The sequence below is a fragment of the Paenibacillus sp. N3.4 genome, from assembly GCF_008017805.1.
Taxonomy (GTDB): domain Bacteria; phylum Bacillota; class Bacilli; order Paenibacillales; family NBRC-103111; genus Paenibacillus_E.
The window spans coordinates 1-115343 of the sequence record NZ_VRTT01000010.1 but is presented as its reverse complement, the minus strand read 5'-3'; the positions used below and the strand labels follow the sequence as shown (position 1 = coordinate 115343).

Here is a 115343-nt window from a genome sequence, read left to right as displayed (position 1 = left end):
TCATTCCGACATTTTCAAAAATTTGAAAAACGAACATCGAAATGACACCAACCACGATGTAAGCACCGCTAAGCTGTGTGCTTTGTATCGAAATGAGAATCATGCGGTAGATGAGTAAAAAGTATATGAGCAGCAGAACCGCAGAACCACGGAATCCAAATTCTTCACCCACCACAACAAAGATGGAATCCGAATAAGCGAAAGGGATGAAGTTGCTGTGCACCGAAGTTCCTTGCAGATACCCTTCTCCCTCCAAACCACCTGAACCGATTGCCCGCACGGCATTCTTCACTTGATAATTGTCATCTGCAGTCACATCCTGCGGGTAGAGAAAGGTATCAATACGATCCATCCAATGGCTGAAACCGTACCCCTTCAACAAATCGAACAAGGATTGATGAAAATGCTTATAGAGCGTCAAAAATAAAAAACCAACACCCGCAATAATAACAATGCTCAGCAGAACATGGGAATATTTAATATTAGCAATCCAAATCATCCCTAACAAAATGACAATAAAAATGATCGCATTTCCTAAATCAGGCTGCACAAGGACCAAAATAAATGGTAAAAGAACGGCCAAACAAACAGGAACCAGATCCTTTTTAAAGCGCAGCAAATCGCCACCGCGTTTTGCTAAAAGAGCCGTAACGCATATGATAAGAATTAGCTTCACCATCTCTGCGGGTTGAAACGTCAATCCTCCTGGAAGCTCAAACCAACCGCGGGCTCCATTAATTTTGCCCCCAAACAAATAGACAGCAATTAAGGAGATAATCCCAATTCCATAAAGAATAGGGGCTATTCGAACAAGCACACGATAGTCAAATAAGCTGCACGCCAGGAAAGCTATCATCCCAACAGCATATAAGAGAAGAATTTTTGTGATGCTAATCGTGATTTTGGGATGGTCTATAGATGCGCTGTATACCATCATTGTGCTGATCACCATAAAGGCGAACAAGATGATAACAATTGGGATATCTATTTTTTTCAGTTTGGCAAGCAAGGACTACCTCATCCTATTCCGATAAACTTTTTCATTCGTTTGACCCAACCCGTTTTGTCATCCAACTGCATAAGTGGAACGGTATCTCCCAGAATACGGCGAGCGATATTACGATAGGCAATGGCAGCTTTGGAAGAAGGATTCATCACGGTAGGTTCACCTTGATTAGCAGCTTTGATGACATATTCGTCATCCGGAACAATGCCGAGCAAATCAATGGCAAGCACGGAACAAATTTCATCGATATCCAGCATTTCGCCCTTTTTGACCATGCTTGGACGAATCCGGTTAATTACCAGTTTAGGCGATGAAATTTTCTCATTTTCAAGCAATCCGATAATGCGATCAGCGTCCCGCACAGCTGCATTTTCAGGTGTCGTTACGACAACGGCTTTGTCAGCTCCAGCAACGGCATTTTTGAAGCCTTGCTCGATACCGGCCGGACAATCAATAATAACGAAATCAAAATCTTTTTTGAGTTCCAAAATAATCGTTCTGACATCTTCCGGCGTTACCGCATGCTTGTCTTTGGTTTGAGCAGCCGGCAGCAAATAGAGTTCATCGAAACGTTTATCTTTAATTAGCGCTTGCGGCAAACGACAACGTCCTTCCGCAACATCAACAAGATCATAGATAATACGATTTTCCAGACCCATTACGACATCCAAGTTACGTAGTCCGATGTCGGTATCCACCATGCAAACTTTTTTACCTAGTAACGCCAATGCTGTCCCAAGATTCGCGGAAGTTGTTGTTTTACCAACGCCGCCTTTCCCAGAAGTGACCACTATTGCCTCTCCCATGTTTCCTCACCCCACACTCTGATTTCCCGTATACAAGTTTTATTTCAAATTGAATGAAGGCGAAATACGATGAAGATGATGCAGCTTATCAATTTCCATCTTGCCTTCTTTTACATAAGCAAACTCCATAAAAGCCTCTTCGATTCCCCATTCATCGGGGGGACGGCTAATGATGCCGGCAATCCTTAACTGAGTAGGACGCATATGAGAAGCAGCAATAATCATGCTCTCATCCCCATCGACACCTGCATGGGCCAAGCCACGAAGAGAGCCCATAATATAAATATTCCCTGTACAGGTAATCGTCCCACCGGGATTCACGTCACCCAAATAAAGTAAATCACCTTCATGATGCAGGGTTTGTCCGGAACGTATCATGCCTTTAAGCGTGACCATAGCCGCTCTCGGCTCTTCCGTGGGCGTTTCCAAGCTCGGATCGCTCTCGATGGATTGGATCAACAGATTTCCTTTTTGCCTAATGACGGAACGGATCTCTTCCTTTTGTTCTTCGGTCGCCTCACGACTTCCTAATTTGACATACACATGGATAATGGGTCCAGTCAATATCTGTTGATGCGTTTTCTCAAGCTTGTGCTGCAATTCCTGCATTAAAGCTTGCCATTCGCAAGTATCATTCAGTAAGAAAACAAGGCCATCCTTGACCCCTTTTATCATCACATGGTGCTTTGTTACGGACATAATTACACGACGACCTCCCAACCTATACATTTCGGTTTATGTCCTGTATTCTCCTGCTAAGAACCCGGAAAATTAATCTTCCGTTCCTGATGGCGCATTGCGCTTTCCTTCGAGCAACTTGCGAGCGGGAACGTAACAAATCAAGGCAAAAAGCAGGTTAAATAGAACACTTGGCAGCATGTAATGGGTGAGAGCAAATTCCAGATTAATGTCGATCAGCTTAAACAAACGATTAATCCCATAGTTAATGAGTTCAAATAAAACTAAACCCATTCCAGTTATAAGTAAATTGTAAAATACCAGATTAGGCTGCCTTCTTTGTGCAAGACCTGCCAAATAAGCGGTGAGCCCCATACCAAAAGAATATACACCCAACATGGAACCATAATAAATAAAATCATGCAAAAGTCCGAACAAGAGTCCATAGATTAAGGCAGAATGACGATGACGAAAGAGTCCGATAAATAAAATTAATACTAGCGTAAAGTGCGGAGCTACGAACACCGCAGACTGCCATGCGGATGGGATCAACCATCCGATAATCGTCCCTTGCAGAATGAACAGTCCAAACAGAATGAGCCATAGTACATGTCGCGTCACTTCACGGCTCACCTCATTTCACTTCCGGGACTTCGACCACAAAAACTTCACGTATATGGCTGAACGAAGCTTTGGGCTTCACCATAACCTTGTATGTGATTCCAAATTCCCCCGGACCTATAGAAGTAATCGTGCCTACCTCTATCCCCTTAGGAAATACTTGTCCCATTCCAGATGTAATAATCGTATCTCCAACCTTCATGTCGTCCGCTTGCTCCACCTTATTCATAACAAGTTCCCCCGTCTTGGGGTCATAGGACTCAATCATTCCGAAAGGCTGGTTCTCGTTACCCTTAACAGTGACTGCAATCGCCTTGGAGTTATTATCAGAATCATTAATTTCACGAAGCAACTGTACGTTGGAGTGAAATCCGGAAACTTTACTTACGCGTCCGACCAGACCATCAACCGTCATAACGGCCATGTTTTCCTTAATCCCATCCTTGTCACCCAAATTGATCGTTGTCGTGCTGTTATAAGGGTCAGGATCGGCACTGACTACCTCCGCTATACGATACGTATACACATTTGCTTGTCGTTGTCGTTCTGTGAAACCAAGCGCTTCCATTAAGCGCTTATTCTGCGTCTCAAGCTCATTCAGACGCTGTGTATCGCGCGCATATTGAGTGAGAGTCAGCTTCAGCGTTTTATTTTCTTCATAAATGACTCTTAACTGCCGGATATCTTCAAAGAAACCCGCTATTGATGCGGCGGGCTTGTTGAAGAGTCCTTGTGTCCATGAAACGGAGTCTTTGACAAACTTTTCGGGCCACGTCATCGGTGCCCGATTCCCCAGTGTTAGTCCCATCAAAATAAAAAAACAGACAAGACCAAACATGAGGATAATCAGCCTTTTATTTCCCATGAATTTAAACAAATTGAGCACCTTCTAACGAATGTTTACCGCTTGTATCTTGAACTTGATCCTGATCTGTTCTTGAACAAATGGATATTTTCCAATGCACGACCGGTTCCTATAGCTACACAATCAAGCGGATTCTCAGCAACGAGTACCGGCATGCCGGTTTCTCTGGCTAGCAAGCGATCAAGGTTGCGAAGCAAGCCTCCGCCACCTGTTAGAACAATACCGCGATCCATAATATCGGCTGAAAGCTCAGGTGGGGTTTTCTCCAATGTGACCTTCACAGCATCAACTATGGCATACACGGTGTCTGTGAGGGAGTCCGTAATTTCATCCGAAGTTACGCTTAGCGTTTTTGGCAATCCGGAAACAAGATCACGTCCGCGTATTTCAATCGACTGCGGCGGATCCATAGGAAGCGCGGAACCGATCTCCATCTTAAGTGTCTCCGAAGTCCGTTCGCCAATCATCAAATTGTATGTGCGTTTTATGTACTGGATAATAGCATCATCCATTTCGTCACCTGCAATCCGAATGGATCTACTGGTAACAATGCCTCCGAGAGAAATAACCGCTACCTCTGTGGTTCCTCCACCGATATCGACAACCATGCTCCCTGTAGGTTCCCACACAGGAAGGTCAGCACCAATGGCAGCCGCGAACGGTTCTTCAATGGTGTAGGCTTCTCGGGCCCCTGCTTGTTTAGTTGCATCTTCTACTGCGCGTTTCTCAACAGCTGTAATTCCCGATGGAACACACACCATAACATTGGGATGTCGCGGGAACAGCCAACGCTGTTTTTGAGCTTGTCTCAGAAAGTAACGAATCATCGTTGCCGTCGTCTCAAAGTCGGCAATAACGCCATCTTTCATAGGACGAATAGCTCGAATATTGCCGGGTGTACGACCGATCATTTTTTTGGCTGCGTCTCCGACAGCCTCGATTGTTTTCGTATCAGTACGCAAGGCAACCACAGAAGGCTCCCTAACGACAATTCCTTTTCCTTTTAAATAAACCAATGTATTCGCAGTGCCTAAATCAATTCCTAAATCTTTGGTAAAACTACCAAACATGGCAGTTGCTCCTTTCCTGTTGCATCTATTCTGTGACTGAAGTGGGTCCATGTTTATCTATTATACCTGTTTATCGAAATATTGCTCTCTAATCTGAGCGTAAATCCTATTATATTACATAAAGCCTTGTTCCTTCAAACTTATGAATCTTTGGTCACCAATAATGACATGATCAAGGACCTCGATCCCTATGATTGCTCCCGCTTCCACCAACCGATGCGTGAGCTGAATATCCTCAGGACTCGGTGTCGGATCACCGCTAGGATGATTGTGTACACACACGATGGAAGCACTGCTTCGTTGAATCGCGGCGCGAAAAACTTCACGCGGATGCACAATCGAAGCATTGAGACTGCCCATCGATAATGTTTCCTGCGCTAATACGTGATTCTTGGTATTCAAAAACAAGCACACGAAATGCTCCTTCTGCAAATATCGAAGATCCTCTCTCAACAGATCAGCGATATCTTGAGGTGATCGAATGGTAACACGCTCTGACAAGGAACTCTTGGCGAGTCGACGGCCAATCTCAATACCAGCTTGAATTTGCAAAGCTTTCACATCGCCGATTCCCTTAATTTGTGTTAGTTGCTCCTTACTCATGTCGACAAGGCTCCTCAATCCACCGCATTCGCTTAAGATTCGTCCGGCTAAACGAAGCGCTGATTCAGATAATGTTCCTGTTCGTAATAATATAGCTAATAACTCGGCATTACTTAACGCACTTGCTCCATATTGGAGCATTCTTTCACGAGGCCTTTCCTCTAACGGCACTTCGCGAAGCATTAAACTAGTTGCTTCCATGAATTCCCCTCTTTCCTTGTAGGTTGTGTTAGTTATGAGTATCCCATTCACGCCGAAAAACGACATGAAGCCCCCGGAATATAAGATCCGAGGGCTTCTAGGACAATTGCTCATTATTTGCTTGTGGACATTCAAGTGTGATGATTCGTTCCAGCATGCTGCCAATGGTATGTTGATCAAAATACAATTCCATCTGTTTCTCTGCATCCGAAAACACGTTCCCCATCAATTTATCCATCTTGGATGATATCAGGCAAGACTTGTTTTCATCGCCAGAGCACCAACTTGGTTTCAGCGAGCCTTGACAGGTTAATCGATAAATTTCTCCGAGTGTTACATCATGCGGATTGCAGCTAAGTATAAAACCGCCGCCTATTCCTTCTTTCGTTGAAACATAACCTGCTTTCCGAAGAAAACCCATTACTTTACGTATACGTGCCGAGTGTGTCGATACATTCACAGCAATCTCTTCGCTGGTTGCCATATGATCAGGCAAATGAGCCAGTAAGACGAGACTGTGAACGGCTATCGTAAATTCGCTGTTCATGACCATACCTCCCAGAAGAATGCGAAGTCCTGTCGCTTACTGTCATTGTAACCGTTACAGATTTTACAGTCAATGTGAAAGGCAGGTAAAGGACTCCGTTACGCTTCTTCTGTTGTAGATTACAGCACTTGGATTTCGAATTGAAGAAGTAGATCACTGAGCAGAGAAAGCGGCAATCCCACTACGGTAAAATAATCGCCTTCAATGGACTCCACGAGGGTAGTTCCAATTCCTTGTATGCCGTAAGAGCCAGCTTTGTCTTTCGGTTCTCCGGTTGCAATATAGCGAAGAATTTGCTCGTCGGACATCGGTTTCATCTTTACATGCGTTACACGGTGAGCTATAGCCTGTTTGCCTGTTGCGGCATCTACACAAGCCACTCCGCTGTAAACCTGATGCGTGTTTCCTTGCAGAGCCTGAAGCATCCGGAACGCATCCTTTTCATCCACAGGTTTGCCTAAAACTTCATTTTGGAAAACAACGACTGTGTCAGAACCGATAATAATACCATGCGCCTCATCAGTTTGAAGCATGTCCCGTACAGTCGAAGCTTTACGCAATGAAAGTACTTCTACCAGTTCGGCAGCAGTAATTTTCCCTTCGACGGTCTCATCTGCGTCACTGACTCGAATGATATAGGGAAGTCCGAGGGTCTGAATGAGTTCCTGCCTCCGCGGAGAAGAAGAAGCAAGAATAAGTCTTTGAGTATGTATTGGGGCACTGCGCAAAAGTAACAACTCCTAACATTATGATCATATCTTCTTAACCATTTCATAGCTTCCAATTTCTTACTTATACCTTACGATACAGGAGGTATGCGCCTACTAAGCCAAGAATACTGCATAAATTTAGTTTTACCAGAAGATGAAATTCATATTTCACCACTTCCAAATCTGCTTTGGGTTCCCAACTGATTTGGGCAGATTTGGTTAAAAATGCGAGGGCAGGTACCGGTGCCAGCAGCTGGCCTACAATAATCCCCGTAATCAAACCGACGATTAAAAATACGACTAATGTGAAGGTGCCTTTCTTCATGCCTGTCATCCTCTCTTCTATGTACAAGCTTATTATAAGGGTATGATCTTCTTTTTACCATGAAAACTGTGATAGAATGGCGTATCTTTCCTGATTACATCAAGAACCGATCCTAGTAAAATAGTTAGCGGAGGTACTAACAGCATATGAACTTACTTAAGAAACTCCTATTTTTTTGTTTATTACTTACCTTTGCTTTTCCATATCAAGCATTCGCTTACAAAGTTGTTCTTGATGCCGGACATGGCGGCAGCGACCCTGGCGCAATTGGAATTAACGGTCTTCAAGAGAAGGATGTTAACTGGAATATTACGCAAAAGGTGAGGGACGAGCTTGTACGCCGCGGCTATGAGGTCGTCTTAACCAGAACCGATGATTCGTATTGGTCATTGGCTCAGCGTGTTGAATTCACAAATAGCCAAAAAGCAGACTTATTCGTATCCATTCATGCTAATTCTCACACAAATGCGAAAACGAATGGGACAATGGTACTTTACTACGACAATGATTATCCGCAAGAGGATTATCCAGCCAGCGAGGAAATGAAAAAACTGACACCGTATAGCAAAGACTTGGCACAGCATGTCTTGGATTCTCTGCTGCTTGCTGCCGGGACCAAAAATTTGGGTTTAACCCCAAGTGCTGTCTATGTAGCTAGAATGGGATCTATACCAAGCATTCTTGTTGAAACTGCCTTTTTAAGCAATCAGACTGATTCAGCCTTACTTGCCAATGATGCTGTAAGGACCGAAATGGCTAAAGGAATTGCCAATGGAATTGCAAGCTATGCGCCGCCAACCTTTACAGATACACTGGGTCATTGGGCCAGGGAAGCCATTATAAAATTGAAAAATAAAGGCTTAGTAGAAGGCATAGGCAATCGTTACGAACCGGAGCGCGCGTTAACGAGAGCTGAATTTCTTACTTTAATGGACCGTGTTTTTACATTCAGTACGTTACAAACAACCTGTGGAACCGTTACATCAAGTGTTTATGGCTGTGACACAAACTACAAAGACCTGCCAGCTTCTCATTGGGCTCATTCTCTTTTCGTCAAAGCAAAAGGTTTGAATTTGTTAGAAGGCTATTCAGACGGCACCATTCGTCCGGATCAACCGATAACAAGAGGCGAGGTGGCTGTCCTCTTTGACCGCCTATTAGAAATGACCTCAGCTGCTCCAACTCTTACTAATCCGACATTGAATCCTTCTTTTCACGATGTTGCCGCAACATTATGGAGTGCAAAAGCGATATATTCGCTAAAAAATAAAGGGATCATTGACGGAATCACCGATACCGAGTTTAAACCGAATCAATTCATTACGCGCGCAGAGATTGCAGTCATGTTGAATCGTTATATCAGTAAATAAATAAGCCGTGTACCTGACTCAAAAGAGCGGGCACACGGCTTTTTTTTAGGTAACGCTTATTTTCTTTACCAATTCTTTCTCCGCAATCAGATATTGCATCAATGAGGATTGCGCCTGCCAGAGCATGGCAGTGGAAGGGCTCTTCTTGTACTCCTCCATCGATTGTACGGCGTTATTCATAGCCGTGGTCATCTTCTGTACGATAGACTTCGTATCGTCTCCTAAACCCTCGCTCACGGATGCTGACCATGTGATCAACGATTGGTGTGAGGTACGTATAGTTTGAAGCGCAGCATCCGCCAAGGCGGTTGGCTTCGTTTCAGCCAGATGAACAGTCGTTAACCCGGTTATACTGTTAACGATTTTATCTCCTTCTGCAAGAAAGCTAGGAACCGATTCCGCCTTCGTGCCCCCCCAACGAATACTGGTCGTTGCAGGAATGTCTACATTTTTCATATAAACTTCAACCGTTTTGTCCTTCGTTTGCACTGTTTGCTTGAGTGCCATAGCTTCTTCTTTGTTCTTAGCGAAGCCCACAAAAACCGTAAGCTTATCACTGGAATCCAGCGCTGCTGCCAGACCTTTCTTTTTTAAACTGTCTTGACTGCTCTGAGCGCTCGACAAAGAACTAAATACGCCATTTTGCAAGAAGAAGTAGCTCTTCGCAGGAATTTGAACCTGTGTAACAATGCCCGCCGTGACCGGTATGGCAGGAGCTTGATCTGTGGTTGCTTTGGTCACTGATACGGGTGTTTTACTAGGAGCAGCGGATTGCACCATAGGTGAAGGTACAGTTACAACCTGCTTAATGGACGACGATTCAGCAGCTTCACGATTGGATGAAAACATAGATAATACGAAGAAGCCGAAAGCAACCCCTGTTAAGACTGCTCCCGCTACTGAAGTCGCTATCCTAAACCAAGGTGTGCTCGATGACTTGGCATATCTCGCACCCGTTTCTGGCTCTATCCAGGGCCCTCTAGGCTTCCAAGACGACCAATCATCCTGTCCCTCCGGAGAAATTGAACCTGTGGGCTCAGATGGTGGAACGGAAGGTGCTTTATGAGTCTCATTCTCCCTAGCATTCTGTGATTCGCGGATGATACGTTCAACACGATCACCCTCTGATTCTATTTGGCTATTCCAGTTTCCGAAATCTGTCGTAAATGTATTTAAAGCATGTGGTTCAAACAGGCTTTCCACTTGGTGTCGTTCGGCTAGTTGGAAAGGTGTAACCGATCCCGTGCTGTCTTCCAACTTTGTTTCTATAACATTGAATTCTTCCTGGTACAACGGAATAACCTTCTCCTCCGGATCGGGAATTCGCGTTGCTTTACGCGTTGATTCTGACGTTTCCTGCGGCTCGAATCGATATGTTATTCTTGCTTTACTCATCTTGTTCTCTCCTCCTCAATTGGATTCGGAAATCGGCTTGCATTGCCGCGTTGACTTGTCCAAATCTTCTGTTACTAGATTATGAATGAGAGAGACCTATTATGATTCTTTCAACAAAAAAGACCGCCTCTAGCCAAAATCGGCTTGCAGCGATCTTTCCACTAACTATTCGTTTCGTACTGTTTACGCAGCGACTTCGCTAAGCCTTCCGCCGCCTTCCATATATCTCCGGCTCCCATGGTCAGAACCAAGTCTCCTTGTTTCACATGGCCTACTAAGTAGGTTAGCACTTCATCCCTCGTCGGAATGTGCTGCACATTGGGATTGCTATTGCTTCTGATCAACTCGACCAGTTTGTCTGAATCTACGCCCTCGATTCGCTTCTCACCCGCAGGTGAGTAAATATCGGTAATAATAACCTCATCTGCTTCATCAAAAGAACGACTGAATTGTTCAAACAAGTAATAGGTTCTTGTATATCGCTGTGGCTGGAATACGGCAATAATACGTTTTCCGGTTGCTTTCGCCGCTGAAATGGTAGCCTGGATTTCAGTTGGATGATGGGCATAGTCATCAATAACCAACATATCTCCGACTTCTCCAAGGACTTGGAATCTACGTTTAGCGCCGCGAAACTCTTGAATGGCTTCAGCAATTTTCTCAAAAGGGAGACCTGCTTCCATACATGTAATTAATGTGGCAAGTGCATTGTACACATTATGCTTACCCGGTACAGACAAGCTTACTTGACCCAGAACTGTCCCTTTATGGCGCAATGTAAACGTAACTTTCCGATCCCCTAGAATAATCTGGCTTGCCACATAATCTGCGTCAGAATCGATGCCATAGGTAATGACTTCGCTTTGAATCTCAGGAATCATTTCGCGTAAAAATGCGTCATCCTGACAAACAATAGCCTTCCCTCCGGCTTTAACTTGGCTGAGAAATTGCTTATACGCTTTCTTCAAATTCTCAAAATCGCCATTATAATTTTCTAAGTGATCCGCTTCAATATTGTTTACAAGTGCAAGAGTCGGATGGTACTGAAGGAACGTGCCGTCACTTTCATCCGCTTCGGCCACCACAAACTCGCCTTTGCCAGCTTTGGCGTTACTGCCGACATTCATAATCTCGCCGCCGATAATATAGGTTGGATCTATTCCGCATATTTCCATGACAAGGGCGATCATCGAGGATGTCGTTGTTTTGCCATGTGCGCCGGCAACTGCGATACCCTTCCGTTCGTTCATTAAACGCGCCAGCATCTGTGAACGATGAATAATCGGAATGTTCAATTCCTCAGCCGCTTGCATTTCGACATTATCTTTCGCTAAGGCCGTTGAATAAACAACCAAATCCGCCCCTGATACATTGTTCGCCTCATGGCCGATGAAAACTTGCGCTCCCTTGGCTTTAAGCTTTTCTGTAAGCTCTTGCTGTGCTAGATCGGAACCCGAAATGCGGTATCCCATTTCAAGCATGACTTTGGCGATGGCACTCATTCCGTATCCGCCGATACCGATAAAATGTACATGTTCTGCTTGACTCACGCCGTTCTCACCATCCTTTTTCAGAATCGGTTTGATAGGTAATCCAAGAACGAACATCGGAGATTAAATACAGCGTGCCAGATACGACCGCCAGATCATCCTGCTCAGTTCTGCTTGTTAGGGTTTCTAAAGCACGCTTCCAATCACGCTCTATAACAATATCTACCTTACGATTCATATCGTGTAACAGCTCACTAGCAATTTCAGCAAGCCGGGAAGCATCACCTTTTTTATGAAAATCCGGTTCCGTAACTATAAGTGTATCCACCAATGGTAGTATATGCCTTAAGTAGCCTGTATGATTCTTCGTCGAGAGCATTCCCATCATCAGATGAAGCTTCCGATAACGGTATACGTTTGTAAGTGCGGCAGCTAGTGTAGCAGCTCCCTCAGGGTTATGCGCACCGTCAAGCAGGATGCGAGGCTCGTTCGAAATCATTTCAAGTCTGCCTGGCCAACGGGTCTCTGTAAGTCCTTTATATAGATCTTCATCGTCAACGATGCAAGCATAGTATTGACGAAGCACTTCTAGCGTCATCACAGCGACTGCTGCATTGGTCAATTGATGTTGTCCGTTCAGCGTAATAGGCACTTCTTTCAAATTACGAAAAGGTCCATTAAAATCAAACGTTTGATGATCCAAATCACTTTTCGTATTCGAATAGCTGAATTGCTGATGGAGTGAATACAGTGTTGCTTTCTTCTCTTTCGCCGTTCGTTCGATCACACGCCACACGTCATCAGGTTCAACTGCCGTAATGACAGGAACGCCCGCTTTAATGATACCTGCTTTCTCCGCTGCAACCTGCTCAAGCGTATCCCCAAGAATATCCATGTGGTCGTGTCCGACATTTGTAATAATGGTGACAACTGGATTGACCACATTCGTGCTATCCAGCCTACCCCCAAGCCCTGTTTCCCATACCACATAATCGGGATAAGCCACTTTAGCAAAATACATAATGGCTAATGCCGTAGAGATTTCAAACATCGAAGGAGGTCCGACCTCTGTCTCCCCGATTTCATCTACAATTGGTTTCATTTCATTGACCAATCTGAGCAGCGCCTCGTCTTCAATATCAGCCCCGTTCACTTGAATACGATTCGTATATTTCTCCAAATAAGGAGAAGTGAACGTACCTACATCGTAGCCGCACTGCCGCAGAACAGAGGTCAAGTAGGCGCAAGTTGAACCCTTGCCATTCGTCCCTGCAACATGAATGAACTTCAGTCTGCGTTCGGGGTGTCCCAGTTTTTCCAAAAGCATCTGCATACGACTAAGTCCCGGTTTGATACCGAGTTTCTCCATCCGGCCAACAATCCATCCGATCGCTTCCTTAGCGGTCTGGAAATTCACCGGATTGGTATCTTTGATTTCATTCATCGATCTCATCCTCATTTACTATATGAATCACTTTGTCTTCGTACCTAGGCAGTCGTTCAAATTCCGCATTTATCCTTTTAATTCCGCTAAACGAGCAAACACTTTGTCTCGTTTATCCGCATAGTCTGCCAGCTTTGCTTTCTCTTCCTCGATAACCTTGGCAGGCGCCTTCGCTACGAAACCTTCGTTGCCTAGCTTTTTCTCAATACGCTCTACCTCACTATGCAAGGTTTGCAACTCTTTGTCCAGACGAACCAGTTCTTGGGCGATGTCGATTAAACCTGCAAGCGGCAAGAATAGTTCTGCGCCAGTGATAATAGACGTCATCGCTTTCTCAGGAGCTGCCATCTCTGCATCAATTTGAAGCAGGGATGTGTTGCAAAAACGCTTCAGATACTCTTCGTTGCGACTGAGAATGTCCTGTGTTTCGAGACTAGCAGGTTTCACAAGCAGTTCTACTTTTTTGCTCATCGGCACATTGACTTCAGCGCGAATGTTGCGAACAGCACGAATTGCATCCATCAGAAGCTCCATCTCGCGCACTGCGTCCGGCGATTCGAAAGCCGCGCTTTCCTTCGGCCAAGCCGCAAGTGTAATGGTTTCGCCCTCATGAGGCAAATGCTGCCAGATCTCTTCTGAGATAAATGGCATGAATGGATGAATCAGACGCTGGGTGTTGTCGAGGACGTAAGCAAGAACAGATTGCGTCTTTTTCTTGGCAGCAGCGTCGGTACCATACAAGCTAAGCTTACTGAACTCAATATACCAATCGCAGAGATCATCCCAAATGAAATTATAGAGCAATCTTCCTGTTTCACCGAATTCATAGCTATCTATCAGTCGTGTCACGTCACGTACCGTTTCATTCAATCGGTGCAGAATCCATCGATCTGCTGTGCCAAGTTCCCCTGTCAAATCAATGTCTGCAGCAGTTACGCCTTCCAAATTCATCAAAGCAAAACGAGAAGCATTCCAAATTTTATTAGCAAAGTTACGCGCTTGCTCCACACGTTCCCAACGGAAACGAAGATCTTGACCAGGCGTGCTGCTTGTCGAAATCATGTAGCGCATAGCATCTGCGCCGTATTTCTCGATAACCTCTAAGGGATCAACGCCATTGCCAAGAGATTTGGACATTTTCCGCCCTTCAGAATCACGAACAAGCCCATGCAGCAATACATCCTTAAACGGCATTTGATCCGTGAATTCCAATCCTTGGAAAATCATCCGTGATACCCAGAAATAAATAATATCATAGCCGGTTACAAGAACACTTGTCGGATAAAACCGCTTCATATCCTCGGTTACATCAGGCCAACCAAGCGTGGAAAACGGCCACAATGCGGAACTGAACCATGTATCCAGAACATCGTTATCTTGGTGAAAATTGGTGCTGTGACAATGAGCGCATGCTGTCGCATCTTCACGAGTCACTGTAATTTGTCCGCAATCCGCACAATGCCAGGCAGGGATACGATGTCCCCACCACAACTGACGGGAAATACACCAGTCACGCACATTTTCAATCCAGTGCAGGTAAATTTTCTCGAAACGATCAGGCACGAAGTTAACACCTTTGCCTGATTTTTGCACATCAATCGCTTGATCGGCAAGCGGCTGCATTTTCACGAACCATTGTGTTGACAAATATGGCTCTATGACCGCGCCACTACGCTCACTATGACCTACTTGATGCACGTGTTCCTCAATTTTAATCAGAACGCCTTGCTCTTTGAGATCCGCTACGATTTGCTTGCGGCATTCAAAACGATCCTTGCCTTGATAAGGACCAGCGTTCGCATTCATCGTGCCCGTTTCATCCATAACAAGGATTTGCGGTAAATTATGGCGTTTCCCTACTTCAAAATCGTTAGGGTCGTGGGCAGGTGTAATTTTCACAGCGCCGCTTCCGAACTCTTTCTCTACATAATCATCAGCGATAACCGGAATTTCGCGATTCACAATCGGAAGAAGCAAAGTTTTGCCGATCAGATGTTGATAGCGTTCATCCTTCGGATGAACAGCAACTGCCGTATCGCCCAGCATCGTTTCTGGACGGGTTGTTGCAACGACAATGGAACTTGTTCCGTCTGCCGTCTTATATTCCAAATGATAGAGGGCGCCTTGCACTTCTTTATATTCTACCTCAATGTCGGATAGCGCCGTGCGGGCCGCTGGATCCCAGTTAATAATGTAATTGCCACGGTAAATAAGACCTTTTTCATAGAGGCTTACAAATACTTCACGAACGGCTTTGGAAAGTCCCTCATCGAGTGTGAACCGCTCACGCGAATAATCGAGGGAAAAGCCCATTTTGGCCCACTGATCACGGATGGTGTTTGCGTAATGATCCTTCCATTCCCATACTTCTCCAAAAACTTCTCACGACCAAGGTCATAACGAGATAAACCTTCTTCACGGAGCTTCTGTTCAACTCTCGTTTGAGTGGCTATCCCTGCGTGGTCTGAACCCGGCAGCCATAGCGTATCATATCCTTGCATTCTTTTGGTACGTGTCAAAATATCTTGTAACGTAAAATCAAGCGCATGCCCAATATGCAGCATCCCGGTTACATTCGGAGGCGGAATTACGATCGTGTAAGTTTCAGCGTCAGGGCGATTGCCTGCTTTAAAGAATTCATTTTTGATCCAGTAATCGTACCACTTGCGTTCTGCTTCCTTCGGATCATACGTGGTAGGCATTTGTAACTGTTCTTTGGTCTCATTGGCTTCGGTCATAGGATTACCTCCATGGCTATTATCATTGTCGAACAGGCATGAATGCCTGTGAATAAGCAAATTTCAAACAAAAAAAGCCCTCCGCCCGCAAAGGACGAAAGGCTTGCGCTCTCCGTGGTACCACCTTCATTCCACGCAGCTTCAAAAAGAAGTGCACGTGGCTCTCAAACAGATAACGGCTGCGGCCGGCAAACGCTAAAGAACAAGATGAGTGAACTCATCCGGACGATCACGTTTACAACTCCAGGGCGACTTCGTTCGGTTGCTTCCTATGGAACCTTTCAGCGCTACCAGTTCCACTCTCTGAAGGGCTTACCGCCTACTACTCCCTATCAACGTTTCCATTATTACTCAAAATGGTTTACATCATATGATAACGAACATTTGAAACAGAGTCAATATGTCATTCCAGTATTACCGTTTATGAATAAATTATTCTTCTGCCGTTGTATCTTTTGGATCTTTCCTTTGTATCCTTTACCTTGCATGCAAAAAGCCCCTAGCTGCTTGAATAAGCAGCTAGAGGCTCTTGTTATGTAGTTTATCCTGGAAGATAAATAACCTGCCCAAGCGTTACTTCCTGATCCCCCAGACGATTCAAGAGTTGGAGTTCACGCGGATTGAGCTGATATTTTTTGGCTATGGACTCCAGTGTATCTTCCCTTTGAACGATGCACAGCTTCAACTTTCTAAATTCCTGAGAACCTGAACTGCTCTGCAAAAACAGACGTTTCCACTCAACCGCATCTATTCTCGCCTCCGCAGCAAGAGCAGCCTGCGCTTCCTCTTCCGCTTTCCTCTTGTCTGTAAGATACGACCCGGCCTTTGATAGCAGCGACTTGATCCCATAGGGGTTAAGGTCGACTGCTTCATTTGCCTTTTTGCCAAAAGCGACTTTGAGATCCTTCTTTTCCTCTGTAACGACTGCATGTTCATGATGGGGTGCCACCTTCAATTCGGTCTGTTCCACATCCACTACTGCACCATCGGCATCCCAATCTGTCGGCTCTTGGACAAGAACCGCGGGTTGCTGTTCGGTGCTAACAACATCCGTTGAAGCAAAAGGAGCCTCATTCTCATTTCGATGCCAATTCTCAATCTCATTCTCAATTTCAGCATGCGGGTGAATCATTGGAGCTTCAGAAATTGGCTGTGCAGCAGTCCATTGCTCATGAATAGGTTCAGGGGTATAGGCTTGAGGCGGTTCAAACCTCGGGGCATCCACTTCGTGTACGAAAGTAACTACCTCTGACTCATTCCAATTGGCCAAGGGTACTGAAACTACTTCTACCCCTTGTAAGGATAGCACGCCGGTCACATTCAAGCTTCTCGCCGATAAAAGATCAATATCAAAGTTCTCAATCTCGACCTGAATATCTTCCACTCGGTGAATGCGATTCAGCGGCAATGTGATTTCAACCGGAATCATGTGCTCCAGTGTTCGGGGAGATTGCCCTTCATCACTGAAGTAATTGCCAGTCAGCAGCAGATTCCCCTTGAGAATGGCTTGATCATCCTGTGTTAACACCTGAATATGCGGAAGCAGCTCCACATCATTTAATTCCTGTATCCCTGCCAAACCTTCCTGCAAATGAACACGCTCATAGATATCGAATCTCAATCCTGGTTGCTGTTCAGACACTGAATTAATCCTCCCTTCCATCACATCCTCTTGCTCCTATCGCATGAGGAATGTTCCCAATACCTTGTTTGTCTCTAAAAGTATATGGGTGTGATGAGAAAGGCATGACTACATTTTTATTGTCCGTTGAGTTCCGCTAGCAAATGCTGAAAATCCGCAGGCAGCGCAGCATGTACGATGATCGGTTCCTGTGTAACGGGGTGATCGAAGAGAAGTCTTTCTCCATGCAGGGCTTGGCGGTGAAATAATCGCACAGAACCCCCATATAAGGAGTCACCCATTAAAGGATGGCCTGCATGACTGAGATGAACTCGAATTTGATGTGTACGCCCCGTCTCTAATTCAAGTTCAAGAAAAGCAGCTTGCTTCAGCTGTTCGAGTACCTTGAAATGTGTTACTGCCGCATCGCCACCCGCGGTTACTCTGCGTTTTCCGGAATGGTGCCGATCTCGCCCGATCGGTTCATCAATCGTCCCGCTTTTGCAGCGGAATACCCCTTCGGCAAGTGCCACATACCGTCGATCAATTCGTTGATTACGCATAGCCTCATCTAAAAGCACATGTGCCCACTCATTTTTGGCATAAAGCACTGCACCGGTCGTATCTTGATCTAAACGATGAATATGCCTGATTGCACAGGCTTGATCTGTCGAGGCGTAGTAGTAAGCTAACGCCGAAGCCAAGGTACCGCCCTGCCCTGCATCAGCAGGGTGAACAGACATCCCCGCCGGCTTGTTCACCACGAGACAAAATTCATCTTCATACATGATGTCGAGGTCGTAAGGCTCTGGTTGAAACGAAGATTTTTCCTCAGGAAATAGTTGAATACGAATCGTTTCGTCCTGCACGCGAATACGATTCTGAGAAGCCAATCGCAGAAAGTACTTGCGTGGAACAGGCAACAACACAGCCAATTCCTCCACAGCCCCGGGCTTGAGAGGCCTCCACTGGGCATTAGGAGCAGGCAGCTCCAACCACTCTCCGCTGCGCTTCCACGCCTTCATGATCGATTCCCTTTGCGGAAGGACAGACAGATGGCGATCAAAATAAGCAAAAAGGCAAAAACAACGGCCATTAAATCTATCGGAAAATCAAAAAAGTAATATCGTTTCATAGATTTATTAAACTCCTTAAGAAAAGAGGGATAAAGTACAATTTATTTTAACAATTACCAATAACAATTGCATATGAAAATATGATAATATTATTCTAGTATTGATTTTTTTCGACATGACTCATCAAAAAGAAACCATAGAGCAGGAGAGGGACATCCTTGGGTAGTTCAATTTTAGATCATTTTCGCAATTATAGCTGGCTGAAACGTACATTACTTATTATTGCTGCTTGCACATTTTTGAGTTCCAGCTTTTTATTTCTGACCCCGCCTGGGGAATATATTCGCGAGTATTTGGCAAAGACCGTCATTACCACACAGCATCGAGATTGGGCCTGGATTTTCGTTGGCGCTCAGCGCAGGGACCAAATGGTGCTTGAGATGCAAAGTTTGACGGAAATCAATTCTGTGGAAAAGCAGGATTTACAAGCCGTGCAATTCAATACAAACCGTTCGACCGAAAGTCTCGTTAAAGTTGAAGATATTTCCGGACAGTTCTGGAAAGGCAAAAAAATGTATGTATACGACCCACGCACCATTCGTGTCGTTGTTCCTGATAAGCAAGGTGAAGGGGAAAGAATCACGGCCATGGTTCAACGCACAGGCGCTGTTGCCGGTGTGAATGGCGGAGGTTTCAACGATCCCGACGGATTGGGTAACGGATTTGCGCCAATTGGCGTTATTATGTCCGGTGGCGAAATATTGTATACGGACCAAGAAGGCAGCATTGCCCAGCAAATTGTTGGGTTTACCAAAGAAGGTACCCTTATTATTGGGAAGTACACCATTAATGAATTGCTAAAACTAGGTGTTTCAGACGCTGTGTCCTTTTATCCTCGTGTTATTGCCAACGGCAAGCCGTTGATTACTAGCGGTGACGGTGGCTGGGGACGCGCGCCTCGAACAGCTGTCGGGCAAAAAGCTGACGGAACCGTCATCTTCATCGTTATTGACGGGCGTCAAACTAGCAGTGTAGGTGCAACCTTGAAAGAAGTTCAAGACATTTTCCTCGAAGATGGCGTTATTAATGCAGGCTTCTTGGATGGTGGAGCCTCCTCTGAGATGGTTTACAACAATGAGTTGATTACGAAGCCTTCCAGTCGCTACGGCGAGCGCCGATTACCTTCAGCTTTCTTGGTATTTGATCATCCAGATGCCGTGAAAGTAAAGAATGTATGGGAAGGGTTAAAAACAATCGATCCCGGTGGTGCGTATGACCATCCTGATTTCTTGAAAGAACAAGCAGACAAAAAGGCGAATCCGCCTAAAGCAACAGCAACACCAAAAGCAACCACCACCGTCAAGCCAGAAACTAGCAATGAACCCGGAAAAACCAGTCCATCTACTGGACCAACAAGTTCAGATAATAGCTCTACAAAACCAAACTCATCCGTATCGGTGAAGCCAGAAGGCTCACCTTCAGCGACTATTAGTCCGCTACCTTCTGCTGCACCAACGCCTGATAGCGGCAATACAGGAACAGGCACTGGTACCGGTACTGGAAACAATAATAATGGAAATACAGGGACAGGAAGCACCTCTTCACCAGGTGCTTCCGCAACACCAAAAGCAAGCACAACACCAAGCCCTACGCCAGCACAACCACAGCAGCCTGTTACTGGTGCGACAGCACCAACGACTGCTCCAACAACTGCACCAACAGCCAAAACAAACTAACCGTTTGTACATAACCAAGGATAAACGACTCCGTCGTCCTTCAGGGACGAACGCGTTTGTCAAGGTAGATGCGAAGCAAAAGTATAAAAATTATACTTTCTTATCTACTAAAAAAAGCCGTTAGGGGTAAAAAATCCTACGGCTTTTTTCCTATTGCCTATAAGCGGGACAAAGCTTCACGATGTGCTGCAAGGGTAAGGGCAATATCTTCATCCGTATGTACCGTCGAGACGAACATTCCTTCGAATTGCGAAGGTGCCACAGATACACCTAGATCAAGCAAATGACCGAAATAAGCATTGAACTGACTAAGATTAGACGTTTTTGCCGCTTCATAATGAGTAACAGCTTGATCCGTGAAAAAAGGACAAATCATCGAGCCTACACGATTAATGGTGCAAGCTATGCCCCGTTCAGCCGCATTAGCCATGAAACCAGCTTCCAACTGAGCCGACTTACGCTCCAGTTCCTCATAGACACCCGGCTCCCCTAACAAACGCAATGTCGCATAGCCTGCGGCCATCGCTAATGGATTGCCTGACAGCGTTCCTGCTTGATAGATGGGACCTGCTGGGGCCATTTGCTCCATGATTTCCAATCTACCCCCGTATGCCCCTACCGGAAGCCCGCCACCGATAACTTTGCCCAGACATGTCAAATCCGGTGTAACGCCATACAGACCTTGCGCACAATGCTTGTGTACACGGAAACCGGTCATCACTTCATCAAAAATAAGCAAAGATCCATATTGCTGGGTAATTGCGCGTAAACCTTGTAAAAACCCTTCAACCGGAGGAACAACCCCCATATTGCCTGCAATAGGCTCAACGATCAAAGCAGCAATTTCTTCTCCAAACTTTTCGAATACGAGTTTGACAGAGTCCAAATCATTATAAGGCACCGTTATCGTATTCGCTGCCACATTACTCGGCACACCAGGACTGTCAGGCAAACCTAATGTCGCAACACCTGAGCCTGCCTTAATCAATAAAGAATCGGCATGTCCGTGGTAGCTGCCTTCGAATTTAACGATTTTATCACGCTTCGTGTATCCACGTGCCAGTCGAAGCGCACTCATCGTCGCCTCCGTTCCCGAATTTACCATTCGTACCATATCAATAGACGGCACCCGTTCAATCACTAATTTGGCCATCTCTGTTTCCAATAGTGTCGGAGCGCCGAAGCTTGTCCCTCTCTCAGCCGTGGTTTTGATCGCGTCCAATACAGCGGGATGCGCATGTCCGACAATCAAGGGTCCCCATGAGCCTACATAATCAATATACTGGTTGCCATCAATGTCGATTACACGTGAACCCAAGCCCCTATCCATAAATAACGGTGTTAACCCCACCGATTTAAAAGCGCGAACAGGGCTGTTGACTCCTCCAGGAATAAGTTTTTTGGCTTCTTGAAAAGCGGCTGAAGAGAGCGTGTCGATTCTGCTCGAATTTTCCATAATTTCATACCCCCACTAAAGCTATTTATGATAAAATGAGTTGAAAATTACAAATCTAAAAGGCGGAGTCCATGATGATTGAATACGTCAAGAAAGCACCTTTATTTGCTCAATTAAGTGAACTGCAGTTGAATGAAATCGCCAAGGTTTGCTCCAAACGATCTTACAAAGGAGGCACGATCCTATTCGCCGAAAAAGAAATAGGCTCTGTTTTTTATATGGTCATCAGCGGCTCGGTCAAAATCTTCACAACGAACACAGCCAATGAAGAAAAGATACTTTCGATCTGCAAATCGGGAGAAAGCTTTGGTGAACTTTCCCTTATAGATGGCAAGCCCCGCTCCGCATCCGCCCAAACCCTGGAAGATTCTGTACTCATTACCTTAACCGCGCAAAATTTCATGGAATTGCTCCGCACCCACTTTGACATTTCCTTGGGCATCATGAAGGAACTTAGTAATCGATTGCGTGATACCAATCAGCAAGTATTCGACCTGACCTTTGTTGATGCAAAAACAAGAATCATCAAAAGCCTAATCACAATGGCCAACAAACACGGTATACGCAATGGAACAACGATTAACATTAAGCTGGTGCTCAACTTTGACGAAATTTCTCAACTCGCAGGTGTCCAGAAGGCTACGCTCATGGAGGTCATCCGCGATCTTGAAGAAAAACGAATTTTAATCATTTCCCCGACTGAGTTCCAATTGGACTTGGCCAAGCTCCGATAATAACTAACGGACAGCGGCAGCTTCCATAGTTGCAACCTGATCAGCAAGCTTCCAAGCAGCCTCTTTGCCTTGACCGACACAGTCTGGAATTCCAACACCGTGGAATCCTGCGCCTGTTACGAATACATGCGGCATCGCCTCTGCAAGTTCTTCACGAAAACGGACAATTTGTTCCAAGTGCCCTACCGGATATTGCGGCATAGAATTCATAAGCCGCGTGACTTCAGCAAAAAGCGGTTCTGCCTGCAAGCCTAAAAGTTCCCTAAGATCGTCGCGCGCTTTGGCTATAAGCTGCTGATCCGTCAACAGAGGCCAGTCTTGCTCCCCCGAACGACCAATATAGCAACGTAATACAACCTTCCCCTCAGGAGCCGTATGAAGCCATTTGGCAGAGGTCAGCGTGCAAGCTGTTATCGTTCGACCTTCCGTTCGTGGAACTAGGAATCCGGAAGCATCCAGTTCAAATGGAATGTCTTTGCGGTCAAAGGCCATTATCACATTCGCCACAGAAATGTATTCAATCTTCTTCAGCTTAGATGCAGCAGGCAAATGAGATAAGAGATTCGCAGTTTGGAACGTAGGTGTTGTAACAATGACTCCGTCAACCAATTCCTGATGCCCGTCCTCAAAAGTAACCTCTGATTGCAGCTCACTCGTCTTGGCGATCGAAACGACGCCTACATTACGTCTTAGTTCAACAACACCCTCCAAAGCTGTCTCTAAGCCCTTTACAAGCGTCTGAAGGCCCTTCTTGAACGTAACAAACACAGAACTGCGAACAGCTGCCGGAACATGGGCACTCTCTTCAGAAACATGTTTGCGGCTTTCCATCATGCCCAGTATCAAGCTTCTATGCTTCTGTTCCATCATCCGAAATTGCGGAAATGTCGATTTCAGGCTTAGTTTGAACGTATCCCCCGCATAGATCCCGGCAAGAAGCGGCTCAACGATTCGTTCCAATACTTCTTTCCCAAGGCGGCGCTCGAGAAAATGTCCTAACGATTCATCCACACTTGGCTTGGCTTTGGGTAAAATCAGATCAAATGCTGCGCGCGCTTTTCCTATCGGAGATATGAGGCCCGTCTTCAAAAAAGGCGTCATCTGTGTCGGAATACCGAGTACTAATCCTGGAGGCATTCTATGAAGTTTCCCTTTACTTACAATGTAAGTCTTCTTTGCTTTCGGATTCGTGCCCGTCAACTCACCTTCGATACCCAATTCACGCGCGAGGTCAATGGTTGGTCGCTTCCGAGCCAAAAAGGAATCGGGTCCCTTCTCTATCACACAACCATCCCGTTCAATCGTATGGATTTTCCCGCCAAAGGATGAAGACTTTTCTACTAGGGAGATCCGAAACGGCCCCCCCTCTAATTCCAAACGCTGCTTCAAGTAAAACGCCGCACTAAGCCCCGTAATTCCCCCGCCAATAATCATATAGTGAGGAATCGGCGTACTCATGACAACCTCGTTTCTGCTTCCAATTTAGTAAATACGACATCGCTCAACGTTTCCATATAGAGAGGGTCTGTATTGAGAGACTCCGTCCGTTCCAAGTGAACACCGAGTTCTTTGGCCAAGCTTTGTGCTTCAATATCGATATCGTAAAGAACTTCCAGGTGATCCGAAACGAAACCTATTGGGCAAAGCAGAACGTTCTTAACCGCTTCCTCTTTATGAATCGTTTGGATGACATCCAAAATATCAGGTCCGAGCCACGGCATAGCCGTCTGACCCGCACTTTGCCAACCAAACTGCCAATTCGTAAGTCCAAGACGTTCCGCAATGGCTTTGGAGGTTGCTAGTAGTTGTTCTGGATACGGATCTTTCATTTCAAGGATTTTTTCCGGCAAGCTGTGTGCGGTGAACATAATACGGACTTCATCGCGATTTACGTCCGTGAATTTCTCCAATGCTTTTTCCACACGGATGCACAGAGCATCCAACAGTTTAGGATGAAGGTGATAATCCAAAACGAAGTCGATTTTAAGTCCCAACTCATTTGCCTTGTCCTTTGCTCTTTTCACATAGCCTCCAACGCTCATCGTTGAGTAATGCGGAGCAAGAACAACACCAATGGCCTCTGTAATACCGTCTTTGACCATTTGCTCCACACCGTCTTCTACATACGGCTGAGCATGCTTCAAGCCTTGATAGCAAACAAAATCTACCTCCGAATGCTCGCGGCGAAGTGTTTCTTCAAGTCCCTTCACTTGTTTGTTCGTATTCTCGCGCAGCGGAAAGAATCCTCCGACGATAGCTTCATATCGAGCTTTCAACTCATGCAGTTGTTCAGCCGATGGCGGGTTCCCTCGTCTGATATGGGTATAGTACGCTTCAATCTGATCCAAGCTCTCCGGCGTACCATAAGACATTACCAGTACACCAACACGACGATTTACCATTCCTAAACACCACCCTTTCGTGCTTGTTCGGTCAAAACTTTGTTTGAATATGTATGTACGAACGTAGTCAATTCTTTTAATTTATCTAACGAAGCTTCTGGAAATAAACCATGGCCTAGATTGAAAATATAGCCTGGTTGCTTGATCCCCTCATCAATAATTGCTTTGGCTTGCTGCTCAATAACGTGCATCGGAGCCGTCAATACATAAGGGTCCAAGTTTCCTTGAACGGCAAAGCGCTCACCGACTCTCCCGCGTCCTACGGAAATAGGAATCCGCCAGTCCAAACCGATAACATCCGCTTGCAAGTTGTGAAGATAAGGCAGCAGTTCTCCTGAGCTCACGCCTGGGAAATAAATCTTAGGCTCTTTCAGATCCGAAAGCTCTTTGAAAATGCGTTCCATGGTGGGCAGTACATACACTTGGAAATCGGCAGGCGAAAGCGCTCCAACCCAGCTGTCAAACACTTGTACCGCTTTGGCACCGGCTGCAATGTGCGCTTTCAAATAAGTAATGACCATATCGCCAAGCTTTTCCATCAATGCGTGCCAGATTTGAGGTTCTGCATACATCATCTGTTTCGTGCGGATGTAGCTTTTAGATGGTTTTCCTTCGATCAAATAGCTGGCAATCGTGAAAGGCGCCCCTGCAAATGAAATCAACGGGACTTCCAGTTCCTTGTCCAAGATTCGAATCGTTTGAATAATATGGGATAAATCCTTTTCCACGTCAATGGGACGCAATCGCTCAACATCTTGCGCCGTGCGAACCGGTGTATGGATAACAGGACCAATATCTTTCACAATATCAAAATCAACACCAAGGGATGCAACAGGATTCATAATATCCGAGTATAGAATCGCAGCATCCACGCCAAGCTTGCGGATTGGCATCAGAGTAACTTCCGCAGCCAATTCAGGCTGTTGGCAAATTTCGAGCAGTGAATATTTCTCTTTAATTTTGCGGTAATCAGGGTCGTAACGTCCAGCTTGGCGCATATACCAAACAGGCAGCGTGTCCACCTTTTCCTTACGGCAGGCTTTAATAAAATTGTCGTTATAGCTCATGAGGCACCTTCCTCTTTTTCCGAACCATATATAGGGATCTTTGGTCCAGACCAAAGTCTCTCCGCAAGGTTTCCATGTATTCTCATCCATTATGCCCTAATTATACCCCCGTCACAACAGAAGTAAGCTTAAGGATTGCGACAAAAGTATGACAAAGAACCATTCCCACCTAAATCATTCAGGGGAATGGTTCTTTGGTCTTATTAGTTTTTGTTTCTTAAATAGCGAGCAATGTCTTTGGCGAAATAGGTGAGGATAATATCCGCCCCAGCTCGTTTGAAGCTGGTCATCGTTTCCATCACGATCGCTTCTTCGTTGATCCAGCCTTGTTTAGCAGCAGCTTTGACCATGGCATACTCGGCGCTCACATTGTAAGCGACAACCGGCAAGTCGAAGTTATCCTTCAAAACCCTAATGATATCCATGTATGCAAGTGCTGGCTTGACCATCAGAAAGTCAGCCCCCTCCGCAACATCGCTCTCTGCTTCCCGCAGCGCTTCGCGTCCATTGGCTGGATCCATTTGATATGTTTTCCGATCACCGAATTGCGGTGTAGAATCCGCAGCATCGCGGAAAGGACCGTAGTAAGCAGATGCATATTTGACCGAATAGGCCATAATAGGTGTATTTTCAAAACCTGCTTCGTCCAGTCCATGACGAATAGCGTGCACATAACCATCCATCATATTCGAAGGTGCAATAATATCAGCCCCGGCTTTGGCTTGAGAGACGGCGGTTCGAACTAACAGCTCCAGTGACGCATCATTGGCCACATCGGCATGGCCTGTTATCGGGTGGTGATGAATCACGCCACAATGACCTGTATCAGTGAATTGACATAAACATGTGTCAGCAATAATGAGCAAATTAGGATTCAGTTCTTTAATCCTACGCGCTGCTTGCTGCACGATGCCGTTATCCATAAAGGCCGATGTTCCTGTCGGGTCCTTATGATCTGGGATTCCAAACAGGAGAATGGCTTGGAGACCGAGCTCTGTAATTTCAGCAATCTCTTCTTGAAGTCTATCAAGTGAAAAGTGAAATACACCCGGCATGGAAGCAATCTCTTCTTTGATGTTCGTACCGTGTGTAACAAAGATGGGTTGAACCACATCATTCACGGTTACTTGGTTTTCACGCACTAGATTACGAATGGCTGCATTGCCGCGTAAACGGCGGTTACGAATAATTGGGAAACTCATGAGGAAATTTGCCTCCTTATCGACGAGAGGCACACCACATCACTGTGCTATGCCACGCCTTTGGTTTTATTAGATACGCTTAGTCAGACTTTGTGCCAGAGAAGCTACAGTAGCTTCTTCAGCCATATAAGTAATCGGCAGTCCCAATTCAAGAACTGTTTCTGCCGTTTTAGGACCGATACATGCAATTTCAACGCCTTGCAGCAACGATAAAGGTTCTTCTGCGCCATGTTGACGCAGCGCTTCCAGCAAATTCGTTACCGTAGATGAACTGGTAAAAGTTATGATATGAATGCTTTGATTACGCAGGAGATGAATAATTTCATCTCCGCCATCTGTGGTAAGTACATTTTCGTACACATCCACTTCCGTTACTTGAAGTCCAAGTTGTTTCAGTCTGGCAGGCAAATACTCGCGAGCTAGGTCAGCTGTTGGCAAGAGAACCTTCTGATTCGGCTGAAGCTCCGCTTCAATGGTCTCAAGTATTCCTTCTCCCCGATACTTGGTTGGCAGGAGATCAGCAATGATGCCCCGATCTGCAAGGGCCTCTGCTGTCTTAGGACCTACAGCCGCAATGCGAGCATTCCCCATTCTGCGAATGTCGATTCCCTTCTCGCGCAATCGACGGAAGAAAAATTCAACGCCATTCACACTGGTTATAACAATCCAGTCGAATTCATGAATCTTTTCAAGGGCAAGATCAAGCGCCAGAAGTGTCTCCGGACTGCTTGGCGGTTGTAAGCGAATAACAGGGAACTCGACTGCTTCTCCGCCCATATCGTCAATGAAGTCCACTAGCTCACTCGCTTGACTTCTGGCTCTTGTAACGAGCACGCGTCGGCCAAAAAGAGGCTTTTTCTCGACCCACGCAAGCTTTTCACGCAGCTTAACTACCTCACCAACGATGATAACGGCCGGCGATTGAAAATTGGCCTGCTTCACTTTCTCGGAAATGTCAGCCAGCGTTCCGGTAATCGTCGCCTGGTCAGCCCAGGTTCCCCACCGTACAAGTGCAACAGGCATCTCAGGTGGTTTGCCGCAGCGAATTAATTCCCGACAAATCTGTTCCAAATTGGCTACGCCCATCAGGAAAACCATGGTACCGATCGCTTTGGCCAAATGTTCCCAGTCCAGACTTGAGTACGTTTTATTGGGATACTCATGTCCGGTGATAATGGCAAAAGAGGAAGTAAAGTCTCGATGCGTGACAGGAATTCCAGCATAAGCCGGAACCGCAATGGACGAGGTAATACCCGGAATAATATCGTAAGTCACTCCATGTTCAACAAGGAGCTCCGCTTCTTCACCGACTCGCCCGAACACACTCGGGTCTCCGCCTTTGAGACGCGTGACAACTTTTCCTTGCAAAGCCAGATCAACCAGCAGTTGATTGATCTCTTCTTGCTTCAAAATATGTTTGTCCGGCAATTTACCGACAAAGATCAGCTCTGCTTCCGGTTTGCGATGCTTGAGTAATCGTGGATTAGCGAGACGGTCATAGACAATGACATCCGCCTTCTGAATCGCTTCCATTCCGCGAACTGTGATGAGTTTGGGGTCTCCAGGACCGGCTCCAACGAGGTAAACTCTTCCACTGGTCACTCCGCTCACTCCCTCACCTCAGCTAAAATGTGGTCGGCTCCTTGTGCAATCAGCTTATCCGCTACAAGCAAGCCCAGTGCTTCAGGATCGCTGGATGAAGCTGATTCCTTGAGCATAATGCGGCCATCAGGCGTGCCGACCATGCCCGTCAGGGTGAGCAGCGGTGGTTGCGACCCGCTGCTGCTCTCGCTTATACGAGCGTAAGCGCCTAGCGGCACTTGGCAGCCTCCGTTGAGTCTGCCAAGGAAAGCCCGCTCCGCTCGCACCGCGAGCGCAGTTGGCTCATGCTGGAACCTGCTAAGCAGGTCCATCACGAAAGCGTCGCCGCCCCGGCACTCGATGCACAGCGCCCCCTGCCCAACGGCAGGAAGGCACACCTCGGGCGGCAAATATGCGCTGATGCGATCCTGCCAGCCGATCCGGTGCAAACCGGCCGCGGCAAGCAGAATCGCATCGAAGTTTTCTTCATCGAGCTTGCGCAGCCTCGAGTCAATATTTCCGCGTATCGACTCGATGCGCAGATCAGGTCGATAGTGCTGCAGCTGGCTGGCACGGCGCAGCGAGCTGGTGCCGACGAGCGCGCCCTGCGGCAGCTCGTCAAGGGAGCAGTTTCCGCGTGTTATCAGCGCATCGCGCGGATCTTCACGCAGGGGCACCGCTCCGACAACAAGCCCTTCGGGTAATTCGAAGGGCATATCTTTCATGCTATGGACGGCAATGTCAATTTCGCCGTCCACCAGAGCCTGTTCGATTTCCTTGACGAACAGGCCCTTTCCGCCCACCTTGGACAAGGTAACATCCAAAATGCGGTCTCCCTTGGTCACAATTTTTTTAATCTCAAACTGACATTCGATGTGATGTTCAGCCGCAAGCTGCTTCAATAGCTCAACCGCTTGTCCTGTTTGCGTTAAAGCTAATGCGCTTTGTCTCGTACCTACTATAATGGTTTTCAATCTTACCCCGCCTTTCTATGCTTGCTGCCCAAAAGCCATGATCACCGACTGGGCTGATTCATTTTCCAAAGCTGTGAACAGCTCATCTTTCCAACTCTCAAATGTGCCCTCACGGATACGGGCAAGTACGTCCCATTCCAGCATTTCTTTAAACAGGAGCTGTCTTGCTTTCATATCCTCGATCTTTGCTTGTACAATCAATCGAACATCGCTAAGGAATTCAAGATACGATTCATATTCTTGACCATACATGGTGTCTAGTTCTTGAGCAATTTTGCGAGCGGCACTGGGACTTGCTCCACCGGTAGATACAGCCATCACCAGCTTTCCTCTGCGGACAACGGAAGGCACGATAAAGGAACTAAGCATTGGCTGATCTACAACATTCACAAGTTGACCTTGCCGTGAAGCTGCTTCATACACCTGCCTATTAACAAGAGCATCATTCGTTGCTGCTACAATTAATGTATAGGGAGCGGCTTTATGACTTTCCCCTAACATGATCGTTTCATCAAATGACTGCCAGATCAGAACGACTTCTTTACGGCTCCCGATATGGGTTAAATAATCGGTAAAGGTCTGACTTACAATCGTGATCTGGGCTCCTGCTTGCAGCAGCGAATGCACTTTGCGTTCGGCCACTTGTCCTCCGCCTACAACCAGACATCTGCGACCTTGCATATTCACCATAATGGGATACAGATAGCTCATTTTACTCAACTCCATATCCAGTCATGAAAGCCCGACACCAAATTGGAAACGACAAAGTTAACCACAACAATTAAAAAAGCTGCAAGATTCCAGGCTGCCAGCCTGTTTCCACTTATGCGCATGGAACGATGTTGAAACAAATAAAAAGCATAAGCAACTAAAACGAAAAAGGAATTAATCACCTTCGGATCATAAAGCAGGTTAGAATCTCCTTTCAGAATGACCCACACCACGCCAAGACTCAATGCCATCAAGAGCAAAGGGGCTCCAATAATGACTGAAAAGTAGGTATAATGTTCAATTTTTTCTAAAGAGGGCAGTCTCATCACGGTTTGGGAAAATCTCTTGGCCCTCAACATTCTGTGCAAGAACAAATACATCCCTGAGAAAATAGCTGCAATAGCGAACGCCGCATAACTGCCAATAGCTAAGGAAATATGTATAAATAATAGCTCGTCATTAATGTTCCAACTTGACCTAATCGGTGTTACATGCGGATTTCCAAATATATTTAAAGCGAGAATGGCAAACCCTAACACATTAACAAAGAAAACGAATAACTCAATTCTGAAAAATCGGTTAACGAAAAGTGAAATGGTGACAATCAACCACGATAACATAAAAAGCACGTCTGAGCGGGCAAAGGCCCATTCCGTCAAATGACCGTACAAATTAATGCCTAAGTAAGCCGTTTGCAAAACCCATACAAACAAAAGCAGCCCCGTCCCCATCCGTTTGGCGTTTCGGTTCGCGCTTGCGAAGTCCGAAAAGTAAAACAGCAGGCTCAGGGCATACATATAAATCATCGCATCAAACAACCAGCTACGTGTTACCATGGCACCTCTCCTTGGCGATTCAGCGCCCGTCTATCAAGAATGAGCAAGGGCATCTACGGTTTGTAAACTGCGCAAGGACAACTTTTCTTCGTCCATGTACTTCGTTTCTGCTTCCACTGCTTTTCGTTCCGCTTCCTGTGCCTGCTCTTGTTGTTCGAGGGTATCTTCCAAGGCAAAAAGTTTCGTGAACAACTCTAAGGCTTCATCGCCGTGACGCTCTCCCGCCATTTCCTTAATTCGGAGTATGGGGTCGCGAAGCACTTGATTCACGATACTTTTCGTTAACTTACGAATAACTTTAATTTCACGGTCATCCAGCTCAGGCAGCTTCTTCAACATACTTTCCATCGTCTCTTCGTGAATCTGCCCCGCTTTTGTTTGAAGCGCTTGAATCAATGGGCTTACACCTAATGTTTTCGTCCATTGATCAAAAGCAACCATCTCGGAATCAATCATCACTTCGATTTTAGCCGCTTCTTTTTTTCTTTCTTGCAAGTGTTTGTCTACAATGTTTTCCAAATCATCAATATCATAAAGAAATACGTTCGGTAAATCACTAATTCCCGGATCCAGATCACGCGGTACGGCAATATCCATCATGAAAAGCGGACGTGATTTGCGCTTCTGTAAATAAGGCTGAATATCAGTTTTGGTCAGCACATACCCCGGAGCACCAGTTGAACTTATGATAATATCGACTTCTGGCAGGTAACCAAGCATTTGATCAATCGTACATGGAATTCCATTGAATTTATCGGCTAACTCCACAGCTCGTTCAAACGTACGATTCACGACAATCACTTTATTCGCGCCATTGGCGTACAAATGCTTCACGGTCAACTCGCTCATTTTACCTGCTCCGATAATCATGACCGTTTTGTTCAGGTAGGAACCAAATATTCGCTTACCAAGTTCTACAGCGGCATAGCTAACGGAAACGGGATTATTGCTGATGCCAGTTTCCGAGTGCGCCTTCTTGGCTAGTGTGACCGATTGTTTAAACAAGGTATTGAAATAAGCACCTGTCGCTTTCATATTTTGGGATAATAAAAAAGCATCCCGCACTTGTCCAAGAATTTGCGTTTCGCCAATAACCATAGAATCTAATCCACTGGTTACGCGAAATAAATGTTCAATCGCTTTATCATTCTCGTACATATATAAATGTTTTTGAAATTGATCTTTGGAAACTTGGAACCAATGCTCAATAAAATGTGTGAGGTAATGGCTGCACAATTGCGGCCGGTCTACGACTGCATAAATTTCCGTACGATTGCAGGTGGCTACAATCACACATTCCAGAATGCTTTTGGTGTCTTTTAATTCTGCAACTGCGACAGGCAGGTCTCGTTCTGAGAACGTGAATTTCTCGCGAATTTCAACCGGTGCCGTTCGATAATTTAAGCCAACTGCGATGATATGCAAAGGTACCACCTGCCTTTCCGTCTATTTCTATGAATCATTATAGCACAGCAAAACAAGCATTCCGACAAATTTTTTGTATAATTTATGAATGCTCACTATGCTCGTTAGTTTTTACAGCAATAGCTTTGTATATACCATAACGCGTATAAAATGTGTTTATTGCAGCATTTTTTTCCGTATCATGCTTGTCAGCGAATGGTCTGCATCAATAAGTTTACTATTTTGGGAAGAAACAATACGGCCACTTGAGGCCATCATTTTCTCATATAAGCTGTACATGTTTTTATACTGTGTGCCGGCTTCCTTCAATGTTTGAAGCTCGTCTGTCTTCAAGGGACGCTCTCCACCTACTTGAAGACGCTGAATATACTGAGTAAGCTGTGTCAAGCTTTCCAGGGAAGTTAAATACGCATTGCCTCCGGAAGCTAATACCAAACGCTCATGTGTATATCCTGCAGAATATAAGGCTTGCTTAATGGCATTCAACTCGCCCGTTTCTTTCATCTGTCCGGCTTCTGATAAATAGCTGTTCAGCAGCTCCATTTGAAATAATGAGACTTGATACAACAAATGAGTGGCGTCATGCTCTTCTTTGTGAGGGCCCAGCATACTAAGCAATTGATACACGGGCCAAATAATAATTAGAAGAACAATGCCATATTTCACTGCTTTTCTTGCGATGTGCTGTTTCATAACTTCGCCTCCTCTGCCTGTTAGGACATGTGTCGCCATAAATAGTGTATGGGTAGGAGGGCAAACAAATAACCACGGATTTCTCCGTGGTTATCGTTATTGTTATTAGCAGTCTCTTATTTAACAAGCACTGCTTGCTTCATATCAGGAGTTTCTACTTGTAATTCGCCCATTCCGCGAACTAATTTCTTCGCATAGAATGTTTCTGGTTTTAGTACAGATACCATAAAGTCGATTGCTAATTGAGGGTCCACTGTCTCGCCACAAGTATAACAGTCTAATGCGGCAAAACCTCTCTCAGGATAAGTATGAATGGAGAGATGACTCTCGGACAACATAACAAGTACGGTTGCCCCTTGTGGTTCAAATTGCTTGGATTGTACAGATAGTACGGTTGCTCCGCATACCTCGGCAGCTTCTACCATCTGAGCCTGCAGCCAATCTGCATTGTTCAGAAGTTCAAAGTCTACCCCCCAAGTATCTACAGCAACGTGTCTTCCGAAAGTTGAGTATTCAGTTTCCATCTTTCGGTTCCCCCTTCCTAGGAATAAAATGTTTGAAAAAAATTTCATCCGCTAGGACCTACGTCATTCACTTCCCGAGGGAATAATCTCTCGCAACATTCAATGTCCTGAGTGAATCCTGGTTCCTATATTGTTGTCAACGAGAATAAAAATAACATCTATCGACCAGAAATGCAATAGTTTTTTTTGGCATGTGACTACAAAGATGCAGGAATCACCTGCAAAATACGTGAAAATCGACAAACATAATCATCATAATAAAAAAAGACCCTGATAAAGGGTCCTAACTGTGTGAATATATGTGGGGTTAAGCCTCTAAAATAAACAAACGATGCGTGAGTTCAATGAGGCGTGTGTCGATCTGTTGATGTTCTTCTGGTTCTTGAAAGGAGATTCTTAAGTCAAGCAGGTGATTGATTTGATCATAGATCATTTCAATTTCTTGCTCCACTTCTTTCTTCTGAAACATTTCTTGAATAAGACCAATCGTATCCTTGTAGGCATAGATGACGGAAACCATTTGTCCTTTTACTTCTTCAATTTTGACGACTGTACCGCGTTCGTAGTGATAAACCATGGTATAACTCCGATAAATTCGATTCACAATCGCGCTTCCTTTAAACTCAGAGACCGCTTTACGCATCAAATTAGCCAGCAAGGTATTGCTTAATCGACAGGATCCTGTGCATTCATATAGGCCTGATTTCTTTTCAAATGAGAGAACGATTTCCTGACCTGCGCCATCTTGAAAAACAACCTCTTGGTTGCCATTTTCCAAAACTTTAACCTGCAGAGTCACTTGATGATCAACAAACATTTGAAAAAACTTGAGCATCTCGGCTTCTGTTAACTGTAGGCAGGTTTTGACATATTCAGTCGCTAACCTTTGTGCCATAAAAATCCCTCGATTCTTTTTTTCAAGCCCTAAGTACTACCTTGTTTATTATTATACTACATGTGTATCTAATATTCCTGCGTACTTTTCATGATAATCAGCCAAATATTCTGAAAAAGCGAAGGAAACTTAGAATGCCAGCAAATTTTCCCCAGTAAACCTCACTTTCCCTAGCACTTCTTTTCGGTTTTCTCTAGTTTTTAACGTTCTACACTTTAATAAACAAAAAACCGTCCAACGAATCAGGACGGTTCTTGCTCAGTGACGAACTCATTTATAGCCTCTTCTGCAGGCGCTTCAGACTCTCCGTAAGCAATGGCTTGTTCCAATATGCTCCACAGTTCATCCTTACCGAGCCCTAACTCGGAAGAGAAAAGCAAGGGGGTCGTACCCTTGTCCATGCCGAGTGTTTCCTTCACCATTTTGATATGCTTTTGCCATTTACTCTTCGGAATTTTATCCGCTTTGGTGGCTACGACAAGAACCGGCACATCATTATGTCTTAGCCACTCATACATTGCCTGATCGTCTTTGGACGGAGGATGGCGCAAGTCAACTAATTGCATAACCAAACGAAGCGTTTCTCGATTCATCAAATAACTTTCAATGAATTTCCCCCACTGCTCGCGCTTGGTTTTTGATACTTTGGCATAGCCGTACCCGGGAAGATCGACAAAATATAAGTCCTGATTAATTTTGTAGTAATTGAGCGTTTGTGTTTTACCTGGTTGCGAGCTGGTTCTAGCCAAGTTTTTACGGGAGATCAAGCAATTGATCAGTGAAGATTTCCCGACATTAGAACGCCCTGCCAGAGCAATCTCAGGCAAGGCATCCTCAGGATATTGACTAGGTCCAACCGCACTGATAACAAACTCAGCTTGATTGACTTTCATGTATGTTCACTACTTTCTAAGGTCATCCAACTTCGATGGGTTTTTTGACAAGCGCATGTTCAAGCACTTGATCCATATGACTGACGGGAACGAACGTCATTTCGTTTCGCACACTCTCCGGAATTTCTATAATGTCTTTTTCGTTGTCTTGCGGCAGCAGGATTTTACGGATACCGGCCCGGTGGGCGGCAAGCACTTTTTCTTTTAATCCTCCGATAGGAAGAACACGGCCGCGGAGCGTGATTTCACCTGTCATGGCAACTTGACGAGAGACCGGAATATTCGTTAATGCAGATATTAATGCAGTCCCCATTGTAATTCCCGCTGAAGGACCGTCCTTCGGAATCGCACCCTCAGGAATATGAATGTGTATATCATTTTTCTCATGGAAATCCGAAGCAATCCCAAGCGATTCCGCCTTCGAACGCGTGTAACTGAAAGCGGCTTGGGCCGACTCCTTCATCACATCGCCGAGTTTACCTGTCAACGTCAATTTTCCAGTTCCTGGCATGACAGTGACTTCGATCACCAATGTGTCACCGCCAACTTCGGTCCAAGCAAGACCCGTCACCGCGCCTATTTGATCTTTCTCCTCAGCCACATTATAACGGTACTTGATCGGTCCTAGGTAATCCTTGAGATTTTCTTCTGTAATAATCACAGGAGTGGCCGGATCGGCGACAATCTTTTTAGCTGCTTTACGATTCATCGAAGCTATTTGCTGCTCCAGATTACGCACACCTGCTTCTCGGGTGTAATCTCGAACAATCTTCATCAATGCTGCCTCTTCAACGACAAGCTGCTCCTCTTCAAGGCCATGATCTCGCTTCTGCTTAGGCAATAAATATTTTTTGGCGATTTGCTGCTTCTCGATTTCCGTATAGCCTGGGATGTAAAGAACCTCCATCCGATCCAATAATGGACGCGGGATGTTGTGAACGGCATTCGCCGTGGTAACAAACATCACATTGGAGAGATCAAACGGAACTTCAATAAAATGATCACTAAAAGTGCTATTTTGCTCTGGATCCAGGACTTCAAGCAGTGCCGACGCAGGATCGCCACGGAAATCCATCGCCATTTTATCGATTTCGTCAAGCAGAAAAACCGGATTGTTAGCCCCTGCGTTTTTCATGCCTTGAATAATTCGACCTGGCATTGCCCCAACATATGTCCGTCGATGACCACGAATCTCCGCTTCATCCCTCACTCCGCCAAGCGAGATGCGAATGAATTTTCTTCCCATGGATCTGGCAATGGAACGAGCTATTGAAGTTTTACCTACTCCCGGGGGACCGACTAAACAAAGAATTGGACCTTTGAGCTTCTGAACCAGCTTCTGAACAGCTAAATATTCAAGCACCCGTTCTTTAGGCTTCTCCAGTCCGAAATGATCCTCATTCAGAATTTCTTCGGCTTTATCCAAGTCTAGATCATCATCAGTCGCCTTTGACCATGGCAAACCGAGCAGCCAATCAATATAGTTGCGAATGACGCCCCCCTCCGCTGAGGTAGCGGGCATCTTCTCCAGACGATCGATTTCCTTTTCTACCTTTTCGCGAACCTTCTCCGGAAGCTCAGCTTCAACCAGTTGGCTTCGCAATTCATCCACTTCGCCAGCGCGGCCTTCCTTATCGCCGAGCTCTTTCTGAATGGCCTTCATTTGTTCCCGAAGGTAGTACTCCTTCTGTGTTTTCTCCATTTGCTTTTTGACACGTTGACTGATTTTGCGTTCCAGTTCAAGCACTTCTCGCTCATTATTAAGGATGTTCAGCATTTTCTCAAGACGTTCACGCACGTCCACGGTCTCAAGAATATCCTGTTTATCTTTAATTTTGAGCGATAAATGACTGCATATGACATCAGCTAATCGCCCTGGCTCATCAATATCCGAAACAGCCGCAAGCGTTTCAGGCGTTACCTTTTTTGACAGATTAATATAATTCTCAAATTGGTTCAATACGGTTCGCATGAGCGCATCAATTTCAGGATCTGTCGTTTCTTGCTCAGGCAACTCCTTAGCAGTGACTTCGTAATACTCTTCGTTCACCAAATACTCCACAATCTCGGCACGCAAGATTCCTTCTACCAGTACACGGATTGTCCCGTTAGGCAGTTTCAGCATTTGACGCACCTTGGCTATGGTCCCGATCTGATAAATATCGTCTTTCGACGGTTCTTCTATGTTGATCTCAGATTGAGAGCAGAGGAGAATCATGCTGTCATCCACCATTGCCCGTTCGAGTGCTTTAACCGACTTTTCCCGCCCTACATCCAGATGTAGAACCATGCTCGGATAAACTAGCAGTCCCCTTAAAGGCAATAACGGTAATCTGCGCATTTTGATTTTTCCGGGTCCCATCCTCTGCACCTCCATATATACGGATCTTTGATCGGAGATCAAAGTCTCTCATTATTGTATCCCTAGTTGCCCTTTACATTTTATCAAAACTGCAAACAAAACACCAATTGGCATACTGACGCGGTTTGTCAGGCGTTCACAGCAAGGAATTAAGAATCAATGCTATGCTGGGAATTGGCATGAAGAATGGGTAAGGATGAAGTTGAAATCGCTCTTTCTGAAACGAATGGCAAGGGTATGACATTGTCCTGAAGCTCGATCCCCAGCGCAACACTCAGCACTTCCTCGATGGAATCAGCGGCCAGCACCTCCACCCCCGGTAAATCAGCGAACATCTCTTGCCAGTTCTCCTTGGGAATAATGACTCTCGTTGCGCCTGCTTGGAAAGCAGCCTCTACTTTAGCCACTACACCTCCTACCGGTTTTACCTTACCATGAATACTCATTTCGCCAGTCATCGCCAATTTGTTGTCTACGGGTATTTTATGCAGCGCTGAGGCTATGGCGGTAGCCATTGAAATACCTGCAGAAGGCCCATCTATCGGCACGCCGCCAGGAAAATTAATATGCAGATCATAGTCGGAAGTGTGAAAACCAAGCTTGCGTAGAACGGTTAAAACATTTTCGACTGACCCCCGCGCCATACTTTTTCTACGAATCGTTCGGGAGCCTCCGCCCATTTCTTCCTCATCCACTACACCTGTAATATTAAACTTGCCAGTGCCTGCAGCAGCAACCGGTATCGCTGTTACTTCAATTTCAAGTAGTGTGCCCAAATTAGGTCCATAAACCGCTAATCCGTTAACGAAACCAATCTGTGGATGCGCTGGTATTTTACGTTCTGGTCTGGGAGGAATTTGCGAAGAATTCACGACCCATTCTATATCTGCTGCCGTAATGTCTTCCCGTTTATCGGTTAAAGCGATGCCCGCGGCAAGTTGAATCACATTCACGGCTTCTCTGCCATTTGTCGCATATTTCGTTACCACATTTACAGCAGCTGGGCTTTCTTTAAAGCCGATCTTCTTCATCGCTTTCTCAGCGATTTCGCCTACCTCGCCAGGTAATAAAGGTCGGAAATAAATTTCTAAACAACGGGAACGAATAGCAGGAGGTATTTCGCTCGGTGTTCGTGTAGTAGCTCCTACTAAACGAAAATCGGCAGGTAAGCCATTTTGAAAAATATCATGGATATAACCCGGAATGTTCGTATCTTCTGAACTGTAGTACGCACTTTCCAAGAACACTTTACGATCCTCCAACACCTTTAGTAATTTGTTCATTTGGGTAGGGTGTAATTCACCGATTTCATCAATAAATAAGATACCGCCATGCGCTTTCGTCACAGCTCCCGGCTTAGGCTGAGGTATTCCGGCTACGCCCATTGCGCCTGCACCTTGATAAATCGGATCATGAACAGACCCAATTAGAGGGTCAGCAATGCCTCTTTCATCAAATCGCGCCGTAGTGGCATCAATCTCCGTAAATTTGGAGTCAGGACGAAACGGAGACTCTTGATTTTTCTTAGCTTCTTCCAAAACTACACGTGCCGCTGCTGTTTTCCCAACGCCAGGAGGACCATAAATAATCACATGCTGAGGGTTGGGACCGCATAATGCTGCTTTAAGCGCTTTGAGTCCTTCCACTTGCCCTACGATATCCTGCATCGATGAGGGTCTCGTTTTCTCTGACAGCGGTTTCGTTAGCGAAATCGATCTTAACTTTCTAAGTTTCTCCAATTCTTTTCTGGATTCTCTATCGACAGCAGAACGATTCGTCTGTTGATTACGCAGTAAATTCCAGAAATACAAACCAATTACAACGGCGAAAAAAACTTGAATTACCATAAGAATAATACTTAAACTCATCTTTCATACCTCCTAAATCATCATAAATATCGTTATTTATTCTTGCCTTTGTCATAACAACCATTATTCCCGTGTAAAAGAAGGTTAATCCAATCTGTGCAAACTTTTGCAGCACGTATGAGACCAACCTCCCGGAAGAAGGATAAGAGCAGATATAACAAAAGGATGTGACGTTGTGAAGATCAGCTTGGCTACTCTTCTACTCTCGATTTGCCTGTGGATGGCAAGTTCAGATGCACACGCCTATACAAGCGATCCCTTGCTGCCGAATGCCGATATCCTTATTGATGTAGGACACGGGGGCATAGACAGCGGTGCGTTATACGGAAATTATCAAGAAAAAGATATGAATTTAGCCATCTCCAAAAAAACGTATAAACTCCTCAAAAAGAAGGGCTATCGCGTGATCATCAATCGGAACACAGATTACGCGTTAAGCGAAGATAACACGTGGTCCTCCGGAAGTAGACATCGCAAGGATTTGGCTCAACGCTCAGGGATCGCCAACCTGATTAAGCCAAAAATGATGCTAAGCCTGCATATTAACTGGTCGGGTAAACCAGACCGGAGGGGACCGCTTGTTATTTATCAAAACCAATCCGACAGTATTTTGTTGGCTAATCTTTTGCAGCAATCATTAAATCGTTTGTACGGTACCGAGGAATTGCCGGTTCTAGGCAAAAAGTATTACGTACTTAAGCATACAAGATGCCCTTCCGTCATCGTGGAAATGGGGTTTATTTCAAATAAAGCCGACCGTAAATTGCTGAATGATGCTCATCATCAAATGCATCTAGCTGAAGCTATTGCCCAAGCCATAGAACAATATTTTGCTATGATTCATCCTACTTGACAGAACGCTTCACCATCTTGGAAATGGTCACAAAGTCTGCTTCCTGCTGAATCGATGGAATAGCTTCTTTGATAACTTGAAATGTTTTTTTTCCAGGAGGACCTACATGACCAATCGCGACCATTGAATTTCTTTCATGAAGTAGCTTCTTAAATCTGGCCATTTGCTTGCTAATATGACTGTACGTATAGAGATCATCAAAAAACAGCTGATTTTCTGTGTAAGGAACTCCTTTTTCCATCGAAATCTTCCCAATTAAACTCTTAGGCGTTGTTCGACTATCCAATAAAATCAAATTTCTTTCTTTGCAAATGGATACAAGTATCTGCATGACTCTTTCATCTGCTGTAGCTTTGGACCCCATATGATTATTGATCCCAATCACATAAGGAATATCATCGATAGCCGCAACAATGCGTTTATGAATTTCATCATCGGATAAGTCCGTAGTTATCGCCCCCGGACCCAGCCAACTCTTTTTACCGCGCACAGGCTCCATAGGAAGGTGCAAAATGACCTCGTGTCCCTTCTCATGAGCTAAGGTCGCATCTTGCTTCGTAGAGGGTAAGAAGGGCATCACAGCAACGGTCAGTGGGATTGGAAGAGTCATCATTTCTGTCGTTCCTTCCATATTGTTGCCAAAGTCATCAATGACAATGGCTACCTGTTTGCGCGGAGCCTCCGTTAATGGATCACCAGGCGTAGGTTCATCAGAAGCTCCTGTATGCAAAGGCATCAAAAGCAATAGGGTTCCGATAATGATCGGAATGGCACCGCGTCGTAAAGCCGTACCTTTGTAAGGTAAACTCATGATCATTCTCCTTATCAGCATAATCTGTCGTTAGAAAAACTTACGTCATCTGTGTAAGCTTTCCAGATTCATTCATTATGCTTCGCTCACGCTCCAAATATACAAAAAAGCCGTTAAAGGCACCTATAGAGGCGCATTTAACGACTTTTCACATGAAGTATTTTAGTGCTTACGACCAGGAATAACGCCTGTCTTCTCATAAGAATCTACAATAATATCAATTTCTTTCTTTAATTCTGCCAGTAGTTCAGCTTCCGGCACTTTACGAATCATTTCTCCGTAGCGGAACAGCATGCCTTCGCCGCGGGCGCCTGCGATGCCGATATCGGCTTCACGAGCTTCACCAGGGCCATTTACGGCACAACCTAAGACAGATACCTTAATAGGCACTTTAATTTTGGCAATGTACTCCTCAACCTCATTGGCAATCGAAAACAAGTCGATATCCAGACGGCCGCAAGTCGGGCAAGATACTAAAGTAGCTGCATTCGTAATAAGTCCAAACGTTTTGAGCAGCTCACGAGCAACTTTAATCTCCTCTACTGGGTCCGCACTAAGCGAAATACGCAGGGTATTGCCAATTCCCATGTTTAACAGCGTACCAATTCCTGCAGCACTCTTCACAGCGCCTGTAAACAGCGTTCCAGCCTCTGTAATACCGAGATGAAGTGGATAGTTGAACGCTTTGGCTGCTTGGGAATAAGCAGCTATCGCCATCGGAACATCGGATGCTTTCAACGACACGATGATATCGTGGAAATCAAGCTCTTCCAGGATGTTAATATGGAATAAGGCACTTTCTACCATCGCCTCGGGGGTTGGGTAGCCGTACTTCTCCAGAAGATGGTTCTCCAGCGAGCCTGCGTTAACGCCAATCCGTATCGGGATGCCGCGTTCCTTGCAAGCTTTGACGACTGCCTCTACTTTCTCACGGCGGCCAATATTACCTGGATTGATACGAACCTTATCAATACCGTTCTCAATCGCAGCCAAGGCTAAACGATGGTCAAAATGAATATCTGCAACAAGCGGGATATGAATCTGTTTCTTGATTTCTTTAATTGCTTCCGCAGCCTCTTTATTGTTTACGGTTACGCGGACAATCTGGCATCCCGCTTCTTCCAAGCGCAGAATTTCGGCAACCGTTGCCTTCACGTCAGCTGTTTTCGTCGTACACATGCTTTGCATAATGACTTCATTGCTGCCGCCAATCGTTAAATCTCCGACGCGAACAGGTCTCGTATCTTTTCTATGGAACATATTGGTTTCTCTCCCCATGACACCAAACATCCTCCGCTCCAATTCCCTTTGCAGGAAACTGGATTGGAGGCTGCGTGTTTTCTTATCAAATTATGGGTTACGCACTTTCTTCTTTCTTCTTGCCAGTCGCCTGAGCACCCTCTTTGGTCGTCAGAACAGGATTAATCTTGTTTTGGATCGTTTCCTTCGTTACGACACAAGTGGAGACGTCTGTTCTGGAAGGGACCTCGAACATAACATCAAGCATAATGCTCTCGATGATGGCTCGAAGACCACGTGCGCCAGTATTCCGTTTGATCGCTTCTTTGGCAATGGCATCCAGCGCCTCTGCATCGAATTCAAGCGTAACGTTATCCATCTCAAGCATTTTCTGATATTGCTTCACAAGCGCATTCTTAGGTTCGGAAAGAATGCGAACAAGTGCAGGCTCATCCAACGGCTCGAGTGTAGAAATAACCGGTAACCGACCTACGAATTCCGGAATTAATCCGAATTTCAGCAAATCTTCCGGAAGTACCATGGATAAGTACTCGCCTGGTTTCAAATCGACTTTCATGCCATCCGTACTGAAACCAATGACTTTTTTACCGATTCTGCGTTTAATAATTTGCTCCAGGCCATCGAAAGCTCCTCCGCAAATAAACAGAATGTTCGTTGTGTCAATCTGAATGAATTCTTGATGTGGATGCTTGCGTCCGCCCTGAGGAGGAACAGATGCAACGGTACCTTCAAGAATTTTCAGCAAAGCTTGCTGTACACCTTCACCGGAAACATCTCTTGTAATGGATGGGTTTTCCGATTTACGTGCCACTTTATCGATTTCATCGATATAAATAATGCCGCGTTCGGCTTTCTCTACATCGTAATCAGCTGCTTGGATCAGTTTAAGCAAAATGTTCTCAACATCTTCACCTACATAGCCCGCTTCTGTCAAAGAAGTCGCATCTGCAATGGCGAAAGGTACGTTCAGAATTTTGGCAAGCGTTTGAGCAAGCAGTGTTTTACCGCTGCCTGTTGGTCCAAGAAGAACGATGTTACTCTTTTGAAGTTCAACATCCTCCAGCTTGTTTTGCGAATTAATGCGTTTGTAGTGATTATATACAGCTACAGCCAGTGATTTCTTTGCTTGATCCTGTCCGATGACATACTGATCCAAAATGTTGTTGATTTCTTTTGGTTTCGGAACATCTTTCAGATCCAGCTCTTCTTCATGACCTAGTTCTTCTTCTACAATTTCCGTGCAAAGCTCTATACATTCATCACAAATGTAAACTCCCGGTCCGGCAACAAGTTTGCGAACTTGATCCTGGGATTTTCCACAAAAGGAACATTTGAGTTGGCCTTTTTCATCGTTAAATTTAAACATGGGATCACTCCTTTATTTCAAGTCGTTTCGAGTGATAACCTCGTCGATTAACCCGTATGCTTTCGCTTCATCAGCGCTCATAAAGTTATCCCGGTCGGTGTCTCTTTCGATCTTTTCAAGCGGCTGTCCCGTACGGTCCACGTAGATCTGGTTGAGTTTTTGTTTCGTTTTGATAATCCAATCGGCATGGATTTGATATCGGTCGCTTGACCTCTAACACCGCCGAGCGGTTGGTGAATCATAACTTCGGCATTCGGCAGCGCGTATCGCTTACCTTTGGCTCCAGCTGTTAACAGCAAAGAACCCATACTTGCAGCCATCCCTACACAAATCGTAGAAACATCCGGCTTAATAAATTGCATGGTATCAAAGATACCCATACCAGCTGTTACAGATCCACCAGGGGAATTGATATATAAGTGGATATCCTTCTCAGGGTCCTGAGCGGATAAAAAGAGCAGCTGGGCAATGACCAAATTAGCCACATCGTCATCAATAGCGCTCCCGATGAAGATGATGCGGTCCTTAAGAAGACGCGAGTAAATATCGTAAGAACGTTCCCCACGAGCCTCCTGTTCAACAACCATAGGAATAAGACTCATTGTACCAACTCCTTTTACGGCAATAGCCATGTTCACCCAAATTGGGATTCAGTAACAGTTTAACACGTTTCATAAGCAAAGTCATTTTTTCAGGGAGCTGCTATGTAAGGGGGTGTTTCTTCGGGTCTACTAGCAGTTTGGGGGTAAAATAGGGTAAAAGAAAGGCACGTTGCTTACGTACGTGCCCTAACTTACCTTATTTATACTGCTGCCGAAACATGCTTGCTATTTTCAAGCAAGAAGTCTACGGTTTTTCTGATAACAAGATCATTGCTCAGACCTTCTAGGCTGCCGTTTGAAGCAAACAGTTCACGAAGTTCAGCAGTTGATTTTTGGTACGATGCTGCATATTTCTCAAGTTCTACGTCAACTTCCTCATCGGAAACTGCGATTTTCTCAGCTGCCGCGATAGCTTCAAGAACAAGGTTGTTGCGAACACGCTTTTCAGCATCTTCTCTCATTTGTTCTTTCAATACGCTCTCGTTTTGACCGGAGAATTGGAAGTAGATTTCAAGTGTCATGCCTTGGGAACGAAGACGTCTTTCGAATTCTTTCACCATAACATCCAACTCAGCCTCTACCATAGCCGTTGGAATTTCAACTTCAGCGTTAGCTGCAGCCTTTTCAACAACAGCTGTTTCCAGAGCAGCTTCTGAATCTTTTTCTTTACGTTCTTGCAGACGTTTTTTCAGTTCTTCCTTGTACTCTTCAAGCGTATCGTACTCACTCACATCTTTCGCGAACTCATCATCAAGCTCTGGCAGGTTTTTGCGTTTAATGTCGTGAATAAGCACTTTAAACACAGCCGCTTTGCCTTTCAGATCTTCGGAATGATAGTTTTCAGGGAAGCTCACGTTAACTTCCTTCTCTTCACCTTTAGCAAGACCTACGAGCTGCTCTTCAAAGCCCGGGATAAAGCTGTTGGATCCAAGTTCAAGGGAGTATTTCTCTGCTTTTCCGCCTTCGAATGCTTCGCCATCAACGAAACCTTCGAAATCAAGAATGACAACATCTCCATTAGCTGCTTGTCCTTCTTCAAGAACAACTAGCTCTGCATGACGTTGTTGCAGACGTGCAAGCTCTTCGCTTACTTCTTCGTCTGTTACCGTCGCACTTACTGCCTCAACTTCAATGCCTTTGTATTCGCCAAGCGCAACTTCCGGCTTAACGGTTACTTTTGCTTTGAATTTCAGGATTTGTCCTTTACCGAATTGCTCAACATCTACTTCAGGGCGGTCAACAGGCTCAATACCAGCCTCTTCAATAGCTTGTACGTACACTTCTGGTAAAATAATATCTAAAGCATCTTGATACAAGCTTTCCACGCCAAATTTAGCTTCGAAGATAGAACGAGGCACTTTCCCTTTACGGAATCCTGGAACATTCACTTTCGCGGATACCTTCTTAAATGCTTTATCCAATGCATCTGCGACGCGCTCTGCGCCAACTTCCACTTCAAGAACGCCTACGTTCTTCTCTATTTTTTCCCAACTTGCTTTCATTTTATGCCTTCCCCTCCAAAAATGTACCATGACATATTTTCACGTTACGCTCATTATAACCATTCTATTATAACATATAACATTTTCATTTCAAGGCAGGCTTTCACACCTTATGACGGATCAGGGTTAAATTGCTTGATGAAGGCTTGCAGAACGAGTTGTGCCCGCTTCCATTGCAAGGTCATAGAGTCAACAATTCCGTATGTATCGAGCAATTCCTCACGATTAACTGTCCCAAACAGTTTTTCTTGCAAGACCGCATGCAAGGCTGAAGCCCATACATCAACTGCGCCATCTTCCGCTTTTAATAAATCGGTGTAGATCGAAGTCCCATAGGCATAGGCCAGAAATTCCCGCCAAGTCTGCTCAGCAAAATAAACAAAATCCGGCTGACTGATTTCACTAATATCCCCGACCCTGCGAATCATATCACGAATTGGCGCCGGGAAATCCTCCGTGCATAGAGGCGTTTCTTCAATCTCAACAGCAATCATCTGCCCATTCTTAGGGTATTCGATAAAGCCGAACTCTCCCATTTGCTTTAAAGCCTGCAGCGCTTTGAACTGAAGATGAGGATGTCTGGGCTTTTCGCATAACCATTCCTTCACTTCGCGGCTAGCCTTTGTTTGTTCGACAAAAGCGAGCTGTTCAAGGGCATTGACTTGCTGCTCTAAGTTTCCCTCACGCAGCATCGTTAGAAGTTTCAATACAAATGCGCCATCGTCAGCTGTCTTCTCTTGAATATACTGCCGAAGCAAATCCGCTTCTTCCTCTTGATCTTCTTCGCTTAAAGGAGATGATGGGAACATAGACTCTGGATTCATAGTCTGGAGCCAATGAAGTAAAGCTTCCCACTGCTCCGCTTTGTGAGTATCCACATTCGGAAATTGCAGTAGAAAGGTTAGAAGCTGCAAAGCATCGCTATACTGCTCGGTTTGTAAGAAGCGAGTGAGCTCTCCCTCATAGTATTGCTCGGTTTTCGGAAAAAGAATTAAATTATTACTTACTGTTTCGGTTATCGTGATCACCTCAAAAATCTTGGTCCCGCTGGTCACAGTTTACTTGATTGGAGAAAGGATTGCAAAATAAACATTCACAAGAGGGTTGACTTCTCCTAAAACGATATGATACTATAACTCTTGCTTCGCTACACGGATCGCATCCGTAAGGTAAGAAGAGGTCTATGTCCCAGTAGCTCAGCAGGATAGAGCATACGCCTTCTAAGCGTACGGTCGGGGGTTCGAATCCCTCCTGGGACGTTCTGCAAGTAAAAAAAGATCGCGAGAAATCGCGGTCTTTTTGTTGTTTCCAGTAATAGAGCTGTAATTTCCTTCTATATAATACTATATTTTGGCCCCCCATAGTTGTTGCACTTAGTTCAGCTCCTCCCCGTACTTCCGTTCAGTATCCATATACACAAAATCGTCACATTTCACTCCATCTAAAGCCAGCTCAACGGAATGAACCTTTTGAAAAAGCAGCCAATCTAATGCTACGACTCTTCCTTTTTGTGCTATACTTAATTCAATTGCATAATATGAATAAATGAGGTGCCCTTGCGTAAAACAAGGGGTAACAGGGAATCGGGTGAAAGTCCCGAGCGGTCCCGCCACTGTATTCGGGGAGTTTCTTTCCATCATGTCACTTGAGAACCATTCAGGGAAGGCGAAAGAAAATGACGATCCGAGAGCCAGGAGACCTACCTTCATTTATACACCCAGAAACCTTCGTGGAAAGGAGCGGTGTACGTACAATCTTATGACAACACGAATTTCGGTTGTCATCTATTCGCACGTACCCACGGCCAGTCCTACTAGGATTAGCCTTTTTTTTGTTCACTTTATCCCTATCAAGGAGGATGTAGCTTGAAGACTAAAAAGACAAAATGGTTGAATTTTTTACTGGTTGTAATGGGTTTTGGCCTCTATCTGTTCATTAATGAACCTGAATCAGCTCATGCCATGCACATTATGGAAGGATTTTTGCCTGTAGGCTGGGCGATATTTTGGTGGGCTGCTTTTCTTCCTTTCTTTTTCTTAGGCCTTCGTTCATTAATCAAAATTACGAAAGAAAATCCCGAACTGAAAATCATGATCGGTCTCGCAGGCGCATTTACTTTTGTTCTTTCGGCGCTGAAAATCCCTTCCGTGACCGGAAGCAGCTCGCATCCAACTGGAACAGGTCTAGGTGCTGTCATGTTTGGCCCTCTGCCAATGAGTGTTCTGGGTTCGATCGTCTTGCTGTTTCAAGCCGTCCTGCTAGCACATGGCGGTTTAACCACACTCGGCGCTAACGCATTCTCTATGGCTGTCTCAGGGCCTATTGTTGGTTACTTCATCTATAAATCCATGATGAAAACAACAGGCAAACAAAAGTGGTCAATTTTCCTTGCCGCTGCACTCGCTGATTTGTCTACGTATGTAGTTACTTCGATTCAATTGGCTCTTGCTTTTCCAGCGGAGCATGGAGGATTTCTTACATCGTTCTTGAAATTCGGCGGCATTTTTGCCATCACACAAATTCCGTTAGCTATTAGTGAAGGGATTTTAACGGTATTAATATGGAACTGGCTACAATCCTACAGCCCCAATGAGCTGTCTATTCTCCAACGTAAAATGAAAGGTGTGCAGTAAACATGAGTAATCGCATGAAAAATATGTTGATGGCCGTCAGTGTTGTTTTACTAGCTGTTCTACCATTGATTTTTGTCAAAGGCGAATTCGGTGGTGCCGACGATGCCGCTGAAAATGTGATCAAAATGCTTCATCCTTCCTACACGCCATGGTTCTCTTCTTTATTCGAATTGCCTCCGGAAACAGAAAGCATGCTATTTGCCCTGCAAGCTGCTATCGGAGCTGGTTTTATTGGTTTTGCTTTTGGCGTGTTTAAAGGAAGAGCATCCAAAAATAAAGCCCAATGATCAAGCTTATTGATACGCTATCCTATCAAAACTCCTTACGGGCGCTTTCGCCCTTATGGAAATGCGGGTTCGCTGTTGCCATGCTTCTGCTTTCTTATCTTTCGCATCCCGTTACTCAGGTCCTTATCGCTTGTTGGATGGCCATCTGGACGATTGTTTACGCACAAATTCCAACCAAATATTATTTCCTAGTTGTCGGGCTGGCCTGCTTATTCTTTGTAGGAAGCCTGCCCGCTTTAATTATTGATGTTCGCCCCTTGCATGAAACGTTGGGAGCCCATGATCAGTTCATAGCTATCTCCATTTTTCAGTGGCGTGTATGGATAACCACTTCCGGTTTAGGACTGGCAGCTCTTTTATTTGCCCGAGTTATAGCAAGCCTTTCCTGTATGATGTTCATCATGTTCAGTACGCCCTTCTCGGAACTGCTGCAGGTGATGAAGAAAGTTCGCGTACCCTCTCTCGTCTTGGAAATCATGCTGATTATGTACCGATTCCTGTTTATTCTGTTTGAAATTGCCCACGATATGTTTATCGCCCAGCAGTCCAGAGGCGGTCAAACCGGCTTCTCTAACAGATTGAAAGATACAGCCATGCTGATCGTCCAATTGTTTATGAAGACCATGCAGCGCTATCGCACGATATCCAACGGACTCGTTTCCAGAGGGTTTACGGATGATATTCATTTCGCGCCTTATGAAGCAAGGCCTGTGCCTTTTCGATATAAACTGGAAAGCAGCTGTGGGTTCCTCTTATTGCTGTTTTTAGAAATATGGCTTCGATGGAGGATCATCCGATGAGTTCAATTCTGGAAACCCTTGAAGTAACGTTTAGCTACCCGGGTACACAAGCAAACGCTCTTAACAAAATGAATATTCGCATTCCAGCAGGCAAAAAGACAGCCATTTGCGGGCATAACGGCTCAGGCAAATCTACACTCTTCCTTCAGGCTATTGGCATTCATGCCCCTACCTCCGGCCAGGTAATGTGGAACAACCAACCTTTGACGTACACACGCAAGGAGCTTAAACAGTTGCGTCAAGACGTTGGCCTTGTCTTCCAAGACCCTGAACAGCAGCTTATTCTGAACACACCTTATGAAGATATTTCATACGGCTTGCGCAACGCCGGGTTGCCGGAGGCGGAAATTAAGCAGCAAACAGAGGCTATTCTGCACACGATGAATCTTACACATCTAGCGCAAAAGCCGATTCATCATTTGAGCCTTGGCCAAAAGAAGCGTGTCGCCCTAGCCGGGGTTCTGGTGCTTCAACCCAAGCTGCTGCTGCTGGATGAGCCCACGGCTTATTTGGACCGGATATCGGAGCAGCAGCTTCTTGCAGAGCTTAACCGTATCCAAGCAAACGGCATGACGCTGGTAATGGCGACCCATGATATGAACTTGGCTTACTCATGGGCAGATTGGATGTTAGTCCTAGATCAAGGCAAGTGTGTGATGGAAGGTACACCTGACGAGATTTTCAGCAACTCGGAAGCGATAAAGACGTTAGGTTTGGATCTTCCTATGCTGCTTGAATTATGGCTCTCTTTACCTGAAACAACTCGTCAGATCAACAAAGCACCTAAGAGTATCGAAGATTTCAAGCAGCTTCTCGAAAAAAGCTTTGCATGTTTATAAGATTAGTTGTATATTTATTCAGTAACATTCAATGAAAATCGCATATTGTGGGAATAGGTGCGCTGGTTTTTCAAAGACAAACCAGCGCTTAAAAGGGAAGATCGGTGCAATACCGACGCGTCCGCCACTGTAACAGAGGAATAAACGCCATCACTGCCACTGATCGCAAGATTGGGAAGGCCGGCGTTTGATGATGATTCTGGAGCCAGGAGACCTGCCTATTCTGACAGCACTGCTTTACCTACGGGAGATAGGGAGGTGTTAGAGATGGCAACCACTGTACACACATACACGGGGTATCTTTAACCTTTTTTACAAACAGGTTAAGGATACCTCTTTTTTGATTTTATCCAAATAACGCCTAGGAGGCATAAACTTTCATGAGTCATACATTAAGCAGTAACCTTGGTTATCCAAGAATCGGAGAAAACAGAGAATGGAAAAAGGCTTTAGAAGCATTCTGGTCAGGTAAAGTTGAAGAACTTGCCTTTAATAAGCAAATTGAACAGATTCGACTCGATAATCTCAAATTGCAACAAGCCAAGGGAGTCGACCTTATCCCTGTCGGTGATTTCAGTCTCTACGATCACATGCTGGATACAGCCACTATGTTCGGACTCGTTCCTAAGCGATTTCCCTATGAAGGCGGTGTTGTTCCCCTCTCTACTTACTATGCAATGGCCCGCGGAAGTCAAGGGGCAACAGCTTGCGAAATGACCAAATGGTTCAATACCAATTACCATTATATTGTACCGGAATTAAACGAGGCGAAACCCACTTTAACCGTCAACAAACCGCTGGAAGCTTACCGTGAAGCCAAAGAAAAACTAGGTATTGATGGAAAGCCCGTCATTATTGGTTTGTACACGTTTCTTAAGCTGTCTAAAGGCTATAAATCCGATCAAATCGATGCGCTTATAGAAGAATTACTTCCTCTTTATACGCAAATATTGGCAGAGCTCGAACAAGAAGGGGCCACATATGTTCAAATCGATGAGCCGATCTTCGTGCAATCGTTAGCCAAATCGGATATCAGTCGCATCCAGCATATTTACGCAACGCTTGCCAAAGCGGCTCCTAATCTGAAACTGATCTTACAAACGTATTTCGATTCCGTTGAGCACTACGAAGATCTCATTCAGCTTCCTGTTCACGGTATCGGTTTAGACTTCGTTCATGGATTAGAAGCCAACTTAAAGCAGATTCAATCCTACGGCTTCCCTTCGGACAAAGTTTTGGCAGCTGGCATAATTGACGGAAGAAATATTTGGCAAGCTGATCTCACGCAAAAATTGGATCTTCTACACATGATTTCTTCCTTCGTATCAAATGATCGACTTCTGATCCAGCCTTCATCCAGTTTGCTTCATGTGCCTGTTTCGACTCGCAAAGAAGTCAAGCTTGAGCCGATCCTGCTCGATGCTTTGGCATTTGCCGAACAAAAGCTGGATGAGATCACTCTTATAACGAAGGCAATAAACGTAGGTAAAACGTCTGTAGCTGCTGAGTTAGCCAGTAATCAAAAAGTCCTTTCAGCATTAAACACTTCCGCGTATCGGAACAAACGGAATGTTCAAGAAGCAACTGCGAATATCGCCAGTCTTCCAGCTGCAAGAAATAGCAGCTTTACGGCTCGTAGAGGTATCCAGGAAGCGAAATGGCAGCTTCCCTTCTTGCCGACAACGACGATTGGTTCCTTTCCGCAAACGATTGAAGTGCGCAATGCACGCAAAAATTGGAGAAACGGACAATGGACGCCAGAGCAATATGAGCAGTTTATCCAAGAGCAAATTGGTCACTGGATTGCGCTGCAAGAGGAGTTGGGACTAGATGTGCTCGTTCATGGGGAATTCGAGCGTACCGATATGGTCGAATTTTTCGGAGAGAAGCTGGTTGGCTTCGCCTTCACTTCGAATGGTTGGGTGCAGTCCTACGGTTCCCGCTGTGTAAAACCCCCTATCATTTTCGGTGATGTGGAATTCGTTGAAGCCATGACCGTTAAGGAAACAGCCTACGCGCAATCTCTGACACAGAAGCCTGTTAAAGGCATGCTGACAGGTCCTATTACGATTCTGAACTGGTCCTTCGTTCGCAGTGATATTACGCGGGAGCAAGTTGCTTATCAAATTGCTTTGGCGCTTCGTGAAGAAGTAGAAGCCTTGGAACAAGCAGGCATCGAAATGATCCAAGTCGATGAACCGGCGCTTCGTGAAGGACTGCCCCTCAAAAAGCAAGACTGGCAAGCATATCTGGATTGGTCGGTACTGGCCTTCCGTTTATCCACAGCTACTGTCCGAGATACGACGCAAATTCATACGCATATGTGCTACTGCGAATTCCACGATATCATCGATTCCATCCGCGCCCTGGACGCGGACGTCATCTCCATTGAAACTTCCCGCAGCCACGGCGAATTGATTCACAGCTTTGAAGAGCACACTTATGATCAAGGCATCGGATTAGGTGTCTACGATATTCATAGTCCTCGTGTGCCATCTGTTGAAGAAATGGTAGAGATGATAGAGCGAGCACTCCAAGTATTAGAGCCTGAACTATTCTGGATCAATCCGGATTGCGGTCTCAAAACAAGAAGCAAAGAAGAAACCATCGCTTCTCTCAGAGTCATGGTAGAGGCCGCGAAATTGTTTAGAGAAAGAAAACTGGCAGCGATTCAATAACTATAAAACAAAATACGAAAGACCTAACGGGAATTAAGATTTAGTCCGCTAGGTCTTTTTTGTTGTCACACGTTTGTAGGCACGCAGCGTGGGCATACGTTCCATTTATTTCGCGGCTCGACTTTTACCTGCACTTCCGTTACCTGTCGGCACAAAGGTTTCCGCATAGCTGTATATCATATTCTCTTCTATCGGTTGGCCATTCAGCAAGTGTTCTCGCACAAGTCTTCTTCCAAGCTCAGGCGTCATCTCTTTGTACCAAATCCCTTGCGGGTATACCGTTACCACACAAGCATCTTCACAGCGACCATTGCACCGTGTTCTCGTCGTATGAATCAGATTCTCTGCTCCGTGACATGCAATCTCATCTCGGATGGCTAGGGTGGTCTCGTCACCCAATTTCTTTAGGCAAGAACCGCCATTACAAATTAACACATGATGCTGAACGGTAGATAAATCCCAAGTACTCATTTTTTTCCTCCTTCTTCTAAAACAAAGCTCGGATACTGCGGCACATCAGCCATTAAAGACTGGGTATAAGGGTGCTGCGGGTTCCCCATTAGTTCGCTTGTCCTCCCCTGTTCCACCAAGACGCCTTCATGCATGACCAATATACGTTTACATATCGAAGCAACCACCGTAATATCATGAGAGATAAATAAATAGCTGAGTTTACGAGATTTATGTAAGGATTGGAGCAGTTCAATGACCTGCGCTTGAACCGAGACATCCAGCGCCGAGAGACATTCATCCAGAATGATTAGTTCCGGATTAGCAACGAGGGCACGAGCTATACACATTCGTTGACATTGTCCTGAAGAGAAGGCACTTTTTTAATATTCAACCATAGGTTCGACGTACTGCCAATCGGGAAGTAAGTCTGAAATTTCGCATCCTTCTCATAGGACACCCGCTGCTCCACTTCAACATTCATATCGCCATCTGCATCGCCATTTTTAAGCGCGAGCAATCTAGATTGTCCATCCGTACCAAGTCTGGCTTCCAATCGCTGCAGCTTCGGTTTTTCTCCCCAGTATCCGGGAAATGCTTCTGCAATCAATAATTCTCCCGGTGTGAATTGGATTGGCTTCATAAATCCGGTCAGATCAGTCTCTTTATTAAATTTATCACCGATCAAATCCGCTTGCGCCGCATTATGTATAGCAAAGGCTGCTAATTTAAAAATAAAGGAAGGATCAGGCTTTGGCGTTTTGATTTGCAGATGTGTCGCATCCTTGACGATAAACTGAACACCGCCGAGCTGAGAGGGGCCACGTTTGTTTAGCTTCTGATGACGCTCCAAAGCAGCCTTTACGGCAGCTGCATCCATCACAGCCCCACTCCAGAACTTAACATTCTGCTGCAATTCTACCTCCCAGACAGTAGGTTCTACGTTCTTCCACGATCTGGCTAACCATGGGCGTATCGATCCATCATCATTCTGATACACAAGCGGTTCTGCGATTCCATCGGAAGTAATGCGCTGCGCGTCAATATTCGTTGGATCTAGCGATCGAGGCATATTGAGAGTCACATATTTGAGCACTTGTTCTTTGGCGGGCACCACAGAAGCAGGTGTGGATTCTTTGACTGTTTGGCTTTTTGGATTCGAACAAGCAGACAAGACCAAGATAAGAATGGATAAGATCAAAGTAATTCGAGCATATTTGCTTTTATAGGTTGTAAACATAGCTGGAAGAACCTCCTGTGAGTGTGTAATGAATTCTTTTGTTTAATTGTAAATATTACATTTAAACAATTATTCATGAGTTTTGCTGTTTTGTCAACTAAAAAAGGCGTCCTCCCCTCTTCAAACAAAGGGAAAGACGCCTATCGATTATATGCGAATAGTTCATCTAACACCTCCCTATCTCCCGTAGGTACATAACAGTGCGCAGATCTAGGCAGGTCTCCTGGCTTCAGGATCATCATCAAACGTCAGCCTTCCCAATCCAGCGATCAGTGGCATAGTGACGTTGACTTCTCTGTTACAGTGGCGGGACCGCGTTGGCTTCAAACCAAACTTCCCTTTTAAGCTTACCGATTGTATGCATACATAATCAGCAAGCACCTAAATCCGATATGAAATTGAATGAGTCATAAACTCATTCTTTATCTTAACCTATCATTGGTTTTCGTACAAGAAGGACGCTGATCCCAAGTCGACGGAAAATAAGTTCGCGCAACCAAACAGATAAGTTCTCGTCTAAAGGAAATAGAAGGATTTTTGATTGAGGCGTGGGAGAGGGTGTGCTGTTTAACGTGGAGAAGAAAACTCAAAATCTTTTATTTGGTTTAATTATTGTTTCACTTATTTGTTCAGCCTTTATATACAATCAGCAAAAAAAGGTTGAACATGGCATAAAAATGACTTTGGAAAGTATCGTAGGCAGTTCGCTTTTTAAAATTTGGAGTACCTATGAGGCTATAGCTTCAAATCCAATTAACAAATTGACAATAGAACATCTAGTAGACATTCATGATAAGCTCTCTGTCATGGAAGCTAATTCAGAAACAGTAGATTCTGCAACATCGACTGATTTATTAAATCCAATAAATAAAAATATGATAGCAATAACTGAAAGTATAAAAAACAATTACGAAGAGAATAAAAGGTTCACAGAAGACGATCAAATTAAATTTTCTACATTCGTGCAAAAAACAAATGAGTTACTTTCTATATTGACACGGGCTTATTATGTGCCTGGTTCTCATGAAGGAGCTAAAGTGACATTGAAAATGAATAATAAAGAAGAGTTGATAGCATTTAGAGATAACTTAGGGAAATATATGTCCAGTGTACAATAAAACTCAACTATTGTATAAAACGGCAGAGGCAGCCTCAGACAATTTTTTCTTGTCCAAGGCTGCCTCTGCGTTTATCTTCCGCTATACCAGTTGATAGACTCCAATTAAGAATCCTTTAGACTGAAGGTCGATTAGGCTGATGCTGCCCCGGCTCTGTGGACGGTAAATTAGATTGGATACTGGAAGCTTGCTTCGAATTGTCAATGGCACTTTGGTTTTTCTCATCCATATTTTTCTTTTTACTCATAAACGTCTTCATCCTCTCTAAGTGAAATCATAGCTGCCTTAGTATGGAGAAAAACGATATGAAATATGCTAACGGGTAAGCAAAAGCCTGTAAGGAAATTGTTCCCTACAGGCTCTTATTGGTGCCATTACACGCTAGTGCTTTTTGTGCGGCAAGTTACCGCCGGGTTGACCGTCACCTTGTGTCCTCAAATTCTTTGCGGCTTTCCTCTGTTTGTCGTGCAGCTTGCTGATGAAATGACTATCCATGAGCATTCGCCTCCTGAAGAAAGAATGGCACTACCTCTTTAGAATGTCACACGAGCTCTAAATTTAACCGCATGGCAAGATTAAGAATTGCCCCTCTTGCTTCTGCATCTGTTTTAACCTTTTCGTAAAGCTCCTCAAAGTTGCTGCGATTTTGAATAAATGCAGGTTCGGTTCGAATCGCTGTTTGTGTCCAGTTAATCAGAACGTTCTCCGCTTGCGTAAGCTCATTATAAGCGCGGTGTAAACCGACACGCTCAATAATTTCTTCCATTTCTTCCTGTCCAAGTTCTTTTCCTTCTTCAGCTAATTCGGCGATTCGTTTATCTGCTTGGTTACTGATTTGTAGAAAGTGCTCTCTGGATGCCAAATAATCAATTTGTGCCTTGGAATGCTTCTTTTTCATAGTCATCACCTTTATCATTTAGTAAGTAATAATTGGATTTATTGTAACAGTCTTGTCCACAAAACACAAAATCCAATTAAAATGACCGCCTGGTTCCCCCTATCGGACAGACATTTTATACCCGTAGATTGCATACCCTTTATCATCATGCTCTCTTAAAGGAAAGGAATGAACGTCTATGTGCGGAATAACGGGTTGGATAGATTGGCGGAAAGACTTGACCGGGTACCCGTCCATTCTAGAAAATATGACGGAGACCCTCCATCTGCGTGGACCAGATGCTTCCGGCACGTGGATTTCGCAACATTGTGCACTTGGGCACCGGCGCCTCAGTGTCATGGATCCAGAGAATGGCGCTCAGCCCATGGTTCGAAAACAGGGAGACTACACGTATACGATTGTATATAATGGTGAACTCTATAACGCCCCTGAATTGAAAAAAGAGCTCGAACTGCGTGGGCATCGTTTCCGCACCACTTGTGATACAGAGGTGCTGCTTGTGGCCTTTATCGAATGGGGGAGATCATGTGTCGATCGATTAAACGGCATTTTCGCTTTCGCAGCTTGGGACGATCAGGAACAATCTCTGTTTTTGGTTAGAGATCGGCTCGGTGTAAAGCCGCTTTTTTATTCTCATCAGAACGGCGTGCTTCTATTCGGCTCTGAGCCAAAAGCTATTCTTGCCCACCCTGATTTCAAAGCAGAGGTTGGCGCGGAAGGATTAGCTGAAATTTTCGCAGTCGGTCCTGCGCGCACGCCCGGACACGGCATATTCCGTAATATGTCTGAGCTCAAACCAGGGCAATGCGCCGTCTTTGATCGCAACGGCTTATCCATTCGCACCTATTGGAAACTGGAAAGTAAGCCTCACCCCGACGACATCGCAGCAACGGCTTCACAAGTTCAGCAGTTACTTCAAGACACTTCGAAACGTCAGCTAGCCTCTGACGTACCGATTTGCACACTCCTTTCCGGTGGGCTCGACTCGAGTGCATTAACGGCTCTGGCCGCTAGTCATCACCAGGAGCTTGGGAAAGGCCAGCTGCATACTTTTTCAGTGGATTATGTGGACAATGATAAGCACTTTAAAGCCAACATATTTCAACCAAACTCAGATACCCCATGGATTAAACGAATGACGGAGCATTTGGGGACGGAGCATCATTATGTTGAGTTCGACACACCTGAGTTGGTGGAGTCACTGAAAACAGCGGTTTTTGCCCGTGATACACCAGGGATGGCCGATGTAGACGGGTCTCTTTATTTATTTTGTCGGGAAATCAAAAAACAAGCCACGGTAGCTATTTCTGGAGAAGCTGCTGACGAAATCTTCGGCGGGTATCCATGGTTTCATAATGAAGAAGCTTTGGCAGCCGAAACATTTCCTTGGTCGCTCAAGCTGAACAATCGTGTGGATCTTCTCGCTCCTGATCTCATCGATTGGATCAAGCCTATCGAATATGTCGGCAATCGTTATCAGCAGGCGCTTAGCGAAGTGCCGCGATTAGCAGGGGAAACCCAACAGCAGAACCGAATGAGAGAAATGTCCTATTTAAACATCACTCGCTTCATGCCTACACTACTTGATCGCAAGGATCGCATGAGTATGGCGGTTGGCCTTGAAGTTCGTGTCCCTTTCTGCGATCACCGGCTGGTGGAATATGTATGGAACATTCCTTGGGAAATTAAAACCTCAGGCGATCGAGAAAAAGGAATATTGCGCAAAGCATTGAAAGGCGCTCTACCCAATGACGTGCTAACTCGCAAAAAAAGCCCATATCCCAAAACACACAATCCCAACTATTTAACAGCAGTTAGAAAGTGGGTGCTTGAAATTCTGGACGATCCAAGTTCCCCCTTGCTGCCCTTTATTGATGTCAAAAAAATACAGGCCCTCGCCAGCTCAGAAAATAACGATTTCGATCTTCCTTGGTTTGGACAATTAATGACAGGACCCCAACTCTTCGCTTACTTGATACAAGTGGATACATGGCTGAGAAGCTACAAGATATCCATTCGCTAAAACAAAGAAACCTGCTCTTCCACCGCATGAGTGGGAGCAGGTTTCTTCGATGAATCCATGAGGCTACATATCCTTTGGCCAGGCAGCCTGTCCAAAAATAAGCGTAATGCTTTGGCCCGATGACTCATTTCATTTTTCTCTTCAACCGTTAATTCGGCCATCGTTTTGTCGAGGGCAGGCAAATAAAACAAGGGATCGTATCCGAATCCACTTTCGCCTCGCGCTTCACCTATGATATAACCATCGAAACGATCCTCAGCTTCAATAATTTCATTGGCGACAGGATCGATCAAGGCCAACGCGCACACGAAGGAAGCTTTGCTAAGCAGCTTGGGGTTCGCGGAAGTAGCAGAATCCCCTTCAGCATTAGGGAGCTCGCTTAATGCTTGCAGCAGCTTGGCGTTATTGTCAGCATCCGTGGCATTCTCTCCGGCGAACCTTGCCGAATAAACACCAGGGGCTCCGTCAAGAGCAGCTACACACAGTCCGGAATCATCTGCAAGCACGGGCACATGCAAATGCGCACTAATAATTTGCGCCTTAATCCGAGCATTCTCTGCGAAGGTTGTTCCGCTCTCAATAATTTCCGGAAGATCCGTGTAATCGGTCAAGCAGCGAACTTTATACCCTTTGGCGCCAAACAGCTTGGCAAATTCTTTTACTTTTCCCTCGTTACGAGTCGCAATAACAACAAAATTACTCTGCAGCTGCATGCTCTACACCTCGAATGCGATCAGCGATCGGGCCGAGAACCTTACGTTGCTCTGCAATCATCGTATGAATACCCGTTTCTGCCAATGCCAGCAATTCGTCCAGTTCTTTGCGGGAAAAAGGTGCGTCCTCACCAGTCCCTTGTATTTCGACAAATTGACCTTGACCGGTCATAACAACGTTCATATCCACCTTAGCTTTGGAATCCTCTTCATAGTTAAGATCCAATCGGGCAGTGTCGTTAATAATACCAACACTGACGGATGCCAAGAAATCGTTAATCGGAAACTTCGACAGGTTTTTATCCGTCGCCAGCTTATTCATGGCGAATGCCATAGCAACGAAAGCCCCGGTTATCGATGTTGTGCGGGTGCCGCCGTCCGCTTGAATCACATCGCAGTCAAGTGTGATTGATCTCTCGCCCAACGCTTCCAAATTAACGACGGAACGAAGTGCGCGTCCGATAAGACGTTGAATCTCCATCGTGCGTCCACCAAGCTTGCCTTTGGCCGCTTCACGTTGATTTCTAACCTGTGTAGCCCGAGGAAGCATCGAATATTCCGCTGTCACCCAGCCTTTTCCTTGACCTTTCATGAAAGAAGGGACGCGCTCTTCGATGGTTGCTGTACAGATCACTTTGGTATCGCCGACTTCGATCAATACAGAGCCTTCCGCGTGTTTTATATAGTGAGGGGTTATTTTCATAGGTCGTAATTCTTGATTTGTTCTTCCGTTCGTTCTCATAACTATTCGTTCTCCTCCTGTTGCTTCCCTAAAGAAGCTCTTGTTCCTTAACTCCCATTGTAATGTAGTACAGAGCTTTTGTAAAAAAAATTGGTTGAAACTCTAAAAATTGAGCTTTCGACAAACGTTTGAATGCCTTCATAATTCTGTTTCATAAACAGATTAATTGCGTCTAAATATTTTTTTGATTCCGCTGCACTTATTTTGAATAAAGCTTCAAAGCTTGTTTTAGTATAGGTTTCATCTACTACTCGCAATTCGTAATTCGGTTCATCCAGAACATGGTAGACATGATACCGATTATTGTTATATAAAAACTCAAGCATGAAGAGTCCTGGCAATCCGTTGAGTTTCGTCGTATTCGTGATCCGTATTTTTTCTTTGAAACCTTCCTTCCCTATATGACGTCATTTAAACGATCCTCGCAACTTCCTGCCGAGCCATTGATTTTGCGCTGAGAAAACCCCTATGCAAGCCGCCTTGTCAAAGACAAAGCATCCGCATAGAGGTTATAGGCGAGCTAAACTTACAGTTTGGCCGGATTAATATGAGCAGGTCTAGCGACAGGCTTGTTGTAATTTTGATTATCGGTTGAAGTGATTTTTAGGGCACCGTCTACTTTAATTTGCACTTTGTTGAAGCCTGTATTTTCCGTTAAAGAAAGGATAACCGATTGTAAGGCATCTGCGGACGCTTTTTGATCTGCACCTAAAAGCTTGCTGGAAAAGTCCACTGTAATGAGTCCGTCAGCCGGTTTAATACTCTTCACTTCGGTTGAAGCATTCAACACAGCGGTCAGCCCCTTCTTCTGATCCGGTCCTTTGATCAACTGATCAACAACGGCTTTAGCGACATTGTCTGTTCGTTTAACCAATCGAGTAACCGGTACATAATATTTGTAATTTTGATCCGTTTGATTCAAGAAATACAGAGTTACTGGCGTTGATTGTCCGAACTCTGCATCTTCTGACTTCTCAATATTGATCCCCATGGTTCGGGCTAATGGCGTATCCAGTGGCGTTTTTCCTTTCGGCATCTCCTTAAGATCTTTGCCCTCCACACGAAGCTGCACTTTCTCTACGGTTGGGAAGCTTGTCAGATTCCAAGTGATGGCCTCAAGCACCTTGCGCTCGTTCTGTTCATCATAATTCAGAAATTCTTTGGAGAAATCGACAATCGCTACTTTTTTCTCGGATTGGACATTCAAGCTGATCACTTTCGTGCCTTTGGGCAGCAAGGCTTGGAATCCGGAAGGCAGTAAACTGGCAACAGGCCCGCCATCCACCATATATTCCAATGTCGTCTTGGCGACAGATACCGATTTCGGCAGACCTAGGCTAAGTGGAGCTACGAATCCTTTGGCATCTTTGACATAGACCGTCATCTGTGAAGAGTTATCATCGATCATGTCAATGGTCACCGCAGCTGAAGTCGTCTTGGCCTCTGCTTCCGCACCTGTTTTCGGAGGCGCATCGATGTCACTTTTCTTTCCAGTACCCAGGACAGAGCATCCTGTGGTTGCTAAGACAATCACCCCCGCGATAGCAGCTGAACGAATCCAATGTTGATGTTTCATTTGCTTGTTTCCTCCTTCGCATTTCGCAGAAGCTTTAGTTATAAGGATCTGCGTTTATTGGTTTGGCCTGTACACTGCTTTTTCGTATTATTATGTATACGAGGCTTTGTCCGATTTATAACTTCATGTCCCCCTTATTTTCAAAAAGATTTTCTATCCATCTCCTCCGCCATTTCTCGTCCTGCATAGCCACATTCGATTTTAATCCATCCTATGCTATACTTGTGCTGGATCTGATTTGATGAAACTGGAGGCGTTGATATGCGAACATTTCTCAAAGAAAAAACACTTATTTTCAATGAATTCCGTGATGAAGTATTCAGCCACTACTCGCAAACTGTTATTGAAGAAGCTGTAGCTCGCCTGCTTGTTGAAATAAAAGGAATTAAAAAAATTCCGTACGATACGATAACGACTAACCTGCTCAGCGTGCTAAGCAAAACAGAAACCTATAACGTCATGACCACCCTGATGGAATTGGAAAAAAAGGTTAAACATGATTCTGAGCTGCTCGCCAGTATGAAAGACCCTGCTTATAATGTTCACCGTACCATAGCGATGTCCATATGCGGACTTTATGGAAGCGGCGCTATTTCGTTATTTGGATTCATGGATTGTAAATTTCGTTTCTTCTTTCCGAATAAACGCCCTAAATCGTTCATTTCCAAAGGTATCTGCGCAATTGTAGCATCGACGGCGAGCGTTATTATTTCTGAACGTGTCAAAGAAGATTACGCGGATCGGAATCTAGAATTATTAGAAGCAAGAGGTGTAAAGCTGGAAGATATGGTTGCTATTCTTGACCATCTGCAGCGTCCCTACAACCCTGACATGGAACGTAGTCTTTGTGAAGACAATGTCCTTGCGGTCTTAAGAAAACAGCAAACTTTCCACGCCATTCAACTGGCTATCAAAATTGACACTGCTGTAGAAAATGGAGAGTTCAGCCAGCAGTACAATCATATTGTCGGAGAAGACGAGGGACTTTTTGGCGTAGATGAAAGCGTAGCTACTGCTATTCCTTTGATGTACGGAACAATTGCCCTCACAAATTTCGGGTATCTCGATAAAGAGAAAATCGGCATTATCAAGGATCTCGATAGCGATCACGAGGAAGGAAAATGCAACACATTTATAGACGACATCGTTTGTGGTATCATAGCCGCGGCATGCGGTCGGTTAGCCCATAACAATACGCCTACTTATAGTAAACCTTTGAAATAAGACTTAGGTAAACACTGGCGTAAGAGTGTTTCCAGCTCTTTTGAGAGAAGCAGTTTGAGACAGAACCTCTGAAATGATTGAGATAATCTCTATCGAGGCCTTTCGAAGATGAGTGAGCGCTTTTAGAGGATGATTGATTTGCCAATAAGCAAATTGTTTTCCGCAAACCGAAAACTGATTCTTTCTATAGTGACAAGGAAAATCCTCAGGGAATCTCATGGTCCTATCTGTAAGCACGCTTTTCGGTGTTATCTTGGAGTTATTGCCCTAACTGACTGCTGTAACGCGGAAAAACAGCGTTATCCTCCGGCTATACAAGATACCGGTCGGTTTGCTGAGCTGTAACGCTGATTTTCAGCGTTTCGGAAGGCGAGTGTCCCGTCAGTGGCGCTGTAAGCACGAAAAACGTGCTTATGTAGAAGGAAAAGGAAGAAAACGATCGGTTTGCTGAGCTGTAACGCTGATTTTCAGCATTTCGGAAGGCGAGTGTCCCGTCAGCGGCGCTGTAAGCACGAAAACGTGCTTATGTAGAAGGAAAAGGAAGAAAACGGTCGGTTTGCTGAGCTGTAACGCTGAATTTCCCCGATGTACAGTTCAGCAGTCAATTTTCCTACCTGTAAGCACGTTTTCCGTGCTTACAGCACCGCTGACCGGCATCTTCCCGTTCGTAACGCTGAAAAACAGCGTTATCCTCCCAGACATACCGCTTTGCGGAGCCATTTCCTTGTAAGCATGTTTTAAAAAACGTTAACGTTCCCTAAATCATATAAATTCTGTAAAAAAAGCCTCCAAAATCTACGAGAAATCGAGATTTTGGAGGCTTTTCAGTTTCCGAGCATCGAGCTAAGCATTTAAACGGACATATTGTGTAAGATTAGCATTAGGGTCTATCTTGCCTATGCGGCCCTCATCTTCCAACAGCACGAGATGCGCAATCGTCTCCGACAACGCGAAACGCATCTGATGGATGCTAAGCCGATCGCCAAAGGTGGCGTGGCATACTTCATACGCGCTAAGCGGTGTACTTAGCTGCGACTCCATCAGCGCCAGCCGCTCCTGATGATGGCGCACCAGCTCATCTGCGCGCGCGCCAAAGCTGGACCAAGGCTCCCGGTGACCCGGGTAAGCCATCTTCACAGGCAGCCTGCTGATTTCCTGCAGGCTGGCCAGGTATGCGCCGAGCGGGTTTTCTTCCACCTGCGGGAGGAAGGAAACGTTCGGCGATATTTGCGGCAGGACGTGGTCGCCGCAAAAGACCACCTCCGCCTCGGCATCGTAGAAGATGAGGTGACCCGCGGCATGGCCGGGGGTCTCCATCGCTTCATACACACGGTCCCCGAGGCGCACGGGTCCTTCACGCAGCAGCGTTACTTCCGGCTGCGGAGAAACCATCTCGACGAAGCTGACCATGTGCTTCGTCATCTCTTCGAGCCCAGCCTGGGGGAAGCCATGCTGAGCAAAAAGTTCGAGCAGCAGGGCCGACATCGGCTGCTCAGGACCCCATAGGAGCTGCACCTGCCGCAGGCCGGTCTCCGAGAGGAGAACCGGCGCGCCCGTGCGCTCCTGAAACCACCCCGCCATACCATAGTGATCGGGATGGTGGTGGGTAAGCACGATCTGTTCCACGTGCCTGAACTCGATTCCGCGTTCCTGCAGAACCTTCAGCCAAAGTGCCTCCGCATCGGCTGTGCGAAGCCCGGGATCTATAACCGTATAACCGTTGCTTCCCTGGATTAGATAGGCATTGACCCAACGAAGGGGAAAAGGCAATGGCACTTTCACTTGTGCAATTTGGTCTGTATGTTGAGTCACAATGTCCATTTCCCGATATTCATCCTTCCTTATAGCCTACAAAGATCAATCTGCTTGATGTCTCCGCTTCATAAGCCTGTCCATCATAACCACCGTATACGTTATCAATCGTTAAGCCCGCTTTTTGCAGCATAACCTCAAATGTCATTCGATCATAAAGCTTTACCTGCTCCAAGTAATGACGATCTTGCGAGCCCACTTCTGAAATCACGATTCGCTTGCGTACGCAGCCATCTTCGATGGTTCTGGTTTCGCGTATGCAAAGTCCTTCTTCAGTTCGTTCCGACTGTGGAACAAGGTTCGCCTTTATATAAACTGGATTCAAGAAATCAATGATAAAACGTCCGCTCGGTTTTAGAAGTCTATGTATTTCATGAAGTACTTTTTCATTCTGCTCATCCTCATCAAAGTAACCGAAGGAAGTAAACAAATTCACTACAGCGTCAAATTGCTCTTTAAGAGGAACCTCCCGCATATCTCCTCGCAGCCATTTAACCTCTTTACTCGAATCCAGTTTCACTGCTTCGTTCAGGAGCACCTCCGAGAGATCAACCCCAGTTACCTTGTAACCGAACTCAGCCAACGCCATGGAATGACGCCCCATCCCGCAGCAGAGATCCAAGACTTGTGAACCCTGAGGCAAACCAAGCCAATCTATCATTTTCTTCACTTCATGATAAGCGCCCTTCATGTCCCTATGTTTATATACAATTAAATAATCATTTCCAAAGCTTTCCTGATACCAAGCCATTTCCATCACACCTTCAGTTTCTAGTAGTCTATGATTACAATTTAGTTAAATCATTTGCTTGCAGCCTTTGTTTCATGGCGCGCAGTCCATCGGCCGCTTCTTCCCTGCTGAAATTGCCAGCTTGCAGCTCTTCCTCTTTGGCAACCAACAGCCGTTCATAAAATAAAACGCCTTGCGTGAGTGCCAACGAATGCTCGGAGTGATCCTCCATGCAATGAAATAGCACATCCTCCGCCTTTGCATAATTGCCGATCTTATCATAATAAGTGAAAAGCAATCTTTGCGTTGCCTCAGGCATAATCCATGGTTGAAGTCGTTCCACACTTTGACGATGCGTAAAGCAATTTCCCCATTTAACTCATCACCTGGGTCAATGTCTTCAACTAACGGAATATGCAGCAATAAGTCCAATGATTTTATATAAGCATGGTAGGCATCATCTATTTGTTCGTGCTGCTTCAACATATCTCCCTGACCAATAAACATATCGCTTAAGACCAATGCCTTGCCGGTATCCAAATTGCCCTGATACGTCAATAATTCCAAAATATCCTTGCTGGAGAGCGCCTGTAAGGAGCGAATATGTAATCCGAGAAGATGGCGGCTTGCCTCATCCAACAGCTGCTGCGCATCGACCATCGGGAGATGTTCTTTGTTAAAAAGAATTTTATTTAACGTTACAGTCATCTGTTCGATCTGCCGCATAAAATAATCGCGCCTAAACATGCGAGAAGCCTCCTTTTGCTTGGGGGAAATGCCTCATTTCAGCTTAACACGCCTCCATATGAAACTCAAAAGCCCAAGTTGCCTATTTTTCCCCTTAGACCGCACCATTAACAGCAGCCCTTCATAAACTAACTTTGACTGTATCCCTTTACCTTGTAATTCCCAATACCCGAGCAAGGAGGGGTGACAACATCCATGAGCAACGACCACAAAAACAAATTTCTACTTACGAACCGCGAGCGAGAAGTATTCGAATTACTCGTGCAGGACAAAACTACTAAGGACATTGCGCAGCATCTTTTCATTAGTGAAAAGACAGTCAGGAACCATATTTCTAATGTCATGCAAAAGTTGAATGTAAAGGGTCGTTCACAAGCAGTTGTAGAACTGATCAAGCTTGGGGAACTAAAAATTTGATCCTGTCAACCTAAGGATCCATGTAAGTCCTCGGGCCTCCCTTAGGAGACTCGGGGTTTTATATGTTTATGTACTTATTTAAGTATAGCATAACCCAGCTTTTCCTCACACCGCTGGCGAGCCGCCGCCCAATATGCTATGTTGGAAGAAATTGTGCGGGGGAGTGATGAGAATGATGCAAAGCGCACCAAAGCAATATGACTTTCATCCGATTCTCTGGGAATGGTTTACTTCCCGTTTCGGCGAACCGACTGATGTGCAGAAGCAAGCATGGGACCACATAAACGCAGGCGCGCACACGCTCATTTCCTCCCCAACGGGATCAGGAAAGACACTGGCGGCTTTAATGCCTTGCCTTAATCACATTGTACAAAGCAAGCAAGAACAAGATGCATACATAGCGGGTGTCCGTGTGTTGGTCGTTACTCCTCTGAAAGCACTTAACAATGATATTCACGATCATCTGATTCATTTCATGGATGAAATTGAGCAGCAAGCTGAAGCTTCCAATGTTGATCCAAAATGGCCTGGCATTTCCGTAGGGGTACGTACCGGAGATACGCCGCAAAGTACACGGGCATCGATGATCAAGCATCCACCGGATGTGCTGGCAACAACGCCGGAGTCCTTATATTTGCTTTTAACCTCGCCGCGCGCGAGACAAATGCTAAAAAGTGTGGAACAAATCGTCGTCGATGAGATCCACGATCTGGCTGCGGACAAGCGCGGCATGCACTTGTCGCTTACGCTCGAGCGGCTTAGCGTATGGTGCGGGCGATCCGTTCAGCGGATCGCCATGTCAGCAACGCAGAACCCTATTGAGCGAGTCGCTCAGTTTCTCGGCGGCTGGGAAATGAATCAGCCGCGCCATGTAGCGATTGTCGAGAGCAAAGCCGAGAAGCAGTATGCACTAACAGTGACGATGCCTAAACCTGCGCAAGCCGGGGCTGATAAAGAGGCGATATGGACGCCACTGGTGGAGCGTTTGCTGCAGCTCATGGAAGGCTGCAGCACGGCTCTTATTTTCGCCAACAGCCGTAGGCTTTGCGAACGATTGACACTCCGACTCAATGACCATGTCGGGTACGAAATCGCCAAAAGCCATCACGGCAGTGTCGCTCGCGAGAAGCGGCTCGAAGTTGAGCGCATGCTCAAGGCCGGGGAGCTGCGATGCCTCGTCGCGACATCGTCGCTGGAGCTAGGCATCGACGTCGGACATGTCGAGTTGGTCATCCAGATCGACTCGCCCTTCACCGCAGCAGCCGGGATCCAGCGGATTGGTCGGGCCGGGCACGCTATCGGCAGCATTAGCCGCGGCGTGCTGCTTGCCCGCAGCCGCAGCTTGCTGCCGGAGCTGGCTGTGCTAAGCCGGCGCATTGCGGAACGCAGTATCGAGGCCATCCACATTCCGCGGGGCAGCCTCGATGTTCTGGCGCAGCAGATTGTTGCGATGGTAGCTTTGGGCGACAAGCTCGACGTTGCAGATGTCGAGCGCATGCTCCAGCAGAGCGATTCGTTCCGCGAGCTGCCGCGCGAACGCTGGCTCGCTATGCTCGATGTGCTAGCCGGGCTGTATCCTTTCGTGCGTCCACTCCTTTCGTGGAATCGAGAAACCGGCCGCCTGGACAAATTGGCAGCTACACAAATGGCCGCGTTGATCGGCGCAGGCACAATTCCTCAGAGCACGGCATATCCCGTTCACCATGACCAAACCGGACTTCATCTCGGCGAACTCGATGAAGAATTCATACATGAATCGTCGGTCGGCGACGTCTTTCAATTAGGCACAGCTTCTTGGCGCATCGTTCGTAAACGGCCGGAACGGATCTATGTTCGCGAAGCCGATAACCGCTATAGTGAAATCCCCTTTTGGCGTGGGGAAACCGGAGGCAAATCGTTCGAGCTAGGCGCCCAAACCGGGCAAATCTGGCGGGAGCTGCATGATCGTTTGACGTTTGCTCCTTCATCACCTGCGATGAATGTCACTTCACCTCTTGTTGAGCAAACGTTGCAGAACGAGGCTTTAGCGCCGATTACTCGCAACCAAGCCGATTTGCACGTTCAAGAGTGGCTGATGCAAACCTATCATTTCGACACGGAGGCTAGCGATTCTCTGATCAGTCTCGTACGCAATCAAATAGCTGTGAATACCGTACCTACGGATACAACCGTTGTTGTTGAAACCTTTGCCGATGAAAACAATCAAACACATTATATCCTGCATAGCTTGTTCGGCCGCAAATTAAATCGCACGTGGTTAATGGCTATCGACAGACATCTTAAGCAAAATGGTTTAACCGCTATTTATACAAATGCAAAGGATAATGGCATTGAGCTTATTTTCCCCAGCTACAGCGAGTCGCTTTTGCAGGCAATCCTATCCATTAATGCTGCGGAAGCGGAACAATTCGTCATTGAGTCTGTTGCTGAATCCGGGATGTTCGGAGCCGCCTTCCAACGCTTAGCAGAAACATCCTTGCTGCTTTCCCGCAGCTTCACGCGTATGCCAGCTTGGATCAAGCGATTGCGAGGTCAAGAATTAATGCGGGAAGCTCTTCCGTTCAAAGAACGGTTTCCTTTATTTCAAGAAGCCATGCAGGAGTGTCTGGAGGACCATGTCGATACCCGTCATCTTGTCTACCTTTTACAAGATATACAAGCAGGCCGTATCCAATTTGCTGTTTATCGCAATCATTTCCCGTCACCGCTTGCCGCTCAATTCCAGGCTGATTATGTCGCCCGCAGAATCTATGAATCCGATGCGCTGGCACAGGATTTGCAGGTTGAATTGCTGGGCTTCAGTCGTCAGATGGCGGCTGACATTTTTGGCCAAGAAGCGATCAGCAATGCCGTTCATCCTCAGATCGTTGAGGACGAGAAGCGCAAGCTCGCCAACATAGATCATCCGTTTGCTTCAACGAGTGAGGTGCTGCGTTATCTCAAAGAGCATGGCGATTCCACGCTTAGCGAACTGTCCAAAGCAGGCTCCGCCACCGAAGAACTTGTCTCGGGTTGGTTACAAGAATTAGGGTCACAAAAATTAGTGGAAGCAGCTTCATTAGCGGACGAAACTCGATATATTTGCAGCGATGAAAGCGAATTTTATCAAACGCTCACAGTTTCTTCTACAGCCCGAACGTTCGTCTTTCAACGGTTTGTTGATGGAAAACTGGCCTTCAAGACAGATGAGCTCGTCAATCGCTATGCGCTTGCACCCGACATGGCACATGATTGGATACAAGCAGCGGTTCAAACTGGCGAAATTGCTGTGGCGCCATTTGCTGATTCAGAGGTGGAAGAGCTGTGGACAAGCCGTAAGGTTGCTTCCCGCTTAATTCGTCAGTCCCTGCAATCTTATCGCCGTAACGGTCAAGCTGTTTCTCCATTCACGTATTTGGAACACATGCCGCTAAGACGCAAGCTTGCCAATGAAACGAATCATCTTGTCGGCATGGAGGCGCTTCGTGAAATCATCCAAGATTTGCAAGGCTTCTTCCTGCCCGTGTCCCTTTGGGAATCCATCTTCTTCCCAACTCGTCAGCCGACCTATCGCAAACAAGATTTGGATTTGCTTTGCTCATCCGGTGAAATCGTATGGATGGGACGCAAAGAGCCCGATGAAAAGGAAGGGAGAATCGCTTTCTTTCTGGCGGAAAGCAGCTTGCTCTTTGAGCCTTGCCTTGCTGCGGCGAACCACAAACCTGTCTCTCACCCTGCCCTCCTTCAGCTCCTTCAGGAAAAAGGGGCTAGCTTTCTTAGTAAACTAGGTATTGAAACCGGCCGGCCTCCTTCTTCCTTATTAGAAGAGCTGCTGCAATTAGTCTGGGATGGACAAGCAGCAAATGACCAGTTCGCCCCGCTTCGGCTGCATGCCAGGGGAGCTCCTAAGAAACCTGAGAAGTTCCAGTCAGGTCTTGGCCGTTGGTACCCATTAAATACGCTGCTAAGTCCGTCATTCGATAAGCAAGCATCGGCTATGCAGTGGACGCATCATTTATTGGAGCGATTTGGAATAATAACCAAGGATATTGTCGCTGCGCTTTGTCCCTTCCCGTGGGAAGCGATACAGATCGCACTTAAACAGTTGGAGGAATGGGGACTTGTTGTCAGAGGGTTATTCATCGAAGATTTGCATGCCTTGCAGTTCGCGACCAAAGAATTCGTTGCCCGCCTCCATCAGCAAACGAATGAGATTTCCTTACATTCACAGAAAGTCATGCTCCTGTGTGCCCTTGATCCAGCTAATCCCTTTGGACTTCTCGTCCCTTGGCCAGAAATGTCAGGCATTTCTTTTTCCCGTAAGAGCGGCAATTACTTAGCTTTGAGAGGCAATCAATGGCTCTATTGGATTGAAAATAATGGAAAAAGGATTCATCACATTGACCGCCTTTCGCAACAGCCCAAAGAAGACATCCAAAATATCGTGCTTGAGCTTAAAAGTATGTTCCGCCAATTCCTGAGACATAATCAGCTCCGGAAAATCGTGATTGAGAGCTGGAACGGAATCCCCATTTCGGAAGCGCCTGAGCATGAATACTTGAAGCTTCTGGGTGCAGAAAAAGACCGTACCCGCTTAGTGCTTTGGCCAAGCCAATTAAGCTGAGTCGGTCTTACTCGACAGATTCGACTTGCACCGCGCAAATCTTAAACTCGGGCATCCGACTTGTAGGATCAAGCACATCGTTAGTTAATACATTGACAGACAGCTCATCCCCCAATGAAAAGGCACGAAAATCGTACGATGCTGAATGCTTTCTGTCACTTTCACATCAAAAACCAATGAACCCCGTCGGCTTGTAATCCAAATTTTCTGATTCGTGCTAAGTCCGATACGGCTGGCTAGCCATGGATGAATTTCCGCAACGGGGACGGAAGCCTTCTTATTTAAAGCCTCCGTTCGACGTGTTTGCACGCCGCTTAAATAATGATGCGCAATTCGTCCTGTCGTTAGGATGAAGGGATATTCCTTGTCTGTCGGTCAGCCGGCAGCTTCGGCTGAATCCCAAACAATCTTGCTTTGCCGTCAGCATGATCGAAAGTATGCTCAAAGAGGTGAGGTGTACCTGGATGATCGGTAAACGGGCAAGGCCAGAATATCCCTTTCTCCGCTTTCAGCCGTTCATACGTAATGCCGCTGTAATCTGCTTTCCCTCCAGCCGTTGCAGCTGCCAATTCGTGAAATACGTCTTCAATACTCGTATATTGAAAGTAAGCACCACGTCCTAATCGGTCGGCTAACTCACAAATAATGCGGTAGTCCAATCTATTGATAGAAATACTTACCTAAATTACTATTATATTCTTATCGAAATACATCAAGCTTGATGAGTAATTTATGATAGGGAATAGAAAAGGAGAAAATAATGAATTATATCGTATTTGATTTGGAAGCTACCTGTTGGGAAAATGATAGAACGAGACAAAATGAAATTATTGAAATTGGAGCAGTAAAATTGAATGAAAATTCGCAAATAGTTGAACAATTTCAAACATTCATTAAACCAAAGTTGAATCCCATCCTCTCGGATTTTTGTAAAAAGCTTACTTCTATTCAACAAGAAGACATCCAAACAGCACCCTATTTTCCACAAGCAACCAGTACGTTTAAAGATTGGATTGGGAAAGAAGACTATTTTCTTTGTTCGTGGGGCTTTTACGATAAGACTCAGTTAAAAAAGGATTGTGAATTGCATAAAATCAGAACCGAATGGATACAAAAGCATATTAGCATCAAACATCAACATGGGAAAATGATTGGAGTTGAAAAGGGAGTAGGTATGGGTCAGGCATTGAAACTGCTGAACATTTCACTTGAAGGCACTCATCATAGAGGAATTGACGATGCACGAAACATTGCTAAAATCTTCGTGAAGATTTTTGACAGGTTACAGTTTGAATAGAAATGTTATGGAGGTTTTTATGAAAACATTCGAAATTACTGACGATTCTGGATTTCTAGGCATTTTGAATCCACATACATACATCTCTTTTGTTGACGAGAACTGGCAATTGGAGCAATTAATTAATCATTTTAAACACCAAATTAATAATAAAAATCTTCTTCTTTGGGGTACTGGTAGTGAAGGAACTTGGCGTGTTGAAGTGAACAATAAAATGACTGAACGGACTGGATTTAGAGATATAGAAGGAATCATCGAAGTAACGGATAATAAGTTGTGCCTCATTAATTATGAGAGCTTGACTATGGGAGCGCAATTTTCTGATGTCATATTACCAGAAGATCATTTAAAGGATTGTATCTTTGAGATTAGCAACGGATTATACATATGCCGAATCATTCAAATGTTTGAACCTGAAGAAAGTTACGATGATAAGTCGGAAGTCCATTTTATAATAGAGTATGATTTATTCAATGGTTCTTATCATAAATGGAACAGAATTCCTTGGTTTGAAAGTAATTTTAACTAATCAAAGTTACCCCAATTTCTTTGTTGAATGAGAACCATTAGCATAGATCCGTTTCAATGCATGCTATTGAAGTAATAATAGATACAAAACCGTGTTTCTAGTTATCTAGGAGGTTTAGAAATATGTACGAATATCATGGATGGGCAACTATTCAAGAAGCCTCTTATTTCATTGAGGAGGAAGAACATATCGATGAAATTATTGAAGAGATAAAAGAGTATATTCATGAGCTTAATTGGAGACAAGGTGATTTGCAGATACGTGCTGTTAATGGAGAATTTCATTTATTAGTCTCTGGTTTTAGCAATCATAACTATGAGGAGCCATACTTATTAAACTTATACAGATTCATTGCGAGTAAAGCGCCTGGTTCTTATGGCTTACTCTATATAAGAGATGGTACTGATGTAAATGGCAAAAATAATATATTTCGTGTAATTGTATTAGCTCGTGGGAATATAAGCGAGCAAAGCGACCCGTTTTTGTCACCATGTGTCCCTGTAATCGAAGATGAAGTTCGATAAATACTAATGAATGATAACCTGAAGTGCCCTTTAGAATAGACATTGGAAAAACCATCTAGTTAATTCGATGAATTCTAGGGGGTACTTTTTGGTGACTAAAGGTCGGATGGTGGCTTTAGGTTGGATCGGCAAGCGGACACAGCAGCCGTTATTTGTCCTATATCCTCGCTATGCGCCTGCCCTACGGACATACGTTCCGTTAAGGGCAGTGAATTCGTAGACAGCAGCCACTTATCTCTCGAATAACAGCGCTGATGTCCGCTAAGTTCCCAATAGGCCACTCAAGACAACAATAACGGCTCCTTGGTCCGTTTGTCGGTCCATGGAGCCCCGGCCCTCTTGCACCCTACTTCCTTTCGTCAAGCTCCGATTTCGATGTTGATCGTAAAAAAGACGACTCTAACATTCAAGAAATGAATTTAAGTCGTCTTTTTTTGATAAAACTATTTAATTACGGAAGTTTTTCAGTGCCCTCCGGATTACCCGCTAGGTCCTCTTTGCATCTCCTACCGGCCACAGAGTGGCCAGACTCTCTATTCTCTTCATTTACCTATGAACTGCTGCGTGAACATTTTACCGCAAGGACCGCCATCCATAATGCCGATCCCGATTTGGGTATAGTCCTTGCTCAAAATATTTGCCTTATGGCCGGTCGAATTCATCAATGATTCATGCGCAGCTTGCACATCTTGATTGCAAGCAATATTTTCTCCTGCTGCGTTGTAGGTAATACCGAACTTTTCCATCATATCGAATGGTGTACCATAGGTTGGCGAATCATGGGAGAAATATTTATTATCATTCATATCCTGACTCTTGAGTCTCGCCGTTTTGGTCAATTCCAAATCAACCGCGTAAGGTGCAAGACCTGCCACTGAACGCTCTTTATTGACCAAATCCAACATTTGCTGCTCTTCCACAGTCAAGTTTGGTGTTGTAGGAGCTTGCGGCTCCGGAGCCGGGTTCGGCGAAGCAGGCGGCTGCGTTGGCGCAGGTGTCGGCGTTGGCGTCGGTGCCTTCTTGGCAATTTTCAAATTCCCATAGGCCCAAAGAATAGATTGCAGTGTTTGATCATCTACATTTCCTGTCACAGGTAATCCATATCTGCTTTGGAATGACTTCACACCGGCTTGTGTTTGGTTCCCATAATAGCCTGTAATGGGTCCTGCATAGTAGCCAAGGGATTTCAACATCCCTTGTACCGCGTACACATCAGGACCTTTCGCGCCTTTGCCATAAGCAAAAGCGGTCGTTGTGGATGAGAAGAATAAGGCGATACAAAGCAATACGATCCAGATAGTTTTGTTGCCCTTTAACATGAGTTTACGTTCACTCCTCGTCATCAGCATCATTCGTCACACAAGGGACGATAGATTTAGAGTGACCTAATTCTCATGCTTTATCCCAAATAATGAAATAAATTGCATTAACCTATTCGACGAGGAGGTAATATGCGATCGATGAAAGGTGTCGTATCAATTTCTGCCAGCTTGACACGCCCTTTGCCCCAGCCCAGCGTTTCCCGCCAGCTGCCGAGAAGGTTCGCTTCCACTAATTGTTCCTCTAGAGGCGCAGTTTCAAGCGGGTCAGCAAAAGGGGACACGTATAAGGCATCAACAGGACAATAGGCTTCGCAGATAAAGCAAGTCTGGCAATCTTCTTGTCTAGCAATAACCGGTATGCCACCCGCACCTTGATCAAAGACATTCGTCGGGCACACTTTGACACACAAGGAACAAGACACGCATCGTTCGGAGCTCACGAATTCTATCATAGGGTAGTTGCCTCCTGTCTAGCCGATACCTGATCTTCTTTACGAATATGAATATCATCGATGCCCGATACAATTAGCCGATACTGCTGAGTGGGATCGGTCTCCGGATATTCTTTGAGCATATGCAAGCCTCGCGTCTCTTTGCGTTCTAGAGCGGCTGTGTACATCCACCGTGCCGTAGCAATCATTGATGCAACTTCTCTGGTACGCACGCGGCCTTGTACGGTTGGCTGAACGCTTCCATTCAAGCTCGCCCATAAGCCGTTAAGGCGTTCGAGCGACTGGCGAATCACGGGCTCACTTCGGAAATAATTGATATCCAGCGGAAAAACCTCCTGCTGGACGGCTTTCACGAGAGCAGCGGTATCAATCTCCACCGCTGACTCCGCCTGAGCTTCCAGGCCGTAACGGCCAGCCGGACGGAGATTCCTCTCCCCTGCGCTTCGACTTTGTGCCAGCGCATAAGCGGCTGCACCGGCACCGGACCATGTGCCGGAGGAGATAGCCCAGGAGGCGTTGAACGCGCCTCCTCCTGACTTCGCCCCCGTGACGCGTTCACGGGTGGCTGCATCTCCGGCGGCATAAAGACCTTGAACGGTGGATGCGCAGTGCTCATCCGTCAAACGAATGCCGCCCGTTCCGCGAACCGTTCCTTCATAACGAAGCGTGAGCGGGAACCGTTCTTTGAATGGATCAATGCCTGCGCGATCCAGCGGAAGAAAGAAAATCGCATGCGACTTTCGCAGGATTTGCTGTTTTTCCTCGGTATCTGCATGATTGAGCACGGCATAAACCCTGCCTTTACTCAGCATAGTAGGCAGGAAATCCCCAGCCCTTGGCCCACCGCCTTGTAAAACCGTACCATCCTCCGATGTATAGGTAGCCCAATTAAGCAGCCTGCCTCGGGTAACTGTTCCGAATTCAGCGCTTGGCGCGTACTGTCTGGTAAACTCCATCCCGGACAATTCGGCGCCAAGCTCCGTCGCCATGAGCAAACCATCACCCGTTAGCACGTTGCAGCCTAATCCCTTGCTCAGAAAAGCGCAACCGCCGGTGGCGATAACGACTGCATTCGCGCGGACTTCCCATTCGGTATCGTCCAATCGAGAGATGCCCCTTGCGCCGCCAACACCATTTTCATCAACCAGTAGCTCAAGCGCAGGAGACTGATCCAAAATTTTCACACCTGCACGGCTGACCTGGCGACGCATTAATTTCATATATTCCGGACCTTGTAAATGATCGCGAAGCGGAACGCCGTCCTCATCGCGACGAAACGGATAGCCCCAGCTTTCAACCAATACCAAGCTCTCATAGACCTGATCCAAAACACGATGAATCCATTCGGGTTCAGCCAAATAGCCGCTTTCCTTATAACGCTGCTGTACCGCCTTCTCACGCAATTCTTTATCTGGAGGAAGATAAAGCAGGTTTGTGCCTCCAGGCGCAGTAGCTCCGCTTGACCCAAGGTAGCCTTTATCAACCAAAATCACTTTGGCGCCTTTCTTTGCCGCACTCCATGCCGACCACGCTCCGGCAGGACCTCCCCCGATAACGAGTACGTCTGCTTCAAATTGTTTGACTTGGGCTGAACTCATATTCCTACCCCCTTGAAGTGCCTATCCATTAGCTGCTAAATTCCTATAAGCTGCGACTATTTCAGTATCCATTTATTAAGGTCAAAATCTTTTTCCGCCAATTTCTCATCAACAAGGAATTTCTTTGTTCCTTCAATAAGTTTGATACCTTCATCCGTAAATGGCACATCTTTGATGCCGCTGATCGGACTCACCTTTTGCATCAATTCAGGTGTAGAATTGTTCAATTCCGCCAAAAATTTGTAATAGTCATCAGGCTTTTCTTTCAGATCATTCAACGCTTTCAAGCGAATCTCGTTCCACACTTTAGGAAAATCAGGGTTCTTGCTCAAATAATCTTCCGTAACAACGGTTGCGCTTGTGCCGAGTAAGTTCGGGTGCTTGGTTGCATCGTCAATTAATGTAAACCCTTGGTCAATCTGTTTTAAAGCAAATACACCCGTATTGGTCATCGCATCTACTTCACCGCGAGATAATGCGGCTTCCGCATCCACGCGAAGCATATGTACGATTTTCACATCGGTAATGTTGTTTTCTTTAAGAAGACCTGCTAAATAACGGTGATGGAACGAACCTTTTTGAGTTGTTATCGTTTTACCTTTTAAGTCAGCCAACGTTTTAGGACCATTCTTTTTACCGATTAAATAGCCAATACTGTCTGTTGCTGATTGTGTAATGAATCTGGTTTTGGCACCTGTGGATTTAGCCAGAATCGCTGGCGTATCTCCTAGGCTGCCGAAATCGAGGCGTCCACTAATTAAGGATTCACTCAAGTCGGGACCGTTCGGGAATGCCGTAAGCTTTACGTCCGTAATGCCGTACTTTTTGAGTTCTTCCTGAATAATTCCCTTATAGAAGCCCCAACCTTCTGCGCCGCCAGGAAAATTCAATTTGCTTGTTCCGATGTAACCATAATTTAATGTAGCCGGAGCCTGCGTTTTAGCTCCCGCCGCAGTGGTACTGGGAGATGCGCTCGTCGAGACCGTTTTGCTGCCATTTCCGCAAGCTTGCGTGAAAAGCATAAGAAGAATAATGGCTAATAATCCACCTGTAAGACGAGCTTTTTGAATTCTTTTTGTACGTGTTGTCTGATTCATTGTGATTTCCCCTTTTTGTCTTTTATTTTTCAATAGGATAGTGCTCATTTTCGCATTAACCCTGGAAGCTATCTCGCCAGTTCAACCATTTGTTCTCTAGCAATCGAACACACGAGTCGACCAATTTCCCAATGAGAGCAAAAATGATAACTCCTACAAAAATTAACTCTGCACTAGAATGTTGCTTGCCATAGTTGATTAAGAACCCAATTCCTTCTTGTGAGCCTATTAATTCTGCGACAACCAAACCAAGCCATGAGATCGCGACCGATAGACGCAACCCCAGCAATATACCAGGCAATGAAGCTGGAAGAATAAGCCTGAAAATCTGCTGTGTTTTATTGAAATTAAGCACCTGTGCCACTTCAAACAGCTTATGATCCACACCTCGAATCCCTAAAAACGTGTTGATGTACATAGGGAAGAAAGCGCCATTCGCAATAATAAAAATTTTGGACGTTTCTCCAAAACCAAACCAGAGAATTATCAGCGGAGCAACAGCAAGATGCGGAATCATGCGAAGCATTTGAACGGACGGATCAAATAGTATTTCAAGCCTTTGCAAAAATCCAACGAGGAAACCGAAAAATAATCCTAAAGCCCCTCCAATCAGAAATCCGATGGCGGCCCGCTGCAGCGAAATGGCTAAATGCTGCGTTAATTCCCCTGAAACGATTAATGTTTTGAATTCAGCGGCGATTCGAAGCGGTGTCGGCAAAAAGGAGGAAGAAAACAAACCTAGGTCTCCAAGAACCTGCCACATGATAAGCAGCAGCACCGGCAATATGGAACCGATAATCAAATCATTCATCCGCTCTTTTACCCATTTCAAACGAAGCAGTGTGCGTTCCGACTTATCTTCTCTATCTATTAACTGTGGTGTTTGCCCAAACACCTTTACACTATTGCTCATACGGATACCCCCTTCATGTTTTTGAGAAACCGGACTGCAGAAGCTAAGATTTAGCGTCCTTTATAGCTTTCTCGCCAACCTAACCACTTGCGCTCCAGTAGACGTACCAACGAATCTGACAAAATTCCGAAGATCGCAAAAATCAGAATACCTACGAAGACCACCGGCGTTTTGGAAAATTGTCGGGCATCTGACATGAGATAACCGATCCCAGCTGTCGATCCCATAAGTTCAGCGACAACTAAACCTAACCAAGATACACCGAGTGAAATGCGAACCCCCAATAAAATGTTTGGCAGGGCAGCGGGCAATATCAGCTTGACGACTTGTTTCCAGCGGTTAAAGTCAAGCACGCGAGTCACTTCGAACAGCTTGTTATCCACACCACGAATTCCCACAAAGGCATTGATATACAGTGGAAAGAAGGCTCCTTTCGCGATCAACAGGATTTTGGCTGATTCACCGATACCGAACCATAAGATAAATAATGGGGCGATGGCTAGATGGGGCACCATGCGGATCATTTGAACCGTGGGGTCTAGCGCTTTCTCTGTTTTTCGGAATAAACCGACGAGCACACCAAAAGCGAGACCTAAGCTCCCTCCTAATACAAATCCGGATAATGCTCGTACGACGCTAATCTTCAAGTTATCCAAAAGCTCACCCGTCTGTATTAAACGGATGCCCGCATTCGCAATACGAAGTGGTGTCGGAAACAGTAAGGAAGATATGATATCTGCGTCTCCAAGTATTTGCCACACGATCAACAAAAGTAAGGGAAGGATAGAGCCAAGGGCAATTCTGTTCACCTGTTGTTTGATCTTGCGATATTTGTCCGAATCTATTGGCTTATGAACCTGCTCCAGCTCAAACGCTGCTAATTCTAATTTTCCCTGTTGGCTCATGACGATTCCCCCACTTTGTTCTAAATTCCGGAGCTATCGATTAATTCGAGTTCTTCAATCTTTTCAAATTCGCCCAGCACTTTGAGGCGCAATTCTTGAAAGGAGGTCGTCGTTTTCTTTCTCGGAACCGGCAAATCAATGGGCACAATATTACGTATCGCACCTGGTCGCGGTTTGAGAATAACAACGCGATTGGCCAAATAGATAGCTTCATCAATATCATGTGTCACGAAAATCATCGTCGTTTTATTTTTTTGCCAAATATCAATAAGCACTTCCTGCATATGTGTTCTAGTAAAAGCATCCAACGCCCCAAATGGTTCATCGAGCAGCAGTACTTTGGGGTTTCTAAGCAATGCTCTTGCGATCGCCACACGTTGGGCCATGCCTCCGGAGAGCTCTCTGGGATAAGACGTTTGAAATCCTTCCAGACGAACCAGTTCAATAAGTTCATCTACCTTTTTGCGAACTTCAGGATTTCTTAGCGAAAGGTCGGCTGCTATATTTTTTTCTACAGTCAGCCAGGGAAACAACCGCGGTTCTTGGAATATAAAGCCCTTATCAATGCCCGGCCCTTTAATCGGTTGACCCCCAAGGTGAACATCACCCTGATGTTGAACATCCAGTCCTGCGATAATTTTAAGCAGTGTGCTTTTCCCACAACCACTTGGACCGATTACGGTGATGAATTCCCCTTCTTTCACTTGAAGCTGGATATTGTGCAGCGCTTGTATTGACCCTTTGCCCGCTTGAAATGTTTTATACAAATTTTCGATTTTCAATAATGCTTCGGCCATTACGCTCATCTCCTTGTTAAAAACATAAAAACGAAGAACACTCCAAATAACAACTCATTTGGAATGTCTCCGTTTTGTACGGTAGACGGTTATATTTACACTAAATACCAAGTTATCCACTTGGTATTTAGTGATTTTGTTATATACTATCAGCCGTTCTGTGTTCTGTCAATATGTTAGTTCTACCTTTTCACCTACAAGAACGGTGCGCTTTTTCATTCATAAAAGGGGCGTTATCCTATCCATATTAGAATTATACCACAGTTTATATATTGGAATAATCTGAATAAAATTCTATTCATAGATTAACACCATTGGAATAGACTCAATCTAATTATTTATATCCCTATAGTTTTTACCGGAATAATGACGCCATGTGAATTCAGGCGCCCATCTCGACTGCGATTATAGAACGATTGGATAGGCAAGCGGACACAGCAGCAGTTATTTACCCTTTATCCCTTGCCGTGCGCCTGCTAGGTCAGGACATACATTCCGTTACGGGCCGTGTAATTGTAGACATCGACCCCTTATCGCTCAATGTCCGCTAAATGCTTTTGAAAAAACCGAGTAGATTCAGAAAGGGAACCTGAATTTTACTCGGCCTTGTTTATTCGATCATTAGAATTTCCCGAATTTCCTGCTCTGATAGAGAGGACAAAGCCTCTTGTCCAGGTTGAATCACTTCATCGATCAAGTTTTTCTTTTTCTGCTGGAGCTCGTACATCTTGTCCTCCACAGTCCCTTGAGTCACAAGCCGAATAACCTGAACGACTTTCTTCTGCCCAATCCGATGGGCACGATCTGCTGCCTGCTGCTCTACAGCTGGATTCCACCACAGATCATAAAGAATAACCGTATCTGCTCCGGTCAGGTTAAGTCCCGTGCCTCCAGCCTTCAAGGAGATCAAGAACAAATCCCGCTCTCCTTCATTAAATTTATGGCATAATTCAACACGCTCAGAGGCTGCAGTTTTACCATCCAAGTAGAAGAAGGGCACCCCTTGGCTGCCGAGCTCCCGACCAATAAGGCCCAGCATCTCAGTAAACTGAGAGAACACGAGCAAGCGTCTGCCCGCACTCCGACATTCCTCTATCATCTCGAATAGCTGCTCGAATTTGGCCGAACTTCCAGTATAATCCTCAACGAACAAAGCGGGATGACAGCATAGCTGACGAAGCCTTGTTAGCCCCGCTAGAATCTTGATCCGATTCCTCTGAAAATCCTTCTGATCCAAGTGCTTCAAGGTTTCCTGCTGCAGCTTCGCCAAATAAGCGACATACAATTTCTTCTGTTCAGGCAGCAGTTCAGAGGCTTGTAGCGACTCAATCTTCTCTGGCAGTTCCTTCAGCACATCAGACTTCAACCTGCGGAGCAGAAATGGTCGAACCCGCTTTGCTATTGTCTCACGAGTCAAATCTTGAAATCCTTTCCTGCTTGGGAACAATGCCGGGAACACAGCTTCAAAGATGGACCATAACTCTTCTAATTTGTTCTCTACAGGCGTTCCTGTTAGTGCGAAGCGGTACTTAGCATCAATGGCCTTTACCGCTTGCGCGGTCTGAGTGGCATGATTCTTGAAGAACTGCGCCTCATCCAAAATAAGCGTATGAAAAACTTGCTTCGCTACTTGCAAAATATCTCTGCGTAGTAGTGGGTAGGAAGTGATGATCACATCCACCTTAGCACTATTCTTCAGAATACGATTCCGTTCTTCTTGGTTGCCATCAGCTATGGCAACCCGAATATCAGGAGCGAATTTCTTTAGCTCATTGCGCCAATTATACACAAGAGAAGCAGGACAAACGATGATGGCTGGCTGCTTCTGCTTTCGAATCTCAGGCAGCACGGAGACAAGGAAAGCAATACTCTGTACGGTTTTGCCCAGTCCCATATCATCAGCTAGAACACCGCCAAAATGATAATGAGCAAGCGTCTTAAACCACTGGAACCCTACCTTCTGATAATCCCGAAGGACAGATTCTAAACTTGCTGGAATAGGGAAATCTAGATGATCGGGATTGCGCATATTGTTTATGAGCTGGCGCAGCGACTTACCCAGCTTAATGGTGTTACCCTGTCTTTGGGAATCCATAAGATGCAGCGCATGCGCTACAGGAAAACGAATTGCCGCCTCCAACACCTCACCCTTGCTCATGCCCGTTTCATTAATGAAGCGAATGATTTCCTGATACTCTTCCGTTTCCAGCGGCATGAACGAACCATTTGGCATCCGGTGAAATTTGCGTTTCTCTTCCAGCGACTTTATCAAATTGCGGATTTCTGAGTCTGGAATACCGTCTATCTCGAATTGACAGATTAACCAGTCCGTTCGTTCTTCGATATTCACATTGACCTTTGGCGGCATAAGCCCTGTCTGAAGCTTTGACTTCACAGCCGAGGTCGCATAAACATGGGCTAGCTTCTCCAGCTGTGGAATGATGCGGTACAAAAATTCATATTCCGCATCCTCATCATTCAAAAAATATCCGCCTTCCGTATTCGTAAAGCCCCCTTGCTCCATAAGCTCCAGGATCCGTCTTTCGTGCTCCCCGTCCCGCATAAGAATGCGATCCTTACCATCCGTCTGACCAGTTCCTTCTAATGGATTAATAACGATACTGCCATAATGGAACTCTAGACCTGCAAGCAGCCTGTCCCTTACCCGATCCAGATATAGCTTCGCCTTTAGCGGCGTTTGCACCATGCGATTGGACACGTTCTCGGCAATATGAACACTGCCCAGCTTCATTAAACCAGGTATCACTTTCTCCATAAAAGGTTCTATCTGTTCAATCCCAATCTGGATTTGCTGCGTTTGGGAAGCTTCAAGCATTTGCTTGAGCATAGATAGACGGCTGCACTGCTCGCTCGGCAGCTTCAATAACTTACCTTGGGATATGACGACTCCATAAGCATCCATAACGATGATTTGGTCTAAGCCATGGACTTCCAACTGATAGCCCTCACTGACTTGCCCTTGCTCGAATTCATATCGCAGTGGAAGTATTTCCTCAGACAACTGCACACCTTCATAGTAGCTGCCCTCCTGTTCAAGCTTAACCATTGGAGCCTTCGTCAGAAGGGCATGTACATCTGCCCAAGACGATGGAGCTATCGGCAGCATCCGATCACGATCGCGTTGACTGGCATATCGCTGAAAGATGCTGGAGCTTTCGCGGTATATTTTTTCGTTATTATCAATTTGAATAAGGGCTCTGATGACCGCATCATTATCAGGATGGAAGCTATGCAGCTCCGGATCGTAGGTGAACTGCTTTGTAAAAGTAAAGGGTTCCCTCTGCTCTATCCGATCTAGAAACTCTCTTAATTTCTGAACCATATAGAGCCGCTTCGGTCCGACTTTCATTTCGATGGCGAACATGTATTTCTGATTGCCATAGGAGAGTGGTTTACAAATAAACTCAACATCAAGGGGCTCTCTTGTATCAAAAAGATTCCTCGTATGACTTGGACGTAGTGGCTTATCATTGAAAAGTCCCAAAATGCCTGTAAGCAGTTTTGCATCCTTAGCTGAGCTGCTTGGAGAATCCCCAAAGCCAGTTTCATCTTGCAGATTTCCCTCCGAGGAGCTATCCTCCGACTGCTTCCCAGAACGGTGTGAACGGGCAGCTGAAGCGGATAAGCCGCTCTGATTGTGTTGGATATTCAACAGTACAGCTGCAACATGGGAACAATATTTATCATAGGAAGCCAGAGTCGGACAACTGCATTTCGCCTCCAGATCCTTGTTATCATGGAGCTTAATAGTGACCTCTTCCTTACCATTTGCCTTCACTACGGCTTCATAGGTAGCGGTCTCTGTATCGTAATCTGTAATGGTTACTTTTCCTGCCCGATAATAGACTTCCCCCTTATCATAAGAGGTCTGGCCACACATCAGCTTAATAACCTTTTCTGTCAAATGAAAATTCATTGTGGAAGTCCTTTCTATAGGAAGAGACACGGAATTCCCCTCCAGATAGGGGCGCTATATTTAACTAAGTCTTGTCGGATGACGAGACTTAGGACCGATTAATGTCTGTGCCGATTTCATCTCTATCTGACTCATCTTTTCGTTCATTTGTTGCCTGGCGTCTTCTATGGCATTGTTATACCTATAGGGTATCAGTTCCTTAGTCATAAAATCAATTAATTGCTCAGATCCCAAATCTAATTTCCTACGGGCCCCAGCAAATAAACGTTAAAATTTTCGGCTCAACCATGGGAATCAGTGCTTGACGAAAGAAAGCGGATACGGAAGAGGACCGAGGAGCCGTTATTATCGCCTCGAACGGCTTATTGGGAGCTTTGGCGGACACAAGCGCCGTTATTCGAGTGCAAATGGGTCGATTTCCACGATTCCATGGCCGTTACCCTCCCCTGTGTCCGCAAACAGGCGCATGGCGAGGGATCAAGGGCAAGTAACGGCTGCTGTGTCCGCTTGCCTAGCCAATAGTTCTCCAATTGCAGGCGAGACAGGCAAGTCCCAATTCACATGATGCCATTACTACAATTTTCTTGGTTATCACCCCCTTATTCTAACCAAGATACACGGGGGATGCGGGGAGCGGAGCTGCCAGTGAAAAGCAAAAAAGTTTATCCGAGACCCCTAAGGCGTTTGCGGATAAACTTATGCAGGCTCATGCAACAGCCGTTAGCCAAGAAACAACAAGGCGGCGCCAACGAACGGCAGGACGATCATAGAGTAGCGCAGCCATGCGACCGGCAATCGTCGCGTAAACTTGGCGCCTATGTAGGAGCCAACGACAGTACCGACGACAACCTTCACGAGTAGCGCGACATCGAGGAAGCCCGCTTGCGAGTAGCCCAGCGCTCCGGCGACGGCGATCGGCAGGATAATGAGCATCGTCGTGCCGGCGACCAGCGAAATCGGAAAGCGGAGAAAAGTGAGCAGCGCCAGCTGGATAAACGGCGTGGAGCCGATGCCGAATACGCCAGAGATGAGGCCGCAGCCTAAGCCGATACCCAGCGCCAGCACCCAGAAGCGGGCGGAGTTGAGCGGCAGCTCGACCATATCGCCAGTGAATGCCATCCGCGTCTTCATCCAAATGAGGATACCGCATACGGCGAGCATCGCACCCGTCATCCAGACGAGTGTACCTTCTGGAATCCAGCGAGCTATCCATGTCCCTGAATAAGCGCCAATGGATCCTATCAGGCCGAAGATGATGCCGGTACGAAGCTTTACGTTTCCTTCACGGATATGGCTATACACGCCGGATATCATCGTAAAGATCATCGCCGTAATCGAGGTCCCAAGAGCCGTATGAACCGGAACATGGAAGATTGTCACCAGAATTGCGATAATGAGCCCCGATCCGCCGGTTCCGGTGAATCCAAGAAACAAGCCCATTAGCAGCATTGACGCAACTATCAGCATAGGAATCACACAACTTTCGTCGATGATTTCGGAGCGATCGACTCGAGTGGCTCGGACTTACCATACACGGGCTTAGCCGTCTGTACAGGAGCAGCCCATTTGATTCCATTAGAAATTACCTTGAGGACATCTCGATTGTAGTAGGTCGGATACGTTTCGTGTCCGGGACGGAAGTAGAAGATCTTTCCTTGTCCACGGTGATACGTGCAGCCGCTTCGGAACACCTCGCCGCCTTCAAACCAGCTTACGAGGATCAACTCATCCGGCGCGGGAATGTCGAAATGCTCTCCATACATCTCCTCACGCTCCAACTCGAAATAGGAACCTAAACCTTCGACGATAGGATGCGATGGGTCAACTACCCAGATGCGTTCTTTATCGTCCGCTTCGCGCCAACGCAAATCGCAGCTTGTGCCCATGAGCTTCTTGAATATTTTGGAGAAGTGGCCGGAATGCAGCACGATCAGTCCCATCCCTTGCAGCACGCGGGCGTGCACGCGGTCCACGATCTCGTCCGCCACCAGACGGTGTGCTTTATGCCCCCACCAGATGAGCACGTCAGTATCGTTCAATACGTCCTCTGTCAATCCGTGCTCAGGCTGCTCAAGCGTAGCGGTTCGAAGTTCGAACGCTTCCCCTGCAAGACCATCAGCCAGCGCTTGGTGAATACCGTGCGGATAAACCTCCATCACCTTCGGGTTTACCTTCTCATGATGAACTCGTTCCATATCGTAACTTTAATCACGTATGCTCTCTCCTTCGCAAGCCATCTTATTAGCTTTTATGAAATCTTCACAATCATTCCTGTTACCGACGATTCCAAAGCAGCCAGGATCACTTGCAGCGATCTCAGCCCTTCCTCGCCCGAGATCAATGGCTTCGTTCCGCTTTCTATACACTCTACGAACGCGCGGATGATACCGCTCTCCGTCTGCTTGTCATTCGTCGAAACCCGCCCGACTTCATAGAGGACTCGCTCCCCATCTTTCATCTCGACGACCACATTATAATCCGGGTCCTCAATCAGGCGCAGCGTACCTCTTTCACAGTAAAATACCGTGGCATTGCTCTCTTTCGGCTTATAAGTCCAGCTCGCAGCCAACGTGCCGATGATTCCGCTCTTGGTCTTCAGAATACAGACGGCATTGTCATCAACATCGGTGTTCTCCTTCTCCAGCGTATCGACGAAGGCGCCTACCTCCGTGATCTCCTCACCCAACAAATAGCGAATCAAATCGGTCTTGTGTACGCCCAGATCGCCCATCGCGCCTATGAAAGCTTGCGATTTTTGGAAAAACCAGCCTCCCGCGCCTTCCACGCTCCAAGATTCAGGGCCACTGTGGCCAAACGCCGTTCGGAACGTCAGCACACGCCCCAATAATCCGCTCGACAAAATCTCCTTCGCTTTCTTGTGCGGCAGCATGAGCCGCTGATTGTGCCCGATCATAAGCAGCTTTCCGCTCCGGTTGCGTGCAGCAATCATCGCCTCCGCTTCCTGCTTGGAGGTTGCCATCGGCTTCTCGCAAAGCACATGCTTACCTGCTTCAAGCGCCGCCACCGTCACAGGACCATGCAGCGCATTCGGCAAGCAGACGCTCACAGCATCCAACCTTTCATGCTCAAGCAGCTCTCGATAATCCGTATATGCCACCGCTCCATACAAGGCAGCCATCTCGCTCGCCCTTCCCTCATGAATATCGCACACCGCTACGATCTCCACTTGCTCCAGATTGGCGTATTCTGGCAAATGTCTGCGCTGTGCGATTTTTCCGCAACCGATCACGCCAATTTTTATTTTATTCATACGTCCACAGTCCCCTTTTTTCCAATTATCGTTATTTGTCCATGCTCGGCATCCCCGACGACAACCTTTTTACCCTTTTACCGCACCGGCCATAACGCCTTGAATGATGAATCTTTGCATAAACAGGAAGAAGATCAACACTGGAATAATCGCCATCGTTAGCGCTGCAAGCCCGAGCTGCCATTCGTTCGTGTACTCACCGAAATAGATGTAAGAGGCAAGCGGTATCGTTTTCTTCGCCTTCGAGCTGAGCATAATAAACGGAAGCAGAAAATCGTTCCAAATCCAAAGCGTATGCAAAATAGCAATTGTGGAAGTAATAGGCTTGAGCAGAGGCAGCAAAATACGGAAATAAATACCGGCGGGCGTACAGCCATCCATTGTGGCCGCCTCCTCTAGTTCCAGCGGAATGCCCTTGACGAACCCGTGGTACAGGAACAGCGCGAGCGGCGTACCAAATCCGACATACATCACAATAATGCCGATGATCGAGTTAATCAGATGAAAATCCTTAGCTACACTAACGAGCGGAATCATCATCGTTTGAAAAGGAATCACCATGGAAGCGAGTATCCCGAGAAAAATTGTGTTGCTAAGCTTACCCGGATTCCTCACAAGCTGATACGCTGCAGCCGAACCGATCAGAAGAATACCAAGTACACTAACCACCGTAATGATAAGCGAGTTCAGAAACACAGTAGGAAACTGAATTTGATTCCAGACCGTTACAAAATTATCAAGCCGAATATGCTTCGGTAACGAGGCGGTGGAAAGCAGTACTTCATCATACTTTTTGAACGCATTGACGAACGTCAAATACAGCGGGAGGAAAAACAGGATACCTAATCCGATCATGATCAACTCGAGCGCGAACTTCCCTGCAATTTTGCCTGAAGTCATTACATTTCCACCTCCTTGCGTTTCATCGTGAACACTTGCACAAGCGTAACGGAAGCCAATATTAGGAAGAACACCACAGCCTTCGCCGAGGCATACGTATATTCATTTTTACTAAATGCATCCATGTAGATGTGCAGGGCGAGCGATTCCGTCGTTCCAAACGGTCCACCCTTCGTCAAAGCGAAGTTCATGTCGAACACCTTGAAGCCATGCGATATCGCCAGAAACAAACATACCGTTACAGCCGGACGAACCAACGGCACGATGATGTGCCATAACCGCTTGCCAGCCGTTGCGCCGTCAATCTCCGCAGCTTCCAGCAGGTCTTTCGGAATTCCTTGCAAGGCGGCCAAATAAATGACCATCAGGTAACCGGAATAATGCCACACCGTCACGAGCACCAAAGACAAGAAGGCATAGTTAGGCAGGCTGAGCCAGTTCTTCGCGAACAAGTCCCATCCGGTAAATGCGGCGATATTGGGAAATACTTGGGTAATAATGAACTGCCAAATGAAACCGATGATCAACGATCCAATGACGTGCGGCATGAAAAAGACGGTGCGCAGCATATTTCGGGTTTTCAAAGCCATGTTTAGCACCAGCGCTAAGGCGAATCCAACCAGATTCGTCAGAATCGTACCGACAATAACGAATTTCATTGTAAACGTAAATGATTTGATATAATCCATATCTTTCATCAGACGCTCGAAATTGCCCCAGCCGACCCACTTGATATCCGCGCTGATGCCGTTCCAATCCTGAAAGGAAAACAAGACAGCCTTGCAGAAGGGCCCTACAATGATTATTGCAAAAAACAGGACCGCCGGGGAGACAAAGGCGCTATAAGTTAACCATTTTCTCGCGGACATTGTGTTCATTTCTGTTCACCTCTTCTCCGGTTTTTTCACTTCTATCGTACAGCGGCCGACTGCCGATCCATCGTAAGAGATGGTCATGCGCCGGCCGCGAACAGGATACATTTATTTCTTGATCGTGGAATCCCACATCTTCTGCACTTCAGCCAACACTTGATCTCTCGGGAATTGTCCGCCAACATAGGCCTGCAGCGGTCTCGCAAATTGCTTATCCATACCGGACGGCCAGAGCAGATGAGCGAAAGGAATCGTCTGATTCTTGTCTACATATGCGGTCATATCTTTTGCTAATGGTCCCAGCTCGTCGGTTGCTTTCATATCTTTGAACGCAGGAATCATGCGCATGGAATCGACCAAATATTTTTGACCATTCTTGTGCAGCCAGATAAGGAATTTCTTCGCTTCCTCCACATTTTTGGAATTTTTGTTGATTACGTAGTACGCAGGAACGCCTACAGGGAGCTTGGTTTCCTTCTCATTGTCTGTGAACGGCACCGCGAACATGCCCATCTTGATGTTAGGGTTAATCTTCAAAATCGGATCGATCGCCCACACACCCTGTTGCATCATGGCAGACTTGCCCGAGGCGAAGTTAGCTACTTGATTGTCGTAGCTGATTCCAACCGATTCGGCGCCCTTGCCATACTTAATCGTCATATCCAGGATCTCGAAGAAGCTGTCTAACGTCGGCATATCTTTAATTTTCATCGTGCCAGCGTTGATTTTATCAACATTTCCTTGCGGATCGGTCATATAAGCGAACGGCAGATTAAACAAATGTCGTCCGAGCACCCATGTTTCCTTGTAACCTTCAGAGAAGGAGGCAATACCTGCCGCTTTCAGCTTCTCGTTTACTTGCTTAAGCTCTGTCAGTGTCACAGGAACCTTCTCGATGCCCGCTTTAGCGAACAGCTCCTTGTTATATACAAAACCATAGCCTTCAATCGCACTAGGGAAGCCGTACTTCTTTCCATCTACCGTCATGCCCGGCTCTGCGAAAGGCTGTACTTGGCTCATCCACGGCTCATTCGACAAGTCGAGCAGACGCTCTTTCCAATCCTTCACCCCACTATAGCTTTTGGCGAAAAAGATATCCGGCTCCTCTCCCGAAGCAAATCGGGTCTTAAGCAGCGTGTCAAGGTCCGCACTTAATTGCGTCTCAATCGTCACGTTCGGGTTCTCATTCGAATAATCCGCTGCCATCTGCTTGACCTGATCCGATATTTCCACCTTGCTTTGCAGTAAGTTCAGCGTAACCTTCTTCACCGGCGCACTCTGTTTTGGTGATGCTACCGCCTTATCATCTGCCTTAGTTCCGCAGCCCGCCAGCAATCCCCCGGCTAACCCGATTACCGTAATCATCGACATGAACTTTTTCATTGCAATCCCCCTATAAGCTGTGATGGTTTGTTTGTGGTTCAACTTATGACCTTATTGTATAAATTCGCGTCGACAAAGGGCAGGGAATATATTCATGTAAAAAGGTAATTATTTAATCGACGCTTCTTTACGGTATTGCAGCGGTGACAGGCCCGCTTGTTTCTTAAACACCTTGCTGAAATAGTTTTCGTCTTCATAACCGATCCGGCTCGATATTTCGTACACAGATAAGCTTGTATTCGTCAAAAGCACTTTGGCGCGCTCGATTTTCAAATGAGTGATATAAGCTACAATTGTAGTCTGATAGGTGTCGCTGAACTTTTTGGAAATATATTGCGGGCTGAAATGAAACTGCTCGGTTAGTGACTTCAGCGAAATATTTTCATGATAATGGCTGTCGAGATAAGCTCTTATGTCCTGTATCCCGATACCTGACATTGGAGGCGCTTCTACTTTACCGATCAGCAGCATCATCTGCGCGGCAAAAATGCGCTCCCATTCCTCGATATCGCACACCCACATAGAGATCAAAGGCCCTTGAACCGTACCCTTATTCGATGAAAGTTTCTGACTGTAACGCCCCAGGAGCAGGTTGGCTTCCATCGTGCAGCCTTGCAGCTCCTTAAGCAGCAGCGTCCCCCTGCGTCGAAGCGCTTCCATATGTTGATCGATAATGGTGGATGCAAAGCTTAGGTTTCCTGTTTCAATCGCCTCTCGCAGCAGCAGCTCCTGATTCATAAGGCTCGGAAGCGGATTTGTGTTTACGATGCTTGTGGTTCCTTTTCCGATATCCGTGTTCAACAAGGCGTTCTGAGCTTCCCACATTGCTTGATGAACATCCGTCAACGCTACGCTTCGGCTGCTTGCACCAATGAGCACATGCAGGCCTATCGTCTGCTCCCAAGCACGCTTCAACCGTTCTAAATAAAACTTCACATCAGCACGCCCTGCTCCCAGTCTCGGAAAAGAAATGAGCAGCACCCATTGATAAGCATCCAAACGGCATATATGATGAACGGCCTGTCCGCTCAACGCATCACGGGCAATGTTATCCACGGCAAACAGAAACAGATCATCATCCTTCATAAAACGCTGGTTCAACACATAAGTCATATTGCGGGGAACGAGAATAGAGCATTCGAAATTGTCCTGCATAATGCCCGTCTTAGTGAAAATCCTCCGGACTGAATCTGTCAGCAGGATCTCATTGCGAAAATAAGCCGCCAGCTTCTTCTCATCAAGGAGCGCATCCGCTTTTTTTACCAAATAAGCCTTCTCAACTTCTTCTTTTCTCGACTCTACCTGCATCCGCCATGCCGAAACCGCCTTGCGAAACGCTTCCTCCACTTCCTGCCGACGGAACGGCTTCAAAATATAATCAACCCCGTTCGCCTTAATTGTTGCGCGGGTGTATACATAATCGTTATAACCGCTGATGACGATGACCTGCGTGTTCCAGCCTTCCTCTCGAATTCGCTCAAGCAGCTCCGTACCGCCCATAACCGGCATTTTCATATCACAAAACATCACGTCAGGCTTATGCAAACTTATCAGCTCCAACGCCTCAAGACCGTTGGCTGCCATATACTTCTCCGTAACGCCATAAGCTTCCCAATCGACCGATAGATCAATGCCTTCTCTTACGTGCTCTTCATCATCCACGATTAATACTTTCATTGGTTGTCCTCCTCAGCTAACGGTATGCTAAGCCTGATTTCAGTCTTGTTATATGGCAAACTGCTGATGTCCCACTCGAACCGCTCGTCGTATTTAATTCTAAGCCTTTGCAGCACATTAATCATACCGATGCCGCCTCCTTCTTCTCGAGGCTCCGGCCGATTATTCGCATAAATTCGCTTAATCTGCTCAACCGTAGCTTGATCCATCCCTTTACCGTTGTCCACAATGCTGATCACGACCCGGTCGTGCACCGTAACGTTGACCTCGATCTCGCCGGAGCCGGTCCCTTTCTCAAAGCCATGAATGATGCTGTTCTCAACTAGTGGTTGTAGAATCATTTTGGGTACAGGGATTTGCAGCGCAAGAGGTTCGCTAGTAATTCGAAACGACAACTTATTCCTAAATCGTCCTTCTTGCAGAGATAAGTAATGCTCGATATGCTCTATTTCTTGCTTTAAGGGAACGACTTCCGTGCTTAGGTCCATACTATAGCGTAAAATTGCGCCAAGCTCCGTAATTTTATCGCTAATATTATCCATACGGTTACGCAAAGCAAGTGTGTTGATGGATTGCAATGCATTGTATAGAAAATGCGGATTAATCTGTGCCTGCAGCATCTTCAATTGTGCTGTGGAAAGTTCGATGCGCTGCTTGTAATCGCGGATCACATACTCCTCAAGATTGCGTACCATCAAGGCAAATCTAGTTTCCAGAATGCCGATCTCGTCATCGCGCGTTTTGAACGATTCCAGTCCAAAGTTTCCGGTCTCAACCCGTGCCATATTGCGGATCAACCGCTTAATCGGGACGAAGGCGGAATAAGACAAAACCGATACAAACACGATGATAGCGGCGAGTGCAGCGAATTGGATCGCCAACGATTTCTTCAGCGTCTGCTGGGCGGTCTGATTGATCAAGTCAGCCGGGATAAACTTGATAAGTGTCAGCGGTGAATGAATAAACGTATCGTTGACATAAATAAACACACCCTTATTCCCCTGCCATTCGCCAAACCAGTAGCCTTGCTTATCCTGCAGCGAGCCCATATGCGGATCGATGTCGGCCAACGAAAGTTTGGATGATCCGCGCTCTGTCGATGTATAGAGCAGTTGTTTATTTTCGCCGACAAACATAAATTCCGATTCTTGCTCGGCATTGTATATTTGCTTGTTCAAACGCTCGATCTCTGTGAGCGAGACATAGATGGATAACAGCCCCAGCATCGTTGACTTTGGATAATCGATCAGCTTCTTATGCATAGCCAGAAAGCGGTCGCTGCCGATCCATTTGACCTCGTAATTCGGCACTGCCATCCAATCCTCCCGCCGATTCGTCGGTATCGAGTCCCGCCATGGCGCATTGAACAGTGAATAATGAATTTGATAATATTGCTGGTCGGTGATGCCGCCATATAGATGAACGAAGTTGATCTCTGGGCGCAAGCTGTAAATAGCGGCAATCTGCCGGTCCAGATACATATCCTTGGCTATGTTGCTCTTATCTTGGCGAAGGTACTCCATGAGGTCTGCATCTGCATACCAGGTAAGGGGCAATTGATTTAACTCTTTGAAATAGTTTTTAATATTTTCCATGCCGATGTTCATCGAGTTCTGGTTCAGTTGAATGTGGCTATCCTGAATGGATGCCGAAGTAGAGCGATAAGAGATGATGTTCGATACCAGAAAAGGCACCGCCGTTGCTAGAAGCATTAATATTAACAGTCTGACAAACATACTTTTCTTATACATTCCGCTCACCGACCCGTTTTAATAATCTAAATGGAGTTTCGTTAGTTATATCAATTCATACCGAATGAATACATGGACAATTTTAATCAAAATAAGGATTTAATTCACTTCTTACAAGAAAGACCTGAACGTGTCCATCCGTCCAATTACTATAGCATATTTGCAAAGTTGCACTCACAATAAGGTGAACCGAATCACATATTTTGCGTTGAATCTAACTATATATGCGAAACAACAATTGACTCCGCATAAGTAAAAGGTGTAAAGTAAAGATATAATTAGTACCTAGTACTAATACTTGATACTAAAATTAGGAGTGAATGACGATGCCTTCCTCTATAACACTCAACGCTCGAATTTCCGCGATTGGCAGCTACGTCCCCAGCCGGATTTTGAACAACACAGACCTTCAAGCAATGGTCGATACGAATGACGAATGGATCGTTCAACGAACAGGCATTCATGAACGTCGAATCGCCACAGAAGATGAATTTACGAGCCATCTATGTATTCGCGCTGTTGAGGATATGCTTGCACATTATCCCGTACAGCTGGAGGATGTCGAGTTAATCATTGTTGCCACCCATACGCCTGACTTGCCCTTCCCCTCGACAGCATGCCTTATTCAAGATCATTTCGGCATTCCCGCCACGGGCGCCTATGACCTAAATGCTACCTGCGCAGGGTTTGCTTATGCGCTGCATACGGCAAGCGCCCTTATCTCCGCAGGGGTTCATCGTAAAGTTCTTGTCATTGGCGGCGATACCTTGTCCAAGATTACGGACTATTCCGATCGCTCCACCTGCATCTTATTTGGTGACGGAGCCGGTGCCGTACTCCTTGAGAGTGAAGAAGAGCATCCTGCTTTCCTCGCTCACTATTTAAGTACAGACGGCTCCGGTGGCAAGCATGTGTATCGAACAGGTCTAGCTTCCTCGCTTCACGGAAATCCCCTTGAAGGACAGGGAAAACTCGTCCAGAACGGCCGCGAGGTATATCGATATGCCGTAACAACTGTACCGCAGGGGATCGAAAAACTGCTTGCCAAGACGGCCATGGGCGTCAAAGACATCGCTTGGTTCATCCCCCACAGTGCGAACTTACGCATCATAGAGTCTATCTGTGAGAAAAGCGGCATTCCCTTTGAACAAGCCTTATACAGCCTTGAATATTACGGAAATACATCTGCTGCTTCCATTCCACTCGCTTTGGATATGGGTGTGAAAGAAGGTAAAGTGAAAGCCGGGGATACCTTACTGTTATATGGTTTTGGCGGGGGGTTAACGCAGGCGGGATTGATCGTTCGTTGGGGGTAGTCTCGGGCAATTTCTCAACCGAATTTTCTGAAATGCTGCGCTACTTGCTCCGATACCTCTACTTGATCGGCAACGCTTTCCATCGCTCGGTACAATGCTCGCTGGCTTCTAGCCAGCGAGTTCCGGTTTGTCTCATTTGATACAACGGAATTTCGTATCCCACTCAAAGCCAATAAAGTAAACGTTCGTGCAGCACAATTGTGCATGGCCTAACGCCATCATCATGGTGATTCCCTTACCTCTGTTACAACTAATCTAAATGAAGCTATGAGGATCAACTCCCCATTTGTCTAAAAATTTCTGACGATTTTGTTGAAGCAGCCCTTGCAGAGCCTCCACACCCTTTTTGTGAAAGCTCGCACTACCGTGATGGAAAATAAAGCAATCCCCGGTAATTAGAAGCCGATAACCAGCCAGCCGAGCCCGATAGCAGAAATCATCATCCTCATAAAAGCCCGGCGTAAATATCTCATCCATGAAGCCAATTTTTCCAAGCATTTCTCTTTTGAAAAGTAAACAAATCCCAACCAATCTGTCCGTTTCCTGCCACTTGCTTGGGTCAGAATTGTTATATTTAGCGGTCATATCACTTATATTCGTGAATTCTTCCTTAATTTGCTGTTTACCGCTCGCATAGTTCGTAACAGGCCCTACCATCCCTATATCCTCACTGCTGTATAATGAGCGCAACAAATTATCCAGCCAGTTCGGAGTCATCAACGTATCGTTATTAAGCAGCATGAGGGCATTCCCTCTAGCGATATGAAGGCCCAAGTTGCATGCAACGGGAAATCCGTGGTTAATAGGGAGTGAAATGAGCTTCAATTTCTCCTTCACACAGTAGGTGACAGAGCCGTCCTCCGACCCGTTATCAACCACGATGATTTCATAAGGCAGCGACGTATGACTCCGAATGGACTCGACACATTCTTTTAATAACGCAAGGCCATTATAATTCGGAATAATAATACTCGTTACCTGCATAATTCATCCCCCCTTAAGAAACTCCCTCTTCCGAATAATGTCAGGAAAAAGAATCCGTTTTCCTTTCGCCTGCAACGCATGCTGCAGCGCCTCGATATGATCCCCGATGATTAATCGAGATATTGGATTATCTACTCGCTGGTTCTGTTTCCTGTTTTTATTCCCAGATATAACATTGATACTTGCAGATGACTTAATACGTAATCCGGAAAGAATGGCGGCAGCTTGGGCTTTTGGGGGAATCTGGAGCATGGAGCAGCTGATTTGCTGGAGCGCCTTTCTCGATATCGCATGAGGAACGGCGGTGAGAGAATTGGCATTCAAATCAGATCTCTTTAATGAAGTGTTCAGAAATTTTTTCATAACGGTATCGGAATCCCATAATGAAAACCGAGGCAAAAAAGGAGTGATGTTGTTAAGTGCCACATCGGCTCCCCGATCAATATCATGGATGAATGGTATGAGATCTTCAGCTTGAACGACAAAGTCTCCATCTACAAACAGCAAGATGTCGGAATTAGAAAGCTCTGCACCAACTACTCTTCCCACATCATGCCCTAAGGGATCGGTATAATGGACAATTAACGCATCGGAATGCATTTTGACTTTCTCAAATGTCCCATCCTGAGAGTTATTAACGATGACAATCAGTTCATCCAGCGGTAATCGATTCAGCTGTTCAAGCACATTAACAATGTTTGTCTCCTCATTCATCACACTGACAATAGCTGCAACCGATCTTCCGTTGGCAACAGAACCCAATCCGTCATAGGCATACCCGAGGCTTGGCAAAATCCTGCAACATACCCCTTGGAGGCTGCCCGATAGTGACGAGAGCTTGGATGGAATAGATTCGATTTCATACGCTTAAGCCAATAGGTATTCAACGCTCTCTTTTGGTAAGACTCCTGGGAAGTGGAATGGGTAGCGGCATCCGCTTTGCCGGCTCGAATACCCCATTTATGCCAGTATAGCTCACTTCGCGTTGAAGATTTCGCTGATTTTGCAATAAATTTACGGGATAATCGCTTGTTTGTCGATCGCTTATTTACCAACTTCATCGAATTGCGCCGAACCGCCGTTTTCTTCACTGTTGGCTTCATCTGAATTCACCTCATTGTCTCTCCAATCCGAATGTTGTCTTGCTATACTCATACGATCATCAGAGGATTGAATGAGCCATTGAATGGCTTCCAGATGATCGCCTATGATTAAATCACCAACTGGGTCGGGGGAATTGGCTTTTCTTCGAATTCGATTGCGGAGGCCCACCTTCACCAATTGCGCTGCTTTTATGTGAAGCCCGCGATGTATGGCTATTGCTTGCGCCAGTGGAGGGACCGCCAAATTTTCTGCACCAATTGTATCGAGTGCTTTTCGGCTAATCGCATGCGGAATGCTTGTCATCGATGCGCCATTCAAATCGGTGCGGCACAAAATTGCATTTAGTGCATATTTGGCCAAAACAACTCGATGGACGTGCGATTTAGAAATGATTCCGTTATATTTATTTAAAGCAACATCGACTCCTTGCTGAACAGCCTTGATAAGCGGTATCATTTCTTTGGCCAGAACGACAAAGTCAGCATCTAGAAATAAGAGGATATCCCCTTTCGCATGCATGGCTCCAATGCTTCTCCCTACATCGTGTCCTAGTGGTTTATCAAACGAGATGATCCTTGCTCCTAATCCAGCAGCTACACGCTTACTGCCATCCGTAGATCCGTTAGCTACGACAATGACTTCTGTACGTGGTGCACCCGATAAGCCTGTTTAATGACCTTGGACAAGGTGCGGACTTCATTGTGTACAGGAATGATGACCGATACTTTAGGAATACTCAAATTTCTCTCAACTCCTGCTCATGGTGGATTACCCGATTTATGTATTCTATGATTTTTAGAGAAAGTGGACAGGGCAGAAGTCGTATCTTAGGTAAAACAGGCTTTTGTATCTCACTAACTAGTCTTACAAGAAACGTGATCATTGGGGCAATCCCGATCCCCCCCTCTAGAGGAATTGAAAAAAGGTGCTGTTCCATCATTCATTTACGAATGAAAATGGGGACAGCACCTTTCCTTAAAGGATTCTAATGAAATTCTCTTGAGTGAACATCGCTGCCAAAGATAAGTCATCCACATGATAATAAAGTGACAGGTCGAATGCAATCATACATCCATCACTAGTCAACCAACAATAAGGCGGCTATCTTTGATTAGTTTCAAGACGTCCCTAAACCCGCACCCAAGCGATACACATGATGCTTGTCATGCATGCCAGCAGTAACGTTTCGCGTGTCAAACACAATCGGTGCATGTGTTACAATTTGTTCGAGAGGTATGGCGGAATGGTCTGTAAAGATGATTACGCAGCCTGTATGTTGCAGCATCTCATCATTTATTTCAACACTTTGATAGGTGCTGCCGTTTACTTGAATCTCCGGAATGTAGGGATCATGATAGCTAACCGACAATCCTGCTTCTACAAGTAAGCGAATTAAGTCAAGTGCCGGCGATTCACGGACGTCATTAATATCTTTCTTATACGCGACGCCATAAATAAGAACGCGGGCATGCCCCGGTTCAGACTGTCTGGAAAGCAAGGTTCTCACACGGTTCACGATGTAATTCGGGATGGATCGATTGACTTCATCGGACAGCTGGATAAATTTGCTCTCCGTTCCGAACTTATTCGCTCTCCACTGTAAATACAGCGGGTCGACTGGGATACAATGTCCGCCTATTCCTGGGCCGGGATAAAATGCTGTAAATCCGAAAGGCTTCGTTTTGGCCGCCTCAATAACTTCCCACACATCAATATTCAACTTATCGCAAATCGCCGCTATTTCGTTCATGAAGCTTATATTGATCAGCCGATAAGAGTTTTCCAACAGCTTTGTGAGCTCCGCCACATCCGTAGAAGAAACTCTCACTACCATGTCAAATACGCTGCTGTACAGGGCTTGGGCACATTCAGCACACTGCTTTGTCAGACCGCTGATTATTTTTGGAATTTGTTCAACTTTATAATTTTCGTTTCCGGGATCGATCCGTTCCGGCGAGTAACCGATATGGAAGTCAATTCCGGCGGTCAAGCCGCTTTCCAGTTCCAGCATGGGCTGCAGAATCTCCCTCGTCGTTCCCGGATATGTGGAGCTTTCCAGAATAACCAACTGGCCTTTTCGCAGATGTTTGCCGATCTCCGAAACGGCCTTTTCCAATATGGTGAGATCCGGTGAATGCGAACTGTTCAGGGGAGTCGGTACACAAATGATAATCGCATCGGCCTCTGTGACTTTCTCGAAACGATCTGTTGGATAATACCGACCGGTAGCTAAGCACGACACGATTTCTTCATCCATCACATCGGGCAAATAACTCTTCCCGTTACGAAGTGCTTCGATTTTGCCAGGATCCACATCGATACCAAATACGGTATGAACTTTATTTACGAAGAGCAGGGCCAATGGCAGCCCCACATATCCTTGACCGATTACTGCTATTTGTTGAAACGAATGATCTGATCCACTGCCGCTTGCCATGAAAACTTCCTCCTTAACATGGAAAAATATAGATATAAGTTATTTGGCGGGTCTCCCCGGGTTTCCGATATACGTTTGCCCGGAGGGAACATCCTTGGTAATAACCGCGCCTGCACCTATGACCGCCTGTTCGCCAATCGTTATCCCAGGAAGCAAGGTGGCGTTATTTCCAATCCTTGCCCGTCGCTTAATAACGGGACCTTGGTGAGGATAGTTGCCCAATCCCATATATTTATCATTAGAGGTCGAGCAGCAGGGCCCGATAAATACATCATCTTCAATTATCATGTCGCTCGTAATATAAGATGAGGTTTGTATGGTAACACGCTTACCGATAACTGTCTTAGGTTCGACAATGACATTCCGTCCTATAATGCTGCTTTCCCCCACCGTAACACGTTCCCTGATACTGGCCATATCCCCCACAAGAACATCGCTTACCAGTGTTACACTGGTATAGATGACAACCCCGCTGCCGATCTTCACACCATCGTGAATGACTAGAGAAGACAACTCCGCTGCGGGCTTAAGCGCCATCTTTTTATTCGATGATGGCCTTTTTCCCAATACGCATAAATCGCCAATTTGCACGCCGCTGCCGATTTGTACACCGCTTTTAATCACAACAAAATTTCCGATGGTCACATCGTCTCCTATTGTGACTCCCGGATCGATAACTGCATGCAGACCGACGTTTACGTTTTTCCCGAAGTTAACTTGCGTTCCTTCCTCCATATTTTCTTTTCTCCTTCAGATGAATATATTTATAGATGCACCTGGTTACGCAAATCAGTCACTCTATTTTGGAATAAATATCTAATAGTTTGGGAATTACATTTTCCACAGCATGGTACCGTTCCACATAAGCACGGCCGGCTACACCAAGCTTATAGCGAAGCTCAGGGTTTTGAAGCAAATGAAGGAGCACATCGCGAAGAGTATCGGGATTGGCTACCATAATCGGCAAATCGTCAGGGAATTTAGCTCTCACATCGTCCCTTACGTACGCAACGACCACTTTCCCCATCGCCATCGCCTCAACGCTAAGCACGCCATAGGTGCCGCATAATAATTGATCGACGATAATATCAGCTTGTAAATACATCTGCATCGCTTGCTGGTGATTCATTTTCTCAACGGTCATGTAAGTGAAAGGATTGGTTAGTTTCAATTCCCCTATCGCTTTCTCAATGTAAACCGATCCTTTAAATTCCCGGTTCGTGGGAGCGTGAATAATAACCGGATTATTATTATGAGGTGATGGATAAGCATAAGGAATGCTATGATGCCTGCAAGCAAGAGGAAGCACATGGACATGTTCATAATAATCCGTTACATGCGGATATATCTCATAATCTTGGACTATGGCATGCTTCATATATTTGCTGAAATACGTCAGGCTGTCATGAATGGCTTCATCCGTCAAGTAACTTGGGGGAATGGGATAAGGATTCATGCTCAAGGCGCCTTTTGCCTTACGGACATCGTTTCCCCAATGATGCATAATCATTTTTTTTCCTTTATCGAGAATAAGCGGAACATCAAAATTGTTGACTACAAAGGTATTGCCGTTATGAAAATGAAACAAATCCGCATAGTTCACAAGCGGATCTATTAGCTTGATTAACTCATAGGCATCCGTATTGACCACGCTGCCGTTGTAGTTCAGAAAAGAGTTGAACCAATTGTATCCGTTGGTTTTATATCCAGCTTGCCTTAGACCGCTTACTAATGTTCTCATCTGCCCCGAGATTTCCGTCGGCGCATGAACGATGATCATATAACTCCTCCTTTCAGCGTTCATATTTCTCGAACACTACTCTACTGTTTATTCAAGTGTGGCAATTATCGCTTGTACTTTTGCCAAAAATGGTTTGTTGTGCAGGTCATCGCTGATTTCTTAAACATACTATTTAATATAAATACAAATCTTAAAATATTAGGGAGTGAAGAGATGGTTCTGCCCACAATTGGATTTTTGCCACCCAACGCTTATGAACTGCGCAATCACGTATGCATGATCCCATGCGGAGGTTTAGCAAACGATGTCCCGCTGACATGGAAAGACAGCCAACTACAGTATTACGCTAAATATATGGTGCACGGACAACGGATTGACAGCATGTTTAAAGGCTTTATCTTCAACGGAATTCGAACAAGAGACACTCATTTCTTAGATCCGTTGTTTGTTGGATTCGGAGAGCCTTCGGAAATGATAGATTGGCTGCAATGGATAGATGCTTTGTTTGCTCCGTATGCCAATTTTCATGCCCTGCACCGTCTGGCGGAAAACGAAAAATTGGACGTTTGGGTTTCTGTTCCATACCCTCATCCATTTCAAAAAAACTTCGGAACCGTTCAAGGCCGCAATCTCGATTTTGAATCGGAAATCGATCGCTTAACCGCCGTCCAGTGGTGGCTGGATCAATTCGTAAGCCGTTGGGAGCAAAGCTCTCAGCTTCACGATAAACTGGCATTTAGAGGCTTTTTGTGGCAGAGAGAAGTCATTGACGATGATGATGAAATGATTGTCAAATGGGTTAACGCCTCCATTCAGGCCAAAAAATTTCTATGCATGTGGTTGCCCAATTATGGTTCGGCCCGCGTTATAGACTGGCGCGAGCTTGGTTTTCATGTAACAGCTCTCCATTCGAATTTTAGCGGAAATCAGAATTTCGATAGCAGTTGGATAAAAAATGCTTGTATGTTCTCTCGCTACTATCAAACTGGCATCCAAGTGACTTGGGGTAAAGGAATGATGTATAACGATACGCATCAGTTGGATTACTTTAACTTAGGTTTGAAAGAATATAGCAATTACGTGACAGATTCATTTATTGTGTATCAGTTTCCTAATCAGACTCTGGAATCTATTAATAGAGACTCCCTTACGGACTATATACGGCTGTATACATTTATTAAGGACCTTTATCAAAAAATCGATTACCCCGGCATCACTTATTGAATATTCATCCTTGTTTCGGTCATTAGAGTTATAAATAATAATCCCCCTTAAGTTAACCGTACATTGTTGCTTTGTACGTGTTACTTAAGGGGGATTTTTAGGAGGAAGCGATTATACCGTGATTACGAGGAGATAAGGAGGAGTTTCCTCCGAAAAGGATAGATGACCCAAGGAATGCAACTGTAAAAATACTCCGTGATTTTCTAAACTGTCAAAGCGCCAAGCTTGTATATAATTGTTTAAGTCAAACCTTCCTTCATTTGTTTCGGAAGATAGGCGACCTTCATTTTTGTTGAGTATATATGCCGGGCATACATTTCTAATATATTGCTCATCCCACGCTGTAGTAATTTCATGCAATTGCAGGCTGATCTCCGTACTTCCTGCAGGTAAAGGAACAAACAAAGTCATGGAGGTGACATCCATATCTGTTGGGATTACTGCAATATTAAATGAAACATACATCTCTTTTTCGAATACAAATAAACGGTTGGGAATAAACAGCATAGATTTCTCTAATGAGTCCATTACAGGTCCTCCTTTTCTCATCAGATCAAGAACGCAAATTTCCATAAATCTGCTCCAAAAGATCGACCACGACTTCTTTGGCATGATATTTTTCCGCATATTCCCGTCCATGTTCTCCCATCTCTAACCGTAGCGACGGGTTTTCAAGAAGGAGTTGAATGGCCGAAGTTATATTGTCCGGATTCGCATTCACAACTGGCAGCTGTGAAGGAAACCTGGCAGCTACATCGCTGCGGATGAAGGCGAGAACAGGTTTACCCAGTGCCATTGCTTCAACGCTTAGCAAGCCGTACGAGCCACAGCGAATCTGATCGATAATCAGATCGGCTTCCCGGTACAGCTTAACAGCCTCTTCATGATTTAAATGTTGTATGCGCCTATATTCAAAGTTATACGATTTCTGCAAATGATGAATGGCCTCTTCAATCGCCAGGGTCCCCTTAAAATCCGGGTTTGTAGGTGCATGAAGAATAAGAGGCCGCTTGACATCCTTCTTAGGAGAAGACGGAATGAACCGCGAAAGGTCGATGGATATCGGCACCACATGAACTTTCTTATAATAAGGGCGGGCATAGGTATATACCTCATAGTCTTGTACAATGGCCTCATCCACGTATTGGCTGATGGCAGTCAATCGATGATGAATGACTTCATTTCCGGGAGAGTCTCCCGTATACACATAGGGATTGTTTATACGCGCCAGATCGTGGAACCTGATATCATTGCCCCAATGGTGCATAATCATTTTCTTACCTTTGCCTCTGATGATTTCAAGATCCTTATAATCGGGAAGCAGGCTGCTAGCGTAATGAAAATGGAAAAGATCGAAGAAATTAATGATGTGCTTATACGTCGTTTGAATTTCATGAGAGTTCGTATTCACAAGATGATCTTTATAGCCCAAATAGGAATGAAAGATGTTGTAACCTGAAGCCAAATGCCCCCTTTTTTTGAGTTCCCCGCTCAAGATACCCATCTGCCCGGCAATTTCAATCGTCCCTTGAAATATTTTCATACGGAACGATTCCCCTTCTTCCTCCATTGATCTGTTTTCCGCAATCCCTCGGCTAAACCGGTTTTAGGTTCCCAGCCTAAGGTGCGGCGCAAAAAACTGGCATCCAGACACCGGCGGTAAACCACATCCACGGCTCGTTTCGGATAAAATGTCGGCCCCAGGAGGGTCCGACCGCTTATTTCAGATATGACCTCGGCTAACCGGTTTACGCTTGTCTCTACGCCGGTTCCTACATTAAACACGTTCCCTACAGCATCGGGATGCAGCCCTGTAGTCAGAAGCGCTTCAATGGCATCATCGACGTAGGTATAATCCCTTGTTTGCGTACCGTCGCCGTAAATCATAAACGGCTTACATTGATCGGCCGTTTCAAAAAATTTGGCCACGACGCCACAATACGGATTCGTCGTCAGTTGACCCGGTCCATAAACGTTAGACAACCGGAGAACCACAATCGGCAATTGATGCATGCGGTGATAAACCTGACAGTAATGCTCCATGGATAATTTGCTCGCTGCATACGGAATCGTTGTTTGATAACTGCTCTCAGGCGTCGGAATAACATCGGCATTTCCGTAAACCGATGCTGTCGACGTATAAACGAACCGATGTAAGTGAGGGCAGAGCTCCTTTGCTTTTTTTAACAGCAAATAGCCTCCATATAAATTCACGTGAAAATCGTCGTCCATATTGTCGGCGGACATCACCAGATTCCTGCAAGCTACGTGATAAATGTGTGTGACGGAGGGAAGCACCCGCTCCAACAACTTTTCATCCACATAGGAAGCTTCAATAAACGTCAGCCGATCTGAGACGGGGACATTCTCGCGCTTGCTTGTCGAACAGTCATCTATGACCGTAATGCGCTCTGAAATGGGAAGCAGCTTCTGCAGCAGCTGGGATCCGATAAATCCCGCTCCGCCTGTAACAAGGACATTGCCGAATAAACAGGTCATTTCCAGCCCTCCATGTTTGTCATTATCGTTGTTGAAAAAGAGGTTAAGGGTGCGGGTACCGCTTGCCCCTTTCGTACCGATTCGTACAACGCAAATATCATTTCGACCGCTTTCTTCCCTTCGGAAGCATGTATAATCATAGAACTGTCGTTTCCTTTCACGGCTTGGATAAAGTGTTCGTACATGAGAAGGTGCTCATCGGCAGCGTCGTTCTCGGACGGTAAGTCCTGCGGTATGTTGTCAATGGACCATTTGCGTATTTCATTTAAACCGATCCCGCCGATACTAACCGTCCCTTTATCCCCAAAGAGGGTAATGCTGTTGTCGTAGCTGTTCGGGTAAGTCAGTGTGTTGGCTTCAATGATGCCGATGGCTCCGCTTTTAAATGTCACGATTCCGGCAGCAACGTCTTCCGTTTGCTTCGGTATAGATCCGCGAAGCATACTGCCGAACACGCTTTCGTAGTCACCCATGAACCATTGCATTAAGTCGATAAGGTGGATGCCTTGGTTAAGCAGCATCCCGCCGTCCTTATCCCACGTTCCTCTCCAAGGCGCAGCGTCGTAATAAGCTTGTGAACGCTGCAGTCTCATGGATATAACGCACAGGTGCAGATCGCCCATTGCCTTGGCATCGATCAGCTCCTTGATCCGCTGCATGACAGGCTTATATCTCAATTGGTGGCACACTTGAACACAGACAAGATGCTTCCGGGCATAGTCCACGATTTCATCCACTTCACGAAGAGAGAGCGCAATCGGTTTCTCAACAATGACATGCTTTCCCGCTGCCATCGCCCGTTTGGCCAAGTCTGCGTGAAGCATGGAAGGAGTAGCAATAATTACCGTTTGCACCCGTGCATCCGACAACATAGCGGTAATGTCCTGATATGCGGTTATCTCAGCTTTGGAACCGGAGAGTTGTCTATACTTCAGTCGGGCAGCGTCCATACGTTCGGTCTGGATGTCACAAAGAGCGGCCAGTTCCGCGTTCGCGCATTTCGCGAGGGAGGCGATATGGCGGTCGGAAATTTTTCCGCAGCCGACTAAACCAAATCCCATCATGGCGTCATTTCTCCTTTTAACCGGATCAGGATGTCGATAACTTGATTCTGTTCGCTTTCCAAAAGAAAAGGACTCATAGGCAAAGCCAACAGTTGCTGAGACATCCGTTCCGCTACGGGAAATGCGCCGAGCTTGTAGTTGAGGGACGCATAAGCGTCTTGAAGGTGAAGCGGACACGGATAATAAACGCCGCACTGGATCTCCCCATGAATCAGCGCATCCTGTACCTGGTCCCTCCGTTCAGACCGGATACAAAATAAATGGTAAATGTGAGTCCGGTCCTGTGGTCCCTGTTCTATGCTGATATAAGAAATATCCCGCAAAGCTTCCTGGTAACGGGTGGCCAAACGCATCCTTTCCTTATTCCACTCGTCGATCTTCGGTAATGCGATTAACAGTATGGCGGCATGAAGTTCATCCAACCGGCTGTTATAGCCGATTTCGCTATGAAAATATTTTTTTTGACTGCCATGCTGACGAAGCTGGCGAATCCGCTGGGCGATATGATCGTCGGAAGTGGCTATCAGCCCGCCATCGCCGATCGAGCTTAAGTTTTTGGTAGGGAAAAAGGAAAAACATGCTGCATGTCCGATACTGCCGACACGTTTTCCCCTATACTCGGAGCCGAATGCTTGACACGCATCTTCGATCACCACTAATCCGTGTTTGTCCGCAATATGCATGATTTCATTCATATCAGCAGGCTGTCCGAATAAATGAACGGGAATAATGGCCCTCGTTGCCGAAGTTATTTTTTCCTCAATACGAGACGGATCCATACAGTAGGTTTGCGGATCAATATCGACGAATACAGGAACAGCGCCGACGCGAGAAACAGCCTCTGCTGAAGCGAAAAAAGTAAAGGGTGTCGTAATGACCTCGTCACCGGGACCGATCCCGTACGCATCCAACGTGAGCACAAGAGCGTCAGTGCCGTTGGCAACGCCAATCGCATGAGAGACTCCCAAATAAGCGGATATTTCACTTTCCAGGCGCCCAACGTTAGGTCCGAGAATAAACTTTCCCGAATCAATCGTATCGGCCACCGCTTGCAATATATCCTGCTTCATCGACTGAAATTGACGTACCAATGGAACTAATTCTACCATCTACGAGCTCTCCTCTTTTCCCCTAAAGGTTTATCAATCGCAGGCAATATGTTCTGCAAATGCATCGAAAATGTATGGTTTGACAACACTTTCTCCCTTGCTTGCCGGCCAATGAGCATCCGTTCTTCCGGACGCTTCAAATAATAGCTCACTAGCTCCAGGGTTTCTTCCTGGCTAGAAGTAAGAACGATTTCTTTCTTATCCTCAAAAAGTCTTTCCAACTCCTCCGTTCGGCTGGCAATCATAAACGCGCCTGTACCTAAAATTTCAAAAGTACGTTGACTGACTTGATCCACAGCGTTCTGCACACCCAGCATGATTTTGGTCTTATGATAAATGTCTGAAGTGTTTTTGTACGATATATACCCATGAAAACGATGAGGCGGGATGGAAGCACCGAATTCGATTTCCAAGAAATCTTTGCTTTCCAACCAATTGTTTCCCCATACACCCACCTCAACTTCGGCTTGAATCAAAGGAAAGAGCAACTGCTTAAGACTATCGTATCGAAAGGTTCGCGTTTCCAAATGGGTCGTCCCGATAAACGAGACATCATATATTTCAGCGGGGTTTTCTGATTTTGGAGAAAACATGCGCGGATTAAACGCAAAATTTAAGTACGCCGAACCGATTTCCATATTTTGATATTTTTTCACACATTCAGGGTGGATAGTCCAGACGATGTCTGGTTTCACACGCCGGACAAAAGGCACCGAAATGCCGTCAAAATGAATTTTGTCTTCCGTAGCCCAATAAATATGAAGCAATCCATATTTATGGCATAAATCCGGTATAACATCCAAGGAAGGGTGAAACATCGGTTTGTCGATGCCCACGGTAATTAACAGATCCGGTTTGAAATAAGAAATCCCTGCTTCAATCTCTCTCATTTCCCATGAGGTTTGGTAGTAAATGCTATGGCCCAATTGGCATAAAGCGTCTGCCAAGCTGTTAATGTAACATGACAGATGATTCAAAAAAAAAATTCTTAATCTCTTCAAATCTGGTTTCCCTCCTTCAAGCAGCATCACTCTCATTTATAAATGTGCATAATCTATATTTAACGTCACATTTCCAGCAACCATCCATCTATAGCCGGCGTCACGTGCGCGGCTGCAATAATCGTCAAATACATGGTCATGGTCTCCATACATGCGCGACTTCTGAAGGAATCCCACTTTTTGAAGCAAGTCGCGCTTGAATAAGATGCAGACGCCGGGATCATTCTCATTTAACTGGCCTTCTGTGACCTTCAGGTTGCCCGTTGCCGGGCCCAATAAAGGACGGACAATTCCGATATCGTCCTCGCTGTACAAACATTGAAGCATCTCAGACAACCAATGGGGTGATACTAAGACATTATGTTTCAGTATGAGCAGATTATCTCCGACTGACAATTTCAAACCGAAGTTGCATGCCGAGTGAAACGTATGGTTCCACGGTAATGACACCATAGTCAGCCGCTCTTTGCGGCAATAGTCGTCTGTACCGTCATTCGATCCATTGTCGATAATGATTATTTCATAAGGATCATCCGTATGGCTGCGAATGGCGTTTACGCAAGCTTCAAGATTGTCCTTGGCCTTATAGGTCGGGATGATCAAGGTTGTTCTGGACACTGTCATCTTTCCTTTCTTCCATAAAGTGACGTTGCCGCATCAGATCGGGAAAGTTCAAGCGGGGAGCCGATGTTTCCATTAGTTCATGCAGGGCTTCCAGATGATCCCCAAGTATGAGCTGCTCTACATGATTTTCCTCCCCGACATTCTGTTTGCGGAGTCGGTTGCTGTTGATGACATCGGCAACAACAGGTGAACTGACAACGGAGAGACCGTAACGAACGGCCCTTTCATGCGCAACAGGGGGGACAGCTAACACTTTTGCGCCCAATCTTTCAATAGCACGGAGTGATAACGCATGAGGGACGGCTGTCAACGAGTCCGCATTCAAATCCTTTCTTCCCAGACAAAGATTTAGAAACTGTTTGATGTTGGAAACCGAATCCCTTTGATCATAATTCGGCAGTATGGACGAAATCGGGTTCAGGACTACGTCCGCCCCCTTTTCTATCTCATAAATAAATGGCAGCATAATATCCACACTAATCGTCATATCTCCGTCCAAAAAGAGTAAAATATCAGAATGTGATAATTTCGCTCCAACTGCTCTACCCACATCATACCCAAGCGCCGAATCAAAATGAACGATCGTGGCGCAGCATGGATGATTGCGGACAATTTCGTAACTATTGTCCGTAGATCCATTAACAACCACAATGATTTCCTCGAAAGGAAGGCGAACAAGCTCATTTAACTGAGATTGTAAAGTTGCCTCTTCATTCATTACTGTAAGAATGCAACAGACCTTCTTTGTTGTCGGCAATAGTAGTAGTCTAGGGTTTATGTTAATATTTGCTGTTTGAATAAATCCACGAATGAACTGTCTGCAAGCGAGAGGGTAGCTTAATAAAGGCACATAGCTGAAATTAATTTTCCGAAACCATCTTGCCCAACTTAGATTTAACCAGCGCAACCATTGAATCTCATCAGGAGGTTCATCTGCGGCCGATTTGGGCCAGAACCATCCAACCGAACGGCATCCCTCGGCGTAAGCCGCCTTTTCCCAGCCTGTTTTTTTGCTCAAAGTGAGTTTCTTTGCTACAATTTTTTGCGGAAGGGCCGCCGTTCATTTAATGCTTTTGTTTTTATCTTCATTTCAGTCTCTCACCCTTTCACGCTGCCTTCCGAGGTCCGTACGGTTGACACGGGGATCGCTCCGACTAAGCATCCAATGAATCGCTTCAAGATGGTCCCCCACAATGAGCGGGATAACTGGATTAGGTGATTCTCTTCGCTTACGATTGATTTTCCTGATATCCACAAAACAAGCCTGGGTGACATGAAGCCCGCTTGATATGGCAATGGCTTGAGCTTTGGGCGGCACCGCTAAATTATCGTACCCTATGACCTCCAACGCATTCCTGCTAATGGCGTGCGGGATGGTCGTCATCGATGAACTGCCCAGTCCGGTCGAAAAAAGTAAAGAATTTAATACCCATTTGGATAAAGCGATACTGCTCACATTCTTCGTATTCTCAGGGCCTTGATACGTGTTTAAAGCGATGTCGGCCCCGTTCTCTACCGCTTTCACAAACGGCATAAGCAATTCGCTGGAGATCACGATGTCTCCGTCTATGAACAGGATAATATCCCCTTTGGCTTCCTTCGCACCTATGCTTCTGCCGACACCATGGCCCAGCGCAATAGGGTAGTGGATCACTATAGCGCCCATCTGTTCGGCAATTTCCGCGGTTCTATCCGTTGACCCGTTGACAACAACGATTATTTCCAAATTAGAATGAACGTTCTTAACCTGCTTGATGACATGGGCAATCGTTTTCGATTCGTTCTTTGCCGGAATGACAACGGACACTTTAGGATTCATGCGATCAGATTGCGTATCTAAATTTGTCATTCGATCACCTCAAATCGGCATAATATCGTACCCTCTATACTATGGTTTTAGGAATGAAATGAAACGGCTGTTGTCCTCCCCCTGTCATCAATCAGCAGCATAGACAACTTGGAAAAAATAATGAAGCGCTGATTTCCAGTCCCTCAAAGGACTAAAACCATTCTTAACCATAGCTTTATGTTCAAGGACCGAGTACATAGGTCTTATAGCAGGAAGTGGAAACACATCCGAATGTACAGGACACAATTTAATATGAGCCAATTGCGCGATCCTCAAAATTTCGCAGGCAAAGGCGTGTCGGGAACACATACCTTGATTGGAAGCATGATAAATGCCATACCTGTCCGTTTCGATCAGCTCACGGATGAAAATAGCTAGATCCAATGTATACGTCGGTGAACCGAACTGATCATCTACGATGGTAAGCGGCTCTCCGGCTTGAGCTTTTTCCAATATTTTGGTTACAAAATTGTTCCCCTTGCTTCCGTATAACCAAGATGTGCGAACAATGAAATGCTTACTGCATGTTGTTTGTACGAACTTTTCTCCAAGCAGCTTTGATCGACCGTACGCATTGGATGGATTCGTCGTATCTTCTTCCGCATAAGGAGACCCCTTTGTCCCATCGAACACATAATCTGTACTCACATAGACTAGCTTAGCACCTATTTTTTTACAGACTTTGGCGATATGAAGTGAACCGAAGGCATTCACCTGATAAGCAAGAACCGTTTCCGTTTCTGCTTTATCCACATTCGTATACGCGGCTGCGTGAATGACCGTATCTGGCCTTTCACGGAGAAGTATATCGATTACTTGTTGTTCATTGCCCACATCCATCTGCTCTTTAGTCCAAGTGCTCACTTCATAATTTGTTGTAGCAAAGACACGTGCGAGATCGTATCCAAGCTGGCCGCCAGCTCCGGTTATGAGAATTTTCATGGCTGATCATCTGCTATCGCAGTATTCGTCCGTTCATTCTGTCCGCCGATATTGTACACTTCTCCAGGGGTACCGTCTTCAATGATTCGCTCGATTGCGGAACAGTGGTCATCCACATATAACCAATCTCTCATTAGCTCTCCCCCTTTCTAAGAGAAAGAGTAGCTTGAAACAACGATTCGTGTGTGCCCGCATCAATCCACCAGCCTGAAAAAAATTGATGCCTGAGCTTTCCGACCGCAGCATATACGTTATTCACGTCCGTAATTTCAAACTCACCTCGTTCGGACGGGATCTGTGTATGGATGACGGCAAACACGGTTGATTCAAAAAAATAAATTCCTGTCACAGCGTAAGAAGAGCTCGGATACTCGGGCTTCTCCTCAATACGGACAATGACGTTATTTTGAATGTCCGGAACACCGTACCTGCTGGCGTTATCTACCTCCTTAAGTATGACCATTGCGCCCTCTTCCTGATTCTCAAAACTACGGATCATGGGCACTAATGAATCCTCGAACAAATTATCACCAAGCAGAACGACAAACTTTTCTCCGACATGAACAAAATCTTCTGCAAGGGCAAGAGCCTGAGCGATGCCACCTGCGTGATCTTGCAATTTGTAAGTAAGACGTACGCCGAATGTGTCACCGCTCCCCAAGTACTCCAGATACAAACTTGAAGATTGTTTGCCCGTAATAAGCAAAATATCTTGTATACCGGCCCCGCTTAGCTTTTCGATGGCATATTGAATCATCGGCAGTTCACCAACCGGAAGCAAATGTTTATTGATGATGTTCGTCAGAGGACGCAGACGGCTTCCCGTCCCTCCCGCCAGTACAACACCCTTCACAAGGCATCCCCCTTTCCAATCAACCTAATGGTCATCAGTCACAACCGCTTCTTTAATCATATGCTCTTGTGTAGGTTTCAAATTGGACGAATACCTCCGAATTCAAAATTGGTCATTAAACTAGCTGTAGCGATTCGTCCATCCAGCTAGTTGCTTGACGCGCAAAAACGGCACGTGATCGCAATAATCTGCGACCACGTGCGTTTATACGAAATTAATATTTTATTTATGAGAACCAATGGCGATCCAGTTCACGATACCTTGTTGATCTGGTGAAAATTTGGCGCGAACAACCGAGATAATTGCAGAATCTACTGACTTTTGTTTCACCGATACGAAGCAAGCCGAATGATTCGTCATTGCCGTTAAGACATAATACTCATCAGCAAACTTCTCATCGAAAAGTAACGTGACTTCAATGCTTTCATCTTGAATTTTCATTTCGAAAGGTACGAGTCCGAACTGCTGTATAGCATTCTTTTTGGAAGAAGACGTCTGGAGAACAGAAGCGGCTAGCTTTGTCAAAGGAAGTGCTCTTTCAGCGATATGTTCACCGCTAACCGCTCCTGCGCTCAGCTTTGTTCCGTCAATGCTGCCGCTAGCCAGCTTAGATCCTTCCACTGCACCATCAACCAGATGACCTGTTCGAATCGAACCGGCGGCTAGCTTATTTCCATCCACACTGTTCTCCGAAAGGTGGACACTATGAATTGCTCCCGACGCTAGCTTGCTTCCGTCTACACTGCTCGCTGCCAACTTCGAACCTTCTACCGCACCATCAACCAGATGACCTGTTCGAATAGATCCGGCGACAATCTTGCTGCCATCGATACTTCCTGCCGCCAACTTATCGCCCTCTACGCTGCCGCTTGCCAGGTGATAATTGCTGATCGCTGCTGCAGCCAACTTACTCCCATCAATACTGCCTGCGGCCAGCTTCGCTCCGAGCAAAGCACCATCTGCCAGATGCGTGCTAGTTACAGCACCCGAAGCTAACTTGCTGCCGTCTACACATGCATCTGCCAGCTTCGTTCCGTCCACTGCGCCGTCGGCAAGGTGTTCACTGTTAATCGCTCCGAAGACCAACTTATGGCTGTCTACACTGTTCGCTGCAAGATGGTAGCTGCTGATCGCTCCCGAGGCTAGCTTACTGCCGTCAATGCTCCCAATCGCCAGCTTTGCTCCGAATAAGGCCCCGTCTGCTAAATGATTGCTGCCTACCGCACCAGGTGCCAGTTTGGAGCCGTCCACAGAACCATCGGCCAAGTGACTGCTGCTTACAACGTTTGCCGCTAGCTTGCTACTGTCGATGCTGCCCGCTGCCAGTTTCGATCCTTCCACAGAACCATCGGCCAGATGGTTGCTATTCACAGACCAAGCCACTAGCTTCGTGCTATCTACGCTGCCTGCGGCCAGCTTCGATCCTTCCACCGCGCCTTCGGCGAGGTGTTCACTGTTCACAGCACCGACGGCCAACTTATGGCTGTCTACACTGTTCGCTGCGAGATGGTAGCTGCTGATC

General features: G+C 45.8%; 106 protein-coding genes, 1 tRNA gene, 5 pseudogenes, 3 riboswitches and 1 other annotated feature (1 of these 116 running past the window's edge). Of the genes and pseudogenes, 21 read left to right on the top strand and 91 right to left on the bottom strand.

Going from position 1 to position 115343, the window contains the following annotated elements; all coding sequences use genetic code 11:
* The 10 genes from FU659_RS07860 to FU659_RS07815 form a co-directional block, all read right to left on the bottom strand.
* A protein-coding gene (locus tag FU659_RS07860) for an FtsW/RodA/SpoVE family cell cycle protein (protein ID WP_147947047.1) crosses the window boundary here: on the bottom strand, positions 1-1009 show its 5' portion. Its footprint begins 140 nt before the window's first position; the window shows 1009 of its 1149 coding nt (coding positions 1-1009); it begins with the start codon at positions 1007-1009; the stop codon falls past the left edge of the window.
* Positions 1010-1017: 8 nt separating this feature from the next.
* On the bottom strand, positions 1018-1812 hold the full coding sequence (minD, locus tag FU659_RS07855; protein ID WP_147947046.1) for a septum site-determining protein MinD: 795 nt from the start codon (positions 1810-1812) through the stop codon (positions 1018-1020).
* Positions 1813-1851: 39 nt separating this feature from the next.
* The gene (gene minC / locus FU659_RS07850; RefSeq protein WP_147947045.1) at positions 1852-2511 is read right to left on the bottom strand and encodes a septum site-determining protein MinC; all 660 of its coding nucleotides are present in this window, start codon (positions 2509-2511) and stop codon (positions 1852-1854) included.
* A 72-nt stretch (positions 2512-2583) separates the two neighbouring features.
* The gene (gene mreD, locus FU659_RS07845; protein ID WP_147947044.1) at positions 2584-3111 is read right to left on the bottom strand and encodes a rod shape-determining protein MreD; all 528 of its coding nucleotides are present in this window, start codon (positions 3109-3111) and stop codon (positions 2584-2586) included.
* 13 nt (positions 3112-3124) lie between these two features.
* The gene (gene mreC / locus FU659_RS07840; RefSeq protein WP_147947064.1) at positions 3125-3976 is read right to left on the bottom strand and encodes a rod shape-determining protein MreC; all 852 of its coding nucleotides are present in this window, start codon (positions 3974-3976) and stop codon (positions 3125-3127) included.
* A 35-nt stretch (positions 3977-4011) separates the two neighbouring features.
* Positions 4012-5046 carry a rod shape-determining protein gene (locus FU659_RS07835; protein ID WP_147947043.1) on the bottom strand — a complete coding sequence of 345 codons (1035 nt, stop codon included), beginning with the start codon at positions 5044-5046 and terminating at the stop codon, positions 4012-4014.
* 114 nt (positions 5047-5160) lie between these two features.
* Positions 5161-5850 (bottom strand): RadC family protein, encoded by a 690-nt coding sequence (gene radC, locus FU659_RS07830; protein WP_147947042.1) that lies wholly within the window; start codon positions 5848-5850, stop codon positions 5161-5163.
* A 97-nt stretch (positions 5851-5947) separates the two neighbouring features.
* Positions 5948-6397, bottom strand: a complete 450-nt coding sequence (locus tag FU659_RS07825) for an RrF2 family transcriptional regulator (protein WP_147947041.1) — start codon at positions 6395-6397, stop codon at positions 5948-5950.
* Positions 6398-6516: 119 nt separating this feature from the next.
* A complete protein-coding gene (locus tag FU659_RS07820) occupies positions 6517-7125 on the bottom strand; it encodes a Maf family protein (RefSeq protein ID WP_261807678.1) in 609 nt (202 codons plus the stop codon).
* 64 nt (positions 7126-7189) lie between these two features.
* On the bottom strand, positions 7190-7432 hold the full coding sequence (locus FU659_RS07815; protein WP_147947040.1) for a DUF4321 domain-containing protein: 243 nt from the start codon (positions 7430-7432) through the stop codon (positions 7190-7192).
* Positions 7433-7578: 146 nt separating this feature from the next.
* On the opposite strand from FU659_RS07815, the gene FU659_RS07810 reads away from it, so the two are divergent.
* A complete protein-coding gene (locus FU659_RS07810) occupies positions 7579-8802 on the top strand; it encodes an N-acetylmuramoyl-L-alanine amidase (RefSeq protein ID WP_147947039.1) in 1224 nt (407 codons plus the stop codon).
* 45 nt (positions 8803-8847) lie between these two features.
* Here the strand turns inward: FU659_RS07810 and FU659_RS07805 are convergent, their stop codons facing one another.
* From FU659_RS07805 to FU659_RS07780, 6 genes and pseudogenes are all read right to left on the bottom strand, one after another.
* Positions 8848-10197, bottom strand: a complete 1350-nt coding sequence (locus tag FU659_RS07805) for an SPOR domain-containing protein (protein WP_147947038.1) — start codon at positions 10195-10197, stop codon at positions 8848-8850.
* A gap of 161 nt (positions 10198-10358) precedes the next feature.
* Positions 10359-11747, bottom strand: coding sequence for a UDP-N-acetylmuramate--L-alanine ligase (murC, locus tag FU659_RS07800; RefSeq protein ID WP_147947037.1), 1389 nt, complete (start codon positions 11745-11747; stop codon positions 10359-10361).
* Between the two features lie 7 nt (positions 11748-11754).
* A complete protein-coding gene (locus tag FU659_RS07795) occupies positions 11755-13131 on the bottom strand; it encodes a bifunctional folylpolyglutamate synthase/dihydrofolate synthase (protein WP_147947036.1) in 1377 nt (458 codons plus the stop codon).
* Between the two features lie 69 nt (positions 13132-13200).
* Positions 13201-15869, bottom strand: a pseudogene (locus tag FU659_RS07790) (valine--tRNA ligase).
* Positions 15870-15956: 87 nt separating this feature from the next.
* Positions 15957-16214: a binding site (T-box leader), on the bottom strand.
* Between the two features lie 196 nt (positions 16215-16410).
* The gene (locus FU659_RS07785) at positions 16411-17511 is read right to left on the bottom strand and encodes a LysM peptidoglycan-binding domain-containing protein (RefSeq protein WP_147947035.1); all 1101 of its coding nucleotides are present in this window, start codon (positions 17509-17511) and stop codon (positions 16411-16413) included.
* Positions 17512-17627: 116 nt separating this feature from the next.
* Positions 17628-18515: an RluA family pseudouridine synthase gene (locus FU659_RS07780; protein ID WP_147947034.1), complete on the bottom strand. Its 888-nt coding sequence runs from the start codon at positions 18513-18515 to the stop codon at positions 17628-17630.
* Between the two features lie 269 nt (positions 18516-18784).
* Between FU659_RS07780 and FU659_RS07775 the strand changes: the two genes are divergently transcribed.
* A complete protein-coding gene (locus FU659_RS07775; protein ID WP_147947033.1) occupies positions 18785-20302 on the top strand; it encodes a phosphodiester glycosidase family protein in 1518 nt (505 codons plus the stop codon).
* Between the two features lie 157 nt (positions 20303-20459).
* Here the strand turns inward: FU659_RS07775 and hemL are convergent, their stop codons facing one another.
* On the bottom strand, positions 20460-21758 hold the full coding sequence (hemL, locus tag FU659_RS07770) for a glutamate-1-semialdehyde 2,1-aminomutase (RefSeq protein ID WP_147947032.1): 1299 nt from the start codon (positions 21756-21758) through the stop codon (positions 20460-20462).
* A gap of 71 nt (positions 21759-21829) precedes the next feature.
* Between hemL and FU659_RS07765 the strand changes: the two genes are divergently transcribed.
* Positions 21830-22492, top strand: a complete 663-nt coding sequence (locus FU659_RS07765) for a Crp/Fnr family transcriptional regulator (RefSeq protein WP_147947031.1) — start codon at positions 21830-21832, stop codon at positions 22490-22492.
* A 3-nt stretch (positions 22493-22495) separates the two neighbouring features.
* Here the strand turns inward: FU659_RS07765 and hemG are convergent, their stop codons facing one another.
* From hemG to lonB, 15 genes are all read right to left on the bottom strand, one after another.
* Positions 22496-23950, bottom strand: coding sequence for a protoporphyrinogen oxidase (gene hemG, locus FU659_RS07760; RefSeq protein WP_147947030.1), 1455 nt, complete (start codon positions 23948-23950; stop codon positions 22496-22498).
* Positions 23947-24894, bottom strand: coding sequence for a ferrochelatase (gene hemH, locus FU659_RS07755; RefSeq protein WP_147947029.1), 948 nt, complete (start codon positions 24892-24894; stop codon positions 23947-23949). Before hemH ends, hemG begins: the two co-directional genes overlap by 4 nt.
* A gap of 2 nt (positions 24895-24896) precedes the next feature.
* Complete coding sequence (gene hemE, locus FU659_RS07750; protein WP_147947028.1) at positions 24897-25961, bottom strand: uroporphyrinogen decarboxylase; 1065 nt, start codon at positions 25959-25961, stop codon at positions 24897-24899.
* Positions 25962-26164: 203 nt separating this feature from the next.
* The gene (gene hemB / locus FU659_RS07745; protein WP_147947027.1) at positions 26165-27163 is read right to left on the bottom strand and encodes a porphobilinogen synthase; all 999 of its coding nucleotides are present in this window, start codon (positions 27161-27163) and stop codon (positions 26165-26167) included.
* Positions 27164-27232: 69 nt separating this feature from the next.
* Positions 27233-28765, bottom strand: a complete 1533-nt coding sequence (gene cobA, locus FU659_RS07740) for a uroporphyrinogen-III C-methyltransferase (protein ID WP_147947026.1) — start codon at positions 28763-28765, stop codon at positions 27233-27235.
* 5 nt (positions 28766-28770) lie between these two features.
* A complete protein-coding gene (gene hemC, locus FU659_RS07735) occupies positions 28771-29718 on the bottom strand; it encodes a hydroxymethylbilane synthase (RefSeq protein ID WP_147947025.1) in 948 nt (315 codons plus the stop codon).
* Between the two features lie 15 nt (positions 29719-29733).
* Complete coding sequence (locus tag FU659_RS07730) at positions 29734-30429, bottom strand: precorrin-2 dehydrogenase/sirohydrochlorin ferrochelatase family protein (RefSeq protein WP_187273976.1); 696 nt, start codon at positions 30427-30429, stop codon at positions 29734-29736.
* Positions 30430-30434: 5 nt separating this feature from the next.
* On the bottom strand, positions 30435-31265 hold the full coding sequence (locus tag FU659_RS07725) for a cytochrome C assembly family protein (protein ID WP_147947023.1): 831 nt from the start codon (positions 31263-31265) through the stop codon (positions 30435-30437).
* Between the two features lie 33 nt (positions 31266-31298).
* The gene (gene hemA, locus FU659_RS07720; protein WP_147947022.1) at positions 31299-32690 is read right to left on the bottom strand and encodes a glutamyl-tRNA reductase; all 1392 of its coding nucleotides are present in this window, start codon (positions 32688-32690) and stop codon (positions 31299-31301) included.
* A gap of 156 nt (positions 32691-32846) precedes the next feature.
* The gene (locus FU659_RS07715) at positions 32847-33383 is read right to left on the bottom strand and encodes an S-adenosylmethionine decarboxylase (RefSeq protein ID WP_187273975.1); all 537 of its coding nucleotides are present in this window, start codon (positions 33381-33383) and stop codon (positions 32847-32849) included.
* Between the two features lie 116 nt (positions 33384-33499).
* Positions 33500-33907, bottom strand: a complete 408-nt coding sequence (gene speD, locus FU659_RS07710; protein WP_147947021.1) for an adenosylmethionine decarboxylase — start codon at positions 33905-33907, stop codon at positions 33500-33502.
* Positions 33908-34214: 307 nt separating this feature from the next.
* Entirely contained in the window at positions 34215-34802 is a 588-nt protein-coding gene (locus tag FU659_RS07705) for a non-ribosomal peptide synthetase module (protein WP_147947020.1), read from the bottom strand.
* Positions 34803-35044: 242 nt separating this feature from the next.
* On the bottom strand, positions 35045-35695 hold the full coding sequence (yihA, locus tag FU659_RS07700; RefSeq protein ID WP_147947019.1) for a ribosome biogenesis GTP-binding protein YihA/YsxC: 651 nt from the start codon (positions 35693-35695) through the stop codon (positions 35045-35047).
* Positions 35696-35717: 22 nt separating this feature from the next.
* Complete coding sequence (gene lon, locus FU659_RS07695) at positions 35718-38057, bottom strand: endopeptidase La (RefSeq protein ID WP_147947018.1); 2340 nt, start codon at positions 38055-38057, stop codon at positions 35718-35720.
* 149 nt (positions 38058-38206) lie between these two features.
* Positions 38207-39925 carry an ATP-dependent protease LonB gene (gene lonB / locus FU659_RS07690; protein ID WP_147947017.1) on the bottom strand — a complete coding sequence of 573 codons (1719 nt, stop codon included), beginning with the start codon at positions 39923-39925 and terminating at the stop codon, positions 38207-38209.
* Between the two features lie 175 nt (positions 39926-40100).
* Between lonB and FU659_RS07685 the strand changes: the two genes are divergently transcribed.
* On the top strand, positions 40101-40778 hold the full coding sequence (locus FU659_RS07685; RefSeq protein WP_147947016.1) for an N-acetylmuramoyl-L-alanine amidase family protein: 678 nt from the start codon (positions 40101-40103) through the stop codon (positions 40776-40778).
* On the opposite strand, the gene FU659_RS07680 is transcribed toward FU659_RS07685, so the two are convergent.
* From FU659_RS07680 to FU659_RS07655, 6 genes and pseudogenes are all read right to left on the bottom strand, one after another.
* On the bottom strand, positions 40771-41514 hold the full coding sequence (locus FU659_RS07680; RefSeq protein ID WP_147947062.1) for a divergent polysaccharide deacetylase family protein: 744 nt from the start codon (positions 41512-41514) through the stop codon (positions 40771-40773). The genes FU659_RS07685 and FU659_RS07680 overlap by 8 nt on opposite strands.
* A 237-nt stretch (positions 41515-41751) precedes the next feature.
* Positions 41752-42849 (bottom strand): flavodoxin-dependent (E)-4-hydroxy-3-methylbut-2-enyl-diphosphate synthase, encoded by a 1098-nt coding sequence (gene ispG, locus FU659_RS07675; RefSeq protein ID WP_147947015.1) that lies wholly within the window; start codon positions 42847-42849, stop codon positions 41752-41754.
* Positions 42850-42946: 97 nt separating this feature from the next.
* Positions 42947-44215 carry an ATP-dependent protease ATP-binding subunit ClpX gene (clpX, locus tag FU659_RS07670; protein ID WP_147947014.1) on the bottom strand — a complete coding sequence of 423 codons (1269 nt, stop codon included), beginning with the start codon at positions 44213-44215 and terminating at the stop codon, positions 42947-42949.
* A 12-nt stretch (positions 44216-44227) separates the two neighbouring features.
* A pseudogene (gene clpP, locus FU659_RS07665) lies at positions 44228-44817 on the bottom strand (ATP-dependent Clp endopeptidase proteolytic subunit ClpP).
* Positions 44818-45017: 200 nt separating this feature from the next.
* The gene (gene tig, locus FU659_RS07660; RefSeq protein WP_147947013.1) at positions 45018-46319 is read right to left on the bottom strand and encodes a trigger factor; all 1302 of its coding nucleotides are present in this window, start codon (positions 46317-46319) and stop codon (positions 45018-45020) included.
* A gap of 110 nt (positions 46320-46429) precedes the next feature.
* Positions 46430-47374, bottom strand: a complete 945-nt coding sequence (locus FU659_RS07655; protein WP_222708497.1) for a hypothetical protein — start codon at positions 47372-47374, stop codon at positions 46430-46432.
* Between the two features lie 130 nt (positions 47375-47504).
* Between FU659_RS07655 and FU659_RS07650 the strand changes: the two genes are divergently transcribed.
* From FU659_RS07650 to metE, 6 genes are all read left to right on the top strand, one after another.
* Positions 47505-47578: transfer RNA gene (locus tag FU659_RS07650), tRNA-Arg, on the top strand.
* Between the two features lie 272 nt (positions 47579-47850).
* Positions 47851-48041: riboswitch (cobalamin riboswitch) on the top strand.
* 188 nt (positions 48042-48229) lie between these two features.
* On the top strand, positions 48230-48952 hold the full coding sequence (locus FU659_RS07645) for an energy-coupling factor ABC transporter permease (protein ID WP_147947061.1): 723 nt from the start codon (positions 48230-48232) through the stop codon (positions 48950-48952).
* 2 nt (positions 48953-48954) lie between these two features.
* A complete protein-coding gene (locus FU659_RS07640; protein WP_147947011.1) occupies positions 48955-49239 on the top strand; it encodes an energy-coupling factor ABC transporter substrate-binding protein in 285 nt (94 codons plus the stop codon).
* Entirely contained in the window at positions 49236-50039 is an 804-nt protein-coding gene (gene cbiQ, locus FU659_RS07635) for a cobalt ECF transporter T component CbiQ (protein WP_147947010.1), read from the top strand. Before FU659_RS07640 ends, cbiQ begins: the two co-directional genes overlap by 4 nt.
* The gene (locus tag FU659_RS07630) at positions 50036-50878 is read left to right on the top strand and encodes an energy-coupling factor ABC transporter ATP-binding protein (protein ID WP_147947009.1); all 843 of its coding nucleotides are present in this window, start codon (positions 50036-50038) and stop codon (positions 50876-50878) included. The genes cbiQ and FU659_RS07630 overlap by 4 nt, the downstream gene beginning before the upstream one ends.
* Before the next feature lie 38 nt (positions 50879-50916).
* Positions 50917-51114: riboswitch (cobalamin riboswitch) on the top strand.
* 144 nt (positions 51115-51258) lie between these two features.
* On the top strand, positions 51259-53556 hold the full coding sequence (gene metE, locus FU659_RS07625; protein ID WP_147947008.1) for a 5-methyltetrahydropteroyltriglutamate--homocysteine S-methyltransferase: 2298 nt from the start codon (positions 51259-51261) through the stop codon (positions 53554-53556).
* Positions 53557-53661: 105 nt separating this feature from the next.
* Here metE and FU659_RS07620 read toward each other — a convergent pair whose 3' ends face one another.
* Genes FU659_RS07620 through FU659_RS07610 form a run of 3 tightly spaced genes read right to left on the bottom strand, consistent with a single transcriptional unit; the run spans position 53662 to position 55246 of the window.
* Entirely contained in the window at positions 53662-54027 is a 366-nt protein-coding gene (locus tag FU659_RS07620) for a (2Fe-2S) ferredoxin domain-containing protein (protein WP_147947007.1), read from the bottom strand.
* Positions 54024-54356, bottom strand: a complete 333-nt coding sequence (locus FU659_RS07615) for an ABC transporter ATP-binding protein (protein ID WP_147947006.1) — start codon at positions 54354-54356, stop codon at positions 54024-54026. Before FU659_RS07615 ends, FU659_RS07620 begins: the two co-directional genes overlap by 4 nt.
* Entirely contained in the window at positions 54347-55246 is a 900-nt protein-coding gene (locus FU659_RS07610; protein ID WP_147947005.1) for an ABC transporter substrate-binding protein, read from the bottom strand. Before FU659_RS07610 ends, FU659_RS07615 begins: the two co-directional genes overlap by 10 nt.
* A gap of 196 nt (positions 55247-55442) precedes the next feature.
* Positions 55443-55646, bottom strand: a riboswitch (cobalamin riboswitch).
* A 148-nt stretch (positions 55647-55794) separates the two neighbouring features.
* Here FU659_RS07610 and FU659_RS07605 point away from each other — a divergent pair.
* A complete protein-coding gene (locus tag FU659_RS07605; protein WP_222708496.1) occupies positions 55795-56364 on the top strand; it encodes a hypothetical protein in 570 nt (189 codons plus the stop codon).
* A 115-nt stretch (positions 56365-56479) separates the two neighbouring features.
* Here the strand turns inward: FU659_RS07605 and FU659_RS36895 are convergent, their stop codons facing one another.
* From FU659_RS36895 to FU659_RS07595, 3 genes are all read right to left on the bottom strand, one after another.
* A complete protein-coding gene (locus tag FU659_RS36895) occupies positions 56480-56611 on the bottom strand; it encodes a hypothetical protein (RefSeq protein ID WP_261807676.1) in 132 nt (43 codons plus the stop codon).
* Between the two features lie 134 nt (positions 56612-56745).
* A complete protein-coding gene (locus tag FU659_RS07600) occupies positions 56746-56859 on the bottom strand; it encodes a DUF4023 family protein (protein ID WP_147947003.1) in 114 nt (37 codons plus the stop codon).
* A gap of 46 nt (positions 56860-56905) precedes the next feature.
* Complete coding sequence (locus FU659_RS07595) at positions 56906-57262, bottom strand: hypothetical protein (protein ID WP_147947002.1); 357 nt, start codon at positions 57260-57262, stop codon at positions 56906-56908.
* 178 nt (positions 57263-57440) lie between these two features.
* Here FU659_RS07595 and asnB point away from each other — a divergent pair, with 178 nt between their 5' ends.
* Positions 57441-59285 carry an asparagine synthase (glutamine-hydrolyzing) gene (gene asnB, locus FU659_RS07590; RefSeq protein WP_147947001.1) on the top strand — a complete coding sequence of 615 codons (1845 nt, stop codon included), beginning with the start codon at positions 57441-57443 and terminating at the stop codon, positions 59283-59285.
* On the opposite strand, the gene rdgB is transcribed toward asnB, so the two are convergent.
* From rdgB to FU659_RS07575, 3 genes are all read right to left on the bottom strand, one after another.
* Positions 59282-59998: an RdgB/HAM1 family non-canonical purine NTP pyrophosphatase gene (gene rdgB, locus FU659_RS07585; RefSeq protein ID WP_147947000.1), complete on the bottom strand. Its 717-nt coding sequence runs from the start codon at positions 59996-59998 to the stop codon at positions 59282-59284. The two genes, asnB and rdgB, sit on opposite strands and share 4 nt — an antisense overlap.
* A complete protein-coding gene (gene rph, locus FU659_RS07580; protein WP_147946999.1) occupies positions 59982-60740 on the bottom strand; it encodes a ribonuclease PH in 759 nt (252 codons plus the stop codon). Before rph ends, rdgB begins: the two co-directional genes overlap by 17 nt.
* A 526-nt stretch (positions 60741-61266) precedes the next feature.
* Positions 61267-62316, bottom strand: a complete 1050-nt coding sequence (locus tag FU659_RS07575) for a GerMN domain-containing protein (RefSeq protein WP_147946998.1) — start codon at positions 62314-62316, stop codon at positions 61267-61269.
* 261 nt (positions 62317-62577) lie between these two features.
* Here FU659_RS07575 and FU659_RS07570 point away from each other — a divergent pair, with 261 nt between their 5' ends.
* Positions 62578-63540, top strand: coding sequence for a phosphatidylglycerophosphatase A family protein (locus FU659_RS07570; protein WP_147946997.1), 963 nt, complete (start codon positions 62578-62580; stop codon positions 63538-63540).
* An 843-nt stretch (positions 63541-64383) separates the two neighbouring features.
* On the opposite strand, the gene FU659_RS07565 is transcribed toward FU659_RS07570, so the two are convergent.
* The 4 genes and pseudogenes from FU659_RS07565 to FU659_RS38740 all read right to left on the bottom strand — a co-directional run.
* Positions 64384-65361, bottom strand: coding sequence for an MBL fold metallo-hydrolase (locus tag FU659_RS07565; RefSeq protein ID WP_147946996.1), 978 nt, complete (start codon positions 65359-65361; stop codon positions 64384-64386).
* 10 nt (positions 65362-65371) lie between these two features.
* Positions 65372-66109 carry a class I SAM-dependent methyltransferase gene (locus tag FU659_RS07560; RefSeq protein WP_397355264.1) on the bottom strand — a complete coding sequence of 246 codons (738 nt, stop codon included), beginning with the start codon at positions 66107-66109 and terminating at the stop codon, positions 65372-65374.
* A gap of 28 nt (positions 66110-66137) precedes the next feature.
* A complete protein-coding gene (locus FU659_RS38745; RefSeq protein WP_397355262.1) occupies positions 66138-66314 on the bottom strand; it encodes a DUF6483 family protein in 177 nt (58 codons plus the stop codon).
* A gap of 374 nt (positions 66315-66688) precedes the next feature.
* Positions 66689-66829, bottom strand: a pseudogene (locus FU659_RS38740) (DUF6483 family protein); the annotation flags it as partial.
* Between the two features lie 195 nt (positions 66830-67024).
* Here FU659_RS38740 and FU659_RS07550 point away from each other — a divergent pair.
* Positions 67025-67246: a helix-turn-helix domain-containing protein gene (locus FU659_RS07550; protein ID WP_147946993.1), complete on the top strand. Its 222-nt coding sequence runs from the start codon at positions 67025-67027 to the stop codon at positions 67244-67246.
* A 172-nt stretch (positions 67247-67418) separates the two neighbouring features.
* Positions 67419-71849: a DEAD/DEAH box helicase gene (locus FU659_RS07545; RefSeq protein WP_261807675.1), complete on the top strand. Its 4431-nt coding sequence runs from the start codon at positions 67419-67421 to the stop codon at positions 71847-71849.
* Positions 71850-71933: 84 nt separating this feature from the next.
* Here the strand turns inward: FU659_RS07545 and FU659_RS07540 are convergent, their stop codons facing one another.
* Both FU659_RS07540 and FU659_RS07535 read right to left on the bottom strand, forming a co-directional pair.
* Positions 71934-72158 carry a molybdopterin dinucleotide binding domain-containing protein gene (locus FU659_RS07540; protein ID WP_261807674.1) on the bottom strand — a complete coding sequence of 75 codons (225 nt, stop codon included), beginning with the start codon at positions 72156-72158 and terminating at the stop codon, positions 71934-71936.
* Positions 72159-72193: 35 nt separating this feature from the next.
* Positions 72194-72508: a hypothetical protein gene (locus FU659_RS07535; protein ID WP_147946991.1), complete on the bottom strand. Its 315-nt coding sequence runs from the start codon at positions 72506-72508 to the stop codon at positions 72194-72196.
* A 101-nt stretch (positions 72509-72609) separates the two neighbouring features.
* On the opposite strand from FU659_RS07535, the gene FU659_RS07530 reads away from it, so the two are divergent.
* The 3 genes from FU659_RS07530 (at position 72610) to FU659_RS07520 (ending at position 74199) form a co-directional block, all read left to right on the top strand.
* Positions 72610-73146 (top strand): 3'-5' exonuclease, encoded by a 537-nt coding sequence (locus FU659_RS07530; RefSeq protein WP_147946990.1) that lies wholly within the window; start codon positions 72610-72612, stop codon positions 73144-73146.
* Between the two features lie 19 nt (positions 73147-73165).
* Complete coding sequence (locus FU659_RS07525) at positions 73166-73675, top strand: hypothetical protein (protein WP_147946989.1); 510 nt, start codon at positions 73166-73168, stop codon at positions 73673-73675.
* A gap of 122 nt (positions 73676-73797) precedes the next feature.
* Positions 73798-74199, top strand: a complete 402-nt coding sequence (locus FU659_RS07520) for an Imm7 family immunity protein (RefSeq protein WP_147946988.1) — start codon at positions 73798-73800, stop codon at positions 74197-74199.
* Positions 74200-74294: 95 nt separating this feature from the next.
* Here FU659_RS07520 and FU659_RS35230 read toward each other — a convergent pair whose 3' ends face one another.
* The 10 genes from FU659_RS35230 to FU659_RS38735 all read right to left on the bottom strand — a co-directional run bounded on the left by FU659_RS35230 (position 74295) and on the right by FU659_RS38735 (position 85454).
* Positions 74295-74480 (bottom strand): hypothetical protein, encoded by a 186-nt coding sequence (locus FU659_RS35230; RefSeq protein WP_187273974.1) that lies wholly within the window; start codon positions 74478-74480, stop codon positions 74295-74297.
* A gap of 261 nt (positions 74481-74741) precedes the next feature.
* Complete coding sequence (locus FU659_RS07515) at positions 74742-75518, bottom strand: peptidoglycan-binding protein (RefSeq protein ID WP_147946987.1); 777 nt, start codon at positions 75516-75518, stop codon at positions 74742-74744.
* 107 nt (positions 75519-75625) lie between these two features.
* The gene (locus tag FU659_RS07510) at positions 75626-75973 is read right to left on the bottom strand and encodes a 4Fe-4S dicluster domain-containing protein (protein ID WP_147946986.1); all 348 of its coding nucleotides are present in this window, start codon (positions 75971-75973) and stop codon (positions 75626-75628) included.
* Positions 75970-77571: an FAD-dependent oxidoreductase gene (locus tag FU659_RS07505; protein ID WP_147946985.1), complete on the bottom strand. Its 1602-nt coding sequence runs from the start codon at positions 77569-77571 to the stop codon at positions 75970-75972. The genes FU659_RS07510 and FU659_RS07505 overlap by 4 nt, the downstream gene beginning before the upstream one ends.
* A 56-nt stretch (positions 77572-77627) precedes the next feature.
* Positions 77628-78668, bottom strand: coding sequence for an ABC transporter substrate-binding protein (locus tag FU659_RS07500; protein ID WP_187273973.1), 1041 nt, complete (start codon positions 78666-78668; stop codon positions 77628-77630).
* Between the two features lie 55 nt (positions 78669-78723).
* Positions 78724-79581, bottom strand: coding sequence for an ABC transporter permease (locus FU659_RS07495; protein WP_187273972.1), 858 nt, complete (start codon positions 79579-79581; stop codon positions 78724-78726).
* A gap of 50 nt (positions 79582-79631) precedes the next feature.
* Positions 79632-80486 (bottom strand): ABC transporter permease, encoded by an 855-nt coding sequence (locus FU659_RS07490; RefSeq protein ID WP_147946984.1) that lies wholly within the window; start codon positions 80484-80486, stop codon positions 79632-79634.
* A gap of 20 nt (positions 80487-80506) precedes the next feature.
* Positions 80507-81283 (bottom strand): ABC transporter ATP-binding protein, encoded by a 777-nt coding sequence (locus tag FU659_RS07485; protein ID WP_147946983.1) that lies wholly within the window; start codon positions 81281-81283, stop codon positions 80507-80509.
* Positions 81284-81893: 610 nt separating this feature from the next.
* On the bottom strand, positions 81894-85220 hold the full coding sequence (locus tag FU659_RS07480; protein ID WP_147946982.1) for a DEAD/DEAH box helicase: 3327 nt from the start codon (positions 85218-85220) through the stop codon (positions 81894-81896).
* Positions 85221-85280: 60 nt separating this feature from the next.
* Positions 85281-85454, bottom strand: coding sequence for a DUF2164 family protein (locus FU659_RS38735; protein ID WP_147946981.1), 174 nt, complete (start codon positions 85452-85454; stop codon positions 85281-85283).
* Between the two features lie 67 nt (positions 85455-85521).
* On the opposite strand from FU659_RS38735, the gene FU659_RS07470 reads away from it, so the two are divergent.
* Positions 85522-85785 (top strand): hypothetical protein, encoded by a 264-nt coding sequence (locus tag FU659_RS07470; protein WP_147946980.1) that lies wholly within the window; start codon positions 85522-85524, stop codon positions 85783-85785.
* Positions 85786-85940: 155 nt separating this feature from the next.
* On the opposite strand, the gene FU659_RS07465 is transcribed toward FU659_RS07470, so the two are convergent.
* From FU659_RS07465 to FU659_RS07430, 8 genes and pseudogenes are all read right to left on the bottom strand, one after another.
* Complete coding sequence (locus FU659_RS07465; RefSeq protein WP_261807673.1) at positions 85941-86669, bottom strand: sulfite exporter TauE/SafE family protein; 729 nt, start codon at positions 86667-86669, stop codon at positions 85941-85943.
* 23 nt (positions 86670-86692) lie between these two features.
* Positions 86693-87432 (bottom strand): annotated as a pseudogene (locus FU659_RS07460) (ThuA domain-containing protein).
* 36 nt (positions 87433-87468) lie between these two features.
* Positions 87469-88491: a Gfo/Idh/MocA family protein gene (locus tag FU659_RS07455; protein ID WP_147946978.1), complete on the bottom strand. Its 1023-nt coding sequence runs from the start codon at positions 88489-88491 to the stop codon at positions 87469-87471.
* Between the two features lie 69 nt (positions 88492-88560).
* Complete coding sequence (locus tag FU659_RS07450) at positions 88561-89391, bottom strand: carbohydrate ABC transporter permease (RefSeq protein ID WP_147946977.1); 831 nt, start codon at positions 89389-89391, stop codon at positions 88561-88563.
* Positions 89391-90269: a carbohydrate ABC transporter permease gene (locus FU659_RS07445; RefSeq protein WP_147946976.1), complete on the bottom strand. Its 879-nt coding sequence runs from the start codon at positions 90267-90269 to the stop codon at positions 89391-89393. Before FU659_RS07445 ends, FU659_RS07450 begins: the two co-directional genes overlap by 1 nt.
* Before the next feature lie 102 nt (positions 90270-90371).
* Positions 90372-91646 carry an ABC transporter substrate-binding protein gene (locus tag FU659_RS07440; protein ID WP_147946975.1) on the bottom strand — a complete coding sequence of 425 codons (1275 nt, stop codon included), beginning with the start codon at positions 91644-91646 and terminating at the stop codon, positions 90372-90374.
* A gap of 108 nt (positions 91647-91754) precedes the next feature.
* Complete coding sequence (locus FU659_RS07435) at positions 91755-93323, bottom strand: response regulator transcription factor (protein ID WP_147946974.1); 1569 nt, start codon at positions 93321-93323, stop codon at positions 91755-91757.
* Positions 93320-95059: a sensor histidine kinase gene (locus FU659_RS07430; RefSeq protein ID WP_187273971.1), complete on the bottom strand. Its 1740-nt coding sequence runs from the start codon at positions 95057-95059 to the stop codon at positions 93320-93322. The genes FU659_RS07435 and FU659_RS07430 overlap by 4 nt, the downstream gene beginning before the upstream one ends.
* A 341-nt stretch (positions 95060-95400) precedes the next feature.
* Here FU659_RS07430 and FU659_RS07425 point away from each other — a divergent pair, with 341 nt between their 5' ends.
* Complete coding sequence (locus tag FU659_RS07425) at positions 95401-96390, top strand: ketoacyl-ACP synthase III (protein ID WP_147946972.1); 990 nt, start codon at positions 95401-95403, stop codon at positions 96388-96390.
* Positions 96391-96645: 255 nt separating this feature from the next.
* Here FU659_RS07425 and FU659_RS07420 read toward each other — a convergent pair whose 3' ends face one another.
* The 7 genes from FU659_RS07420 to FU659_RS07390 all read right to left on the bottom strand — a co-directional run bounded on the left by FU659_RS07420 (position 96646) and on the right by FU659_RS07390 (position 102695).
* Positions 96646-97374 (bottom strand): glycosyltransferase family 2 protein, encoded by a 729-nt coding sequence (locus FU659_RS07420; protein WP_147946971.1) that lies wholly within the window; start codon positions 97372-97374, stop codon positions 96646-96648.
* 3 nt (positions 97375-97377) lie between these two features.
* Positions 97378-98166 carry a glycosyltransferase family 2 protein gene (locus FU659_RS07415; RefSeq protein WP_261807672.1) on the bottom strand — a complete coding sequence of 263 codons (789 nt, stop codon included), beginning with the start codon at positions 98164-98166 and terminating at the stop codon, positions 97378-97380.
* Positions 98088-98435, bottom strand: coding sequence for a hypothetical protein (locus FU659_RS07410; RefSeq protein WP_187273970.1), 348 nt, complete (start codon positions 98433-98435; stop codon positions 98088-98090). The genes FU659_RS07415 and FU659_RS07410 overlap by 79 nt, the downstream gene beginning before the upstream one ends.
* On the bottom strand, positions 98419-99114 hold the full coding sequence (locus FU659_RS07405; RefSeq protein WP_261807679.1) for a glycosyltransferase family 2 protein: 696 nt from the start codon (positions 99112-99114) through the stop codon (positions 98419-98421). The genes FU659_RS07410 and FU659_RS07405 overlap by 17 nt, the downstream gene beginning before the upstream one ends.
* Before the next feature lie 481 nt (positions 99115-99595).
* Positions 99596-100915, bottom strand: a complete 1320-nt coding sequence (locus tag FU659_RS07400) for a nucleotide sugar dehydrogenase (RefSeq protein ID WP_147946969.1) — start codon at positions 100913-100915, stop codon at positions 99596-99598.
* Positions 100916-100954: 39 nt separating this feature from the next.
* Positions 100955-101650 carry an acyltransferase gene (locus FU659_RS07395; RefSeq protein ID WP_147946968.1) on the bottom strand — a complete coding sequence of 232 codons (696 nt, stop codon included), beginning with the start codon at positions 101648-101650 and terminating at the stop codon, positions 100955-100957.
* Between the two features lie 58 nt (positions 101651-101708).
* Positions 101709-102695, bottom strand: a complete 987-nt coding sequence (locus tag FU659_RS07390; RefSeq protein ID WP_187273969.1) for a glycosyltransferase — start codon at positions 102693-102695, stop codon at positions 101709-101711.
* Positions 102696-102869: 174 nt separating this feature from the next.
* Here FU659_RS07390 and FU659_RS07385 point away from each other — a divergent pair, with 174 nt between their 5' ends.
* The gene (locus FU659_RS07385) at positions 102870-103880 is read left to right on the top strand and encodes a DUF4855 domain-containing protein (RefSeq protein WP_187273968.1); all 1011 of its coding nucleotides are present in this window, start codon (positions 102870-102872) and stop codon (positions 103878-103880) included.
* A 111-nt stretch (positions 103881-103991) separates the two neighbouring features.
* On the opposite strand, the gene FU659_RS07380 is transcribed toward FU659_RS07385, so the two are convergent.
* The 13 genes and pseudogenes from FU659_RS07380 to FU659_RS07320 all read right to left on the bottom strand — a co-directional run.
* Positions 103992-104408, bottom strand: coding sequence for a hypothetical protein (locus tag FU659_RS07380; RefSeq protein WP_147946965.1), 417 nt, complete (start codon positions 104406-104408; stop codon positions 103992-103994).
* A gap of 25 nt (positions 104409-104433) precedes the next feature.
* Positions 104434-105423: a glycosyltransferase family 4 protein gene (locus tag FU659_RS07375; protein WP_147946964.1), complete on the bottom strand. Its 990-nt coding sequence runs from the start codon at positions 105421-105423 to the stop codon at positions 104434-104436.
* The gene (locus FU659_RS07370) at positions 105420-106379 is read right to left on the bottom strand and encodes an NAD-dependent epimerase/dehydratase family protein (protein ID WP_147946963.1); all 960 of its coding nucleotides are present in this window, start codon (positions 106377-106379) and stop codon (positions 105420-105422) included. Before FU659_RS07370 ends, FU659_RS07375 begins: the two co-directional genes overlap by 4 nt.
* Positions 106376-107443, bottom strand: coding sequence for a Gfo/Idh/MocA family protein (locus tag FU659_RS07365; RefSeq protein ID WP_147946962.1), 1068 nt, complete (start codon positions 107441-107443; stop codon positions 106376-106378). Before FU659_RS07365 ends, FU659_RS07370 begins: the two co-directional genes overlap by 4 nt.
* Positions 107440-108552 (bottom strand): DegT/DnrJ/EryC1/StrS family aminotransferase, encoded by a 1113-nt coding sequence (locus FU659_RS07360; protein WP_147946961.1) that lies wholly within the window; start codon positions 108550-108552, stop codon positions 107440-107442. The genes FU659_RS07365 and FU659_RS07360 overlap by 4 nt, the downstream gene beginning before the upstream one ends.
* Positions 108546-109553, bottom strand: a complete 1008-nt coding sequence (locus FU659_RS07355; RefSeq protein ID WP_187273967.1) for a CgeB family protein — start codon at positions 109551-109553, stop codon at positions 108546-108548. Before FU659_RS07355 ends, FU659_RS07360 begins: the two co-directional genes overlap by 7 nt.
* Positions 109554-109589: 36 nt before the next feature.
* The gene (locus FU659_RS07350) at positions 109590-110171 is read right to left on the bottom strand and encodes a glycosyltransferase family 2 protein (RefSeq protein WP_187273966.1); all 582 of its coding nucleotides are present in this window, start codon (positions 110169-110171) and stop codon (positions 109590-109592) included.
* A complete protein-coding gene (locus FU659_RS07345; RefSeq protein ID WP_261807671.1) occupies positions 110137-111195 on the bottom strand; it encodes a glycosyltransferase family 2 protein in 1059 nt (352 codons plus the stop codon). The genes FU659_RS07350 and FU659_RS07345 overlap by 35 nt, the downstream gene beginning before the upstream one ends.
* 72 nt (positions 111196-111267) lie before the next feature.
* Entirely contained in the window at positions 111268-112026 is a 759-nt protein-coding gene (locus FU659_RS07340; RefSeq protein ID WP_147946958.1) for a glycosyltransferase family 2 protein, read from the bottom strand.
* A gap of 87 nt (positions 112027-112113) precedes the next feature.
* The gene (gene rfbD, locus FU659_RS07335) at positions 112114-112968 is read right to left on the bottom strand and encodes a dTDP-4-dehydrorhamnose reductase (RefSeq protein WP_147946957.1); all 855 of its coding nucleotides are present in this window, start codon (positions 112966-112968) and stop codon (positions 112114-112116) included.
* A gap of 14 nt (positions 112969-112982) precedes the next feature.
* Positions 112983-113111 (bottom strand): annotated as a pseudogene (locus FU659_RS07330) (NAD-dependent epimerase/dehydratase family protein); the annotation flags it as partial.
* Entirely contained in the window at positions 113102-113821 is a 720-nt protein-coding gene (locus tag FU659_RS07325) for a sugar phosphate nucleotidyltransferase (protein WP_147946955.1), read from the bottom strand. The pseudogene FU659_RS07330 and the gene FU659_RS07325, both read right to left, overlap by 10 nt.
* A 222-nt stretch (positions 113822-114043) precedes the next feature.
* A partial coding sequence (locus FU659_RS07320) for a WIAG-tail domain (protein WP_187273965.1) occupies positions 114044-115343 on the bottom strand: 1300 nt, incomplete at its 5' end.

Excerpts from the sequence above, each read along its gene's own strand:
- minD (WP_147947046.1), bottom strand. The coding sequence starts at position 1,812 with ATGGGAGAGGCAATAGTGGTCACTTCTGGGAAAGGCGGCGTTGGTAAA.
- minC (WP_147947045.1), bottom strand. The coding sequence starts at position 2,511 with ATGTCCGTAACAAAGCACCATGTGATGATAAAAGGGGTCAAGGATGGC.
- mreC (WP_147947064.1), bottom strand. The coding sequence starts at position 3,976 with ATGGGAAATAAAAGGCTGATTATCCTCATGTTTGGTCTTGTCTGTTTT.
- FU659_RS07835 (WP_147947043.1), bottom strand. The coding sequence starts at position 5,046 with ATGTTTGGTAGTTTTACCAAAGATTTAGGAATTGATTTAGGCACTGCG.
- radC (WP_147947042.1), bottom strand. The coding sequence starts at position 5,850 with ATGGAAGCAACTAGTTTAATGCTTCGCGAAGTGCCGTTAGAGGAAAGG.
- FU659_RS07825 (WP_147947041.1), bottom strand. The coding sequence starts at position 6,397 with ATGAACAGCGAATTTACGATAGCCGTTCACAGTCTCGTCTTACTGGCT.
- FU659_RS07815 (WP_147947040.1), bottom strand. The coding sequence starts at position 7,432 with ATGAAGAAAGGCACCTTCACATTAGTCGTATTTTTAATCGTCGGTTTG.
- FU659_RS07810 (WP_147947039.1), top strand. The coding sequence starts at position 7,579 with ATGAACTTACTTAAGAAACTCCTATTTTTTTGTTTATTACTTACCTTT.
- FU659_RS07805 (WP_147947038.1), bottom strand. The coding sequence starts at position 10,197 with ATGAGTAAAGCAAGAATAACATATCGATTCGAGCCGCAGGAAACGTCA.
- FU659_RS07795 (WP_147947036.1), bottom strand. The coding sequence starts at position 13,131 with ATGAATGAAATCAAAGATACCAATCCGGTGAATTTCCAGACCGCTAAG.
- FU659_RS07780 (WP_147947034.1), bottom strand. The coding sequence starts at position 18,515 with ATGAAGGCGTGGAAGCGCAGCGGAGAGTGGTTGGAGCTGCCTGCTCCT.
- hemL (WP_147947032.1), bottom strand. The coding sequence starts at position 21,758 with ATGGAAAATTCGAGCAGAATCGACACGCTCTCTTCAGCCGCTTTTCAA.
- FU659_RS07765 (WP_147947031.1), top strand. The coding sequence starts at position 21,830 with ATGATGATTGAATACGTCAAGAAAGCACCTTTATTTGCTCAATTAAGT.
- hemG (WP_147947030.1), bottom strand. The coding sequence starts at position 23,950 with ATGAGTACGCCGATTCCTCACTATATGATTATTGGCGGGGGAATTACG.
- hemH (WP_147947029.1), bottom strand. The coding sequence starts at position 24,894 with ATGGTAAATCGTCGTGTTGGTGTACTGGTAATGTCTTATGGTACGCCG.
- hemE (WP_147947028.1), bottom strand. The coding sequence starts at position 25,961 with ATGAGCTATAACGACAATTTTATTAAAGCCTGCCGTAAGGAAAAGGTG.
- hemB (WP_147947027.1), bottom strand. The coding sequence starts at position 27,163 with ATGAGTTTCCCAATTATTCGTAACCGCCGTTTACGCGGCAATGCAGCC.
- FU659_RS07730 (WP_187273976.1), bottom strand. The coding sequence starts at position 30,429 with ATGAGCTATCTGTATCCCATTATGGTGAATATGCAAGGTCGCAGATGT.
- FU659_RS07725 (WP_147947023.1), bottom strand. The coding sequence starts at position 31,265 with ATGGTAACACGTAGCTGGTTGTTTGATGCGATGATTTATATGTATGCC.
- FU659_RS07715 (WP_187273975.1), bottom strand. The coding sequence starts at position 33,383 with ATGAAACAGCACATCGCAAGAAAAGCAGTGAAATATGGCATTGTTCTT.
- speD (WP_147947021.1), bottom strand. The coding sequence starts at position 33,907 with ATGGAAACTGAATACTCAACTTTCGGAAGACACGTTGCTGTAGATACT.
- FU659_RS07705 (WP_147947020.1), bottom strand. The coding sequence starts at position 34,802 with ATGGCACAAAGGTTAGCGACTGAATATGTCAAAACCTGCCTACAGTTA.
- yihA (WP_147947019.1), bottom strand. The coding sequence starts at position 35,695 with ATGAAAGTCAATCAAGCTGAGTTTGTTATCAGTGCGGTTGGACCTAGT.
- lon (WP_147947018.1), bottom strand. The coding sequence starts at position 38,057 with ATGGGACCCGGAAAAATCAAAATGCGCAGATTACCGTTATTGCCTTTA.
- lonB (WP_147947017.1), bottom strand. The coding sequence starts at position 39,925 with ATGAGTTTAAGTATTATTCTTATGGTAATTCAAGTTTTTTTCGCCGTT.
- FU659_RS07680 (WP_147947062.1), bottom strand. The coding sequence starts at position 41,514 with ATGCCTTTGCATACAGGAGCTTCTGATGAACCTACGCCTGGTGATCCA.
- ispG (WP_147947015.1), bottom strand. The coding sequence starts at position 42,849 with ATGTTCCATAGAAAAGATACGAGACCTGTTCGCGTCGGAGATTTAACG.
- clpX (WP_147947014.1), bottom strand. The coding sequence starts at position 44,215 with ATGTTTAAATTTAACGATGAAAAAGGCCAACTCAAATGTTCCTTTTGT.
- tig (WP_147947013.1), bottom strand. The coding sequence starts at position 46,319 with ATGAAAGCAAGTTGGGAAAAAATAGAGAAGAACGTAGGCGTTCTTGAA.
- FU659_RS07645 (WP_147947061.1), top strand. The coding sequence starts at position 48,230 with ATGGGTTTTGGCCTCTATCTGTTCATTAATGAACCTGAATCAGCTCAT.
- FU659_RS07640 (WP_147947011.1), top strand. The coding sequence starts at position 48,955 with ATGAGTAATCGCATGAAAAATATGTTGATGGCCGTCAGTGTTGTTTTA.
- cbiQ (WP_147947010.1), top strand. The coding sequence starts at position 49,236 with ATGATCAAGCTTATTGATACGCTATCCTATCAAAACTCCTTACGGGCG.
- FU659_RS07630 (WP_147947009.1), top strand. The coding sequence starts at position 50,036 with ATGAGTTCAATTCTGGAAACCCTTGAAGTAACGTTTAGCTACCCGGGT.
- metE (WP_147947008.1), top strand. The coding sequence starts at position 51,259 with ATGAGTCATACATTAAGCAGTAACCTTGGTTATCCAAGAATCGGAGAA.
- FU659_RS07620 (WP_147947007.1), bottom strand. The coding sequence starts at position 54,027 with ATGAGTACTTGGGATTTATCTACCGTTCAGCATCATGTGTTAATTTGT.
- FU659_RS07615 (WP_147947006.1), bottom strand. The coding sequence starts at position 54,356 with ATGTGTATAGCTCGTGCCCTCGTTGCTAATCCGGAACTAATCATTCTG.
- FU659_RS07610 (WP_147947005.1), bottom strand. The coding sequence starts at position 55,246 with ATGTTTACAACCTATAAAAGCAAATATGCTCGAATTACTTTGATCTTA.
- FU659_RS36895 (WP_261807676.1), bottom strand. The coding sequence starts at position 56,611 with ATGAGTAAAAAGAAAAATATGGATGAGAAAAACCAAAGTGCCATTGAC.
- FU659_RS07600 (WP_147947003.1), bottom strand. The coding sequence starts at position 56,859 with ATGGATAGTCATTTCATCAGCAAGCTGCACGACAAACAGAGGAAAGCC.
- FU659_RS07595 (WP_147947002.1), bottom strand. The coding sequence starts at position 57,262 with ATGAAAAAGAAGCATTCCAAGGCACAAATTGATTATTTGGCATCCAGA.
- asnB (WP_147947001.1), top strand. The coding sequence starts at position 57,441 with ATGTGCGGAATAACGGGTTGGATAGATTGGCGGAAAGACTTGACCGGG.
- rdgB (WP_147947000.1), bottom strand. The coding sequence starts at position 59,998 with ATGCAGCTGCAGAGTAATTTTGTTGTTATTGCGACTCGTAACGAGGGA.
- rph (WP_147946999.1), bottom strand. The coding sequence starts at position 60,740 with ATGAGAACGAACGGAAGAACAAATCAAGAATTACGACCTATGAAAATA.
- FU659_RS07575 (WP_147946998.1), bottom strand. The coding sequence starts at position 62,316 with ATGAAACATCAACATTGGATTCGTTCAGCTGCTATCGCGGGGGTGATT.
- FU659_RS07570 (WP_147946997.1), top strand. The coding sequence starts at position 62,578 with ATGCGAACATTTCTCAAAGAAAAAACACTTATTTTCAATGAATTCCGT.
- FU659_RS07565 (WP_147946996.1), bottom strand. The coding sequence starts at position 65,361 with ATGGACATTGTGACTCAACATACAGACCAAATTGCACAAGTGAAAGTG.
- FU659_RS07560 (WP_397355264.1), bottom strand. The coding sequence starts at position 66,109 with ATGGAAATGGCTTGGTATCAGGAAAGCTTTGGAAATGATTATTTAATT.
- FU659_RS38745 (WP_397355262.1), bottom strand. The coding sequence starts at position 66,314 with ATGGAGGATCACTCCGAGCATTCGTTGGCACTCACGCAAGGCGTTTTA.
- FU659_RS07550 (WP_147946993.1), top strand. The coding sequence starts at position 67,025 with ATGAGCAACGACCACAAAAACAAATTTCTACTTACGAACCGCGAGCGA.
- FU659_RS07545 (WP_261807675.1), top strand. The coding sequence starts at position 67,419 with ATGATGCAAAGCGCACCAAAGCAATATGACTTTCATCCGATTCTCTGG.
- FU659_RS07530 (WP_147946990.1), top strand. The coding sequence starts at position 72,610 with ATGAATTATATCGTATTTGATTTGGAAGCTACCTGTTGGGAAAATGAT.
- FU659_RS07525 (WP_147946989.1), top strand. The coding sequence starts at position 73,166 with ATGAAAACATTCGAAATTACTGACGATTCTGGATTTCTAGGCATTTTG.
- FU659_RS07520 (WP_147946988.1), top strand. The coding sequence starts at position 73,798 with ATGTACGAATATCATGGATGGGCAACTATTCAAGAAGCCTCTTATTTC.
- FU659_RS07515 (WP_147946987.1), bottom strand. The coding sequence starts at position 75,518 with ATGTTAAAGGGCAACAAAACTATCTGGATCGTATTGCTTTGTATCGCC.
- FU659_RS07510 (WP_147946986.1), bottom strand. The coding sequence starts at position 75,973 with ATGATAGAATTCGTGAGCTCCGAACGATGCGTGTCTTGTTCCTTGTGT.
- FU659_RS07505 (WP_147946985.1), bottom strand. The coding sequence starts at position 77,571 with ATGAGTTCAGCCCAAGTCAAACAATTTGAAGCAGACGTACTCGTTATC.
- FU659_RS07500 (WP_187273973.1), bottom strand. The coding sequence starts at position 78,668 with ATGAATCAGACAACACGTACAAAAAGAATTCAAAAAGCTCGTCTTACA.
- FU659_RS07495 (WP_187273972.1), bottom strand. The coding sequence starts at position 79,581 with ATGAGCAATAGTGTAAAGGTGTTTGGGCAAACACCACAGTTAATAGAT.
- FU659_RS07490 (WP_147946984.1), bottom strand. The coding sequence starts at position 80,486 with ATGAGCCAACAGGGAAAATTAGAATTAGCAGCGTTTGAGCTGGAGCAG.
- FU659_RS07485 (WP_147946983.1), bottom strand. The coding sequence starts at position 81,283 with ATGGCCGAAGCATTATTGAAAATCGAAAATTTGTATAAAACATTTCAA.
- FU659_RS07480 (WP_147946982.1), bottom strand. The coding sequence starts at position 85,220 with ATGAATTTTCATTTGACAGAAAAGGTTATTAAGCTGATGTGTGGCCAG.
- FU659_RS07465 (WP_261807673.1), bottom strand. The coding sequence starts at position 86,669 with ATGCTGCTAATGGGCTTGTTTCTTGGATTCACCGGAACCGGCGGATCG.
- FU659_RS07455 (WP_147946978.1), bottom strand. The coding sequence starts at position 88,491 with ATGAATAAAATAAAAATTGGCGTGATCGGTTGCGGAAAAATCGCACAG.
- FU659_RS07450 (WP_147946977.1), bottom strand. The coding sequence starts at position 89,391 with ATGACTTCAGGCAAAATTGCAGGGAAGTTCGCGCTCGAGTTGATCATG.
- FU659_RS07445 (WP_147946976.1), bottom strand. The coding sequence starts at position 90,269 with ATGAACACAATGTCCGCGAGAAAATGGTTAACTTATAGCGCCTTTGTC.
- FU659_RS07440 (WP_147946975.1), bottom strand. The coding sequence starts at position 91,646 with ATGAAAAAGTTCATGTCGATGATTACGGTAATCGGGTTAGCCGGGGGA.
- FU659_RS07435 (WP_147946974.1), bottom strand. The coding sequence starts at position 93,323 with ATGAAAGTATTAATCGTGGATGATGAAGAGCACGTAAGAGAAGGCATT.
- FU659_RS07430 (WP_187273971.1), bottom strand. The coding sequence starts at position 95,059 with ATGTTTGTCAGACTGTTAATATTAATGCTTCTAGCAACGGCGGTGCCT.
- FU659_RS07425 (WP_147946972.1), top strand. The coding sequence starts at position 95,401 with ATGCCTTCCTCTATAACACTCAACGCTCGAATTTCCGCGATTGGCAGC.
- FU659_RS07420 (WP_147946971.1), bottom strand. The coding sequence starts at position 97,374 with ATGCAGGTAACGAGTATTATTATTCCGAATTATAATGGCCTTGCGTTA.
- FU659_RS07410 (WP_187273970.1), bottom strand. The coding sequence starts at position 98,435 with ATGAAGTTGGTAAATAAGCGATCGACAAACAAGCGATTATCCCGTAAA.
- FU659_RS07400 (WP_147946969.1), bottom strand. The coding sequence starts at position 100,915 with ATGGCAAGCGGCAGTGGATCAGATCATTCGTTTCAACAAATAGCAGTA.
- FU659_RS07395 (WP_147946968.1), bottom strand. The coding sequence starts at position 101,650 with ATGGAGGAAGGAACGCAAGTTAACTTCGGGAAAAACGTAAACGTCGGT.
- FU659_RS07390 (WP_187273969.1), bottom strand. The coding sequence starts at position 102,695 with ATGATCATCGTTCATGCGCCGACGGAAATCTCGGGGCAGATGAGAACA.
- FU659_RS07385 (WP_187273968.1), top strand. The coding sequence starts at position 102,870 with ATGGTTCTGCCCACAATTGGATTTTTGCCACCCAACGCTTATGAACTG.
- FU659_RS07380 (WP_147946965.1), bottom strand. The coding sequence starts at position 104,408 with ATGGACTCATTAGAGAAATCTATGCTGTTTATTCCCAACCGTTTATTT.
- FU659_RS07375 (WP_147946964.1), bottom strand. The coding sequence starts at position 105,423 with ATGAAAATATTTCAAGGGACGATTGAAATTGCCGGGCAGATGGGTATC.
- FU659_RS07370 (WP_147946963.1), bottom strand. The coding sequence starts at position 106,379 with ATGACCTGTTTATTCGGCAATGTCCTTGTTACAGGCGGAGCGGGATTT.
- FU659_RS07365 (WP_147946962.1), bottom strand. The coding sequence starts at position 107,443 with ATGATGGGATTTGGTTTAGTCGGCTGCGGAAAAATTTCCGACCGCCAT.
- FU659_RS07360 (WP_147946961.1), bottom strand. The coding sequence starts at position 108,552 with ATGGTAGAATTAGTTCCATTGGTACGTCAATTTCAGTCGATGAAGCAG.
- FU659_RS07340 (WP_147946958.1), bottom strand. The coding sequence starts at position 112,026 with ATGACAAATTTAGATACGCAATCTGATCGCATGAATCCTAAAGTGTCC.
- rfbD (WP_147946957.1), bottom strand. The coding sequence starts at position 112,968 with ATGAAAATTCTCATAACCGGAGCTGGCGGCCAGCTTGGATACGATCTC.